Source organism: Actinomadura sp. NBRC 104425 (genome assembly GCF_030269545.1).
Lineage (GTDB): Bacteria > Actinomycetota > Actinomycetes > Streptosporangiales > Streptosporangiaceae > Spirillospora > Spirillospora keratinilytica.
Window position 1 is genome coordinate 1 of record NZ_BSTN01000028.1, and the last position, 82,487, is coordinate 82,487.

Annotated in this window: 70 protein-coding genes, 2 tRNA genes and 2 riboswitches; of the genes, 33 read left to right on the forward strand and 39 right to left on the reverse strand. The window is 72.3% G+C overall.

Translation table 11 applies throughout. The annotated features are described in order from the left end of the window. Positions 1-508 precede the first annotated feature (508 nt). From QSK22_RS28090 to QSK22_RS28110, 5 genes are all read right to left on the reverse strand, one after another. Entirely contained in the window at positions 509-790 is a 282-nt protein-coding gene (locus tag QSK22_RS28090; RefSeq protein ID WP_352231494.1) for a site-specific integrase, read from the reverse strand. Between the two features lie 407 nt (positions 791-1,197). Continuing rightward, positions 1,198-1,470, reverse strand: a complete 273-nt coding sequence (locus QSK22_RS28095) for a hypothetical protein (protein WP_285497428.1) — start codon at positions 1,468-1,470, stop codon at positions 1,198-1,200. Between the two features lie 654 nt (positions 1,471-2,124). Beyond that, on the reverse strand, positions 2,125-3,030 hold the full coding sequence (folP, locus tag QSK22_RS28100) for a dihydropteroate synthase (protein WP_285497429.1): 906 nt from the start codon (positions 3,028-3,030) through the stop codon (positions 2,125-2,127). Between the two features lie 826 nt (positions 3,031-3,856). Continuing rightward, positions 3,857-4,537 carry an SMI1/KNR4 family protein gene (locus QSK22_RS28105; RefSeq protein ID WP_285497430.1) on the reverse strand — a complete coding sequence of 227 codons (681 nt, stop codon included), beginning with the start codon at positions 4,535-4,537 and terminating at the stop codon, positions 3,857-3,859. Between the two features lie 486 nt (positions 4,538-5,023). Further along, positions 5,024-5,434: a hypothetical protein gene (locus QSK22_RS28110; protein ID WP_285497431.1), complete on the reverse strand. Its 411-nt coding sequence runs from the start codon at positions 5,432-5,434 to the stop codon at positions 5,024-5,026. A gap of 91 nt (positions 5,435-5,525) precedes the next feature. Between QSK22_RS28110 and QSK22_RS28115 the strand changes: the two genes are divergently transcribed. Further along, a complete protein-coding gene (locus tag QSK22_RS28115; RefSeq protein ID WP_285497432.1) occupies positions 5,526-6,698 on the forward strand; it encodes a TNT domain-containing protein in 1,173 nt (390 codons plus the stop codon). A 13-nt stretch (positions 6,699-6,711) separates the two neighbouring features. Here QSK22_RS28115 and QSK22_RS28120 read toward each other — a convergent pair whose 3' ends face one another. Beyond that, positions 6,712-8,448, reverse strand: coding sequence for a GMC oxidoreductase (locus QSK22_RS28120; RefSeq protein WP_285497433.1), 1,737 nt, complete (start codon positions 8,446-8,448; stop codon positions 6,712-6,714). Positions 8,449-9,164: 716 nt separating this feature from the next. Here QSK22_RS28120 and QSK22_RS28125 point away from each other — a divergent pair. Further along, positions 9,165-9,605 carry an ATP-binding protein gene (locus QSK22_RS28125; protein ID WP_285497434.1) on the forward strand — a complete coding sequence of 147 codons (441 nt, stop codon included), beginning with the start codon at positions 9,165-9,167 and terminating at the stop codon, positions 9,603-9,605. A gap of 534 nt (positions 9,606-10,139) precedes the next feature. On the opposite strand, the gene QSK22_RS28130 is transcribed toward QSK22_RS28125, so the two are convergent. The 8 genes from QSK22_RS28130 to QSK22_RS28165 all read right to left on the reverse strand — a co-directional run bounded on the left by QSK22_RS28130 (position 10,140) and on the right by QSK22_RS28165 (position 18,839). Further along, positions 10,140-11,330: a vWA domain-containing protein gene (locus tag QSK22_RS28130; RefSeq protein WP_285497436.1), complete on the reverse strand. Its 1,191-nt coding sequence runs from the start codon at positions 11,328-11,330 to the stop codon at positions 10,140-10,142. Continuing rightward, entirely contained in the window at positions 11,330-12,529 is a 1,200-nt protein-coding gene (locus tag QSK22_RS28135) for an AAA family ATPase (RefSeq protein ID WP_285497437.1), read from the reverse strand. The genes QSK22_RS28130 and QSK22_RS28135 overlap by 1 nt, the downstream gene beginning before the upstream one ends. Further along, positions 12,526-14,316: an ankyrin repeat domain-containing protein gene (locus QSK22_RS28140; RefSeq protein WP_285497438.1), complete on the reverse strand. Its 1,791-nt coding sequence runs from the start codon at positions 14,314-14,316 to the stop codon at positions 12,526-12,528. Before QSK22_RS28140 ends, QSK22_RS28135 begins: the two co-directional genes overlap by 4 nt. Beyond that, complete coding sequence (locus QSK22_RS28145; protein WP_285497439.1) at positions 14,313-15,461, reverse strand: leucine-rich repeat domain-containing protein; 1,149 nt, start codon at positions 15,459-15,461, stop codon at positions 14,313-14,315. The genes QSK22_RS28140 and QSK22_RS28145 overlap by 4 nt, the downstream gene beginning before the upstream one ends. Then, the gene (locus QSK22_RS28150; protein ID WP_285497440.1) at positions 15,461-16,849 is read right to left on the reverse strand and encodes an SDR family NAD(P)-dependent oxidoreductase; all 1,389 of its coding nucleotides are present in this window, start codon (positions 16,847-16,849) and stop codon (positions 15,461-15,463) included. The genes QSK22_RS28145 and QSK22_RS28150 overlap by 1 nt, the downstream gene beginning before the upstream one ends. Positions 16,850-16,880: 31 nt before the next feature. Beyond that, a tRNA-Ala gene (locus QSK22_RS28155) sits at positions 16,881-16,953 on the reverse strand. A 45-nt stretch (positions 16,954-16,998) separates the two neighbouring features. Continuing rightward, on the reverse strand, positions 16,999-18,714 hold the full coding sequence (locus tag QSK22_RS28160) for a tetratricopeptide repeat protein (protein ID WP_285497441.1): 1,716 nt from the start codon (positions 18,712-18,714) through the stop codon (positions 16,999-17,001). 50 nt (positions 18,715-18,764) lie between these two features. Then, a tRNA-Leu gene (locus QSK22_RS28165) sits at positions 18,765-18,839 on the reverse strand. Positions 18,840-18,908: 69 nt separating this feature from the next. Here QSK22_RS28165 and QSK22_RS28170 point away from each other — a divergent pair. The 6 genes from QSK22_RS28170 (at position 18,909) to QSK22_RS28195 (ending at position 24,921) form a co-directional block, all read left to right on the forward strand. Further along, on the forward strand, positions 18,909-19,271 hold the full coding sequence (locus QSK22_RS28170; RefSeq protein ID WP_285497443.1) for a DUF488 domain-containing protein: 363 nt from the start codon (positions 18,909-18,911) through the stop codon (positions 19,269-19,271). 399 nt (positions 19,272-19,670) lie between these two features. Continuing rightward, positions 19,671-20,207 (forward strand): MarR family winged helix-turn-helix transcriptional regulator, encoded by a 537-nt coding sequence (locus QSK22_RS28175; protein ID WP_285497444.1) that lies wholly within the window; start codon positions 19,671-19,673, stop codon positions 20,205-20,207. A gap of 138 nt (positions 20,208-20,345) precedes the next feature. Next, complete coding sequence (locus QSK22_RS28180) at positions 20,346-21,539, forward strand: homogentisate 1,2-dioxygenase (RefSeq protein ID WP_285497445.1); 1,194 nt, start codon at positions 20,346-20,348, stop codon at positions 21,537-21,539. Beyond that, positions 21,536-22,369: a hypothetical protein gene (locus tag QSK22_RS28185; RefSeq protein ID WP_285497447.1), complete on the forward strand. Its 834-nt coding sequence runs from the start codon at positions 21,536-21,538 to the stop codon at positions 22,367-22,369. The genes QSK22_RS28180 and QSK22_RS28185 overlap by 4 nt, the downstream gene beginning before the upstream one ends. After that, on the forward strand, positions 22,366-23,556 hold the full coding sequence (fahA, locus tag QSK22_RS28190; protein ID WP_285497448.1) for a fumarylacetoacetase: 1,191 nt from the start codon (positions 22,366-22,368) through the stop codon (positions 23,554-23,556). The genes QSK22_RS28185 and fahA overlap by 4 nt, the downstream gene beginning before the upstream one ends. Positions 23,557-23,859: 303 nt before the next feature. After that, the gene (locus QSK22_RS28195) at positions 23,860-24,921 is read left to right on the forward strand and encodes a L,D-transpeptidase (protein WP_285497449.1); all 1,062 of its coding nucleotides are present in this window, start codon (positions 23,860-23,862) and stop codon (positions 24,919-24,921) included. Between the two features lie 253 nt (positions 24,922-25,174). Here QSK22_RS28195 and QSK22_RS28200 read toward each other — a convergent pair whose 3' ends face one another. From QSK22_RS28200 to QSK22_RS28220, 5 genes are all read right to left on the reverse strand, one after another. Continuing rightward, positions 25,175-26,005: a carbohydrate ABC transporter permease gene (locus QSK22_RS28200; RefSeq protein ID WP_285497450.1), complete on the reverse strand. Its 831-nt coding sequence runs from the start codon at positions 26,003-26,005 to the stop codon at positions 25,175-25,177. Beyond that, a complete protein-coding gene (locus QSK22_RS28205) occupies positions 26,005-26,940 on the reverse strand; it encodes a carbohydrate ABC transporter permease (RefSeq protein WP_285497451.1) in 936 nt (311 codons plus the stop codon). The genes QSK22_RS28200 and QSK22_RS28205 overlap by 1 nt, the downstream gene beginning before the upstream one ends. Positions 26,941-26,995: 55 nt before the next feature. Continuing rightward, on the reverse strand, positions 26,996-28,366 hold the full coding sequence (locus QSK22_RS28210; protein ID WP_285497452.1) for an extracellular solute-binding protein: 1,371 nt from the start codon (positions 28,364-28,366) through the stop codon (positions 26,996-26,998). A 482-nt stretch (positions 28,367-28,848) separates the two neighbouring features. Next, positions 28,849-29,568 (reverse strand): hypothetical protein, encoded by a 720-nt coding sequence (locus QSK22_RS28215; RefSeq protein WP_285497453.1) that lies wholly within the window; start codon positions 29,566-29,568, stop codon positions 28,849-28,851. 455 nt (positions 29,569-30,023) lie between these two features. Further along, positions 30,024-30,995: an SCO0930 family lipoprotein gene (locus QSK22_RS28220; RefSeq protein WP_285497454.1), complete on the reverse strand. Its 972-nt coding sequence runs from the start codon at positions 30,993-30,995 to the stop codon at positions 30,024-30,026. Between the two features lie 167 nt (positions 30,996-31,162). On the opposite strand from QSK22_RS28220, the gene QSK22_RS28225 reads away from it, so the two are divergent. The 3 genes from QSK22_RS28225 to QSK22_RS28235 all read left to right on the forward strand — a co-directional run bounded on the left by QSK22_RS28225 (position 31,163) and on the right by QSK22_RS28235 (position 34,740). Then, complete coding sequence (locus QSK22_RS28225) at positions 31,163-32,266, forward strand: hypothetical protein (RefSeq protein WP_285497455.1); 1,104 nt, start codon at positions 31,163-31,165, stop codon at positions 32,264-32,266. A gap of 59 nt (positions 32,267-32,325) precedes the next feature. After that, the gene (locus tag QSK22_RS28230) at positions 32,326-33,399 is read left to right on the forward strand and encodes a quinone-dependent dihydroorotate dehydrogenase (RefSeq protein ID WP_285497456.1); all 1,074 of its coding nucleotides are present in this window, start codon (positions 32,326-32,328) and stop codon (positions 33,397-33,399) included. A gap of 90 nt (positions 33,400-33,489) precedes the next feature. Further along, the gene (locus tag QSK22_RS28235; protein ID WP_285497457.1) at positions 33,490-34,740 is read left to right on the forward strand and encodes a calcium:cation antiporter family protein; all 1,251 of its coding nucleotides are present in this window, start codon (positions 33,490-33,492) and stop codon (positions 34,738-34,740) included. Between the two features lie 24 nt (positions 34,741-34,764). Here the strand turns inward: QSK22_RS28235 and QSK22_RS28240 are convergent, their stop codons facing one another. The 4 genes from QSK22_RS28240 to QSK22_RS28255 form a co-directional block, all read right to left on the reverse strand. Then, positions 34,765-36,276, reverse strand: coding sequence for a DUF7059 domain-containing protein (locus QSK22_RS28240; RefSeq protein WP_285497458.1), 1,512 nt, complete (start codon positions 36,274-36,276; stop codon positions 34,765-34,767). Positions 36,277-36,339: 63 nt separating this feature from the next. Next, on the reverse strand, positions 36,340-37,173 hold the full coding sequence (locus tag QSK22_RS28245; RefSeq protein ID WP_285497499.1) for an N-acetylmuramoyl-L-alanine amidase: 834 nt from the start codon (positions 37,171-37,173) through the stop codon (positions 36,340-36,342). A 130-nt stretch (positions 37,174-37,303) separates the two neighbouring features. Beyond that, positions 37,304-37,540: a hypothetical protein gene (locus QSK22_RS28250; RefSeq protein ID WP_285497459.1), complete on the reverse strand. Its 237-nt coding sequence runs from the start codon at positions 37,538-37,540 to the stop codon at positions 37,304-37,306. A 291-nt stretch (positions 37,541-37,831) separates the two neighbouring features. Next, entirely contained in the window at positions 37,832-38,848 is a 1,017-nt protein-coding gene (locus QSK22_RS28255) for a LacI family DNA-binding transcriptional regulator (protein WP_285497460.1), read from the reverse strand. A gap of 472 nt (positions 38,849-39,320) precedes the next feature. Here QSK22_RS28255 and QSK22_RS28260 point away from each other — a divergent pair, with 472 nt between their 5' ends. Further along, positions 39,321-40,013 carry a TetR/AcrR family transcriptional regulator gene (locus QSK22_RS28260; protein ID WP_285497461.1) on the forward strand — a complete coding sequence of 231 codons (693 nt, stop codon included), beginning with the start codon at positions 39,321-39,323 and terminating at the stop codon, positions 40,011-40,013. A gap of 400 nt (positions 40,014-40,413) precedes the next feature. On the opposite strand, the gene bldC is transcribed toward QSK22_RS28260, so the two are convergent. Both bldC and QSK22_RS28270 read right to left on the reverse strand, forming a co-directional pair. Then, positions 40,414-40,617 (reverse strand): developmental transcriptional regulator BldC, encoded by a 204-nt coding sequence (bldC, locus tag QSK22_RS28265; protein ID WP_012850682.1) that lies wholly within the window; start codon positions 40,615-40,617, stop codon positions 40,414-40,416. Between the two features lie 486 nt (positions 40,618-41,103). Further along, the gene (locus tag QSK22_RS28270; protein ID WP_285497463.1) at positions 41,104-42,015 is read right to left on the reverse strand and encodes a DUF8083 family protein; all 912 of its coding nucleotides are present in this window, start codon (positions 42,013-42,015) and stop codon (positions 41,104-41,106) included. 148 nt (positions 42,016-42,163) lie between these two features. Here QSK22_RS28270 and QSK22_RS28275 point away from each other — a divergent pair, with 148 nt between their 5' ends. Together QSK22_RS28275 and QSK22_RS28280 are read left to right on the forward strand one after the other, a co-directional pair. Beyond that, positions 42,164-43,246, forward strand: a complete 1,083-nt coding sequence (locus tag QSK22_RS28275; protein ID WP_285497464.1) for a Leu/Phe/Val dehydrogenase — start codon at positions 42,164-42,166, stop codon at positions 43,244-43,246. A 377-nt stretch (positions 43,247-43,623) separates the two neighbouring features. Beyond that, entirely contained in the window at positions 43,624-43,842 is a 219-nt protein-coding gene (locus QSK22_RS28280; protein WP_285497465.1) for a DUF3073 domain-containing protein, read from the forward strand. 79 nt (positions 43,843-43,921) lie between these two features. Here the strand turns inward: QSK22_RS28280 and QSK22_RS28285 are convergent, their stop codons facing one another. The 4 genes from QSK22_RS28285 to QSK22_RS28300 form a co-directional block, all read right to left on the reverse strand. Then, positions 43,922-44,626, reverse strand: coding sequence for a SanA/YdcF family protein (locus tag QSK22_RS28285; RefSeq protein ID WP_285497466.1), 705 nt, complete (start codon positions 44,624-44,626; stop codon positions 43,922-43,924). A 10-nt stretch (positions 44,627-44,636) separates the two neighbouring features. Continuing rightward, positions 44,637-45,665, reverse strand: a complete 1,029-nt coding sequence (gene purM / locus QSK22_RS28290) for a phosphoribosylformylglycinamidine cyclo-ligase (protein WP_285497467.1) — start codon at positions 45,663-45,665, stop codon at positions 44,637-44,639. A 31-nt stretch (positions 45,666-45,696) separates the two neighbouring features. Continuing rightward, complete coding sequence (purF, locus tag QSK22_RS28295) at positions 45,697-47,169, reverse strand: amidophosphoribosyltransferase (protein WP_285497468.1); 1,473 nt, start codon at positions 47,167-47,169, stop codon at positions 45,697-45,699. A 78-nt stretch (positions 47,170-47,247) separates the two neighbouring features. Next, complete coding sequence (locus QSK22_RS28300; protein WP_285497470.1) at positions 47,248-49,530, reverse strand: serine/threonine-protein kinase; 2,283 nt, start codon at positions 49,528-49,530, stop codon at positions 47,248-47,250. Between the two features lie 252 nt (positions 49,531-49,782). Between QSK22_RS28300 and QSK22_RS28305 the strand changes: the two genes are divergently transcribed. Then, the gene (locus QSK22_RS28305) at positions 49,783-50,148 is read left to right on the forward strand and encodes a DUF4190 domain-containing protein (RefSeq protein WP_285497471.1); all 366 of its coding nucleotides are present in this window, start codon (positions 49,783-49,785) and stop codon (positions 50,146-50,148) included. Positions 50,149-50,152: 4 nt separating this feature from the next. Here the strand turns inward: QSK22_RS28305 and QSK22_RS28310 are convergent, their stop codons facing one another. Further along, on the reverse strand, positions 50,153-50,590 hold the full coding sequence (locus tag QSK22_RS28310; RefSeq protein ID WP_285497472.1) for a sterol carrier family protein: 438 nt from the start codon (positions 50,588-50,590) through the stop codon (positions 50,153-50,155). Between the two features lie 251 nt (positions 50,591-50,841). On the opposite strand from QSK22_RS28310, the gene QSK22_RS28315 reads away from it, so the two are divergent. The 3 genes from QSK22_RS28315 (at position 50,842) to QSK22_RS28325 (ending at position 55,325) form a co-directional block, all read left to right on the forward strand. After that, positions 50,842-52,650, forward strand: a complete 1,809-nt coding sequence (locus QSK22_RS28315) for a serine/threonine protein kinase (protein ID WP_285497473.1) — start codon at positions 50,842-50,844, stop codon at positions 52,648-52,650. A 161-nt stretch (positions 52,651-52,811) separates the two neighbouring features. Further along, complete coding sequence (locus QSK22_RS28320) at positions 52,812-53,981, forward strand: S8 family peptidase (RefSeq protein WP_285497474.1); 1,170 nt, start codon at positions 52,812-52,814, stop codon at positions 53,979-53,981. A 268-nt stretch (positions 53,982-54,249) separates the two neighbouring features. Further along, positions 54,250-54,377, forward strand: a riboswitch (cyclic di-AMP (ydaO/yuaA leader). 3 nt (positions 54,378-54,380) lie between these two features. After that, positions 54,381-55,325, forward strand: coding sequence for a coiled-coil domain-containing protein (locus QSK22_RS28325; protein WP_285497475.1), 945 nt, complete (start codon positions 54,381-54,383; stop codon positions 55,323-55,325). A gap of 89 nt (positions 55,326-55,414) precedes the next feature. On the opposite strand, the gene purL is transcribed toward QSK22_RS28325, so the two are convergent. From purL to purS, 4 genes are all read right to left on the reverse strand, one after another. Continuing rightward, entirely contained in the window at positions 55,415-57,706 is a 2,292-nt protein-coding gene (gene purL / locus QSK22_RS28330) for a phosphoribosylformylglycinamidine synthase subunit PurL (protein WP_285497500.1), read from the reverse strand. A gap of 883 nt (positions 57,707-58,589) precedes the next feature. Then, positions 58,590-59,270: a phosphoribosylformylglycinamidine synthase subunit PurQ gene (gene purQ / locus QSK22_RS28335; RefSeq protein WP_285497476.1), complete on the reverse strand. Its 681-nt coding sequence runs from the start codon at positions 59,268-59,270 to the stop codon at positions 58,590-58,592. A 307-nt stretch (positions 59,271-59,577) separates the two neighbouring features. Next, positions 59,578-60,024: an ATP-binding protein gene (locus QSK22_RS28340; RefSeq protein WP_285497501.1), complete on the reverse strand. Its 447-nt coding sequence runs from the start codon at positions 60,022-60,024 to the stop codon at positions 59,578-59,580. A gap of 425 nt (positions 60,025-60,449) precedes the next feature. Then, positions 60,450-60,701 (reverse strand): phosphoribosylformylglycinamidine synthase subunit PurS, encoded by a 252-nt coding sequence (purS, locus tag QSK22_RS28345; protein WP_285497477.1) that lies wholly within the window; start codon positions 60,699-60,701, stop codon positions 60,450-60,452. A gap of 101 nt (positions 60,702-60,802) precedes the next feature. Here purS and QSK22_RS28350 point away from each other — a divergent pair, with 101 nt between their 5' ends. From QSK22_RS28350 to QSK22_RS28365, 4 genes are all read left to right on the forward strand, one after another. Continuing rightward, on the forward strand, positions 60,803-62,422 hold the full coding sequence (locus tag QSK22_RS28350) for a hypothetical protein (protein WP_285497478.1): 1,620 nt from the start codon (positions 60,803-60,805) through the stop codon (positions 62,420-62,422). Between the two features lie 243 nt (positions 62,423-62,665). Continuing rightward, a complete protein-coding gene (pdhA, locus tag QSK22_RS28355) occupies positions 62,666-63,796 on the forward strand; it encodes a pyruvate dehydrogenase (acetyl-transferring) E1 component subunit alpha (RefSeq protein WP_285497479.1) in 1,131 nt (376 codons plus the stop codon). Then, complete coding sequence (locus QSK22_RS28360; protein WP_285497480.1) at positions 63,793-64,824, forward strand: alpha-ketoacid dehydrogenase subunit beta; 1,032 nt, start codon at positions 63,793-63,795, stop codon at positions 64,822-64,824. Before pdhA ends, QSK22_RS28360 begins: the two co-directional genes overlap by 4 nt. A gap of 5 nt (positions 64,825-64,829) precedes the next feature. Beyond that, positions 64,830-66,212: a dihydrolipoamide acetyltransferase family protein gene (locus QSK22_RS28365; protein ID WP_285497481.1), complete on the forward strand. Its 1,383-nt coding sequence runs from the start codon at positions 64,830-64,832 to the stop codon at positions 66,210-66,212. 48 nt (positions 66,213-66,260) lie between these two features. Here the strand turns inward: QSK22_RS28365 and QSK22_RS28370 are convergent, their stop codons facing one another. Then, the gene (locus tag QSK22_RS28370) at positions 66,261-67,970 is read right to left on the reverse strand and encodes an OmpA family protein (RefSeq protein ID WP_285497482.1); all 1,710 of its coding nucleotides are present in this window, start codon (positions 67,968-67,970) and stop codon (positions 66,261-66,263) included. 228 nt (positions 67,971-68,198) lie between these two features. On the opposite strand from QSK22_RS28370, the gene QSK22_RS28375 reads away from it, so the two are divergent. Both QSK22_RS28375 and QSK22_RS28380 read left to right on the forward strand, forming a co-directional pair. Then, positions 68,199-68,798: an RNA polymerase sigma factor gene (locus tag QSK22_RS28375; RefSeq protein WP_285497483.1), complete on the forward strand. Its 600-nt coding sequence runs from the start codon at positions 68,199-68,201 to the stop codon at positions 68,796-68,798. Beyond that, complete coding sequence (locus tag QSK22_RS28380; RefSeq protein WP_285497484.1) at positions 68,791-69,840, forward strand: CU044_5270 family protein; 1,050 nt, start codon at positions 68,791-68,793, stop codon at positions 69,838-69,840. The genes QSK22_RS28375 and QSK22_RS28380 overlap by 8 nt, the downstream gene beginning before the upstream one ends. Before the next feature lie 216 nt (positions 69,841-70,056). Here QSK22_RS28380 and QSK22_RS28385 read toward each other — a convergent pair whose 3' ends face one another. Continuing rightward, positions 70,057-71,889 carry an acyl-CoA dehydrogenase gene (locus tag QSK22_RS28385; RefSeq protein ID WP_285497485.1) on the reverse strand — a complete coding sequence of 611 codons (1,833 nt, stop codon included), beginning with the start codon at positions 71,887-71,889 and terminating at the stop codon, positions 70,057-70,059. 523 nt (positions 71,890-72,412) lie between these two features. Between QSK22_RS28385 and QSK22_RS28390 the strand changes: the two genes are divergently transcribed. The 5 genes from QSK22_RS28390 to QSK22_RS28410 all read left to right on the forward strand — a co-directional run bounded on the left by QSK22_RS28390 (position 72,413) and on the right by QSK22_RS28410 (position 77,927). Next, positions 72,413-73,744 carry a UDP-glucose dehydrogenase family protein gene (locus tag QSK22_RS28390; RefSeq protein ID WP_285497486.1) on the forward strand — a complete coding sequence of 444 codons (1,332 nt, stop codon included), beginning with the start codon at positions 72,413-72,415 and terminating at the stop codon, positions 73,742-73,744. A gap of 478 nt (positions 73,745-74,222) precedes the next feature. Then, positions 74,223-74,294, forward strand: a riboswitch (guanidine-III (ykkC-III) riboswitch). Positions 74,295-74,331: 37 nt separating this feature from the next. Beyond that, complete coding sequence (locus tag QSK22_RS28395; RefSeq protein ID WP_285497487.1) at positions 74,332-74,658, forward strand: DMT family transporter; 327 nt, start codon at positions 74,332-74,334, stop codon at positions 74,656-74,658. A gap of 139 nt (positions 74,659-74,797) precedes the next feature. Continuing rightward, on the forward strand, positions 74,798-75,583 hold the full coding sequence (locus QSK22_RS28400; protein WP_285497488.1) for a sporulation protein: 786 nt from the start codon (positions 74,798-74,800) through the stop codon (positions 75,581-75,583). A gap of 40 nt (positions 75,584-75,623) precedes the next feature. Beyond that, positions 75,624-77,084 (forward strand): hypothetical protein, encoded by a 1,461-nt coding sequence (locus QSK22_RS28405; protein WP_285497489.1) that lies wholly within the window; start codon positions 75,624-75,626, stop codon positions 77,082-77,084. Between the two features lie 72 nt (positions 77,085-77,156). Further along, a complete protein-coding gene (locus QSK22_RS28410; RefSeq protein ID WP_285497490.1) occupies positions 77,157-77,927 on the forward strand; it encodes an SDR family oxidoreductase in 771 nt (256 codons plus the stop codon). 3 nt (positions 77,928-77,930) lie between these two features. Here QSK22_RS28410 and QSK22_RS28415 read toward each other — a convergent pair whose 3' ends face one another. Beyond that, a complete protein-coding gene (locus QSK22_RS28415; protein ID WP_285497491.1) occupies positions 77,931-78,569 on the reverse strand; it encodes a rhomboid family intramembrane serine protease in 639 nt (212 codons plus the stop codon). A gap of 116 nt (positions 78,570-78,685) precedes the next feature. On the opposite strand from QSK22_RS28415, the gene QSK22_RS28420 reads away from it, so the two are divergent. Continuing rightward, the gene (locus QSK22_RS28420; RefSeq protein ID WP_285497493.1) at positions 78,686-79,630 is read left to right on the forward strand and encodes an NADPH:quinone oxidoreductase family protein; all 945 of its coding nucleotides are present in this window, start codon (positions 78,686-78,688) and stop codon (positions 79,628-79,630) included. A 4-nt stretch (positions 79,631-79,634) separates the two neighbouring features. On the opposite strand, the gene QSK22_RS28425 is transcribed toward QSK22_RS28420, so the two are convergent. Further along, positions 79,635-79,964 carry a WhiB family transcriptional regulator gene (locus QSK22_RS28425; RefSeq protein WP_285497494.1) on the reverse strand — a complete coding sequence of 110 codons (330 nt, stop codon included), beginning with the start codon at positions 79,962-79,964 and terminating at the stop codon, positions 79,635-79,637. Between the two features lie 144 nt (positions 79,965-80,108). On the opposite strand from QSK22_RS28425, the gene QSK22_RS28430 reads away from it, so the two are divergent. Next, on the forward strand, positions 80,109-80,579 hold the full coding sequence (locus tag QSK22_RS28430) for a GNAT family N-acetyltransferase (protein WP_285497495.1): 471 nt from the start codon (positions 80,109-80,111) through the stop codon (positions 80,577-80,579). 51 nt (positions 80,580-80,630) lie between these two features. Here QSK22_RS28430 and QSK22_RS28435 read toward each other — a convergent pair whose 3' ends face one another. After that, entirely contained in the window at positions 80,631-81,047 is a 417-nt protein-coding gene (locus QSK22_RS28435) for a hypothetical protein (RefSeq protein WP_285497496.1), read from the reverse strand. Between the two features lie 103 nt (positions 81,048-81,150). Here QSK22_RS28435 and QSK22_RS28440 point away from each other — a divergent pair, with 103 nt between their 5' ends. Both QSK22_RS28440 and QSK22_RS28445 read left to right on the forward strand, forming a co-directional pair. Beyond that, on the forward strand, positions 81,151-81,498 hold the full coding sequence (locus QSK22_RS28440; RefSeq protein WP_285497497.1) for an ArsR/SmtB family transcription factor: 348 nt from the start codon (positions 81,151-81,153) through the stop codon (positions 81,496-81,498). Between the two features lie 40 nt (positions 81,499-81,538). Continuing rightward, complete coding sequence (locus tag QSK22_RS28445; RefSeq protein WP_285497498.1) at positions 81,539-82,150, forward strand: methyltransferase family protein; 612 nt, start codon at positions 81,539-81,541, stop codon at positions 82,148-82,150. Positions 82,151-82,487 lie beyond the last annotated feature (337 nt).

The following is an 82,487-nucleotide window of genomic DNA, read 5'->3' on the forward strand; positions in this document are numbered from 1 at the left end:
CGGGGTTGGACATGCCCGAAGCGGGGGCCTCGCGGCCCCCAGCCCCCCGCGAGCCGGAGCACTCATCCGCGCGAATCTGTCTGTCACACCGTCTCGCCGTTCGCGCGGATGAGCACTCCGGACCGTGGTGATCAGGCGCGGCAGCGGGAATGCACGACACAACACGCCAGGGTGAACAAGTGCCAGGCCTCACGTCGTCCCCGCCGTCAGCCGAGGTCAGCACCGCCGAGGATGACGACAACGCTGACGACAACAGCCCCACACACAGGCCACCAGCAACAGCCGTGAGACACCGTCCACCTCGGCGTTTTCTCCTAGATCACGGCAGTTGCTACACCTGAAAAGCGGAAGGTCGGCGGTTCGACCCCGCCCCTGCCCACCGCCTCTGAGCATCACAAAGAAGCGCCCCACCAGCGGATACGCGGTAGGGCGCTTCTCTCGTCATGTCCGGCTGTGTCCGGCCGTCACCGGTTCACGGCGGTTGGCCGTGCCGAATACGTGCCGAAGATCAGTAACCCCGTAGGGCCTGCTCTATGCGGCGTTTGGACGTTTCGTCTTGGCCGTCAATGCACTTGGCGTAGACGCGAAGCAAGACCTCGACGCTGTGGTCGGCCCACTCGGCGACCTGGGGCGCCGGAACGCCACCGTTCAGCCAGGTGGACACGCAGGCGTGCCGGAGGTCGTGCACGCGCCGGGCCTGAGTGTGGTTGACGACCGATCGGCGGTCAACCTCGGGCGAGCCCTTGGGAGCCTTCGGCTTGGTCGTCTTGACTGGATTGGCGTCGAGCAAGCCCAGCTCTACGGCATCCTCGCAGGCGTGGTGCAGAATCGAGCGGTTTCGCTGGACGGTGGACGGGGCGCGGCTGCTTGCCGTCCAGCCAGGTCCGGCGGTGCTCAGGATGTAGAACGTGTAAAGGCGTTCCCCCTTCGCCGCGTTCAGAACGTTGCGCTCAACCGTCAGCTCCGAGTGGCCCGGTACTGGGCGTGCCGACCGTGATGAGGTTGGCGACGGTGCGGAAATGATTTCTCACACACAGAACGGGCGGGCGACCGCCATACCGGTACGGGGCGGGCCCTTAGGGCCCGGTGATCGAAGAGTGAGCAGATGGGGGCGGCGGTGCCGCGGGACCGCAGCGGGCGGCGGATGCCCCACCACAACGAGATGCCAGGGTCCACCGGGCGTGGCCAGGGTGGTGATCAGGAGGTCAGTATGAGGACGATGCTGAATGCGGTGAAGAAGCCTTGGATCCACGCCCAGTGCTGGACAGGGATACCGTACAGGGTGTGCTCATTGTGATGCCTGTTCACGGCCCGGCCCACGACGATGAGGAGAACGGTGCCGATCGCCAGCCCCACCGAGGTGCCGATGGGACCGAAAATATCCCCAAGGAACATCGCGGCGACGATTCCGGCGCCGATCAGCAGCGGCACGATGAGGAGGCCGAGCCCGGTCCAGACGATCAGCAGCATGTTTCATCACCGGCCGGCATACCAAGCGCCCCCTGGCCGCTCTCACTTCTACGGTCCCATGCCGGATCGGTCATCCGAAGTCCGGGCGTCGCAAGATTCACATAGCGCATCGTGCAGGCATCATCGCTCACAGTCCAGCCCTGCCCTGCGGGCTCTTGGCGGGCCGACGCGCAGCGCGAAGCCGCTCGTGCCGACCAGCGGCCCCCGATCGAGGTACCCGGTGCGCCGTCGGCATGGCGTGGTCTTCCGTGCGAGGGGCAGGGGCCGAGTAGTCATCAGCAGCCCGTTTCGGGCGAGTGTACGCCCCCTCTGGGGATTCCACTGACCTCAGGCCTTGCGTCCCGGAGCACTCAGTCACGTGGAAGGCTGCCACGTCCTTTGGCCTGCATCGCGAAGCCGCTTGTGCCAGCGGACGGCCCGATCGGGACACTTAACGCAGGAGAGCACGCCGGACCCGGCACGAAGGCCCATGCAAGGGAGTAAGGGTCCGACGAGTACTCATCCGCTGCGGACCGGTTGAGCGTGTGGGCACCTTCGGGTGTTCCGCGGGCCTGAGGATTCGCATTCCGGAGGGTCATAGGCACGCCCTTGGCCGTTCGCGCGAGTGAGCACTCAGATCACAGATCCGCGAAATGCACCTACTGACTTCGACTGTCAGACAATGTTGTGGCGGGCCACTGCGGGAGGACGCCACCCCAGGATTCCTTCGACCATCCGGACGGCCGGGACGATTTCGCCGACATCATGCACACGCACGATTCTGGCGCCCTGCATGATGCAGACTGCGACAGTGGCGATTGTCGCTTCTACGCGCTCCAGTTGTTTGCGGTTGACCGTTTCGCCGATGAAGTCCTTGTTAGATACCGCCGCCAGGAGTGGGTGGCCGATATCGGCGATCTCCGCTAGACGTCGCGTCAGTTCCAGCGAGTGGTACGTGTTTTTGTTGAGGTCGTGCCCTGGGTCGATTATGATTTTGTCGGACGGGACGCCGCGGCTTTCCGCCAGGGCGATGCGATCCCTGAGGAACTCGGCGACCTCCGCCACCACATCGTCATAAACGGGACGAGGGTAAGGCGTCCGGGGCTGGGCAAGGCTGTGCGTGATCACAAGAGCGGCGCCTGTTTCCGCCACGGCGTCGGCGAGGGCCGGGTCATGCAGCCCGCTCGTATTGTTCAGTACGTCGGCGCCGGCGGCGAACGCGGCGCGGGCGACCTCCGGCCTGAAGGTCTCGACTGAGATCACCGCGTCGGTGCGTTCGCGAGCAGCCTCGATCAGAGGAACAACACGGTCGATTTCTTCCGCCTCGCTGACGGGAGGGCCCGGGGCGAACGGCACGCCCCCGATGTCGAGCCAGTCGGCGCCGTGTGTGAGCGCGTTCTCTACGGCGGCAACCGCCGCGTCCAGGGCGAACGTCCGACCTTTGTCATGGAAGGAGTCAGGCGTTCGATTGATTATCGCCATGACGGCGACCTGCCGAGAGAAGTCGAAGGTGCGACTTCCGATCGTCCGCCGAGGGCGGATGATCTGCGGATTGTAGATATTGGAGTTCGCTTCCGTCACTGTCGCCTACCTTCGCTGTGATCCAGGCCCCAGCATAGTCCTACACATCGTCGCCGGGCCGCCCGTCCTGCGGCACTGTCAGGTCGGGCGTACCCTGCGTCTCAGGTGCACGGTGGGTCGCAGCGGGGCCGAGCAGGCCAGGCTCCAACCGGGATCGGTCCCATCCCGCGGCCCGGTGCTGGCGGCTCTGTGCCTTGGCCACGCCTGTTCCGGATCTGCGAGGAAACTGATAAGAGCGACGAATAGGCTTGAGTTTTCTCAGCTAGAGCAGGCTCGGAATCATCATCTCCTGGGTTGCGTCACGCAATCCTCAAGGACGTCTCTTCTGTCTTTTCGCCAGTGCCTCAGCTATCCCCTTCACCGTCGCAAAAGTGATGTCGTCGCACCTTTTGGGGGACGCGTCGGCCGGTAGGTTGGCGTTCATCGCAGACGGTGGGGTTGGTTTCCGCCCGTCTCCTCGGTGGGATGGCCTGCGGGTGCTGGCGGAGTTGCGCGGCAAGCGGCGCGCTGGCCGCGCGCGGCCCGGCCGTGGGGGCGGGCAGGTTCGGTGGCGCCTCAGATCGCTCGGCGGCGGACTGGCTTGCGGTGGACCGGTCTAGGGGAGCGGGGCGGTCAGATTCGGTGTCCGTGCCGCCTTTGGGGGCGTGGCCGCCGGGGATTGTCTCGTCGCAGCCGTCTTTGGCTTGTACGGCCGTGGGACGGCGGCGCTGTCTTTGTTGTGGCCCCATCGGGTCGTCGCCCGAATTGCTGGGTTGAACGTTGCCGCATTCCGGCCACTGGTTGCGTCGGGCTGGACGTGAGAGGGGTCCATGAAGGGTTGTTTTCTCTATGTTGGTGGGGTGTTCTGGGAGAGTCGGGCTTCGGCGTTGTCCAGCCACCGGCGGTACCAGCGGGCGAATCCCATCGGCTTTCCGTCGGTGTCGAGGAGCGGCCGGAAACCGCGGCCGTCGGCCATGTAGTCCGCCCACATCTGGCCCCTTGCCGGGCCGCTGACGACGAGCGCCTCGCGTAGCGCACAGCCCAGATGGCACAGGTACAGGAGCCCGACCGAATGCTCAGGCCGGCAGAGGACCTCCTCGTACTTCTTCCAGTAGGCGTCCTCGGCCTTGTTGAAGGCCTCGGGTGAGCTGTAGTCCGCTTCGTCGGGCGGGTCGGGCAGCGCGTCGGCCGGGTTGAACGCTTCGGTGTGCGGGAAGGGCTCTGCCAGCGTGTCGAGGTCGGTCAAATTGGCGCCGTCGCCCGCCCAGCGCCATCGCCCGTCCACTCGGCGGACCGGGAAGAGGCCGTACGCGGGTCCTGCTCCTCCCCTGCCGGCCTCAACGAGGAAGGATCGGTACTCACCGGGCAGTTCCACCCGCAGTTGCTCCTCGAGGTCTTGGAGATCGGCGGTGCTCAGCGGCGGCTCGAGGTGCCACCTGTGACTCATCGCTCCGAGGTCATCGCCCGGGTCATTGGCGGCCAGGCGGGCGAGCCGTTCACGTACGTCCGACCAGTCGGGGGGCGCCATGGTCGGCACGATATCCAAGGTGAGTGACGGCGATGTCCGCAGAGAAAGACGACACAGGCCTATTCGGGCAGGGGCAGGACCTGTTTCGAAGTGTGGTGAGTGGCGGCATGTCGTACGCCGGACGCAGTGAGGCATCGCGGCCACGATTTGCGAATCAGGCCGACCACCGGCGCCGGCCCGGCGTCCGCGGCGGCCGACCACGACGAGCTCGCCGTCCGCTAGCAGGCCACCGTCCACATCGCCGCCATCAACGAACGGCTCTGGCCAACTTCGAAACGTGTCCTAGGGTGTGTCCGGTCGATCATGATGGGCCCGCAGCAGTGCGGCGACCAGGGCGACGACCACAGTTGCTCCGTCGGCAGGGCGGCCGCCGCACCGGCCCGCTCGCACATGACGGCGGCGAAGCCGCAGACTCGCAAGCACGCAGCGGACGACCCGGCCCCCACCCGCACTCAAGAGCCGGATGCCAAGATCCCCGGACGTGGCCTAGGGCTGCTCCTGGGAGGGGCGGGGGGTGGTCAGGAAACCTATGGCGGCGGCGAGGGTGGCTATGCCTTCGCCTACGAGGCTGATTGTTTTATCGGTGTACCAGCTGGGGTCGTGCATGGCGGGGATGGGGCCGAGTCGGCCGACGTCCACGTAGTAGTAGAGGAGGAGGGCGCCGACGGCGCTTCCGGCGACGAGGAAGGCGATCGCGTAGGTCCATCTGCGGGCCCACGCGAGGACGAGGACGCCTGATACCGCGGCGAGGACGGCCTGGGCCCGGAAGAGGTCGTCTCCGGGGATGGTGCCGTCGCTGCCGCCGGGGCCGGGGGCCATTTCCGGTGCGAACTGCCAGTGGACGTAGGCGTCGGCCGCCAGTCCTGCGGCTGTGAGTAGGCGGAGCAGGATTCCCATACCAGTGGAACGGTGCGCCTGCCGCCGGCGGATCAACTCGGCGGGAAGGCTCGCGCGTTTCGCAGTGCGTTCGGTGTGTATGTTCTGGGGCATGCATCTGGCGCGGGTGTTCGACGAAGGCGGGGAGCACGGGAAGCGGCCGTCGGTATCGCGTCCTCCCGTACCAGAGCACGAGGTCGAGCGGGTGGTGGAGTACCTGCGCAACGGGAAGGTGGTCATGGCGGCGCGGTCGTTCGCGCCGGACCAGGTCGATCCTTCCCGGGGCGACAAGGTTCCGCTGATCTTCCACACGGACGGGACGTGGGTGTGGGCGGGGGCCGTCTACTACTACCTCAAGGAGCACGGCATTCCGCCGCAGCCCGAGCTGGTGCATCACATCCGGACGCGGAACTTCCAGCCCGCCGAGGTGGGCGACACCGCGATGGACGCGGCGATCGAGATCGCGACCGGGCAGCGGGAGCCGGATCCGCCCGTGCCGCTGCCTCCCCCTGGACCGCCCCAGCCGGGGCCGCCTCCGGCGCCGTTTCCGGGGCCGTTCCAGGGGCCGGGTGCAGTGCCTTTCGGTGGGCCTCCCCCAGCTCCGCCTGCGCCCGCATGGCCGCCGGGGTTCGGGCAGCCCTACCCGGGTGGGCCGGCGCCGTTCCCCCCTGGGGCGCCGCCGATGCCGCCGCCTCACGCGCAGGTGGCTCCGCCGGACGAGTGGGCGGCGGAGCTGCAGCGGCGCTTGAAGGAACTGGGCGTGGACTCCGGCGCGTACCGGATCGGTGAGGTCGTGGACGGCGCCTGGTGCATGGTGCCGGAGGGTGGCCGCTGGGCGGTTTTCCAGTCGCGTCACGGGGAGCGGCGCAGGCACGCCATGTTCGACACCCCTGAGCAGGCGGCGACGTACCTTGTCGGTGGTCTGCTGTTCAAGCCTGGACACAAGTCCAAGGACGGGGCGATCGAGCCGCTTCCGGGGGAGCCTCCGCTCACTCTGTTCCGCAACCGGCAGATGATCGAGCTGCCCCCGGGGACGACGGTCGACCGCTACGGCGACAACAGCGGGAACGTGGCGTTCACCGCGGGCACGCCCCTCCCCCAGCGGTCACTGCCGCCGGACTGGGCGAACCGCCCCTACCAGATGTTCCGGTTGCAGCGGCCGCTGAAGGTGCTGATGGGCGTGACGCTGCCGTCGTTCGACCAGCCCGGGGGCGGCACCGCGTACATCTTCGAGCGCTCTTTCGCGGAGCTGCTCGCCGACGGTTCGCTGGTCGTCGCCCGTTAGGGCACGCGGTTCGTCATGCCGGCGGTTCCGGCAGGGCGAGCGCGGCCGGGGCGTCGGGTGGGACGGCGGGGTTGCGCGGCGGGACGCTGCGGATGCGTCGGTAGGGCGTGCCCAGCGGAGGGCGGGGGTCGGCGTCTCCGCGGTTGGGCCAGAAGCTCATGGCGCGTTCGGCCTGGGCGGTGATGGTGAGCGACGGGTTGACGCCCAGGTTCGCGGTCACGGCGGACCCGTCGACGATGTGCAGGCCCGGATGCCCGTAGACGCGGTGGTAGGGGTCGATGACTCCTGTCTCGGGGGAGTCGCCGATGACGCAGCCTCCGATGAAGTGGGCGGTGGTCGGGATGTTGAACAGGTCGAACCATGTGCCGCCGGGGGTGGCGTGGAGTTCTTCCGCCAGCAGCCGCACGGCCTTGTGCGCGACGGGGATCCAGGTGGGGTTGGGTTCGCCGATGCCTTGGCGGGCCGTCAGGCGGCGGCCCAGGAGGGTGCGGCGTTCGGTCACGGTGATGGAGTTGTCGGCGGTCTGCATGACGAGGGCGATGATGGTGCGCCGTGACCAGTCCCGCAGGGAGAGGCCGCGTAGTACGACGTCGGGCCGCCGTACGGCCTGGCCAAGGAACTTGGCCCAGCGGGGGACGCGGCCGCCGCCGTCGATGAGAAGGGTCCGGATGAGCCCCATGAGGTTCTGGCCCGGCCCGTAGCGCGTCGGTTCGATGTGCGTGTGCTCGTCGGGGTGGAAGGACGAGGTGATGGCCAGGCCGGTGCTGTGGTCGACGTCCTTGGAGCGGTGCCACAGGGTGAGGCGTTCCACGCCCAGGAGCGCTTCGGAGTTGGTGCGGGTCAGCTCACCCAGCCGCGGGGACAGACGGGGAAGGACGCCCTTGGCGCGCATGCGGTGGAGAAGCCGTTGGGTGCCGTACGTTCCGGCGGCGAAGACGACCTGTTGCGCGGAGAGCCGCACCCGGCGGCGGCCGGAGAGCGCCCCGGAGCGGACGGCGTGTATGTCGTAGCCGCCGTCCGGGCGGGGGACGACGGCCGTGACGGTGGTGTCGGGGACGATTGCGGCGCCGGCGCGTTCGGCCAGGAAGAGGTAGTTCTTGGTGAGGGTGTTCTTCGCACCCACCTTGCAGCCGACCATGCAGCCGCCGCAGGCCGTGCATGCGGTGCGCCGGGGGCCCGCGCCTCCGAAGTAGGGGTCGTCCGTCTCCTCCCCGGGCTTGGTGTGCTCGTCACCGAAGAACACCCCGACGGGGGTCGGGTGGTAGGTGTCGCCCACGCCCATCCGTTCGGCGACGCGGCGCATCGCCTCGTCCGCAGGGGTGACCAGGGGGTTGACGGTGACGCCTAGCATGCGGCGGGCCTGGTCGTAGAACGGCTGGAGTTCGTCCTGCCAGTCGGTGATGTGCCCCCACTGGCGGTCGGTGAAGAACGGGCGGGGCGGCTGGTAGAGGGTGTTGGCGTAGACGAGCGAGCCGCCGCCGACCCCGGCGCCGGCCAGCACGAGCACGCCGGCCTCGCCCCGCACCAGGTGCATGCGCTGGATGCCGCGCAGGCCGAGGCGCGGCGCCCACAGGTACCGCCGCAGACGCCAGGAGGTCTTGGGCAGGTTGGACTCGTCGTAGCGGCGGCCGGCCTCCAGGACGGCGACCCGGTACCCCTTCTCGGTGAGCCGTAGCGCCGAGACGCTGCCGCCGAACCCCGATCCGATCACGACCACGTCGACGTCGAAGCCTTCGGGGTCAGCAGCCATGGGGACCCTCCCTGAAGCCGAAGAACACGGTCTCCGACTATCGGCCCGTCACGGTGCCGCGCACCACGCAGAGAATGCGGCAACTGTGCAGGCGACTTGTCAGCGGCCTGATAAAAGGCGGCTAACGGCCCATCCGAAAAGGCATTCACTGGAGGGGCTGATTTGAGTGCCTTACTCCGGGTGATTGTCGGACGTTTGTGCACCCGTTTCTGACTTCAGCCCTCATGCGGCACGTGCGCGCTGACCGCGCGCGCTTGGCCCGGCCGCGCCGGGCGGCCGCTCGCGGGCAACTCGCCTGGCGCGGCACGCGGGTGCGGCGTCGGCCGCACCCGGGGAGGGCCGTCACCGTCAGTGCGACCGGCATCACCGCGGCGAATGCCAGCAGGTCGTCCCGAAGAAGTCAGCCGCCGACAAGCGTCTGACCATTGTTTCTGCGCGGATTACGCAGATTGTCGTAGATATGTGGGCATGATTGGGCGTTACGACATCCAGGTGACGTGTTGCGGACGTGCAGTTTGCAGGCGTGTCCACATCAGGTCAAACATCGGTGTGCGTGCCACATTGCTCATCACTTTGCGCAGGGGAATGATTGCGGTGTGCACTCGACCGCGGAATGGTGATCACGTGATGCTCGGCAGGACGAACCCGGCCCCGGCCCGACGGACGCGGGGCCTCCCGCACTCCGCCGCGCGGCGGCCGCTACCGGCAGTGACGCCATGACCGCCGCGATGGACGCCCTCGGCGACCGGCTGGCCCTCACCGGCGGCGCGCGGCAGGGGCGGGCCGCCCGCAGGATCGTCCGGGAACGCGCCGCCAAGGTGGTGGACGATCCGGTGGCGCTGGACGACATCGAGCTGATGACCGCCGAGGCCGTCGCCAACGCCGTCCTGCACGGCACCGGGGTGGTGCAGATCGGCGTGGCCACGGACGGACGGCGGCTGCGCGTCGAGGTCCGCGACGAGGGCCCCGCCCGAAGCCCGGGCCACCCGCCCGAGAACGAGGCCGACGGGCCGGAACGGCCCGGGAACGCCGGTGCCGCGTGCCGGCAGCCGGCCGACCACGGGCGCGGGCTGCTCGTCATCGACAGCCTCGCCGAGGAGTGGGGCCTGGAGCAGACCCCCACCGAGACGCTCCTCTGGTTCGTCGTCCACGCCTGAAGCCGCCCATCTCACTCCAAGCACCGCGCGTCCAGCTCGCGGGCCGCAGGCCCAGGGCAGCCGGTGCTCTCCGAGCCGAACACGATGGTGCGGTTCGCGCGCGCAGTGGGTGACCACGGCGTGGCATGACAGCCCGCACGCCGTCACCAATGCGCCCCGAGACGACAGCGACCCGCACCACGAACACCCGACGCTCTCTGCCCCAGGCAGGCATCGCGCGCCCGGCAACCGGGCAGCGGACCAGGACGCCTAGTGGTCCCCGAGGCACGATGGTGCGGTTCGCGCGCGCAGTGGGTGACCACGGCGTGGCATGACAGCCCGCGCGCCGTCACCGATGCGCCCCGAGACGACAGCGGCCCACACCACGAACACCCGACGCTCCCTGCCCCAGGCAGGCATCGCGCGCCCGGCAACCGGGCAGCGGACCAGGACGCCTGGTGGTCCCCGAGGCACGATGGTGCGGCCTGTCTGCGCAGCGGCGTGACGGCCCGCGCGGCGGCGACGGTGTGCCCCGTTGACGAAGCGGACCGGCGCTCAGGGAGTTGGTATGCGGACTGTTTCGGCCCAGGGTGGCGGCTCTGGAGCGGACCCGCCGATGAGTACCGCGATCAGTCGGCAGGCGGCGGGCTCGTCCGGCCAGGGGGTGAAGCCGTCGGTGAGGACGATGACGACGCCGGGCGGGTGCGGCGTCTCCAGGGCCCGGCGGATCCCCACGCGCATGTCGGTGCCGCCGCCGCCCCTCAGCTCGATCTGGTCGGCCGCGGTGACCCGCGACGCAGCCTGCACGTCGGCGTCGACGCTGAGCACGGTGACGCGGTCGCCGCGCACGCCCACCTCGCGCAGCACCCCGGTGACCTCGGCCAGCGCGGCGGCCAGCTCGTCCTCCCCCATCGAGCCGGAGGTGTCGATGACGACGGCGACGCGCGGCAGCGGGCGGCGCAGGCTCGGCAGGACGACGCCGCGCAGGGCCGGGCCGCGGCGGGACGGGCGGCGGTAGGTGTAGTCGACGGCGCCGCTCGCCCACGACAGCGCCTCGCGGACGGCCCCGGCCAGCACGCGCCGCCAGTCGACGGCGGGTTCCAACACCTGTTCGGCCCAGCGGCGCCATCCGTCGGGGAGGTCGCCGCGGGTGCGTTGGTGGGCGCGCATCGCCTCGGCGGTGTGCCTGCGGATCGCCTGGGCCTCGGTCTCGGTGACGCGCGGGGCGGTGCCGTCGGCGGCGCCGAGGTCCCACGGGGAGGGTTCGCCGTGGGCGCCCGATCCGCAGTCGTGGCCGTCGAAGGCGGGCACGCCCGGTAGGTACTCCTCGAACAGCCGTCCGGGCGGCAGGCCGTAGTCGGCGGGCGTGAGGCAGTCGGCGGGCAGGGTCAGCCCGTCGGCGAGCAGGTCGTCGTTGATCTCGCAGTCCTGGGCGAGGTTGATGCGCAGCCGGTCGCGGCGCAGCTTCGGGGCCAGCCGGTCGGCGCGGCCGTGGTGGTCGCGCAGCAGGTGCGCGGCCTCGTGGATCCACACGCCCGCCAGCTCCTCCACGGGGGTGGCGTCGACGAACGCGGGTGACACGTAGCAGCGCCAGTACCGGTCGACGCCCATCGTCGGGACGGCGGCGGACGGGACGACCGACAGCGAGTACAGCGCGGACGCCAGGTAGGGGCGTTGCGATGCGGCGCGGAACCGGGCGGCCAGCAGCTTGGTCCTGTCCAGATGCGGTGCGGAGGACCCGGTCATCAGCGGTCGCCGGTGAGCGCGCCCGACAGCTGCAGCAGGTCGAGGAACGCATCGATTCCGCTGGGCACGGGCCAGTCGACGTCGCGCAGGGCGGCCAGGTCGACCGCCGCGCGCGCCGCGACGTCCGGGACGCCCGCGTCGACCGCCTTGGCCAGCACCGTCCAGCCCGCCTCCCAGCGGCTGCGGGTGAGTCGGCCCTGGACGGCCGCGACCACCGAGGTGAGGAACGCCAGCTGCCGGTCGCCGCGGTCGGGCAGCGTGAACGCGTCCGGGTCGGCCAGCACCCGGTCGGGGTCGGGCAGGTCGAGGTTGTCCAGGTAGACCAGCAGTTCCAGGCCCGCGCCCTCCCCGACGGCGCCGACGACGACGGCCGACAGCGCCTCGCGTCCGGCGCCCGTGGCGTACCCGGTGGCGAGCAGCCGCAGCACCATCTCCCAGCTGCGGGGCGAGGGCCAGGCGCCGCCGCGCGCCTCGGCGTCGCCGGGCAGCTGGTGGGTCAGGCCGGGGCGCGCGGTGAGGAAGCCCGACACCGCTCCGCGGGCCCGCGCCACCGCGGACGGCATCCGCGCGGGTTCGATCTTGGGTATGGAGACCTGCGGCCAGGTGCCCGCCATGCCGCGCGCCACCGTGTGCGGGTCGTGCGTCCAGTGCAGGTGGACGAACCGGTTGGCCAGCGGCGGGCTCAGGTGCCAGCCGTCGGCGGCGCTGGACGGCGGGTTGGCGGCCGCGACGACGCGCACCGGCTCGGGCAGGGTCAGGCTGCCGACGCGGCGTTCCAGCACCACGCGCAGCAGGGCGGCCTGGACGGCGGGCGGCGCGGACGACAGCTCGTCGAAGAACACCAGGCCGCGTCCGGCGCGGGCGACGCGCACCGCCCAGTCCGGCGGCGCCATCGGCACGCCGGTGGTCGCCGGGTCGTCGCCGACGATCGGCAGTCCGGCGAAGTCGGACGGCTCGTGCACGCTGGCGATCACCGTTTCCAGGGGGACGCCGAGGCCGTCGGCGAGCCGGCGCATCCCGGCGGACTTGCCGATGCCCGGCTCGCCCCACAGCAGGACGGGCAGGTTCGCGGTGACCGCGAGCGCCAGCGCCTCGAACCGGTGGTCCTGGGCGGGTTCGGTGCGCCACGCCCCGGCGCGCCGGTTGAGCTCGTCGGCCAGGGCGAGGGCGTCGTGGTCGCGGGCGGTTTCATCGGTCATGCGTCCCCCTGTGCGGCGACCAGGTCCTTGAGGAAGTGCAGGTCGCGACGTTTGCGGATGTCGATCAGCTGGGCGAGGTTCACAAAGCCGCCCGGGTAGACGTAGCCGCGGACGTCGGTGCGCGCCCCGGCGTCCACCAGTGCCCGGACGAGGTCCGCGGAGGCGCCCTCGGAGACGGCGCGGAACAGCGGGGTGTGGCCGCGTACGTCGAGCGCCTCCAGGTCCAGGCCCGCCGCCAGCAGGCGCGGCAGCAGCGGCCGATGGTCGACGTGGTGGAGCAGGTGCGGGAGCGTGGTTCCTGTGCCGTCGCGCGCGTGCGGGTCGTGGCCCAGGTCGAGCATGCGGACCACGCCGGGCGTGTCGCCGTGCCGCATCCGCTGGAACAGCTCGTTGCGCTGGCCGCGCAGATCGCGCGGCATCCATCCGGCGGACGTCCAGCTCTGGCGGACGGCGAAGCAGCCGACGACCTTGCCGCCGAACGCCTTGAGCGCCTGCTCGCGCCGCCGTTCCTCGTCGGTGTGGTCGTGCGTGTGCAGGACGCCGTCCCGGTAGGACACCTTGTGCCAGGCGCCCCGGCAGCGGACGCGGATGACCGGGGGCGGCCCGGGGTCGGGCGGGCCGATCGGGCGGCCGTCGCCGGGCGCGTCCCGGGCGGGGAACAGCGCCGAACGCACCAGCGGGTGCAGGTCCTCGGGGGTGAGCCGTCCGGCGCGCAGCAGGTCCAGGTCGGGCAGGCGCCGCCAATACACCTCGGGCAGCGGGACGCTGGAGGCTCGGCCCCGCCGCCGCCGCTCGCCGGGGCTCAGGTCGTGCCGCATGACGAGGCGCAGGCCGTCGCTGAAGCGCGTCGGATCGTCGGCGTCGGTCTGGTCCACGACCGCGACGAAGTTGCGCAGCCCCCAGTTCGTGATCTGGTCGCCGATCGGGATGTGCCAGTCGCGGACGATGCCCGCGCGGGCGAGCCGCCGCAGTTCGGGGCGCAGCCGGTGGACGGCCAGCACGCTGGAGCGCAGCACGGCCAGCGGATCGATCCTGTGGTGGAGGGCCGCGCCGCCGTCCAGGGCGATGCCCGCGGCGGCGAGCTCCTGTTCGACGTCGCCGCGGTCGTGCAGCAGCGTGATCCATTCGGCGAAGCGGACGGGGTCGTCCGGGCCCGGGTTCTCGGTGGGCAGTTCGTCCGGGCGGCGCGGGGAGCCGTCGGCGTTGAAGAACGGGACGCGGTCCGAGCCGCCGTGCCGGGCGAGGAGTTCGTGCGCGTGCCGCGCGTCCCACACGTGGCGGGCCGCCGACCAGTCGAGTTGGGGCCGCGGGGTCTTCGCGGTGCCGACGGTCACCGGGCCGAACCGCAGCGTCAGCCGCTGCGCCGGGACGCCGTCGGGGGTGGCGACCTGCAGGGCGGCGCGCAGCCGCGGCCGGTCGTAGGCGTTCAGCACGATCACGCGGCCGCCCGTGATCATCGTCTGCGGGCTCCACTGCTGCTCGTGGCGGGGCAGGTGCCAGCGCAGCAGGTCGGGCGCGAAGTGCCGCAGGTCGTCCTCCAGCGCCTCGGCGACGGCCGGGCCCGCCGAGCGGGCCACCTCGGCGAGGTCGAAGGCGACGTCGACGCCGGCGGCGGCGCAGGCGCCCCGCCAGTCCCCGGCCAGGCGCCGCTGTGTCGCCTCCTCGATCATCCAGCGGGGCACCGCGTACCGGCGGGTCCGCGCCCACATGCCCGCGTGTTCGTCGTCGAACGGTTTGCACGCGCTGGTGCCCGGTTTCGGTTGGGCGGGGGTGTCGCGTTCGCTCACCGGTACACGCTCCCGATCAGCCGGATGTCGGGATGCGCCGGGGTGAGGGGGCGCATCAGCGCGTTCAGCGCGCGCTTGACGCGGCGCGGGACGTTGGGGCCGAGCCGCACCTGCTCCAGGCGCGTCTCGTTGTCGCTCACCCGGGCCAGCAGTTTCTTGGCGCCGCGTCCGGTGATGCCGGAGCGGGCGAGGTTGAGGGTGCGCAGGGGGCTGCCGGGGATGGCGTCGGCGAGGGCGGACGCGCCTTCGTCGCCGGTGGCGTTGGCGGGTGCGCCCAGAACGCGTTGTGAACGTGGACGCCCGAGGTCGAGTGTTTCGATGCCGTCCAGGGCGTCCGCCAGAGCGCGCGCGCCGTCGGGGCCGATGCCGTTGCCGCCCAGCCCCAGCCGTACGGGACGGGCCGGGTCCGCCGCTTCGGCCAGGGCGGCGACGCCCGCGTCCCCCAGGTGGTTCGACGAGAGGTACAGTTCGCGCACGCCCGCGTCGCGTATGAGGGCGGCCAGCAGAGGGGCCGCGTCGGCGGCGAAGCCGTTGCCCCCGAGGAAGAGGCGCTCGACCGGTTGCGGGCGTTCCGCCAGCGCGTCCCGCAGTACGCGCAGGCCGTCCAGGGTGACGCCCGTGTTGACCAGGTCGAGGGTGCGGATCGTCGTGTTGCGGCGGAGCATGGCCGCGAGCGCGTGCACGCCCTTGTCGCGGACGGGGTTGCGCTTGAGCCACACGGCCCGCACCGTGTCGTCGTCCGCCAGCCGTTCGGCGAGCACGGCGATGCCTTCGCCGTCGATGCGGTTGCAGCCCATGTAGAGCGTTTCGACGCCGTGCCCGGGGACGAGCGCTTGCGCGATGGCGCGCACGCCTTCGTTCCCCATGGCGTTGGTGCCCAGCAGCAGGTGCACCGCGTGGGGCGACGCGACGGCCACCGGCAGGAGGCGCGCGACGCCCTGCGGCCCCAGGCCCTGCTTGCACAGGTCCACACGACCGTCCGGGCGCAGCGTGCCCAGGGAGAACGTCTCGTCGGTGTCGACCGCGGACGCGTCGCCCAGGCGCGCCAGCAGCGGTTCCAGGGCGGCCGGGTCGGCCGCCGGGACGTCGGGGTGCTCGATGGCGGGGCAACGTACCGGGGTGGGCTGTGTCTCGGGGGCAGTCATCACCACTCCACTGGGCGGTAGTCCTTGAGGAACAGTCCATGCACGGGTTCGCCGCGCACGCCCCGCACAATCGGGTCGTACACGCGGGCGGCCCCGTCGATGACGTCCAGCGGCGGGCGGAAGCCGAGCGCGCGCTGCACCATGCGGCTGGGGTGGGGCCGCTCGTCGGTGACCCAGCCGGTGTCGACGCTGTTCATGTGGATGCCGGACGCGGCGTAGTCGGCGGCCGACGTCCGGGTCATCATGTTCAGCGCCGCCTTGGCCATGTTGGTGTGCGGGTGCATCGCGGACTTGTACGACCGCGAGAAGCTGCCCTCCATCGCCGACACCTGCACCACGTACCGGTCGGGGTGCGGGGACGCCTCCATCAGGCCGCGCAGCCGGGAGGTCAGCAGGAACGGCACGAAGGCGTTCACCACGTGCACCTCCAGCCATTCCCCGGGCGGCACCTCTTCCAGCCGCAGCACCCAGCTGTTGCGGTCGCGCAGGTCGAGCGGCTGGCCGGTCTCGTCGGTGCGCCCGGCCGGGAACAGCGCCTCCCAGCCCGCGTCCCAGCCCGCGTCGGGCAGGGGCTTGGGGGCCTGCCCGGGGGCGAGCGCGGGACGGGCCGCGCCGGACACGGCCACGCGCGCCGCGGCGCCGGTCAGTGCGCGACCTTCGGCGGCGCGCACCTCGCGGTAGTAGGCGGGCGGGCGGCGGATCGTCTGGGCGGCGTTGTTGACCAGGATGTCGAGATGGTCGAACCGCCGGTGCACCAGCTCGACCAGGTCGGCCACGGCGGGCAGGTCGAGGAAGTCGACGCCGTGGACGTGCAGGCGGTCGAGCCAGTCGCGGGCGTCGGCGACGGCGGCGAACCGGCGCGCCGCGTCCCGGGGGAACCGGGTCGTCACCAGCACCTCGGCGCCGTCGCGCAGCAGCTTCAGCGCCGTGTGGAAGCCGATCTTCACCCGTCCGCCGGTCACCAGTGCGCGGCGTCCGCGCAGGTCGGCGCGGGCGTGCCGGCGGGCGGCGTTCTGCTGCGCGCACGGCGGGCACATCATGTGGTACTGCGGGTGCACCTGCCGGTAGGGCGCCTTGCAGACGTAGCAGTACCGCGCGCGGAACAGCCGCCGCGGCGCCTGCTCACGCTCGGGGCCGGGCGCGGGATCGGGTGCAGGGTCCTGCTCGCGGTGGCGTTCGGACGCGGCCAGGGCCTTTCTGTCGTGCCGCCGCCGCTCCTCGCGCCGCGCCGCCTTGCGCGCCTTCTTGTCCGCCCGGTACGCGTCGCCGACGGCGCGCCGCACCTGCTGCCAGCGGGGATCGTCGGGGTTCGCCGAGGCCACGTGCCCCAGCACCCGCAGGCACGTGTCGATGTCGGCCTGTGTCGGCTCGGATTCGATCGACGCCACCGCGCTGGCCCCCCACCTGCGAAACGGGGTGACGGGCCGGCCGGATTCGAACCGGCGTCCTCCCGCCTGCCGAGCGGGCGCGACGACCTCTGCACTACGGCCCATCACCGGCCGTGAGCCTACCGACCGACCTGCGAGACTTCTCCCATTTATTCTTCGCGTCGGTTCAGCTCGTCCAGCACCTCGGCCAGGGCGGCGCGCGGATCGAACTGCGCGGTGCCCATGGCGCTGCGCACGCGGTGGTGGACCTCCACGGCGGTGCGCAGCCACCGCGCCGCCTCCTCCAGGCGGTCCTGGCCGCGCAGCGACAGGCCCAGCCAGTAGGCGGCCTCGTGCAGCGGAGGCTCGTCGTGGCGGCCGTCCCAGGCCAGCCGCAGCAGCGGTTCGGCCTCCGCGTACGCGCCGCGCCGCACCATGCTGCGCCCTGCGGGCCAGCCGCACCACGCCACACCGCGCCGCGCGGCCAGCGCCCACATGCGCTCGGCCTCCTGCACGTCGCCGTACTCCTCGGACCGGTCGCCGCACCACCACGCCGCCTTGCCGTGCCCGAGCCGGGCGGCGCGGCGCAGCCACCGCTCGGCGTTGAACGCGTCGTTGGCGATCAGCAGCAGGTGTCCGGCGCGCTCGACGAGCCCCACGTCCGCCTCGTCCGGCTCGGCCTCGCACCGCCCGTACAGCAGCTCCCCCAGGGCCAGCCCGGCCGCGACGTCGCCCGTCTCGGCCGCCATGCCGTACCAGCGGGCGGCCTCGGCGAACCGTCCGGCCTCTTCGAGCAGCCCGGCCAGTTCGGCGGCCGCGCCCGGGGCCCCGCCCTCGGCGGCGGCGCGGAGCCCGTCCAGCCGCCCGGCGTCCGCCGCCGTCGCCGCCCCGGCCGCCCGCCGCTGCGCCTCCACGCGCTCCAGGGCGCCTTCGACGTCGCGGTGGTCGTTGTCCCCGGCGTGCTCGCCGTAGGCGGTGTACCAGTCGCGGGCCTCGGCGAAGCGGCGCTGGCGCAGGCACAGGCCGGCCAGCTCCCACATCGAAGACGCGTCCGCGAGGGCGGCGCCCCTTCTCAGCCAGTGCTCGGCCTCCCCCACGAGCCCCCGCTCCCGGCACAGGACGCCCAGCGTGAACGGCGCGTAGGGCCTGCCGGGGAAGCGCCGTGCCGCCTCCTCCAGTGCCCGGCGGGCCTCGTCCCACCGGTCGAGGCGCTCCAGCAGCCGGCCCTTCCAGACGAGCGGCCTGTCGTCGTCCGCCGCGTCGGCGACCTTGTCGAACAGCCGCACCGCGTCGTCCTGGAAGTACGCGTAGGCGCGGAAACCGGCGACGTCCCGCCCGAGTTCGGCGACGGCGTCGAGCGCCGTCGCGTGGTCCCCTCCCGCGACGGCCTCGGCGACCATGTCCTCGCACCGGCGGACGAAGGCGCGGAACCTCTCCATCTCCTCCAGGGCGTGCGCGGCCGTCCGGTCGCCCAGCGCCAGGGCCTCCTCCAGGAGCCGTTCGGCCTCGTCCCGCCGCCCCTGCGCGGCCGACAGCAGCGCCTCCGCCGTCCGGCATTCCGCGCTGCCCAGCTCGGCCCCCCGGGCGTACCACCGCGCCGCGCCCGCCGTGTCGCCCGACTTCTCCAGCAGCGCGGCCAGGCCGAACGCGCATCCGCCGTCGCGGTCGGCCGCGACGCGGTACCACTGCTCTGCCCGCTCGTACTCGCCGCGGTCCCGCAGCACCGCGGCCAGCGTGCGGACACAGGACGCGTCGCCCGCGCGGCCGGCCCGCTCGAGCCAGGGCAGGGCCGCGTCGATGTCGCCTCGATCCATGAGCCGCCGGGCGTACGCGGCCGGGTCGTGCATGCTGTTTTCGGTTGTGGTCGGGGAGGCGAATTCGGACATCCGGCATAGGTATCAGAGAACGTGGTGGCGCGTCCGGAATTCGCCGAGGGGCGGGCCGACCGGATTCGAACCGGCGTCCTCCCGGGTTTTGAGCCCGGGCGCGACGACCTCTGCGCTACGGCCCGCCGCCACGCAGCCTAGTGCCGACCGGTGGGACGCGAATGGCCACAGGGGATGCGGGCATGATCTGGACCATGAGCACACCGGCCAACCCCAGGGTGCGCCGGGCCTACGACGAGCCCGAACCCCAGGACGGCACACGCGTCCTCGTGGACCGTCTGTGGCCGCGTGGCCTGTCCAAGGACTCCGCGCGCATCGACGAGTGGCTCAAGGACGTCGCCCCGTCGACCGAGCTGCGCCGCTGGTACGGGCACGACGTGTCGCGCTATGAGGAGTTCTGCCGCCGCTACGAAGCCGAGCTCGCCGACGAGGCCCACGCGCGGGCACTGGACCGCCTCCGGGAGCTCGCCGCGTCCGGCCCCCTGACCCTGCTGACCGCCACCAAGGACGTGGAGCACAGCCAGGTCCCCACTCTTCTCAAAGCCCTGTCAGGGTGAGCCGGGGGCGCCGGCGCGGGTTTCCTCGGGGCGCGTCACGGTGACGTGGAGCTCGGCCCGGTGCCGTGTGTACGGACGGCCCGTGCCACCTCCTGCGGGTGCGTCAGGTGCGGGTGGCGCCCCGCGTCCTCGACGACCGTCACGGTGGCGTGGGGAAGCGCGGCCAGCAGTTCCTGGCCCTCGGGGGTGAGCGGATCGCGCCCAGCGGCGGATCGTCGCGGCGGTGTCCGGCATGGCCGGCCCGTGGCGTGCGGCGAAGTCCCGCGCCGAGGCGGTGGGGTAGCGGTCGCCGGACAGGAACGGGCCGCAAGGCCGGGCTTCTCGGCTCCGGCCTGCGCCGCGAATGACCGATGAGATAGTTAATACATGTATTAACCATCTGCGGCTAGCCTTGGGGGCATGGCGGGTGAGGGTGGGACGGACGCGTTGGACTTCTGGTCGTTCGTCGAGCTGGCCGAGCGGAGGCTGGCGGAGGAGTTCGGGTTCCGGCACCGGACGGCCACGCGGCTGCTGCTGACGTTGAACCGGGCCTCGGCGATCGTCACCTACGACCTGGAGGCGGCGGTGCACCGGCCGCGCGGGCTGTCGTGGGCGGGGTTCCGGCTGCTGTTCGTCACCTGGCTGGCGGGCCCGCTGGAGCCGGGGCGGGCCGCCGCGGTGGCGGGGATGACCAGGGCGGCGGTGTCCAACCTGGCCAAGTCGCTGGAGGCCGACGGGCTGCTGGTGCGCTCCCCGGGCGAGCGGGACGGCCGGACGGTGGTGCTGTCGCTGACCGAGCGGGGGCAGGAGGCGATGCTGGAGGTGTTCGCCGCGCAGAACGCCCGCGAGCGGCAGTGGGCGGACGCGCTGACCGAGACCGAGCAGGACATCCTGATCATGCTGCTGAACAAGCTGATCGCGGGCCGCCAACGGTTCGACGCGCGCGAGCGCAGCTGACGGGCCGACCGAGCCCTCGCCGGGCCGCGCCCGATTCGCTCCCTACCAGGGGGTACCAGGGGTGGCGGACGACGTCGGATGATGCGATAGTAAATGCATTAACTATTTCGCCCAGGCGGCTGCGAGGAGGGACGCATCATGGCGTACTACCGGCAGGTCGGCGACGTGCCGCCCAAGCGGCACATCCAGCACCGGGACGGCGGCGGACGGCTCTACTTCGAGGAGCTGATGGGCGAGGAGGGCTTCTCGTCCGACTCCTCGCTGCTGTACCACCGCGAGATCCCCTCGGCGATCGTGGATTCGCAGCCGTGGGACATCCCGGACGCGACCACGACGCCCAACCATCCGCTCCGGCCCCGGCATCTGAAGCTGCACGACCTGTTCCCCAAGGAGACGTGGGGCGAGACCGACGCCGTCACCGGGCGCAGGCTCATCCTGGGCAACGGCGACGTGCGCATCTCCTACGTGGTCGCGGCCGCGCCCTCGCCGCTGTACCGCAACGCGCTGGGCGACGAGGTCGTCTACGTGGAGTCGGGGACGGCGACCGTGGAGACCGTCTTCGGTGAGCTGCAGGCGAGGGAAGGCGACTACGTCGTCATCCCGACGTCCACCACGCACCGGTGGCTGCCCGAGGGGGACGTGCCGCTGCGCGCGTACGCCATCGAGGCCAACGGGCACGTCGCGCCGCCCAAGCGCTACCTGTCGCGGTTCGGGCAGTTCCTGGAGCACGCCCCGTACTGCGAGCGCGACCTGCACGGGCCCCAGGAGCCGCTCCTGCGCGACGGCACCGACGTGGAGGTCCTGGTCAAGCACCGCACGTCGGCGGGGGTCGTCGGCACCCGGCTCACCTACGCGCGGCACCCGTTCGACGTGGTGGGGTGGGACGGCTGCCTCTACCCGTTCACCTTCAACGTCAGCGACTTCGAGCCGATCACGGGGCGGGTCCACCAGCCGCCGCCCGTGCACCAGGTGTTCGAGGGGCCGGGGTTCGTGGTGTGCAACTTCGTCCCGCGCAAGGTGGACTACCACCCCCTGGCCATCCCGGTGCCGTACTACCACTCCAACGTGGACTCCGACGAGGTCATGTTCTACTGCGGCGGCGACTACGAGGCGCGCAAGGGCTCGGGCATCGCGCAGGGGTCGGTGTCGGTGCACCCGGGCGGCACCCCGCACGGGCCGCAGCCCGGCGCCTACGAAGGCGGCATCGGCGTGGACTTCTTCGACGAGCTGGCCGTCATGGTGGACACGTTCCGGCCGCTGGAGCTGGGCGAGGGCGGCCTGGCCTGCGAAGACCCCGCCTACGCGTGGAGCTGGGCGGGAGGGCGGCGATGACCGTTCCCGCGTTCGCCCGCGGACTGTTCGACGACGCGGCGGTGTTCCCCCCTGGGTCGATGCCGCTGCCCAACGCCGTCCCCGCGCACCGCGCGCACAAGCGCGCCGACTACGCCGAGCTGGTCGGCTCGTTCGTCGTCGCGGCGCCCATGCTGGACGACCTGCGCGCCCAGCCGGGAGAGCCGTTCCCGCTCATCGTGACGGCGCCCGAGGGCCCGCGCCAGGCCGCCGAGGCCGCCAGGGCCGACGACGTGCAATCCGTTGAGGTCGCGGTGCCGGCGGGGATGCCGGTGGACGAGTTCTTCGCCGAGCTGCGGCAGGTGAAGGGCGCGACCGTGGTGGTGGAGGTGCCGCGGGACGAGCGGCGGCCGCAGATCGTCGCCGGGCTGGCCGGCACCGACATGACGGCCAAGTTCCGCACCGGCGGCGTGCGGGCCGAGATGTATCCGGACGAGGCCGAACTGGCCGCCGCGATCAAGGCGGTGGTGGACGCGGGCGTGCCGTTCAAGGCCACCGCCGGGCTGCACCACGCCGTGCGCAACACCGACCCGGAGACCGGCTTCGAGCAGCACGGCTTCCTCAACGTGCTGCTGACGGTCGACGACGCGCTCGACGGGCGCTCTGAACGCGAACTGGCGCGCACGCTGGGCGAACGCGACGGCGCGGTGCTCGCCGAGCGCGTCCGGCGGCTGGACGGGGCGCGGGTCGCCGCCGTCCGCAGCCGGTTCCTGTCGTTCGGCACGTGCAGCATCGACGAACCCCTGACCGACCTGGTGGCGCTGGGGCTGCTCCCGGCGGCCCTCGCGGAAACCGAAGGAGTAGCCCGATGACCCGGATCGACGTTCCCGACGGCTCGCCCTTCGGCGTCGGCAACCTCCCCTACGGCGTTTTCTCCACTCCCGGAACCGCGCCCCGGGTCGGGGTGCGCCTCGGCGATTCGGTGATCGATCTGGCGGTCGCGCTGGACGACGGCGTTTTCGCCCGGCCCTCGCTCAACGCGTTCATGGCGCAGGGGCCGCGCCGCTGGGCGGAAATCCGGGAACGGATCACCGAACTGGCGCACGGGGACGTGCCGGACGCGGCAGTTCACGAGTCGTCCCAGGTCAGGCTGCATCTGCCGGTCGAAGTGGCGGACTACGTCGACTTCTACGCCTCCGAGCACCACGCGTCCAATCTTGGCCGGCTGTTCCGCCCGGACTCCGAACCGCTCATGCCGAACTGGAAGCACCTTCCCGTCGGCTACCACGGCCGCGCCGGGACGGTCGTGGTGTCCGGCACCGACATCGTCCGGCCCTGCGGGCAGCGCAAGACCCCGGCCGACGCCGCGCCCGAGTTCGGGCCGAGCCGCCGTCTCGACATCGAGGCCGAACTCGGCTTCATCGTCGGCGTCGGCTCGCCGCTCGGCACGCCGATGGCGTGCGAGGAGTTCGCCGAGCACGTCTTCGGCGCGGTGCTCGTCAACGACTGGTCGGCCCGCGACATCCAGGCGTGGGAGTACGTGCCGCTCGGTCCGTTCCTGGGCAAGAGCTTCGCCACGTCGGTGTCGCCGTGGGTGGTGCCGCTCGCGGCGCTGGAGCACGCGCGCGTCCCCACCCCGCCGCAGCAGCCCGAGCCGCTCCCCTACCTGCGGGAGAAGGAGCCGTGGGGGCTGGACATCGACATGACCGTCAGCTGGAACGGGCAGGTCGTCTCGCGTCCGCCGTACCGGGAGATGTACTGGTCGCCAGCGCAGATGCTGGCGCACATGACCGTCAACGGCGCCAGTGCGCGCACCGGCGACCTGTTCGCCTCGGGCACCGTCTCCGGCCCGGAGAAGGACCAGCGCGGCGCGTTCATCGAGCTGACCTGGGGCGGCCGCGAGCCGCTGCGGGTCAACGGCGAGGAGCGCACCTTCCTGGAGGACGGCGACGAGGTCGCCGTCTCCGCGACCGCGCCCGGCGCCGACGGATCCGTCGTGGGCTTCGGTGAAGTGCGCGGACGCGTCCTACCGGCGGGGTCCGGCCGCCGGACCGAGTGACCACCGTGATCAACCGATAGCAAATCGTAATGTCGCGGGCCGTCCCCGCAGTCCGAACAACAGGTATTTTTCCAACATCATCTATTTTTGACCTATCATTCGAGGTCACTCTGCCCCTTCTACAGGGCGGAAAGTCGGGGACGGCCTGGGGTGGCACAGTTGCGTACACGCGGCATCGCTGATCGACGTCGGGCGGCCGGAATCGTTCTGCTGGTCGGAACGCTCGGGCTGGCGGCCTGCTCATCCTCCGAGGCTCACAAGACCACGACGACGGGCGGTGACACCAAGGTGCCCGCCGCCCAGGTGACGATCACCCCTGCCCAGGGCACCGAGAAGGCGCGCCCCGACCGCGGCGTGGTGGTGAAGGCGACCGGCGGGGCACTGCAGTCGGTCAGTGTCACCGCGAACGGCAGCCAGGTGGAGGGCGTCTTCAACGCCCAGCGCACCGAATGGCGGTCCAAGTGGACGCTGCGTCCCGGCACCAAGTACACGGTGACGTCCACGGCCAAAAACTCCATCGGCACCGTTTCGCAGGCCAGCAGCACGTTCCGCACGCTCAAGCCGAGCGCCGCGCAGACCGCGACCGCCTCGCTGGACTGGATTCTGGAGGGCAACCGCGGCAAGACCTACGGCGTCGGCATGCCGATCATCATCGACTTCAGCCGTCCGGTGGCCAACAAGGAGGCGGTCGAGCGGGCCCTTGAGGTCACCGCGGAGAAGCCGGTCGAGGGCGCCTGGCGGTGGGTGGGCGACCAGAAGGTCATCTACCGCACCAAGACGTACTGGCCCGCGCACCAGACAGTGAAGCTGAAGGCGCACCTGGCGGGGGTGCGGGTCGCCAAGGGCGTCTACGCCACCAAGGACCTCAACCGCACCTTCGAGATCGGCGCCGCCCGGATCACCAAGATCAACATGAAGAAGCACCGCATGACGGTGCGGGTGGACGGCAAGAAGGTGCGCTCGGTGCCGGTCAGCGGCGGCAACGGGCAGACCTTGGAGTACACCACCACCAGCGGCACGCACCTGACCATGGAGAAGGGCAACCCGGTGCGGATGACCGCGCCCGGCCGCAAGAAGGGCGACCCCGGCTACTACGACCTGCTGGTCAACTGGGCGGTCCGCATCTCCAACAGCGGCGAGTACCTGCACCAGTCGATGGGCGAGGAGTACTGCCTGGGCCGGGCCAACTGCAGCCACGGCTGCGTCCGCCAGCCCGCCAAGGACGCGATCTGGTTCTACCGCACCGTGCAGCCGGGCGACGTCGTCGACATCACCGGCACCAAGCGCAAGCTGCAGTGGGACAACGGCTGGTCGTTCTGGCAGATGCCCTACGAGACCTGGAAGAAGGGCAGCGCACTGACCTGACCCCCCTTCACGACTCCATCGACGGACGCGGCCACCGCAACGGTGCCGCGTCCGTCGGCGTTCAAGGCCGCCACGAGCCCCGACCGCCGGGACGCCCACCTCGCAGCCGCCGACACTCGCGGCGGGCGAGCCGCTCGTTCAGCCTTGAGCGTTAGACCAGGACACCGCCGTCCACTCGGGCCCGCCGACGGAGCCGCCGCAGGCGAGTGAGCCCCGCATCCTCCATGGGTGCGGGGGCCTCGTGTCGGCTCTGTCAGCCCTTGACCGCACCGGATGTCAGTCCCGCGACGATCCGCCGCTGGAACAGCAGCACGATCACCACGACCGGGATCGTCACCACCACGGCCGCGGCGCAGACCGCCGTGGTGGGCTGCTCGAACTGCGACTGGCCGGTAAAGAACGCCAGCGCCGCGGGCACCGGCCGGGCCCGGTCGGTGGAGGTGAGCGAGATGCCGAAGACGAAGTCGTTCCAGCAGAAGAAGAACGTCAGGATCGCCGCGGTGAACACCCCCGGCGCCGCCAGCGGCACGATCACCTTGCGGAAGGCCTGCCAGGTGGTGGCCCCGTCCACCTGCGCGGCCTGTTCCAGCTCCCAGGGGATCTCGCGGAAGAACGCCGACAGCGTCCAGATCGCCAGCGGCAGCGCGAACGAGATGTAGGGGATGATCAGCCCCGGCCAGGTGTCGTACAGCCCGAGGTCGCGCCACAGGTCGAACAGCGGCCCGACCAGCGACACCACCGGGAACATCGCGATGGCCAGCGCAAAGGACAAAATCAGCCGCTTGCCCGGGAAGTCCAGCCGGGCGATCGCGTAGGCCACCAGCGTCGCGAGCACCACCCCGACGAACGTGGCGATCAGCGAGATCCCGATCGAGTTGATCAGCGCGGAGGTGAACAGGCCGGTGGAGAACACCGTCCGGTAGTTCTCCAGCGTCCAGTCGCGGGGGAAGAAGCCCCGGACGTTGCCGATCTCCCCGGGCTGCTTGAACGACAGCATCACGATCCACACGATCGGGAAGATCGTCCACAGCAGGATCAGCAGCGACGCGACGATCCACAGCGCCCGCGAGCGCCCCGTCTCCATCAGCGATCACCTCTCACCTGGGACAGGTCCACCCGGAAGCCGCGGATGAACACCGCCGCGATCAGCACCACGGACAGAAACAGCAGCACCCCGACCGCGTTGCCCATGCCGATCGAGGTGCGGGTGATGGTCTGGTCGTAGGTCAAGAACGACAGCGTGGCGGTCTGCTGTTGGCCGCGCGTCATGACGAACGGGTTGTCGAAGATCCGCCAGGCGTCCAGGGTGCGGAACAGCACCGCCACCAGGATCGCCGCCTTGATGTTCGGGATCGTGACCAGGCGCAGCCGCTGCCAGGCGGTCGCGCCGTCCACCATGGCCGCCTCGTCCAGGTCGCGCGGCACCTGCGCCAGCCCGGCGAGTAGCAGCAGCGAGATGAACGGCGTGGTCTTCCAGATCTCCGACAGGCAGATCACGAACAGTGCGGCCCACCGGTCGGAGAACCAGGCGAAGTCGCCCAGCCCGAACCAGGAGTTGACGAAGCCGGACTGCAGGTCGAAGGCGTATCGCCAGGCGAACGCCGAGATCACCGTGACGATCCCGTACGGCACCAGGATCGCGGTGCGCACGGTGCGGCGCGCGAAGACCGCCCGGTGCATCACCATCGCCAGCCCGAACCCGAGCACCAGCTCGACGGCCACGGTGATCAGGGTGATCAGGAACGTGGTGAACACGTCCTGCCAGAACAGCGCGTCCGACAGCGCGGTGGCGTAGTTGCGCAGGCCGACGAACTCGCGGTCCTGCGGGACGGTGAGCCGGTAGTTGAACAGCGACAGGTACAGCGCGTTCAGCAGCGGGTACCCGGTGACCAGCAGCATGACGACCACCGCGGGCGCCGACAGCAGCAGGCCCAGCCGGCGTTCGGCCCGGGCCCGGTCGGAGATCTCCGCGCGTCGGGCCGGCTCGGCGGCCGACGCCGTCTCCACGTGGGCGGTCATGACGCACCTCCTGGCACAGCGGGGGCCTTCCGTCTCCGCACGGCACACCCCTTCGTCACAGCAGCGCCTCGTCGCGCAGCACCGCACGGACGAACTCGGCCGAGCGGCGCGGCGTGGTCTGCGGGTTCACCGACGCGGGCGGGTGCCATCTGCTCTGCACGGCCGCGGACACGTCGGTGTAGTAGGGGGTGATCGGCCGGGGCGCCGCCGCGTTGATCGAGTCGCGGATCAGCGTGGCCATCGGGAATTCGCGCTGGACCTCGGGGTCGTCGAACACCTCGGGACGGGCCGCCGGGTTCCCCGAGTCGAGCATGTACTTCTTCATGTTCTCGGGGGTGGTGATGCAGCGGACCGCGTCGACGGCGTGGGTGTCCTTGTACTTGCCGTACGCGCCGATGCCCAGCTCGATGCCGCCGAACGGCGGCCTGCTCGGCCGGTTCGCCGCCACCCGCGGGTAGGGCGCCCAGCCCAGGTCGGCGGGGATGCCCTTGTCGATGACACCGTGCTCGGCGTCGTCGTTCTCGGCGCGCCAGGTGTAACCCCAGTTCACCATGAAACCGCCGCGGGGCCCGTTGAGCATCGACCGGGCCTGCTCCTCGATGTCGGTGGACAGCGACGGGCCGGCCGCCTTCGACCGGGCCAGCTTGCGGATGATCCGGGCCGCCTCGCGTCCGGCCGGGGAGTCGATGTCGATGGACGCGTCGTTGCCGCGCTCGGCCCGGCTGATGATGCGGCCGCCGGCGGACGCGACGAGCGCGTTGATCCACACCATGTAGCCCTCGTACTTGCTGCCCTGCGCGCCGACCGTGAAGTTCGCGCGGACCGCCGCGTCGATCATCTGGTCCCAGGTGAAGCCGGGGGAGGCCGGGTCGACGCCCGCCTTGCGCGCGGCCGACTTGCGGTACCAGAGGATCTGGGTGTTGGCCCAGAACGGAGCCGCGTACAGCCGCCCCTTCCAGGTGGAGCTCTGCACGGCGGCGGGGAACACGCCCCGGGTGAACCGCTGCGCCTCGGCGGTGTCGAACGGCCGCAGGAACCCGGCGTTGGCGGCCTCGGCGACGAACACCGGGTCCAGGCTCATGATGTCGAGCTGGTCGTCCTCGGCGGCCAGCCGCCGGATCAGCTGCTCGCGCTGCTGCGTCGCGTCGTTCGGCAGGACGGACGTGACGATGCGGTACCGGCCGCCGGCCGCCTTCGTGCACGCCTCGGCCAGCCGGGCCTGCCCGCCGTTGTCGGGGTTGATATACCAGTGGAGCGTCGGCGTCCCGCCGTCGCCGCCGCAGGCGGCCAGCCCTCCGGCGAGCAGCGCGGCGGCGGCCAGGCCCCGCAGCGCCCGCCCGGGCGCCCTCGGCCGGGTACGTCCTGCTGGACCGTTGCGGGCGCGTCCGCCGTGGTCACCGCGTCCGCCCCTCGCCCCTTCGCTCACGGAACCTCCCGACGGTCCCCCGCGGTCCGGGCACATCGGCGGGCCCGGCGCGGCGGGACTGGCTCTCCACTCAAGCACCGGCGACTACGGAATGTCGATACCCGTGTGCGGACCGATGTGAAAGCGACTGCCGGCTGCCCTCCAAGTCCGATGCATCACCCGGCTGCGCGACAGAACACACACCCGGCGGGTGGATGGCCACACCTGGTCCGCCCGGACGGCGGCCGTCGGCCATGTCCGGTGTTACGGGCTGTAAACATACATAAACACCCCGCGATGTCACAACGCACGACGCCGGACGGCATCCGCGAGGTGTCAGCAGCCGGCACGGGCGCTTGGGTGCGACGGTGCGGCAGGCCCGGGTGCGTGCCGGTGTCGGATGCACCGTGCCCGGCCCCCTCTCCCCCGCAGCGATCACCGGCCTGCCATTCGGCGGTGCGGCAGCGCCGGGAGCAGGGACTTTTCCGCCATTCACATGATCATTAGTGAATGGCAGGAGGGAATGCGATCACCTTGTCCGCAGGGCGCCCGCCGGACGGGTTCGCCTTCGCCTCGGGGTGGAAGACATAACCCTGGTAGATGGTCTTCTTCACGGTCGTCCGGATGGGCCGGAAACAGTGCGGCGGGAGTGCGCAAAAGCCCGTGCGCACCACGTCCCGGTAGACCAGGTCGGACACCGCCAGGGCGAGGTCGCGGTCGGGCCGCTGGTCGAGCAGGCGGCGCAGGGGCCGGGCGTCCAGCAGGCGGCTGGCCACGACCGGGGCGTCGCCCGCCGGGCCGAACGACGCCTGCGGGCCCAGCACGAGCGTGCCGTGGTGCATCGCCATCCGCACGCGCAGCCGGCGGCCGCGGCCGCGCCCGCCGTTCACCTCGCCGAGGGATCGCTCCAGGGCCTGCGGAAAGGCGCCGACGACGTGGGCGAGGTCGATGCCGTCGGGCAGCACGGCGAGCTCGCCGTCACCGGAGCGCTGCCGGTACCAGTCGGTGCGGTCCAGACCGGTGGCCGCGGCCGCCTCCTCCAGCGCCGCGCACAGGCCCATTTGGGCTTCGAGCTGGTCGAAGGCGTGCCGCAAGCTGTAGCCCTGCACGTCCACCGCCAGGACGAGCCGGGACACCAGCCGGGGCTCGCCGCCGGTGTCGTCCGCGACCGGTCTGCCAGGGTGCACCGCCCGCAGCGGCGGTGTCGTCGGAGTCAGCGACATGCCAATTCCCCACAGCGCTAGCGACGCCCTTCGCGAAAGCAAGGCTCGACGCCTTCAGTTTGGCACGGGAATGGCAAGAAAGTAAAGCAAGTCTGTTGACGCACTGCGAAAGAAGTGCTATATATCGCGCTGCTTTCCGGCAGGTCGATAAGACGCGCACGGCTTCGTGGCCGACCGCCACATGGCAGCGTGAAAGGCGTCACTTACACGAATCGCGGCGCCATGCTCGGGGAAGGCGCCAAGACGCCGTGCGTCCCCACCGGACCGCGGCGCCCCGCACCCTCCGTTTCCGGTGCGCGGCCCTGCCCCGGCCAGGCCCCGCCCATCGCGGCGGGCTCGGCGTCCTCGGCGGGGACGGGACCGCGCCCGTTCCGCCTGCGCTGCGGTGTCGCACCCGTCGGCGCGGCCCCGCCCCGGCCGCACCGCCGCCGCGGGCGCGTGGCGTCGCGGGCCGGTCACCCCGGAGCCTTGGTGATCTTGGCGCCCTGAGGGGAGACCACCCACCAGGCGTTCTGCAGGCCCTGGCCCTTGGTGTCGCCCGGCTGCTCGTCCCCGGCGTAGTAGTACATGGGGCGGCCGTTGATGGTGAGCTGGCAGGAACCGTCGTCCTTGCGCTCGATGAAACCGATCAGTTTCCGGTCGACGCCCTCCACCTTGAGCTTCTTCCAGTTGGTGAACTTCACCACCGGCCATGTCCGCTTGCACTGGCCGAAGCAGGTGGTGGTCTTGGCCCGGTCCTTGTCGAAGCGGTACATCACGCGGCCGTCGCCGTCGGTGACGATCCTGCCGAGCTGCGGGTCCTGCCGGACCTTGACGACCGTCCAGCCCGCCCAGCGGTTCCGGTCGCCGCCATCGTCGTCTCCGTCGTCCTGCTGCTGCGCCTGCTGCCCGCCCGCGGCCTTTTCACCGTCGGGCGCCACCGCGAACCAGACCCCGTCGATGCCCTGCCCCTTGACCTCGCCGGGGCTCTCGTCCTTGGCGTACCGGTACAGCGGCCAGCCGCCGAGCGTGACCTGCCAGGTGCCGTCGGGCCGCTTGATCTTGCCCACCAGCCTCTGATCGACCCCTTCGACCTGGACGGCGTCCTGGGTCGCCTGGACCGGCGGCCAGGTCTTCGTGCACGAGTCCAGGCAGGTGGAGGCGGGCGGCCGCGCGGTGTCCTTGTCGAACCGGTAGAGCGTGCGGCCCTCGCCGTCCGTCACGACCTTGCCGAGGCGGTTCACGCTGGCGGCCTGCAGCACGGGCGCCGTGGCGGTGGGGGACGGCGAGGCCGAGGGGTCCTGCTGCGCCGGGTCGGGGGCGGCCTGGGTGGCGCCGACGCCCGCGTTCGCCTGCTGCCCTGGGGGGACCTTGCCGCAGCCTGTGAGGAGGAGCACCCCGGACGCCGCGACGGCCGCGGCGGGGGTCGCCCAGCGTGGGATGTGCATGTCTGGTCCTCCGTTCTCCCGGCGAGCAATACGCGGACCATTGCAACCCGGTTCAAGGTGGGGCATCCCGCAAGGACACCTGCGCAGAGGACCGAACAGAATGACGCTCGCATACGTCACAGCAAGGCAGGCGGGACACCTGAACCGTCCAAATGTGAGGTGAAGCGTTGACCACGGCCGGACGCCCCCGGCAGCCATACGACCGGTACGACCCGCACGCCCGCGCGTCGGATCCGGCCGCCGCACCCGCTCCGAGCCTGGTCAAGGCGTCCCCGGCGCCGCCGCGCGAGCGGCCCCAGCCGGCCGGCCCGGCGTGGATCGTCGTTCCGGCGCGGATCGTCGCGCTGACGGTGGTGCTCCCGCTCCGGCTGCTGTACGACGGCCTGCTGCTTGTCGGCCGCGCCCTGGAACGGGCGTTCGCCGGGCTGTGCCGTGGGATTGCCGCGCTGTTCCGGGGGCTTGGGCGGCTGCTGGCGGCGATCGGACGGGGGCTGTACGCGGCGGTGCTGCGTCCGCTGGGCCTGCTGTTCGTCTTCCTGGTGGTGCGGCCCGCGATGTGGTTCTACGCCGCGGTGCTGACACCGGTCGGGCGCGCCCTGGTGTGGCTGCTGGAACGTCTCGTGGTCCGGCCCTTGCACCTCCTCGCCCTCGCGCTGGCGTGGCTGGTCAACACTCTGATCGTGATGCCCGCCGTGTTCCTGTGGCGGTACGTGCTGCGGCCCCCGCTCATCGGCCTGGCCTGGCTGCTGCGCACCATCGGCACAGGGCTGGCATGGGCGTGGCGGGCCACCGGCCGTGCGCTGGCGTGGCTGGTCAACACCTTGATCGTGATGCCCGCCGTGCTGCTGTGGCGGTACGTGCTGCGGCCCCCGCTCATCGGCCTGGCCTGGCTGCTGCGCACCATCGGCACAGGGCTGGCATGGGCGTGGCGGGCCACCGGGCGCGGGCTGGCCTGGCTGGGACGCGTCTTCATCGTCACGCCCGGCCGGGCGGTCTGGCGGTACGCGCTGCGGCCGGTGTGGCTCGGCGTCGCCGCGAGCTGGCGCCTGGCCGGGCGCGTCCTGCGCCGGCTGTGGCGGACCCTGGTCGTGGCGCCGTGCCGCTGGGTGGGCCGCAACGTCCTGCGCCCGGTCGGCGCCGTGGTCGCCGCGACGTGGCGGGTCGCCGTCCGGGAGCCCGCACGGTGGGTGGGACGCAACGTGCTGGCCCCCGTCCGGCAGGCCGGGCGGGACGTCCGCCTGTCGATCCGCCGCGCTTTCCGCGGGGCCTGACCGCCCCGGCGGTACCCGGCGGCGGCGGGTACCGGTCCCGGCTGAAAGAATCGGTCACGATGTACCGACTGCTGTTCTCACTGGTCGTCAGCCGGGTTCCGGCGGAGACCGCCCACCATCTGACCCTGCGGGCGCTGCGCGCCGTCCAGGCGGTGCCCGGCGCGCCGGCGGTGCTGCGGCGCGTGCTGGCCCCGCGTGATCCCGCGCTGACCGTCCGGGCGTTCGGGCTGGAGTTCCCCGGGCCGCTCGGGCTGGCCGCCGGATTCGACAAGGACGCGGTGGCCTACGAGGCGCTCGGCGCGTTCGGCTTCGGCCATGTCGAGATCGGCACGGTGACGGGGCGGCCGCAGCCCGGCAACCCGCGGCCCCGGCTGTTCCGGCTGCCCGCCGACCGGGCGATCATCAACCGGATGGGCTTCAACAACGCCGGATCGGCGGCGGCCGCGCGGCGGCTGTGCCGGCGGCGGCCCGGCACGATCGTCGGGGTCAACATCGGCAAGACCAAGGCGGTCCCCGAGGACGAGGCCGTCGCCGACTACGTGGCCAGCGCCGAACGGCTCGCCCCGTACGCCGACTACATGGTCGTCAACGTCAGCTCGCCGAACACGCCCGGCCTGCGCAATCTGCAGGCGGTGGAGCATCTGCGGCCGCTGCTGACGGCGGTGCGCGAGGCCGCCGACCGGACCGCCGGACGGCGCGTCCCGCTGCTGGTGAAGATCGCGCCGGATCTGGCGGACGAGGATGTCGACGCCGTCGCCGACCTCGCCCTCGAACTGGGCCTGGACGGCATCATCGCCACCAACACCACCGTCGGGCGCGACGGCCTGGCCAGCCCCGCCGAGCTGACCAAGGAGACCGGCGGCCTGTCGGGCGCCCCGCTCAAGGCGCGCTCGCTGGAGGTGCTGCGGCGGCTGCGGGCCCGCACGGACGGGCGGCTGACGCTGGTGTCGGTCGGCGGTGTGGAGGACGCCGACGACGTGTGGGAGCGGATCCGCGCGGGCGCCACGCTCGTCCAGGGCTACACCGGCATGATCTACGGCGGGCCGCTGTGGGCGTACCGCGTGCATCGGGCGTTGTCGCGGCGGCTGCGCGGCAGCGCGTTCGCCGCGCTCAGCGACGCCGCGTCCCGCTGACGGGGCCCGGGGCCGGGCTCGCGGGGGCCTTTGCCATACCCGGGCGGCGGCCTGGCCTTGCGGTGACCCGTGGGGCGGCACCGTGCAGGTATGTCGGTGGGGACGCTCTCGCGGGACACCGTGGCGGTGCGGATCGCCGTCGCCGTGGTCATCGCGCTGCCCGCGGTGGTGCTGCGGCTGGCGGGCGTCCATCCGCCGCCCGTGGCCGGCATGGTCCTGTTCGGCGCCGGGGTGGTGAGCGCCGCGGTGGTGCTGCTGTGGGCCGCCGAGACGGCGCGGGTGGACATGTCGGGCGCGCTCGCGGTGGCGCTGCTGGCGCTGATCGCGGTGCTGCCCGAGTACGCGGTGGACCTGTACTTCGCGTTCACGGCGGGCAGCCGTCCCGAGTACACCGCGTACGCCGCCGCCAACATGACGGGCGCGAACCGGCTGCTGGTCGGGGTGGGCTGGCCGCTGGTGGCGCTGGCGTTCGCCCTGGCGGTGCGGCACCGCAGCCCCAGGCGGCGGCGCATCGGCCGGATCCAGCCGCCCGCGCAGCGGCGCGACGTGCGGCTGGGCGAACGCCACCGGGTCGAGCTGGGCTTTTTGACCGTCGCGGCGCTGATCGCGTTCATCCCCGCGCTGACCGGCGAGATCGGCTGGTACGTGACGGTGCTGCTGATCGCGGTGTACGTCGCCTACATGATGGGCATCGGGCGCGGCGCCGCCGAGGGCGTCGAGGACCTGATCGGCGTGCCCGCGCGGCTGGCGGTGCTGCCCCGGACGCGGCGCCGCCAGGCCACCTGGCTCGGGTTCGGGTTCGGCGCGCTGGTGGTGCTGTGCTCCGCCGAGCCGTTCGCCGAGGCCCTGGTCGACACCGGCAGCGTGCTCGGCATCGACCGGTTCCTGCTGGTGCAGTGGCTGGCGCCGCTGGCCTCGGAGGCGCCCGAGCTGATCGTCGCGGCGGTGTTCGCCTGGCGGCTGCGCGATGGCGACGCCATCGGCATCCTGCTGTCCAGCAAGGTCAACCAGTGGACGCTGCTGGTCGGCACGCTGCCGCTGGCCTACCGGGCGGGCGGCGGCGCCTGGTCGCTGCCGTTGGACGCCCGGCAGATCGAGGAGGTGCTGCTGACCGCCGCGCAGACCGTGCTGGGCGTGGCCCTGCTGGTCAACCTGTGGTTCCGGCGGATCGAGGCGGCGCTGCTGTTCGTGCTGTTCGCCGCGCAGTTCGTGTTCCCCGGCACGCAGATCCGCCTGGTGCTGGCGGGCGTCTACCTGGCCATCGGGTTCTCGCTGCTGATCGCGCGCAACCGCGACCTCGGCGAGTGCCTGCGCGCCGCCGCCGTCTCCCCCACCCGCTGAAACCCACCCCGGCGGGGGGCGCGGTCAGGCGGGCGGCACGACCTCGAAGAAGCCGTCGGCGATCAGCTCCGGCAGGACGGCGGCGGCGTGCGCCCGCACCTGCTCCGGGTCCAGGTCGGTGAGCTGGGCGATCGCGGCCAGCAGCGGGCCGAGCGGCAGCGTGCCGTCGCAGACGCCCGCCAGGCCCGCCTCCACCGTGCCGACGCCCGCGGCGCGCCGCAGCCGGCCGGTCTGCCGCAGGACGATCCGCTCCGGGACCTCGGCGCCGGGCGGGCCGATCTGCTCCTGGACGACGCCCAGGGCCGTGCGCAGCCGCACGTCTTCCTGTCCACAGGCTGTGGAAAAGTCGCGGGCGGCGGCGAGGCCGTCCAGGATGCCGTCCACGTAGCCGCCCACGGGCTCCTGGACGGCGTGCCGCAGTTCCTCCACGCGCACGACCGGCCTGTCGCGTCCCGCGTTGCGCAGCGTGATCCAGCCGAAGCCGATGCCGGTGACCCGCTGCCGTTCGAAGTGGTCGAGCCAGGCGTCGTAGCGCGCCCGGTACTCGGGGGTGCCCGCCTCGCAGGAGTCGCGCAGCCACAGCTCGACGTACTCGGCCGGGTCCTGGACGTCGCGCTGCACGACCCACGCGTCGCAGCCGGACGCCTCCACCCACGCGCCGACCCGCTCCTGCCAGGGCGTCCCCTCGACGTGCAGCCAGTTGGCGAGCAGCTGGCAGCGTCCGTCCTCGGTCAGCACGCCGGGCACTTCGGCGACCAGGCGGCGGCAGAACTCGTCCCCCGGCAGCCCCGACTCGCGGTAGGTGAACCGGGGCCCGGCGTCCGGCGCGATCACGAACGGCGGGTTGGACACGACCAGGTCGAACCGGCGGCCCCGGACGGGCTCCAGCAGCGGCCCCTTGCGCAGGTCAACGCCGTCCAGGCCGGACAGCGCGAAGCTCATCGCGGCCAGCCGCAGCGCCCGCGGGTTGACGTCCGTCGCGGTGATCGCGCGGGGCGCCGGGCGGACGGCGGGATCGGCGAGGTGCAGCGCCTGCACGCCGCAGCCGGTGCCGAGGTCGAGGGCGTTGTCCACAGCCCTGTGGACGACGAGGCGGGCCAGGCCGGCGGAGGCGCCGCCCGCCCCCACCACGTGGTCCGGCGCCGGCTGCGCACCGGTGCCGGGGCGGATCCGCAGGTCGGACACGACATGGCCGACGTGCCCGGCGCCGCTCACCGACTCCACCGGCTCCACCCGCAGCAGCGCCCGCAGCTCGCCGCCGGAACGCTCCGCCAGCCCGGCGGCGACGAGGTCGTCTGCCAGCTCGCTTGCCGGCGCGGCGTCGCCGGGGACCGGCACCTGCAGCCAGAACAGCCGGACCAGCGTCTCCAGCGGCGACCCGCCGGCGGTGGCGCGCAACGCGGGCACGATCTCGTCACGTGCCAGGGCGCCGCCCGCGACGGGGCCGAGCAGGTCTCGGACGGCGGCGACGGTGTAGTCCGCCCGCTGCAGGGCGGCGCGGACACGGCTCAGGGAAGCGGCAGGCTGATCGGACACCCGCCCAATCCTGCCCGGTCCGGGGCGCCCGTCACCTGGCGAACGCGGGTGACCGGGCGAACATCACGTCAGGTAGTCGCCCAGGCCCTTGGCGAGCGCCTCGGCGATGCGCTGGCGGAACGCGGCGCTGCTGAGCTTGGCCGCGTCGCCGCTGTTGCGCATGTTGCCGCACTCGATGAACACCTTGGGCACCTTGGACAGGTTCAGCCCGCCGAGGTCGTCGCGCGAGTCGAGGCCGTCCTTGCCCAGGTAGGTGGAGTACGGGATGCCGGTTCCGGCGCGGTAGGCGTCGCGGATCGCCCGGCCCAGCCGCCGCGACGCGGACACCATGCCGTCGCCCTGCCCCTTGACCGACAGGGGCTGGATCACGTGGAACCCGTGCCCCGAGGCGGATGCGCCGTCGGCGTGGACGGACAGCGCGGCGTCGGCCTTGGCGCGGTTGCCGATGGCGGCGCGCTCGGTGATGCACGGCCCCACGCCGGTGTCGTTGGGACGGGTCAGCACGACCTTGGCGCCCTCGGCCCGCAGGATCTTCGCCAGCCGGTTCGACACGTCCCAGGTGAAGGCGTGCTCGGCGTACCCGTCGTTGGTGCTGGTGCCGGTGGTGTCGCACTCCTTGTGGCCGTTGCCGATCGCCACCTGCTTGTTGATCTGCGCCGGGTGCTTGGCGTTGCCGCCGTTGTGCCCGGGGTCGAGCACCACGACCTTGCCGCGCAGCGGAGCCGCGTCGTCCTGCCGGGCGTTGGCCGCGCCCGTGGTCGCCTTGCCCCCGCCGCTCGCGGTGGGCGGCTCGGCCGCCCCGGCGGACGCCTCCTTGTCGCCGCCGTCTGTGCCGCATGCGGTCAGGGCGGCCAGGCACAGCGCCAGACCGGCGGCCGCGGACGCGCCTCGTTGGATGAGCAACGGCCGTCTCCCCGTGATGCGCTCGTTACCGACCCTGCCAGTCTGCACGCACACGGCCGTTCGTCAAACGGCGGCGCGGCCGCGCGGGCCTCCCACCCCGCGCGGCCGCGGTCCCCCCGATCGGTCAGCGGAGCGCGTTCTCCTTGCCGAGAAGCGCGGCGAGCGCGCGGGCCTCGTCCGCGTCCAGGCCCAGCACCACGCGGGGACGCCCCCACGGGTGGTCGATCGAGTGGGCCACGTAGCTGGCGACGGACTCCGACACCTGCTCGGCCAGCCCGCGCGCATGCCGCCACTGCGCCCACGCGCGTTCCAGCTCGCTCGCCGCGCGCTGCGCGCACGACACCAATTCCGGATCACGCACGGCGTGAACCCCCCTGGGTGAACGATTTCTGCCCGTGTTCCTCGGCGGGCCCTCCTGCCGGCCGCGGGTCCGGCCGGAGCAGCGGTCCCCCGCCTCCGACCCACCGAACGGTGCCACCCATTAACCCCTTCGCGTCACCCTCCGGCCGGGTGATTACGACAGGCTTTTCCGTGGCATTAGCAACGCCTAGCGAACCCATGGCCTGCCGGGACGCGCGCCGCCCCACTCGGCGTGCGCGAGCCCGGCCCGGCGCGCCGGGGCGACGACGCACCGGGCCGGACGTCCCTTAGGTCACACTCCGGCGGGAACGGGCCCCGTCGTGGAGCGGACCACCAGATGGGGGACGACCAGGTTCTGCCGGGCCACCCGGGTGGGGTCCTCGATCCGGGCGGTGAGCAGCTCGGCCGCGACCCGGCCCATGTCGCGGCGCGGCTGGTCGACGCTGGTCAGCGAGATGTGCCGGATCGCCGCCAGGTGCGTGTTGTCGTATCCGACGATCGACACCTGCTCGGGCACCGGCATCGCCAGCTCGTCGGCGGCCGACAGCACCCCGGTGGCCACCAGGTCGTTGGGCGCGAAGATGGCGGTCGGGCGCGGATTGCGGGTCAGCAGCGCGCGGGCGGCCAGATAGCCGCCCTCCTCGGTGAAGTCGCCCCGCTCCACCAGGATCTGATCGTCGAGGCCGTGCCGCCGCATGGCCTTCTCGTATCCGGCGCGGCGGTAGCGGGCCGTGGTGGAGCGCGCGCCCTCGATGTGGGCGATGCGCCGGTGCCCCAGCTCCACCAGGTGGTCGACGGCCAAGCTGGCGCCGAGCTCGTCGTCGTCGACGACGATGTCGACGCCGCTGACGTCGCGTTCGCCGACCACCACCACCGGGACGCTGGCGGCGGCCTCCTTCAGCGACTCGGGCACGACGCTGAGCAGCACCAGGCCGTCCACCCGCATCTCCAGGAACGCCTCGACCGCCTCGGCCTCGAACATCGGGTCCCAGCGGCCGCTGCCGACCAGCATGCGCAAACCCTCGCCGTGCAGGGTCTCCTGCAGCCCGTCGAGGAACTCGGCGAAGAACGGGTTGTGCAGGTCGGCCACGATGGCGCCGATCAGCCTGGTACGGCCCTCCACCAGGCTGCGGGCCACGGCGTTGGGCCGGTAGCCGAGTTCGCGCGCCGCCTGCAGCACGGCCTGCCGGCGCCGCTCGCTGACGTGCGGCGACCCGCGCATAACCAGCGACACCAGCGATTTGGACACGCCCGCGCGCTCGGCGACGTTGCGGATGGTGGGCTTGGGCGCGTTCGGGGCGGGCGGCACCGCGCGTCCCCCGCCCGCACGGCCCCGCCGGGCTCCGGCGGACGGCCCGCCGTCGCGCGGCGGCGGCACCTGACCGCCGGGCCGCCGCGGCGACCCGGCGCCGCGTGGCGCCGGAGGCTCTTCACCGGGCGGCGCCGGGGACTCGCCGAACCGCGGCCCCGACCTCTCGTTGCGCGGGGATTTTCCTTCACCAGCTGACATGGCACTCCGTCCAGGGGGGCCTGCAGGACCTGCCGCCACGGCGCCCCAGAGCCCCGCGGGGGTGGGTGCGCGGGAGCCGGTGCGCCTTCCTCACTCGGGAGGAGATGCCATGATGCCTCGCCTTCGCCCGATATCGTCGCGACGGGGAGTAACGGGCTGCCGCCAATGGCAGTTCGGGGCTGTGGTGTTCTGCATCACAACACGGCGATCGCCCAGGTCGGGGCCGTTGCACGGCGCCGAAGGGGGCGTCGCGCTCGGATACGCTGCCCGGGTGGCAGAACACGCGGTGACCGACGCGGAGACGCGCACCGAACGTTCCCGGCGCAGCCGGCGCAGGCTCAGCGTCGACGAGCGCAGGGACGAGTTGATAGAGGCGGCGCTCGGGCTGTTCAGCACGCGGCCCCCCGAGGACGTGTCCATCGACGACGTCGCGGCGGCAGCGGGCGCTTCCCGGGCACTGGTGTACCACTACTTCGGCGGCAAGCAGGAGCTGTACCTGGCGGCGCTCAACAGCGCGGCGCGGCGGCTGTCGGTGCTGCTGGAGCCGCCGACCGAGGGCAAGCCGCTGGACCGGCTGCGGATCTCCCTCAAACGCTACTTCGACTTCGTGGAGGACCACGCGGCGGGCTACACGGCGCTGCTGCGCGGCGGCCCGGCCGACCGCTCCGGCGAGGTCGGCGAGATCGTGGAGAACGTGCGCCGGCTGCTGCTCGACCGCATCCTGCACACGGTCGGCATCGAGGAGCCCAGCCCGGTGCTGCGCATCACCCTGCGGTCGTGGATGGCCGTCGTCGAAACGGCCGCGTTGGACTGGCTGGAGCACCGCGACATCGGGCGCGCCGAGCTGGAAGGGCTGCTGGTGGACCAGTGGGTCGTCATGCTGCGCGCCGCGGGACGGCACGACCCGGTCACCGCCGAGCTGTTCGACCGGATGTCCCAGGAAGAACTCGGCCCGGACCGCTGACCCCCCGGCCTTTCGGCCGTCCGCGGGCACGCATACGTGACACGCACGTAACACGCATACGTGAAATGCGTGAATGGTGAGATGGCCCAGGACCACGCCGTTGTGGTCCTGGGCCTCGCCCAGGGGACCCCTGAACAGACCACTCGGCTGTTCAGCGGCCTCCTGGCCGCCCCCCACTGTTGGTGCCGTGTGTGCGTCCGGCGGGCGGTATGGACCGTGAGAACCCCCTACGGCCGCGGTCAGCCATGGCCGCCGCGGGAGACGCGTCCCCGCGCCGTCGGCTCACCGCCACCGCTGCGGGGGAGACCCCCGCATCCCCGGGTCGACCGCTACCGTCGCGGGGTACCTGCCCCCGCTGCCCCGGCCCCGGTCGACACAGGGGCCCGCCGATCGGAACGTGCTACTCCGAACGCTGCTGCGGGATACCCGCCAGCAGCGCCCGCACCTCCGCCTCGCGGTAGCGCCGGTGTCCCCCCAGGGTGCGAATGGAGGTCAACTTCCCGGCCTTCGCCCACCGCGTGACGGTCTTGGGGTCGACGCGGAACATCGTCGCCACCTCTGCCGGCGTCAGCAGGGGCTCGGCCTCTGGCGTACGTGCTGACATGTGTGCGGCCTCTCCTCCGTGGACCGATGACAGCGATCCTGCGATTGAACCTCGCGGTCACTGATGTCCCCTATGGCCCGAAAGAGCCACTATGACATCACAACGTGTAACCTTGCCACCACTCAACGCAACAAGCAAGTTCCTGGCGGTAGTTGCGTGGGAACATCCCCGCGAAGACGGGGCGCGATGCGCGCACGGCGGCAACTGGGTCACGCTGCGTGATTCTAGCGACACGTATAGTCGTATCGCGCGCGGATTCGGGAAATTTGTTCAATCTCGTCCTCGCGACGCCGTGTCGGAGGCCGGTCACGCGGCCGGACGCAGGGCGCTGAGCGCCCGAATCCACCGGTCTGAGCGCGTGTGTCGCCACTCTCCTTACCAGAAGGACACACCCTCGGACCCCCTCCGCTCCGAGCAGCCTAGCGGGGCGGACGGCGGCCCACCGGCGCCCGCCCCGACGACCCGCGGCCGCGGCGGTTTCCCTGCTCAGTTCGCCGATTCGAGGGCCCGCACGGGGCGCCAGCGGTCGAGCAGGCGGGTGGACATCGCCACCGCGAGCTCCACCTCCCCCCGCTCCAGGGCGGCCAGCGCCACCGCGGTCTCGGCCACCGACGCGTCGGCGTGCAGCCACCGGTCGTCCACCAGGTGAACCAGACCGCCATAATCCAGTTCCACCAGGGAACGAGGATGGAACCCCGACAGCCACCTGCCCAGCTCCTCCAGCCGCCCCTCACCCAGCGTGACCGGCTCGCCGTCGACGGGGCGCGTGCGGACGATCCGCAGTGCCACCTCCACCCGTCGGCGCGCCTCGGCCATCGCCGTCACGTAGATGAGGGTCCGCGCCGTCGCCGCCGTCGTCGGCCCGCACCCGGCGTGTTCCGGCGCCGCGGGGGCGGAGTGCCCCTTGCCGGCGGTGCCGTCCCCGAGCAGCAGGCACCGCTCGGCCGGGGCGAACGGCACGAACCAGGTGGGCGGCACGTGCCAGGTGCTCGTCAGGATGTGCGGCCGCAGGGTGCGCCCGGTCCGCTTCCAGCGTTCGAAGTCGCGCTCCACGCGCTCGGTTTCGGCGGGCGGCGCGAACATCGGCACCAGCCGGGCGGGGGTCCGCTCCCGGAAGCGCTCGTAGGCCAGCCACGACCGCAGGCGCGTCCCCCAGGGGCAGACGTAGATGGCGTCGCCGGACCGCCGCACGTAGGCGTCCTGGCTCTCCAGCTCGGGGGCCAGCTCCGGGGGGTCTGCCGTCAGACGCTGCAGCGCCTGCAGGTGCTCGACCGCCAGGGCGCGGACCCGTCTGGGGCGCCGCCTGGACTCGGCGTAGGCGGTCCACAGCGTCCGCGCAGGCTCGGGGAAGGCGGTCACCGGCTCATATACCCGTAGGTACGCGGCGTATGGCAGCACCACCGCATCGTGACACGAGGCACACCGAACCACTGGCACCACCGCGCCGCCGAGATCGGCGCGTTACGCGAACCCGGCAGGCTGGGCGGGCGCCACAGGGCCGCGACCAGTCCTAATCTGATCTCAAGACAGAGAGGAGGGCACTACCGTGCCTAATGTCTTCGGGACGCCCCACAAGGGCGCAGAACCCCGTCACGAGCAGGTCGTCTTCTGCCAGGACGAGGCCAGCGGCCTGCGCGCGATCATCGCGATCTACTCCACCGCGCTCGGCCCTGCGCTGGGCGGCACCCGCTTCTACCCGTACCGGTCCGAGGACGAGGCGCTGGCCGACGTGCTGAACCTGTCCCGGGGCATGGCGTACAAGAACGCCCTGGCCGGGCTGGACCACGGCGGCGGCAAGGCCGTGATCATCGGCGACCCGGCCGTCGACAAGACCGAGGCGCTGCTGCGCGCCTACGGCCGGTTCGTGCAGTCGCTGAACGGCCGCTACTACACCGCCTGCGACGTGGGCACCTACAGCGAGGACATGGACGTGATCGCCCGCGAGTCGCGTTTTGTGACCGGACGGACCACGGCCAACGGCGGCGCCGGCGACTCGTCCGTGCTGACCGCCTACGGGGTGTTCCAGGGCATGCGCGCCGCCGCCGAGACGGTGTGGGGCTCCCCCACGCTGCGCGGCCGGCGGGTGGGCGTCGAGGGCGTCGGCAAGGTGGGGCACCGGCTGGTGGAGCACCTGCGCGAGGACGGCGCCGAGGTGGTGATCTGCGACGTCAGCGAGGCGGCGGTGGAGCGGGTCCGGGCCCGGCACCCCGAGGTGGAGGTCGTCGCCGACAGCCACGCCCTGATCCGCACCGACCTGGACGTGTACGCGCCCTGCGCGCTGGGCGGGTCGCTCGACGACGACACCGTGCCCGTGCTCACCGCCAAGATCGTCTGCGGGGCGGCCAACAACCAGCTGGCGCACCCGGGGATCGAGAAGCGGCTGGCCGACCGCGGCGTGCTGTACGCCCCCGACTACGTGGTCAACTCCGGCGGTGTGATCCAGGTCGCCGACGAGATCGGCGGCTTCGACTTCGACCGCGCCAAGTCCCGCGCCTCGGGCATCTACGAGACCACCAAGCGGATCTTCGCGCTGGCCGCGGACGAGGGCGTGCCCCCGGCCGCCGCGGCCGACCGGCTCGCCGAGCGCCGCATGTCCGAGATCGGCCGACTGCGCGCAATCCTGCTCTGACCCTGCGTCCCGACGGACTCCGGCCGACCTGCCCGGTCCCACCCGGGCAGGTCGCGCTTTGAAGTCGCCTTTGGATTTCGCTGACGACTCCGCGGCGCCGCGCCGCGCCGCGCGACCGGAGGCTCCCGGCAACGCGAACCGGCAGGTTGCGGTTCGTTGGTGGCGTGTCGGCTTGGATCGGTGAACTCGCAACCACCGGATACACTGGAGTTCGCCGTTAGGGGCGTGCGCCACGTACCGACGATGTACCGAGCCGGGCGCAAAACGGGTACGGTTGTACCCGTGACTGACGCATGGCTCATCAGGCACCGGTTCGTGTGTAGGACGCGCGCGTTGATGGGCCCACATAAGCCCTGACCATCGAGGGGGTCGAGCCAATGGGTCGCGGCCGAGCCAAGGCCAAGCAGGTGAAGGTTGCCCGGCAGCTCAAGTACCGGACCGGCAACACGGACCTCGACCGCCTGAAGAGCGAGCTGGGAGTGTCCGACTCCCCCGGCGACGACTCCTACGACTACGACGATCTCGCCGAGAAGTACGCCGACTACGCAGACGACTACGGCACCGAGGACCGCAAGGACGGCACCTCCGCCCGTTGATCTTTGACACTGCGCCACCGCCCGCGGCACCACCGGGCGGTGGCGCTGTTTTTTACCCGCGCCTCCCGCCGTCCCGGCCCTAGCCCTCCAGGGCCTGCCGGACGCCGGGCTCGGGGCGGCCCATGACGGCCGGGTCGGGGCGGATCGCCAGCGTGGCCACGGCCTTGAGCATCGCCAGCGGTTCACGCGCGTAACCGAACGCCGTCGGCCCCGGGCGGGCGGCCATGCTGCCGTCGCCGACGCCCCACGCGTCCAGGCCGGCGGCCCGGCACAGCGCCACGGCACGCGGCAGGTGGAAGTTCTGCGTGACCACTGTCACACGCTCCACCCCGAAGATCCGCTTGGCGCGGACGCAGGACGCCCACGTATCGAGCCCGGCGAAGTCGCGGACGATCCTGCGTTCGGGCACGCCGAGGGCCACCAGGTGGTCGCGCATCACGGTCGGCTCGTCGTAGCCGCGGGTCCGGTTGTCGCCCGACACCAGCAGCACCCGCACCTTGCCGCGCCGGTACAGGTCGGCGGCCAGTTCCAGGCGCCGGGCCAGCAGCGCCGTCGGCCGTCCGTCCCGGATGCCCGCCCCCAGCACCAGCGCGACCGGCGTCTGCGGCACGTCGCCGGGCCCGGTGCGGCGGTCGCCGGTCGCCGCGTACGCCCAGGCCGGCGGCGCCAGCACCGCGTAGGCCGCCAGCCCGGCCAGCACCGCCAGCGGCGCACGCCAGCGGAACACCAGGCTCTTGATCACGGCGGGTGCGACGGCACCCCGCCAGCGCTCGAAGACCCGCAACGGGTGGGCGTCAGGACAGGTGGACGGCGCCGGTGCCGGGGACGATCTCGCCGAGCACCCAGGCGGGCACGCCGCGTCCGGCCAGCAGCTCCAGCGCGGCGTCGGCCCGGTCGGGCGCCACGATCGCGACCATGCCGACGCCCAGGTTGAAGGTCTTGTCCATCTCGGCGTCGGGGACCCGGCCGTGCGCCCGCAGCACCTCGAAGATCGGCGGGACCGTCCAGGACGAGCGGCTCAGCACCGCGTCGGCCGTGCCGGGCAGCGACCGCGCCAGGTTGCCCGCCAGGCCGCCGCCGGTGATGTGGGCGAACGCCCGTACGCCGCCCGCCCTGGCCAGCGCCAGGCAGTCCTGGGCGTAGATGCGGGTGGGGGTGAGCAGCTCCTCGCCGAGCGGCCGGTCCAGCTCGGCGGGCGTCGCGTCCAGCGACAGCCCGGTGGTGGCGAGGATGTGCCGGACGAGCGAGTACCCGTTGGCGTGGATGCCGGACGACGCCAGGCCCAGCACCGCGTCCCCCGGCCGGACCCGGTCCGGGCCGAGCAGCTCGTCGGCCTCCACCACGCCGGTGGCGGCGCCCGCCAGGTCGAACTCGTCCGGCTCCAGCAGGCCGGGATGCTCGGCGGTCTCCCCGCCGACCAGGGCGCACCCGGCCAGCGCGCAGGCGTCGGCGATGCCGCCGACGATGTCGGCGATCCGCTCCGGGACGACCTTGCCGCAGGCGACGTAGTCGGTCATGAACAGCGGCTCGGCCCCGCACACCGCCAGGTCGTCGACCACCATGCCGACCAGGTCGTGCCCGACGGTGTCGTAGACGCCCAGGCGGCGGGCCAGATCGACCTTGGTGCCGACGCCGTCGGTGGACGTGGCCAGCAGGGGCCTGCGGTAGCGGGCCAGCGCCGAGGCGTCGAACAGCCCGGCGAACCCGCTGGCGTCGTCCACGACCTCCGGCCGCCGTGACCGCGCCACGCGCGCCTTCATCAGCTCGACGGCCCGCTCGCCGGCCGCGATGTCGACCCCGGCCGCCTCGTAGGAGGTGCTCATCTTTCCCTTCGATCGTCGCGCTGCGGACAGGTCACGAGCGGGACGGCTCCAGCAGGTGCTTGCCCCGGGCGTCCTCGTCCACCGGAATGGGGTAGACCCCGTCGAAGCAGGCGCGGCACAGCCGGTCCTTCGGCACCCGGGACGCGGCGATCAGCGCGTCCAGCGAGATGTAGCCGAGGCTGTCGGCGCCGATGGAGTCGCGGATCTCCTCCACCGACAGGTTCCCGGCGATCAGCTCGGCGCGGGTGGCGAAGTCGATGCCGTAGAAGCACGGCCAGGCCACCGGCGGGCTGGAGATCCGCACATGCACCTCGGCGGCGCCCGCGTCCCGCAGCATCGCCACGATCGCCCGCTGGGTGTTGCCGCGCACGATCGAGTCGTCCACCACCACCAAGCGCTTGCCCGCGATGGCCTCGCGCAGCGGGTTCAGCTTGAGCCGGATGCCGAGCTGGCGGATGGTCTGGGACGGCTGGATGAACGTCCGGCCGACGTAGGAGTTCTTCACCAGCCCCTGGCCGTAGGGGATGCCGGACGCCTCGGCGTACCCGATCGCCGCGGGGGTGCCCGACTCGGGCGTCGGGATGACCAGGTCGGCCTCCGCGGGGTGCTCGCGGGCCAGCCGGCGGCCCACCTCGACCCGGGTGGCCTGCACGCTGCGCCCGGCGATCGCGGTGTCGGGCCGCGCCAGGTAGACGTACTCGAACAGGCAGCCCTTGGGCCGCGGCTCGGCGAACCGCTCCGACCGCACCCCCTGCCCGTCGATCGCGACCAGCTCGCCGGGTTCGATCTCGCGGACGAACGCGGCGCCGACGATGTCCAGGGCGGCGGTCTCGGACGCCACCACCCAGCCGCCGAGGTCCTCCAGGCGGCCGAGCACCAGCGGCCGGATGCCCTCGGGGTCGCGCGCGGCGTACAGCGTCTGCTCGTCCATGAAGACCAGCGAGTAGGCACCCCGGGCGTCCGGCAGGATCTTCCGGGCCGCGGCGAGCGGGTCGCCGCCGTCGGCCAGCGTGCCGTGCGCGGCCAGCAGCGCCGTCAGCACCTCGGTGTCGGTGGTGGCGGTCAGCACGCCGGGCTCCAGCCGCGCGGCCAGCTCCGGGGTGTTGATCAGGTTGCCGTTGTGCGTCAGCGCCAGCCCCCCGGCCTCGGTGGACCGGAACGTCGGCTGGGCGTTCTCCCACGTCGGCGAGCCCGTGGTGGAGTACCGGCAGTGCCCGACGGCGATGTGGCCGCGCAGCGTGTTGAGCACCGACTCGTCGAAGACCTGCGACACCAGGCCCATGTCCTTGAACACCACGATCCGCGACCCGTCGCTGACCGCGATGCCGGCGGACTCCTGCCCGCGGTGCTGCAACGCGTACAGCCCGTAGTAGGCGAGCTTGCTCACCTCCGCACGGGCCGCCGAGTCCGGGCGCACCCAGACCCCGAACACTCCGCAGGCGTCCTGGGGGGAGCGGTCGAGGGGATCGATGTCGTGGCTCAGACGTCCATCACCATGAGGCACCCAGACAGTCTAGATGCCCCGCTCCCCTGCTCCATCAGCCTGACTGCCCAACTGTGTCCAAAATGGCCGTTTCGCGGGTCATCCGGGCAGCTTGCCGACGATTTCCGGGTTGAGCAGGTCCCGCACCTTGGCGTACGGCGCGGTGCGCGTCTCGCCCGGGCAGGCACTGCCCTCCTCGTCCGTGTGCACCTCGATGTGGTCAGCAGCCAGGAAGACGGTGATCAACGGGGGAAACCGCTCCGCCCACGCGGCCTCTTCTGGGCCCAAGTCCATTCGCTTGGGGAAGAAGTCAGAGCGGTCGGGGTACTCGTCTGCCATGCACCCATCCGGCCCCCAGTACGGCTCGCTCTTGAGAGGCTCGCGCTTAACGGTCATCCTGCTCAGGAGGGTACGGATGCCCGGTCCGGTGAGCGTCTCCGGCTTGAGGATGTCCTCGGCGGTGTAGGCGCGGCCCGTCTTCAGGTCGACGGTGACGGCCCATCCGGGAACCTTCCCGTTCGCGGGCCAGCAGACCGTGCTGGAGTTGGAGTACATCACCGAGACCAGCGACGGCCCGTTGACGCCGATGCGGGCGGTCATGGACGCCACGGACTTCTTCGTGCACGCGGCGCGCTCTTCGGTGCTGTTCGGCTGGACGCGCAGGATCGTCCAGTCGAGCGGGGCGCGCAGCGCCTGGTCCGCGCGTTGCCGGACGGCCGGGTCCACGGGGCCGCTGAGCCGCGCGTACTGCGCGCGCACCTCGACCTTCCGGTCGCTGAGCGTCTGCCGCTGTTCGGCGATCACGGCCGCGACGGGGCGCGCCGGAGCGCTGGCCGTGGCCGGAGGCCGGTCGGCCACCGTCCCGCTGTCCTTCTTGAGGGTGACGACCGCGGCTCCGCCGCCCACCACCAGCGCGACTCCGGCCACGCCCGCCGCGATCGCGACACCGGCGCCGCCCTTCGCCCCCGCGGCCCCGGCTGCGGTCGCCATGCCGCCGCCCGTCGCTGACCCGCCCGCGCCTCCGCTCGCGGCCGTCCCGCCAGCGGATCCCGAAGCGTGGCTGGCCGTCGCGTGGACCCCGGCACCGGAAGTACCGCCCGCAGGCTGCGCGCTCCCAGCAACCGAATAGCCCCCCGCGCTCCCACCGCCAGACGCAGCCGCCCCACCTGCACTCCCGCTGCCGGACGCGGTCGCCCCGCTTACAGCCCCACCGCCAGTACCGCCGCTGGACGCAGCACCACCGGACGTGACCACGCCGCCGCTACCTGAGGCCGCCCCGCCCCCTGCGGCACCACCAGCTGCACCCCCGCCGCCCGCGGCACCACCACCGGAGGCAACCCCGCTGGAAGCGGCCGCCCCATGCGCAGCACCACCGGCGCCGCCGGAAGCAGCCGCCCCACTCGCAGCGCTACCAGACGCGACCCCGCCCCCTGCGGCACCTCCAACCGCACCGCCACTGCCTGCGGCACCACCGGCCACGCCGCCACCTGCAGCGGCCCCACCGCCGGTGGACGGCAGTAGCGCTGCGGCCAGCGGGAACAAGGACGCCAGGGCGGCGGCCGCACCCGCCAGGGCACGAACGGCACGGGTCTCCCAATCCGGCCCGTACGCGGCGGTCGCGACGACCTCCAGCTCCTGGACGAACCCGGCGGCATCACCGGGCCGTTCCTCGGCGGACTTGGCCATGCCGCGGGCGACCAGATCGCGGACGTGCTCGGGCGCCTCCTCCACCGGAGGGGGCGCGTTCAGGTGCGCCTCTCGCAACGCCGCCCTCGTATCCCCGCGGAACGGGCGCCGTCCGGTCAGGCACTCGAAGAACACGCAGGTGGCGGCGTAGACGTCGGTGGCCGGGACGGCCGGTTCGCCGCGCCACTGCTCGGGCGCCATGTAGCGGGGCGTGCCGGACGCGTCGCCCTCGCCCACCAGAACCGCGATGCCGAAGTCGATCAGCTTGCTCAGCCCGTCGGCGCGCACCACCACGTTGGCGGGCTTGTAGTCGCGGTGCACCACGCCGACGCGGTGCGCGGCGGCCAGCCCGAGCAGCGAGCCCTTCATCACCAGCAGGGCGGCCTCCGGCTCCAGCGCGCCGTGGCGTTCGAGGACCTTCTTGAGGGAGACCCCGTCGATCGCCTCCATCACGATCGCCGCGCCGTGCTCGCTCTCCACCAGCCGGTACAGCCGCGCGACGTGGGGGTCGTCCACCCGGCCGAGCAGGATGGCCTCGTGCCGCAGCAGCTTTTTCTGCCTCGCGTCCGCCCGCACGTACTTGATCGCGACGGGCGTGCCCGTCTCCTCGTGCCGGGCCAGCACGACCCGGCCCTGCCCTCCGGCGCCCAGCTCGCGCAGTTCCTCGAACCCGGCGATCCGCCATGCCCCTGCCAACGCTCCTCCTGTCCGTTCGGCCCTGGAAGCTCATTGAGCGACAAGTGAGATACCCGTTCGGCGACATTTGTTCGACACAGCGTCACAACCGCGTCGTGTGAGGCTCGCGTGACGAGGCCGGCGGTGATGTCGATCACGTGCGGCGGGTCTGCCGGTCGGAGGGGACTCCTTAAGCGACCTTTACCCCCTCCGGCGGCGTGGGGAGGGGTGGGCGCGGAAATCTGGTGGTCGACACCGGGGGAGGAAGCGCAGATGACGATGCCGGGCTACCAGACGTTCTCGCCGCCGGCCGCGCCGTCCGAGCGCGGGGGCATGGCCGTCGCGTCGCTGGTGCTCGGCATCGCCGGGCTGCCCGCGCTGGCGCTGTGCGGGCTCGGGTTGCCGATGGCGCTGGCCGGGATGGTGCTCGGGATCCTGGCGGCGGCACGCGGCCCGCGGCGGGCGACGGCCGTGGCGGGCGTGGTGTGCTCGACGCTGACGCTGGCGATCGGCGGGGTGGCGGTCTTCTTCCTGCTGACCAAGGCCGCCGAGTGCGCCGACAAGGGTCGTTACCCCGACGACGCGGCTCGGCGGCAGTGCGTCGAGCGCGAGTTCCCGTTCGCCGAGCAGCGGTCGTGAGGGCTCATCCGGGGAGCGGGAGCAGGCCGGACAGGTCGGCGCGGGGGCCGCTGGCCCGGACGCGGCCGGAGTCGACGGCGGCCGCCCAGGTCACCTCGCCGGTGGCCAGGGCGATCAAGGTGGACGCGTCCATCTCGACCACATTCGGCGGGGTTCCCCGGGTATGGTGCGGCCCGGCGATGCACTGCACGGCGGCGTAGGGCGGGACCCGGACCTCGACGGAGCGTCCGGGGGCGAGCGCGGCGATCCGGTCGAGCAGTTCCCGCACGGCGCCGCGCAGGACCGGGCGGGCCGGTTCGGTGCCCGCGGCGTATGCGGCCAGCGCGGTGTCGAGCGCGGCGCGGCGCAGGTCGGCGGGGTCGTCGCCGCCGGTATGGGGAGGCAGACCGAGCGCGGTGCGCTGTGCGTTGAGGACGTCCCGGGTGAGTTGTTGTCGCGCCATCGGGACCGACGCTACCGGGTTACAGGCCGGAGTCGCGATGCGGACTTGGGCCCGCGGACGCCCGCAACCCGGTAAAAATGTGACGGTTTGTCGGTACGAAGCGGTTCAGACCACGGCACGACGGGCGGTACGGAACACGACACGGCGGATGCGGGGGCGCGGTCCGGGGCGGTGTCCCGGCCGGTGGAAGGAGCAGGAGACGGGGGGCATGCCGGGGGGAGGCCCGGCGCGACGACACGGAGGTTCGCAAGATGGCCGAGGCGCTGCCCCTGCAGCCCGGTGATCCGCGACGAATCGGCGGCCACGACATCCTCGGTCGGCTGGGCGTGGGCGAGCAGGGCACGGTGTTCCTCGGCCGGGACGCGGTCGGGCGCTCGGTCGCGGTGAAGCTGCTGCACCTGCGGTTGAGCGGGGAGCCGGCGGCCCGGGCGCGGTTCACCGGCGCGCTGGCGCCGGCGCGCCGGGTGACGGGCCCGTGCGTCGCGGAGATCCTGGACGCAGATGTCGAGGGCGACCGCCCGTTCGTGGTCGGCGAGTTCGTCAACGGCCCGTCGCTGCAGCAGCTGGTCGACGAGGAGGGGCCGCGCGCCGGGGCGGTGATGGAGCGGCTGGCCGCGGGCACCATCCTCGCGGTCGCGGCGGCGCACCGGGCGGGGGCGGCGCACCACGACCTCAAGCCGCGCAACGTGCTGCTGGGCCGGGACGGTCCCATGGTGACGGACCTGGGCGTGGTGCGCGCGCTGGAGGCGGTGTGCGCAACGCCGACCGGGCGGGTCAGCGACGATCCGGCCTACAAGGCGCCCGAGCAGCTCAGCGGGATCGGCATCGGGCCGGCCGCGGACGTGTTCGCCTGGGCCGCCACGCTGCTGTTCGCGGCCTCGGGCGCGCCGCCGTTCGGGGAGGGCTCGCCGTCGGAGGTCATGCAGCGGATCGTCTACGACGACCCGGACCTGTCGGCGCTGCCCGGGGTGCTGCGGGACGTGGTGTCCGACGCGCTGGCCAAGGACCCGGGAAGCCGTCCCGAGGCCGTGGAGATCCTGGACCGGCTGCTGGGCGAGAGCGGGACGCTGACGTCGCGGACGCCGCCGCCGCTGGTGTCCGAGGCGCAGCGCCTGCTGAGCGCGCCGGCGCCGTCCGTGGTCACCACGCCGGAAGTGCTGCCGCTGCAGCTGCCGCCTCCCACGCAGGCCCCCGCCGCCGTGCAGCCCCCGCCGCCCGCCGCCGCGCAGACGCCGGCGCCCGCCGCGCAGCCGCCGTCCGCGGCGCCCGAGGCCGCCGATCTCAGGGGGCTCGGCAGTGCCGCCGCCGTGCACGCGCCGGCGCGGGACGACGCCGGCGGGGACGCGACGCAGGCGCTGCCGCCGCAGGCCGCCCTGCCGGCGACGTCGTCCGTCGAGGACACCGCGACGGACATGACCGCGCCCACGCCCCACCTGATCCCCGGCATGGACCCGCCAGGCGGCGGCCGGCCCGGCGCGGAGCACAACGCCACGGCGATCCTGCAGTTGGAGCCCGAGCCGGAGCGTCCGGCACCGGCCTTGCGCCTGCCCAGGCTGCCGGGCGGGCTCTCGCTGCCGCGTCCCGGCAACCATGTGCTGGGCGTGGCGGCGTCGCTGGTCATCGGCGTGCTGGTGGGCATCGCGATCATCGCGCTGGTGCTGTGGCCGCAGTTCCGCGGCGACACGGCGGAGGATGCGCAGCAGACCGATCCGGCGGCGCAGGTCGGCGATGACAGCCCGGTCACCGCAATCCCGCCGGCGTTCGCGGGCTCCTGGCGGGGAACGGCGATCAACGCGGCGCGCGGGGCGCAGTTCCCGATCGAGGTGGAGTTCGAGTCCGGGGCGACGTCCGCCCGCGCCTTCTACCCGAAGGAGCGCTGCTCGGGGACGCTGACGCTGACGCAGGGCACCAACCGGACGCTGCGCATGACGCTGACCATCGCCAAGCCGTGCACCAGCGGGAACGTGCAGATCACCCGGCAGCAGGACGGCACGCTGCAGTACGTGTGGACGAGCCCGAGCGGCAAGGCGACTTATCACGCCCGGCTCTCCCGCGGCTGAAGGGCGGGAGTATCGCCGCGCGCACGAGCTGACGGCTTTCTGCCCTATTTCCGGTTTTTACGGTGAATTACCGGGCGTTTTCCAATAAAGTACCGCCTTGTTGACGCGCCCTGGATCTTGGCCACGGGGGCCGCGGGCGCGTCGCAGGCAAAGGAGACCCGGTGCGCCCTGTCCCCCCACGAAGAATTGTCGTCACCGGTGCGGTCACGGCCGGTCTGGTCGTCGTCGCCGCGCCGATCTCCCGCGCCGCCGTGCCCGACCCCGTCCGGGTCCAGGTCACGGCCGCGCAGGGCACCCCCGTTCCGGGCAAGTACATCGTCACGCTCAAGGCCGGCACCTCGGCGGCGACCACCGCCGGGCAGGTGAAGGCCGGATCGGTCCAGCGGTTCGAAGGCGCGTTCAACGGCTTCGCCGCCAAGCTCAGCGCCGCGCAGCTGGACAAGCTGCGCCGCAACCGCAACGTCGTCGCGATCGAGCAGGACCAGATCTACCGGGCCACCACCACGCAGAAGTCGCCCGCGTGGGGCCTGGACCGCATCGACCAGCGCACGCTGCCGCTGTCGAAGTCGTACTACTACAAGAACACCGGCAGCGGCGTGAACGCCTACGTCATCGACACCGGCATCGCGTGGTCGCACCCGCAGTTCGAGGGCCGCGCCAAGTCGGTGTGGAAGGCCCCGTCCTTCACCGACGGCTGGGACTGCAACGGGCACGGCACGCACGTGGCGGGCACGATCGGGTCCAAGACCTACGGGGTGGCCAAGAAGGTCAACCTGCGGTCGCTGCGCGTGTTGGACTGCGAGGGCTACGGCACGGTGTCGGACATCATCGCCGCCGTCGACTGGTTGCGCAAGAACGCCGTCAAGCCCGCGGTCGCCAACCTGTCGCTCGGCGGCGGAAAGTCCACCGCGCTCAACACGGCCGTGACGAATCTCTCCAAGTCGGGCGTCTTCGTGGCCGTCGCCGCGGGCAACGAGAACCAGAACGCCTGCAACACCTCCCCGGCCAGCGCCGGATGGGTGCAGGCGGTCGGCGCGACCACCATCTACGACAACCGCGCCACCTTCTCCAACTACGGCGGCTGCGTGGACATCTTCGCGCCCGGCTACGGCATCACGTCCACCTGGCCCGGCGGCAAGACGGCGACGCTGAGCGGCACGTCCATGGCGTCCCCGCACGTCGCCGGGGTGGCGGCGCTGTACCTGCAGTCGCACCGCAGCGCCACGTTCCCGACCGTGCAGAAGTGGCTGAACGACAACGCCACCAAGAACCGCCTCAAGCGCATGCCGAAGGGCACGCCGAACCGGCTGCTCTACAAGGGCACCGCTTGACCGTCGCCGTACCGCGGCTTGGGACCCCTGTCCGCCCCCGGGCAGGGGTCCCGCTGTGCGCGCCGCCGACGCGCTACGCTGCGGGGCGGCGGTCCGTCTTGTCTCGCAGTCCCGGCCATCCAAGGTTTGCCTTAGGTCTAATCTTGGCCAAGACCCGACCGGTTCCTTACAGTAGCCTTCGCCCACTGGGGGTGGGCATGATCGCAAACCGATCTGCAGGCCGGCCGAGCCAGCCGAATCCCGCGGCCGTACTACGGCACGGGAACCGGAGACCCAAGCGCCGGGCGGCCGGCCAGGTCACGTCGGCACCGGGGTGAATTCGCGGCCCCCCGCGATAGGGCGGACTCCCGGCCCGAACCCGTCAGCTAACCCGGTAGGCGTCACAGGAGAGGAGACGACGTGGAGAGCCCGAGCTCCACCCGCCCACGTCATGCCGTGCGGATGCGGCGCCCCGCCTTGGCTCTCACCGCCGCCGCGGCGGCCGTCTTGGTGACGTCGGCGGGCACGGCGCCCGCCCATGCGGACCCGGGTGACACCGGCCGGCTGACCAAGCTGAACAAGCAGATCGCCCAGCTCGACAAGGAGTACGGCGGCGACCTGGCCAAGCTGAAGGACGCCCAGTACGGCATCCAGAAGGCCCGGCAGAAGCAGCGCCTGCTCCAGCAGGACCTCGACAGCGCGCGCGTCCTGGTGGCGCAGATGGCTGCCACCCAGTACATGACGGGCACCACCGACCCGGCCGTGGCGGTGCTGGCCAGCGACGACCCCGACAACGTGCTCAACAACGCCAGCCTGGCCAGCCATGTGGCGTCCAACCAGGCGGCCAAGGTGCGCCAGATCCAGCAGCTGGTGACCGAGCAGCAGAAGGCGCGCGAGGAGTACGACAAGAAGGTCCAGGAGCTGGAGAAGGACATCGCCGAACTGCGCACGCAAAAGCGCAAGGTCCAGGCGCTGATCAAGAAGTTCAAGCCCGAGTCGCCCAGCTCCGGGATGGGCGGGGTCACCCCCCGCATGCTGAAGGTCAAGAACACCATCGACATCGAGTTCGGGCCGTTCCCGATCATCGGCTGCGTGCGGACGACCGGCGACCCGCAGGACCACGCCACCGGACGCGCCTGCGACTTCATGGTCAGCACCGGCGGCACGATGCCGTCGGCGAGCGGCAAGGCCCTCGGCGACCGCACGGCCCAGTACGCCATCTCCAACGCCAACCGTCTGGGCATCAAGTACGTGATCTGGCGGCAGCGCATCTACGACATGCGCAGCCCCGGCTGGCGCACCATGGAGGACCGCGGCGGCATCACCGCCAACCACTACGACCACGTGCACATCTCGGTGTTCTGAAGACGCCCGCACAGGCTGCCGGGCCCGGAAACGGCGAAGGCCGCCGTCCGCTTCGCAAGCGGGCCGGCGGCCTTCTCACGTGGTGCGGGTCAGTCGTTGGCGTAGCTGGGGACGATGTGCTCGTGCGTCTCGCGCAGTTCGGCGAGCGGGATGGAGAACAGCTCCTGCGGCTGCCCGTCGGCGCCGCGCGCGGAGATGTGCAGCGCATCGCCGCCCGTCACACCGAGCTGGGTGACCGGGACCCCGGCGGCCTCGCACAGCGCCGCCAGGCGGCCCTCGGAGCCCGGACGGACCGCCACCACGGCGCGGGCCACCGACTCGCTGAACAGCGACACGAACGGGTCGCCGGGCAGCGTGATCTGGGCGCCCAGCCCGCCGCGCAGGCACGACTCCACCAGCGCCTGGGACAGGCCGCCGTCGGACAGGTCGTGCGCCGCCGCCAGCAGGCCCTCGCGGGCCGCCGCGACCAGCACCGAGGCCAGCGCGACCTCGGCGGGCAGGTCCACCTTCGGCGGCAGGCCGCCCAGGTGCCCGTAGACGACATGCGCCCACTCCGAGCCGCCGAACTCCTCGCGGGTCTGGCCCAGCAGCGCCAGCGTGGCGCCCTCGCTGCTGAACGCGATGCCGACGCGGCGCCGCACGTCGTCGTGCACGCCCAGCACGCCCACCACCGGCGTCGGGTTGATCGGCGTGGTGCCGGTCTGGTTGTAGAAGCTGACGTTGCCGCCGGTGACCGGGGTGCCCAGGTAGCGGCAGGCGTCCGCCAGCCCCTCGACGGCGCGGGCGAACTGCCACATCACGCCCGGGTCCTCGGGGGAGCCGAAGTTCAGGCAGTTGGTGACCGCGAGCGGGCGGGCGCCGGTGGCCGCGACGTTGCGGTACGCCTCCGACAGGGCCAGCTGCGCGCCCGAGTACGGGTCGAGGCGGGTGTAGCGGCCGTTGCCGTCCAGCGACAGCGCGATGCCCAGGCCCGACTCGTCGTCCACCCGCAGCACGCCCGCGTCCTCGGGCATGGCCAGGACGGTGTTGCCCAGCACGTACCGGTCGTACTGCGAGGTCACCCAGGTCTTGCTCGCCAGGTTCGGCGACCCGGCCAGCCACAGCACGGTGCGGCGCAGCTCGTCGGCGGTGGTCGGGCGGGTCAGCCGGCCCGGGGTGTCGGACTGCAGCGCGGCCAGGTCCGCCGGCGGCTCGTACGGCCGGTGGTAGACCGGGCCCTCGTCGGCGGCGGTGCCTGGCGGAATGTCGACGATCTTCTCGCCGCGCCAGGTCATCACCAGCCGGCCGGTATCGGTGACCGCGCCGATTACGGTGGCGGGGATCTCCCACTTGGCGCAGATCTCCAGGAACCGGTCGACCTTGGCGGGCTCGACCACCGCCATCATGCGCTCCTGCGACTCGCTCATGAGGATCTCCTCGGGGCGCAGGGTCGCATCGCGCAGCGGGACGGAGTCGAGCTCGATGTGCATGCCGCCGGTGCCCGCGGCCGCCAGCTCGGTGGTGGCGCACGACACCCCGGCCGCGCCGAGGTCCTGGATGCCGACCACCAGGTCCTCGCGGAACAGCTCCTGGCAGCACTCGATCAGCAGCTTCTCCATGAACGGGTCGCCGACCTGCACGCTGGGCCGCTTGGCCTGCGACTCCTCGTCGAAGGTGGCCGAGGCCAGCACCGAGGCGCCGCCGATGCCGTCGGGGCCGGTGCCCGCGCCGAACAGGATCACCCGGTTGCCGGGGCCGGGCGCGACGGCCCGCTTGATGTCCTCGTGCCGCATGACGCCCACGCACAGGGCGTTGACCAGCGGGTTCTGCGCGTAGCAGGGGTCGAAGACGGTTTCGCCGCCGATGTTGGGCAGGCCGAGGGAGTTGCCGTAGCCGCCGATGCCGGCCACCACGCCGGGCAGCACCCGCTGGGTGTCGGGGGCGTCGGCGGGCCCGAACCGCAGCGAGTCCATGACCGCGACCGGGCGGGCGCCCATCGACATGATGTCGCGGACGATGCCGCCGACGCCGGTGGCCGCGCCCTGGTACGGCTCGACGTAGGACGGGTGGTTGTGCGACTCGACCTTGAACGTGACCGCCCAGCCCCGGCCGATGTCGACCACGCCCGCGTTCTCGCCCATGCCGACCAGCAGCGCGTCGGTCTCGGGCGCCTTCTCGCCGAACTGGCGCAGGTGCACCTTGGAGCTCTTGTAGGAGCAGTGCTCGCTCCACATCACCGAGTAGATCGCCAGCTCGGCGGAGGTGGGGCGGCGGCCGAGGATCTCGCGGACCCGCCGGTACTCCTCCTCCTTCATGCCCAGCTCGGCGTACGGCTGCGGCCGGTCGGGGGTAGCCGCGGCGATCTCGACGGTGTCGGTGACGGGCTCGTCCGGCGGGGTCATCTCGGTGGCCAGCTTGGGCCGCGCCGGATCGGCCGGGCCCGGCTGCGGACCGGGCTGCGGGACGGGCTGGGGGCCGGTCGGCTCGGCGGCGCCGGCCGCCGGGGCGGGCTCGGCGAACGGGCCGGGGCCGGCGGGCTCGCCGGGCACGGGGTGGTCGGGCACGGGGTGGTCGGGCGCGGGCGGCTCGGGCGACTGCTGCCGCTCGGCGGCCAGCGCCTTGGCGAACACCTCGGCCGCGTCCGGCGACATCACGACCGGCGGCGGCCCGGGCGGCTGCGGCGGCACGGCGGGCTGCGGCGGCACGGGCGGCTGCGGCGCTGCCGGGAACGCGCCGGTGACCGCGGGCTGCGGCCCGGTCGGGGGGCCTTCCTGGACGACCGGCTGCGGCCCGGTGCCGGCCCCCTCCGGCGGGACGACCGGCTGCGGGCCCGTGGGCGGCCCCTGCGGTACCGGAGGCTGCGGGGCGACGCCCGGGCCGGGCTCGGCGCCCACGGCGGGCAGCGGGCCCGCACCGGGGCCGACGGGGCCGGGCTCGGCGCCCACGGCGGGCAGCGGCCCCGTACCGGGACCGGCGGCGCCGGGTTCGGCCGCCTCGTCGCGCGGCGCGTCCTCCTCCACGATCGCCTCGAACGCCGCCGTCACCGAGTTGCTGACGGGCTGCAGCTCGGGGTCGTCGGCGTCGGACTTCAGATCGGCGAACCACTCGAAGGTCGGCTCGCCGGTGTCCTGCTGCGGGCCGGGGCCCCCGGCCGCGTCTTCGGGCCCGCCGCCCGGAACCCGTTCGTCACGCTCGGTCATGCCGCTCCCCTCCGGGGCCCGCTGGTCGTCGTTGGTCCACCGCTCGTCGCTCATGTCCTGCCCCTGCTCGCGCGCGCCGCCGCCGTCACGCGTTGACCAGCCTCTTGACGATCGAGGTGAAGAAGCCGAGCCCGTCGGTGGACGGCCCGGTCAGCGACTCCACGGCGTGCTCGGGGTGCGGCATGAGGCCCACCACGTTGCCCGCCTCGTTGCAGATCCCGGCGATGTCGCCGAGCGAGCCGTTGGGGTTGAGGTCGACGTAGCGGGCGACGACGCGGCCGGTGTCCTCCAACTCGGCGAGGGTGCGCTCGTCGGCGGTGTAGCGGCCGTCGCGGTTCTTCACCGGGATGACGACCTCCTGGCCGACCCGGTACTCGGTGGTCCAGGCGGTGTCGGCGTTGTCGATGCGCAGCCGCTGGTCGCGGCAGACGAAGTGCAGTCCCGCGTTGGGCAGCAGCGCGCCCGGCAGCAGGTGCGACTCGCACAGCACCTGGAAGCCGTTGCAGATGCCCAGGACCGGCAGCCCGCCCTTGGCGGCGTCGACGACCTCGGTCATCAGCGGCGCGAACCGGGCGATGGCGCCCGCGCGCAGGTAGTCGCCGTAGGAGAAGCCGCCGGGCAGCACGACCGCGTCCACCCCCCGCAGGTCGTGGTCGGCGTGCCAGAGCGCGACGGGTTCGGCTCCGGCCAGCCGTATGGCGCGTGCCGCGTCACGGTCGTCCAGGGATCCAGGGAAGGTGATGACCCCCACCCGGGCAGCGTCCATCTGTTCGTCTTCCTCCGCAATGAGGGCGGCCAAGATTCTCGGGGACCCGGGCGGCGTCGTCGCCGCCCGGCTCGGGGGTCCGGGGGCCGAGGGTCACCCCCCGGGTGAACACCGCGGCGCCGCCCTAGCCACTGACGCAGCCGCCGACGGGTGACGGGCGGGCCGCCCGTCCCGGCGGTTCCGCTCCGCCGGTCACCCGATGTGCACCGGTTCGGGGGTCGCCCCCCGGGTGGACTCGGCGGGCCTCCGGCGCAGCCGCCCCGAAGGGCGGCGAGCACGGGGAACCGCCTCGGCGCACGCCTCTAATCTACCCGGCACTGCGTGCGAGCTGTCGTTCGAGGCGGCGTACCAGGGCTCCGTCCTGCCAGGTCAGCCGCTTGCGCAGGTGAACGACGGTGCCCCGGTCGGGGGCGGCGTCGATGCTGAGGTCGTCCACCAGCGCGCGCATGATCCTAATACCGCGCCCAGATTCGGACAAATCGCCCAGATCCTCGCGAGTCGCGGGGCGGTGCGGGCCGCGTCCCCAGTCTTTGATCCGCAGCACGCAGCTGCCGTGGTCCACCCAGCCCGCGACCTCGAACTCGGCGCCCACGCGGGCGTGCTGGACGACGTTGGTGCACGCCTCGGAGGCGGCCACCAGCACATCGGCGACGCAGTCCTCGGCCACGCCCAGTCCGCGCAGCGCGTCCCCCACCACCCGGCGGATCACCGGGATGCTCAGCGCCTCCCGGGGCATTGCGAGCGAGAGCTTCATGTCCACCCGGTCACCTCGTGTCATCCCCAGGTCCCCCTGGTCGACCCCCGGACCCGGACCGCGCTCGTCGTACTCAATCGGACCTAAGGCTTCCCCAACGGAAACTTCCGTAATCGTTATACTGGCCGGACTTTTCATGAACTCCAGGTGGCCGGAACGGCCGAATCGCCCCATCGGCGCCGGTACATCGGCCGAGCGTGGCGGCCTCGCAGGCGTCCCTCCGGCCCCTCCGGAGCCCCCTTTCCCGCACCGCCCCCAATTGGAACGGGCCAGAATGCGGACGCGTTCACGACCGCACCTGCCCGGAGAAATTCCCGTTGACATTCCCCGCTGACCGGAGGCGGCCATAGCGGGCCCCCATTCCCCGCGCATGACACCCCGGTCGTCACACAGCGTAACCGGTCGGGGGCGGTCGCGGGGGCCGGTCAGTCCTCCTGCAGGACGCGGACCTCGTAGGTCTCGATGACGGGATTGGCCAGCAGGGTGCCGGCGATCTGCCGGACCCGCTCCACGGCGGCCTCGTCGGCGGGGCCGTCCAGCTCCACCTCGAAGCGCTTGCCCTGGCGGACGGCGGTCACGCCGTCGAAGCCGAGCTGCGGCAGCTTGCGCGCGATCGCCTGGCCCTGGGGATCGAGGATTTCCGGCTTGAGCATGACGTCGACCACGACCCGCGCCACGACTGCCCCCTCACTGATCTGGGCTTTCACTGTCGCGTTGAAGCGTACGGCACCATTACTCCCGACAAGTCACGCCCCCGAGCCAGCGCGGAGCCGCCCGAATGAACGTCGATGAGCTGTCTCCCACCGAACGCCGTGTGTGGCAGGCGTTCCCCCGCGGAGAGCTGGTCGATCTGTCCACCGGCGACCCCGGCTACGACGACCCCGGGCAGGCCGAGCGGTGGGGCGGCGACCGGGTGATCCGCGCCGACGTGCTGACGGCGCTGCTGGTGGGCGCGGTCGATCCGGAGCCGGGGCAGGTGGCGGCGGTGCGGCTGACCGGCGCGCGCATCGTCGGGTCGCTCAACCTGGGGCACGCCGAGGTGACGGTGCCGCTGGTGCTGACCCGCTGCGCGTTCGACGAGGCCCCGCACCTGTACTGGGCGAGCATGAACAGCGTCCACATGATGGGCTGCCGCCTGCCCGGGCTGGTGGCGTCCGGCGCCCGGGTGGACGGGCACCTGTGGCTGGAGGGCAGCCGGATCTCCGGCGGGCTGTGGCTGGACGGGGCGCACATCACCGGCATCCTCAACATGTCGGGCGTGCACCTGGCCAACCCCGGCGGGGACGCGCTGCTGGCCGACCGGCTCACCGTCGACGCCAACGTCTACTGCGACCAGGGGTTCGCGGCCAACGGCGAGGTGCGGCTGCCGGGCGCCCGGGTCGGCGGGCAGCTGATCTTCCGGCAGGCGCGGCTGCACAACCCGTCGGGCGCCGCGCTGTACGCCAGCCGCCTGGACGTGGCCGCCAACGTGTTCTGCGACGGCGGGTTCGCCGCGCGCGGCGAGATCAGGCTGCGCGGGGCGCGGGTGGGCGGCTACCTGTCGTTCGTCGGCGCCGATCTGGCCCATCCCGAGCGGACCGCGCTGAACGCCGACGACCTGCAGGTGGAGACCGACGTCTACTGCTCCGACGGCTTCACAGCGGTGGGCGCGGTGAGCTTCGCGGGCGCGCGGGTGTCGGGCCAGCTCAACCTGAGCGGCGCACGGCTGCGCAACGAGAACGGCACCGCGCTGAACCTGGAGCGGCTGCAGGCCGAGGAGGTGCTGCTGCGTCCGGCCGAGCAGGTCGAGGGCGTGGTCGATCTGGCGTACGCGCGCATCACCCTGCTGCGCGACGATCCGGCGACGTGGCCCGCGCGGATGCAGCTGGACGGCCTGCAGTACGAGAACCTGGACCCGCCGCTGGACGCCCGGCAGCGCCTGGAGTGGCTGCGCCGCGACACCGACGGCTACCTGCCGCAGCCCTACGAGCGGCTCGCCCAGACCTACCGGACGCTGGGCCTGGACGCCGACGGGCGCACGGTGCTGCTGGCCAAGGCCCGGGCCAGCCGCGACACGCAGGGCCTCCCCCGGAAGATCATCGGTTGGCTGCAGGACATCCTGGTCGGCTACGGCTACCGCCCGTTCCGGGCGATGAGCTGGCTGGCGGGGCTGCTGGCGTTCGGCACCATCGTGTTCTCGCTCCACCGCCCGCCGATCCTCAACGCGGACGACCGCCCGCACTTCAACGCCTTCCTCTACACCCTCGACCTGCTGCTGCCGGTCGGCGACCTGGGGCAGGAGCGGGTGTTCGCGCCCGAGGGCATCTACCAGTGGATCGCCAATCTGCTGGTCGCGGCGGGGTTCATCCTGGGCCTGACGGTGGCCGCCGGGATCACCCGCGCCCTGTCTCGAGAGTGAATTCTTTGGTCGTCCATCGCGGGTTTTGTCACTCTTCGTAGGAGTGTCGGTCACGCATAATCGCGGTGCAGACGGGGAAGCGGCCGACGGGGAGAAAACAGTCGGACGAGGGCTTGCGCCCCCGGGAGTGATGTCTGCCACGATGGCTTTGCGGCATTCGTCCCTTACCTGGGGCGACATGCCCCAGACGCCGGCCGGCGTGCGGCGACCCCGCGTTCCGGCCCCGATCGAGGAGTGACATCGATGGCGATCGACTCCGCGCGCGGCGCACCCGACGTCCGCGAGCTCGCCGAACCCGAGCTCGTCCAGCTGCTCACCCCCGAGGGGGAGCGCGTCGAGCATCCCGACTACCCCCTCGACCTGACGCCCGAGCAGGTCCGCGGCCTGTACCGCGACCTGGTGATCGTCCGGCGGATCGACCTGGAGGCGGTGGCCCTCACCCGCCAGGGCGAGCTGGGCATCTGGGCCTCGCTGCTCGGCCAGGAGGCCGCGCAGATCGGCTCCGGGCGGGCGCTCGGCGACCACGACATGGTGTTCCCCACCTACCGCGAGCACGGCGTGGCCTGGTGCCGCGACGTCGACCCGCTGAAGCTGATCGGACTGTTCCGCGGCGTGAGCAACGGCGGCTGGGACCCCGCCGAGCACAACTTCCACCTCTACACGATCGTGATCGGCAGCCAGACGCTGCACGCGACCGGCTACGCCATGGGCGTCCAGCGCGACGGGGTGCTGGGCACGCCCAACGCGGGCGCGGTCATCGCCTACTTCGGCGACGGCGCCACCTCCCAGGGCGACGTGAACGAGTCGTTCGTGTTCGCCTCGGTGTTCAACGCGCCCATCGTGTTCTTCTGCCAGAACAACCAGTGGGCCATCTCCGAGCCGCTGGAGAAGCAGTCGCGCATCCCCCTGTACCGGCGCGCGCAGGGCTACGGCTTCCCCGGCCTGCGGGTGGACGGCAACGACGTGTTCGCCTGCCTGGCCGTGACGCGCAAGGCGCTGGAGGCGGCCCGCACGGGCCAGGGCCCGACGCTGATCGAGGCCTACACCTACCGGATGGGCGCCCACACCACCACCGACGACCCCACGCGCTACCGCCTCAAGGCCGAGGAGGAGGCGTGGAAGCTCAAGGACCCGATCGAACGGGTCAAGGCGTACCTGGTGCGCGGCGACATGGCCGACGCCGCCTTCTTCGACGAGATCGACGCCGAGGCCAAGCAGGTCGCGGCGGACCTGCGCAAGGCGTGCCTGGCAATGCCCGACCCCGGGCCGATGGACATCTTCGCCGACGTCTACGCCGACGCCCACCCGCTGATGACCGAGGAGCAGGAGCAGTTCGCCGCCTACCTGGCGTCCTTCGAGGAGGTGCCGTCGTGACGACCGAGACCGGGACCGCCCCCGCCGCCGCGACGCCCCCGGCCACCGAGACGCTGACGCTGGCCAAGGCGCTGAACGAGGGCCTGCGCAAGGCCATGGAGAACGACCCCAAGGTCCTGGTGATGGGCGAGGACGTCGGCAAGCTCGGCGGCGTCTTCCGGGTCACCGACGGCCTGCAGAAGGACTTTGGCGAGGAGCGGGTGATCGACACGCCGCTGGCCGAGTCGGGCATCGTCGGCACCGCGATCGGGCTGGCGCTGCGCGGCTACCGGCCGGTCGTGGAGATCCAGTTCGACGGGTTCGTGTTCCCCGCCGCCGACCAGATCATCACCCAGCTGGCGAAGATGCGGATGCGGTCGCTGGGCACGGTGAGCCTGCCGGTGGTGGTGCGGATACCGTGCGGCGGCGGCATCGGCGCGGTGGAGCACCACAGCGAGTCGCCCGAGGTGTACTTCACGCACACCGCGGGCCTGCGGGTGGTGGCCTGCTCCAACCCGGCCGATGCGTACACGATGATCCAGCAGTCGATCGCCTCCCCCGACCCGGTGATCTTCTTCGAGCCCAAGCGGCGCTACTGGGACAAGGCCCCCGTCGACGTCGCCGCCGCCCCCGAGAGCTGGACGCCGCTGCACCGCGCCCGCGTCGTCCAGCCGGGCGAGGACGTCACGGTGCTGGCGTACGGGCCGATGGTGAAGACCTGCCTGGAGGCCGCCGCGGCGGCCGCCGAGGAGGGCCGGTCGCTGGAGGTCGTCGACCTGCGCTCGCTGAACCCGCTGGACATCGACCTTGTGGTCGCGTCGGTGGAGCGCACCGGCCGGTGCGTGGTGGTGCACGAGGCGCCGGTGTTCTCCGGATACGGCGCCGAGCTGGCCGCGCGGATCACCGAGCGGTGCTTCTACCGGCTGGAGGCGCCGGTGCTGCGGGTGGGCGGGTTCTCCACCCCGTACCCGCCGTCCCGGTTGGAGGAGCACTACCTGCCCGACCTGGACCGGGTGCTGGACGCGGTGGACCGGACGTTCGCGTGGTAGGGGCGATGAGCGAGGTCAAGCAGTTCAACCTGCCCGACGTGGGCGAGGGCCTGACCGAGGCCGAGATCGTCACGTGGCATGTGGCGCCGGGCGACCGGGTCGAGGTCAACCAGACGATCGTGGAGATCGAGACCGCCAAGGCGATCGTGGAGCTGCCCTGCCCGTTCGAGGGCGTGGTGGCGGACCTGCTGGTCGCCGAGGGCGAGACGGTGGACGTCGGCACCCCGATCATCTCGGTGGACGTCTCCGGCGGCGAGGCCGCCCCGCCGGCCTCGGCGCCGGCCTCGCCGCCGGACGCACAGGCCGCGCCCGAGGCGTCGAAGGAGGCGCCGGTGCCGGCCCCGGACGAACCGGGCATGGTGCAGCCGGAGGAGCCCAAGCGCCAGCCGGTCCTCGTCGGGTACGGGGTCAAGCCGGGGGCGACCAAGCGCCGTCCGCGCCGCAGCCCCGCGCCCGCTCCCGCCTCCCGCCCCAACGGCCGTCCACACCCTGTGGACAAGCGCGTCCTGGCCAAGCCGCCCGTGCGGAAGATGGCCAAGGACCTGGGCGTGGACCTGGCGACGATCACGGGGACGGGTCCGGCCGGGTCCATCACCCGCGACGACGTCCAGGCCGCCGCCGCGGCCGCCGTCCGGCCGCGCGTTGCGGCCGCGCCGCAGGCGCCCGCGCCCGCCCTGCGCGGCGGCGAGGAGCGGATCCCGGTGCGGGGCGTGCGGCGCAGCACGGCGGCGGCGATGGTCGGGTCGGCGTTCACCGCGCCGCACGTCACCGAGTGGCTGCAGGTGGACATGACCGCCACCATGGACGCGGTGCGGCGGCTGCGGGAGCTGCCCGAGTTCGCCGGGGTGAAGGTGTCGCCGCTGCTGCTGGTGGCCAAGGCGCTGCTGATCGCCGTGCGGCGGCATCCGATGGCCAACTCCTCCTGGGTCGGCGAGGGCGACTCGGCCGAGATCGTCGTCAAGCCGTACGTGAACCTGGGGATCGCCGCGGCCACCCCGCGCGGCCTGCTGGTGCCCAACATCAAGGACGCGCACGCCAAGTCGCTGCCGGAGCTGGCGCGGGCGCTGAACGAGCTGGTGGACACGGCCCGCGCGGGCAAGGCGTCCCCGGCCGACCTGACCGGCGGCACGATCACCATCACCAACGTCGGCGTGTTCGGCGTCGACGCGGGCACCCCGATCCTGACGCCCGGCGAGGCGGCGATCCTCGCCGTCGGCCAGGTGCGGGACATGCCGTGGGTGCACCGGGGCGAGCTGGCGGTCCGCAAGGTCGCCACGCTGGCGCTGTCGTTCGACCACCGCATCATCGACGGCGAGCTGGGCTCGAAGGTGCTGCGGGACGTCGGCGACATGCTGGAGGACCCGCTGCACATGATCGCCTGGTCCTGACGTGCCCGGCGGGGGCCGGGGCGCGGCGTGCGCCCCGGCCCCCGCGCGTCAGCTCACCGGAACGTTGTCGATCTTGCCGAAGGGGCCCGCGTCGAAGGTGACCTTCTTGACGTCGCCGGGCGGCGCGGGCAGGTAGACGAAGCCGCGCGCCGGCTGCCCGACGCCCGTGCGGAACGTGGCGCGCCCCGGGTCGACGTAGGAGGCGTACGCGCCGGGGGCGGCGGCTCCGATGCGTACGGCGCGGTACACGTCCTTGCCGCCCGGCACGCTCACGGAGAACGCGGTGAAGGCGCCTCCCGGGTAGTCCTGGTGGGCGTACGAGGCGTCCGCCGGGGTGTTGCCCGGCCCCTCGTTGACGATTTCGAACACGGCCACCAGGTAGGCGCCGTCGCGGTAGAAGGGCTTGACGTTCAGCCGCCGCGTGGCCTGCCCGAACCGCGCGGTGCGGCTGGCCACGGTGGTTCCGTCCTGGGCCCGGAACGCCGCGGGTGTGGGCGACGCAGACGCGCCGGGCGTCGCGGACGGGGTGCCGGTCGCGATGGTGGCCCCCTGCCGCACCTTGTAGGCGATCTCCACGCGGCGGTTGCGGGCGCGGGCCGCCGCGTCGCCGGAGCCGCCCTCCTTGGCGACGGGGTCGGCCTTGCCCTTGCCGGTGGCCGTGTAGGTGTACGTGTCGCCGAGCCGCTTCTTCAGCTCCTTCTCCACGGTCTGGGCGCGGCGCCGCGACAGGTCGAGGTTGCGCGAGGCGTCCCCGGCGCCGTCGGTGTGGCCGTCGATGGCGACGGCGCGGTCGGTGGCGCTGATGGTGCGGCGGATGTCGGCGGCCGCCTGGTCGAGCACCTGCCCGGCGCGTGCGGACAGCTTGTCGGAGTCGGAGTCGAACAGCACGTCCGCGCGCAGGCTGAGCGTCTCGTCGGACGGGCTGGAGGTCACGTCGCGGGTCTCGCCCTCGGTGATGCTGTAGAGGTCGATCGCGCCGCCGCTCGGCGACGTCGTGCCCGGTGACGGCGTGGCCGTGGTGGACGGGGCCGGGGTGGACGGGGCCGGGGTGGCCGTGGCGGACGGGCTCGTGGTCGTCCCGACCGGAACGGCACCCAAGCCCCTCCCGGCGCCGTCCCCGAATGCGACACCGAACCCCGGTCCCCCGCCGGTACGGGGCCCCCTGCCGTTGCGGGGCTCTGTTCCGCCGCCGGGCGGCGTACCGGTACCGGGTGCGGTGCCGCCGCCGGGGGTCGTGCCGGTGCCAGGGCTTGAGCCGGTGCCGGCTGAGGTGCCGGTGGTGACCGGAACCCCGGTGAACTCCCCGGCCGTCCCAGGCGTGATCACCGTGACGCGCTGGACGTCCTGCGGCAGCGGCGGGTACTCGATGCTCAGTTCCTGGGCGGCGCCCATGGTGAGCTGCGCCGGCTGCCCGCCCGTCAGCGGCCGGTAGAGCCTGCGGCCCACCGGGTCGAGCAGCGAGACGGCGAACGGCACGGTGGCGCCCGTCCCGCCCGGCGGGGACGCCGCGCCGCCGGAGGCCCCGGCCGAGGGGGTGGCGGACGCCAGCGGCGTGAGGGCCAGGCGCAGCACCGACCTGGCCGCCTGCCGTTCGACGCCCTTGATCTCGACGCGGGCGTGCAGCCCGTCCGCGCCGCCGAACCAGCCCTCCTTGACCATTCCGCCGCCCGCCGCCGGCGTGGTCGCCGGGCCGCCCGGCGCGCGGGGCGGGTCCACCCTGGCGGCCGCGGGACCGGAGTCGGAACAGCCCGCGGTCATGATCACTACGGCGGTCAACGGGACGGCCGATGCGAGGACGGATCTGCGCACTGTCATGGGGCCTTCCGCTTCCGACAGCGACTCGGTCGCGGGACACCCTAGCGACGCCCACCCGCCCGGGCGACACCTCCACGCCGCCCCGGGCGGAGACCGCGCAGACTGGCCGGGAACCGTTCCGGCGCCGCTCGGCAACAAGGGACGTACCGATCGCAAGCCGAGAGGCCCACGATGAGCGAAACGAGCCCGCCGGGGGCGGATGACGCCTCCGCAATCGAACGGTCCCGGAGCCATCCGGAGGCGTTCGCGGAGGTGTTCCGCCGCCACGCCCCCGACCTCAAGCGGTACGTCACCCGCAGGCTGGGACGCGACGCCGCCGAGGACGTGGTGGCCGAGACCTTCCTGACCGCCTTCCGCCAGCGCGACCGCTACGACCTGGCCCGGCGCGACGCGCGGCCGTGGCTGTACGGGATCGCCACCAACCTGGTCCGCCGGTACGTCCGCGAGGAGGTGCGCCACCTGCGCGCCGCCGAGCGCACCGGCGCCGACCCCGTCACGGCGCCGTTCACCGAACGCAGCGACGAGCGGGTCAGCGCGCAGGCGCACGGGCCGCGCCTGGCCGGGGCGCTGGCGGCACTGCCCAAGGGGCACCGCGACGCGCTGCTGCTGGTGGCCTGGGGCGGCCTGACCTACCCGGAGGCCGCGCAGGCGCTGGGGGTGAGGGTCGGCACGGTCCGCTCCCGCATCAACCGGGCGCGCAAGAGGCTGCGCCGCGAACTCGGCGAGACCAACCCCACGCTGATCGTCAGGGAGGAGAGGGTCCATGGATGAGATGACCGTGCTCGACCGGTTCCGCTCGGAGGTTCCGCGTCCGGGGCCGGACGACCTGCGCGCCGAGGAGGCGCGGCTGATGGCCGCGATCTCCGGGGCCGAGCCCGCGCCCGCCCGCCGGGGCCGCATCGGCGGTCCGGGGCGCGTCCGCGGCCGCCTGGCGATCGGCCTGGCCGGGGGGCTGGCCGCCGCGGCGATGGCCGCCGGGACCGTGGTGGCGTCCCACGACTTCGCCGAGCGCAAGCCGGACCAGGTCACGCGCATCATGCCCGTGGCGGCGTCCGAGGTGCTCACCCGCGCCGCCGACAACGCCGCCAAGTTCCCCGAACTGCACCCCAAGCCCGGCCAGTACCTGGTGTTCGAGTCCCAGACGATGAACCCCGCCGAGCTGAACACCGCCAAGGGTCACTCGCGCTACCTGGAACGCAGCATCCGCAAGGTGTGGCTGCCGGTGGAGGGCGACGCGACGCAGGGCGTCATCGAGGGCAAGCGGCTGTCGCCCAAGCCCTACCCGGGGTGGCCGATTCCGCCGGAGGCGTACCAGACCGAACCGAGCAACGGCCCGGAGAAGCTCGCCGACTTCGACAACCGGGTGGAGTACCTGCGCAACGACTACGCCTACACCAGCCGCCTGCCCACCGACCCGCAGAAGATGTACGAGCACCTCTACACCCGCCTCGGCACGGGCCCGAAGGCCGACATCGAGGCGTGGCAGCGGGTCGGCGGCCTGCTGACGGAGGCGTACATGCCCGCGGCGCAGCGGGCCGCGCTGTTCCGGGCCGCCGCGGCGATCCCCGGCGTCACCACGATCGACGACGCGGTGGACGCGGCCGGCCGCAGGGGCATCGCCGCCGCCAAGGTCATCGGCGGCAGCCGGCACGAGTACATCTTCGACCGGCGCACCTACCGGTACCTCGGCGAACGCGAGGTCGTCACCGACGCGGCCGAGGCCCAGGCGCCGGTCGGGTCGGTTCTGACGTCCACGGCCCTGCTGAAGGTGTCGGTCGCCGACCGGGCCCCGCAGGCCGAGCCGCACAAGTGAACCGTTGACGCGCTCCCCGGCCTGAAGGCCGGGGAGCCGGCGAGCGGCGCACTCACCGGCGTCCTACGCCAGTACATCGGGCGATAGAACCGGCTTGATCCGGGCCGGGGGGACAGCGGATCGCCTGGGGCGGTCCGGATTTTCCCGACGCGGGCGGGCCCCGTCACCGGCGGCGGTGACGGGGCCCGCGACCACTCCGGGAGGCGGAGGCCGATGTCAGAAGGCCTCTTCGGGGAGCTCCATGACGTCCAGCGTGGTGGCCTCGGCGGCGGCGCGCTCGGCGGCCAGGCGCGGCAGCACGTTGGCGCAGAAGAACTGCGCCGCGGCCACCTTGCCCTGGTAGAACGCCTTGTCGGCGTCGGAGACGTCGCCGGCCAGCTTGGCCAGCGCGACCTCGGCCTGGCGGCACAGCAGCCAGGCCACCACCACGTCACCGGCGGCCAGCAGCAGGCGGGTGGTGTTCAGGCCGACCTTGTACAGCTCGCGCGGGTTCTCCATGGACGCCATCGCCCAGCCGATCATCGGCTGCAGGATGCCCTGGAAGTCCTCCAGGGCCCGGCCGAGGGCGGCACGCTCGCTCTTGAGGCGGCCGTTGCCCGCGTCGCCGCCGGCGAACTGGCGGATCTGGTCGGCCAGCGCGGTCAGCGCGGCGCCCTGGTCGCGCAGGATCTTGCGGAAGAAGAAGTCCTGGCCCTGGATCGCGGTGGTGCCCTCGTACAGGGTGTCGATCTTGGAGTCGCGGATGTACTGCTCGACCGGGTAGTCCTGCAGGAAGCCGGAGCCGCCAAAGGTCTGCAGCGAGTCCGAGCCGAGCAGGGCGTAGGCGCGTTCGGAGCCGAAGCCCTTGACGATCGGCAGCAGCAGGTCGTTGAGCTTGGCGGCCTGCTCGTCCTTGCGGCCCTCGTGCTCGGCGATCTGCACCGCGTCCTGGTAGGTGGCGGTGTAGAGCACCAGCGCCCGCATGCCCTCGGCGTAGGCCTTCTGCGTCATCAGGCTGCGCCGCACGTCGGGGTGGTGGGTGATGGTGACGCGCGGGGCGGTCTTGTCGGTCATCCGGGTCATGTCCGCGCCCTGGACGCGCTCCTTGGCGAACTCCAGCGCGTTCAGGTACCCGGTGGACAGGGTGGAGATGGCCTTGGTGCCGACCATCATCCGGGCGTGCTCGATGACCATGAACATCTGCCGGATGCCGTCGTGCACGCCGCCGACCAGGTAGCCGATGGCGGGGTGCTTCTCGCCGAAGGTCAGCTCGCAGGTCGTGGAGACCTTCAGGCCCATCTTCTTCTCGACGTTGGTGACGTACACGCCGTTGCGGTCGCCCAGCTCTCCGGTCTCCAGATCGACCAGGTACTTGGGCACCAGGAACATCGACAGGCCCTTGGTGCCCGGGCCGGCGCCCTCGGGACGGGCCAGGACCAGGTGGAAGATGTTCTCGGCCATGTCGTGCTCGGCCGAGGTGATGAAGCGCTTGACGCCCTCGATGTGCCAGGTGCCGTCGGGCTGCTCCACGGCCTTGGTACGGCCCGCGCCGACGTCGGAGCCGGCGTCCGGCTCGGTCAGCACCATGGTGGAGCCCCACCGCCGCTCGATGGCCAGCTCGGCGAACCGCTTCTGCTCGGGCGTGCCGATCTGGTGCAGCAGCCGGGCGAAGGCGGGGCCGCTGCCGAACATCCAGACGGCCGGGTTGGCGCCCAGAACCATCTCGGCGACCGACCAGATCAGCGAGCGGGGCGCGTTGCTGCCGCCGAGCTCCTCGGGCAGCTCCAGCCGCCACCACTCGGCGTCCATCCACGCCTGGAAGGACTTCTTGAAGCTCTCCGGCATGGTGACCGAGCCGGTGGCCGGGTCGAAGACCGGCGGGTTGCGGTCGGCGTCGGCGAAGGAATCCGCCAGCGGGCCGGAGGCCAGCCGCTCGACCTCCTCCAGGATGCTGCGGGCGGTGTCGGCGTCCACCTCGGCGAAGGGTCCGGTGCCGAGGACCTCGCCGCGTCCGAGGACCTCGAAGAGGTTGAACTCCAGGTCCCGGAGGTTGCTCTTGTAGTGCCCCATCGAAGCTCCTTGCCTTGGCCGGTGGCGGCGGCGGGCAACGACCCCGACCGACCTCCCGGGTGACGGTATGGCGTTCGTAACGTACTGGTCGGTAACACCTCCAATGCTACCCACTGGTAACCAGTGTCGACCACACATTCCGAATGCGATTCCGGACGACAGGCCACTAGACATCGGGCGACAACGGCGAAAAGTGATACAAATCACACAGTGCCGTAAGGTCGCCCGAAAACCGTTCATCACGCCCGCAACAGGACGCCAGACACCGGGTACACCCTTGTCGGATCCACCGCCGAGCCCCTGGGCAAGCGCACAACGAGGAGGTTCACGGCACCGCGCCGCCCTTGCACCGCCGGCCGCCGGAGACCGAATGCGCCTCGGAATCGGCTGCCGGACGCTTAACCGTCCGGGTCAGGGGTTCGAACGCGGGGCCGTGCTGAGGCAGGATCGGCTATCTGGCCGTCGTTTCCGTCGGTGACCCGGCGCCCGCAGCCGCACCCCGTACCCGACAAGGAGAACGCCCATGAACCCGACGGAGTCCCCGAGGCTCACCGTCATCGGCACCGGCTACCTCGGCGCCACCCACGCGATCTGCATGGCCGTCCTGGGCTACGACGTCCTGGGCATCGACGTGGACGAGCGTAAGATCGCCAAACTGGCCGTCGGCGAGGTGCCGTTCTTCGAACCCGGCCTGCCCGAACTGCTCACCAAGGCGCTGGAGTCGGGCCGGCTGCGCTTCTCCACCTCCTTCGCCGAGGCCGGGGAGTTCGGCGACGTGCACTTCATCTGCGTGGGCACCCCGCAGCAGCCCGGCTCGGACGCCTGCGACCTGTCCTACGTCAACGCCGCGATCGACTCCCTCGCCCCCCACCTGGCCCGCCGGGCCCTGGTGGTGGGCAAGTCGACCGTCCCGGTCGGCACCGCCGCCGAGCTCACCGAGCGGCTGCAGCGGCTGGCGCCCGCGGGCACGGACGTCGAGCTGGCGTGGAACCCCGAGTTCCTGCGCGAGGGCTACGCCGTCGACGACACCATGCACCCCGACCGGCTGGTCTTCGGGGTCGCCTCCGACTGGGCCGACGCGCAGCTGCGGGCGGCGTTCCGGCCCATCCTGGACCAGGGCACCCCGGTGATCCGCACCGACCTGGCCACGGCCGAGCTGGTCAAGGTGGCCGCCAACTCGTTCCTCGCCACCAAGATCTCCTACATCAACGCGATGGCCGAGGTGTGCGAGGCGGTCGGCGCCGACGTCAAGGACCTGGCCGACTCGCTGGCCCTGGACGACCGGATCGGCGGCAAGTTCCTCAAGCCCGGCCTCGGCTTCGGCGGCGGCTGCCTGCCCAAGGACATCCGCGCGTTCGCCCACCGCGCCGAGGAGATCGGCGTCGGCCAGGCGGTCTCGTTCCTGCGCGAAGTGGACGCGATCAACCGGCGCCGCCGCGCCCGCACCGTCGACCTGGTGCGCGAGCTGCTCGGCGGCCAGATCTCCGGGCACCGCATCGCCTGCTGGGGCGCGGCCTTCAAGCCCAACTCCGACGACATCCGCGACGCGCCCGCGCTCGATGTGGCACGTACCATGCACGGCCTGGGCGGGCAGGTACGGGTCTACGACCCGGCCGCACTCGACAACGCCCGCCGCGCCTTCCCCGAGCTGCGCTACGGCGAGAACGCCATGGACGTGGCCCGCGACGCCGACGTCGTGGTGCTGCTGACCGAGTGGTCGGAGTTCCGCGAGATCGACCCGGACGCCCTGGCCGAGGTCGTCGCCCACCGCCGCATCGTGGACGGCCGCCACGCCCTGGACGCCGCCCGCTGGCGCGAAGCGGGCTGGGAGTACCGCGCCCTGGGCCGCTCCTAACCCCCAGGTTTCAAAAGCCGCCCCTCCCTAACCCACCACACATCGCGAACAAGCGGCAGGCCACAGCCCACCAGCACGAGCAAGGCCAGAAGCCCCACACTTCCGGCCGCGCTCCAAGCGCCCGGGAGGCCGGAGCCCTCGGACCGAGCCTCCCAGGCGCACCGGCACATCGCGGACAGGCGGCACGCCCAGCACGCGCGCCAACGGCACGAGGCGGGCAGGGAACACCACGCCCCGGACCGCTCCTGAACATCCGAGCGCCCCCAGTCCCGAAAGGCCAAACCTCCCGGGCACACCGGCACATCGCGGACAGGCGGCATGCCCACGACACGGCCCGGTGGCGCAACGCGGGCTGGGAACATCACGCCCCCGGCCGCTCCTGCTCCCCAGGAGCCCCCGAGCGCTCGAAGGCCGAGATCCCTGGGTGGAGGGTCTGCCCCTGGGGAAGGGCTGGGGTGGGCTTTTGGTTGGATTAGGGGTGAGGGCGTGAGGCTGCATGCCCTTCCGGACGAGGAGCGCGCCGTACCCGGTCAAGACAAGACGACGCGTGGAAGTGATCGGCTCATCTTGTCCGGAAAGGTGGGAACATGGCCTGGGTCCTCGTCATCGTCGCCGGGCTGTTCGAAGTGGCCATGGCGTTGTCGCTGAAGGCCAGCCGCGGTTTCACTCAGGTGCTGCCGTCCATAGGGTTCGCGGTGTTCGCCGCCGTGAGTTTCGGCCTGCTCAGCCTGGCGCTGAACAGGCTGGACGTCGGCACCGCTTACGCGGTGTGGGTGGGCATCGGGGCCGTCGGCACCGCCGCGCTCGGCATGCTGTTCATGGGCGACCAGGTCTCGGTGGCCAGGATCGCGGCGCTGGCGCTGATCGTCGCCGGGGTCGTCGGGCTCAACCTGGCCGGCGGCGGCGCCCACTGAGCTGCGCCCGCGGCCGTCCGTCGCCGTCCGAGGTTGTCCGTGGCCGTCCGCGGCCGCGCCGGGAACGCACATTCCCCTGTTCGCGTCTACTTGGCGAGGACGCGATAGCGTCCCGATCTCTCGGGAGGGGAGAAACGACGTGGTCTTCAAGAAGCTGATGCAGGCGCTGGGAGTCGGCGGCCCGCAGGTCGAAACCGTCCTGCACAACCCGAACACCACGCCCGGCGGGGTGGTGACGGGCGAGGTGACCGTCATCGGCGGCGAGCACGACTCCGACATCAAGGGCGTCAACCTGGCTCTGAAGACCCGCGTCGAGGTCGAGTCCGGCGACAGCGAGTACCAGTCCGACCTGGAGTACGCCAAGGTGCAGATCGCCGGGCCGTTCCGGCTGGACGACGGCGCACGGCACAGCATCCCGTTCCAGCTGAACATCCCGTGGGAGGCGCCGCTGACGCACTTCTACGGGCGGCCTCTGCACGGCACCACCGTCGGCGTCGCCACCGAGCTGGAGGTCGCGCGGGCCGTCGACGCCACCGACCTGGACCCGATCGCGGTGCACCCGCTGCCCGCGCAGGAGCGGATCCTCACCGCCTTCGCCAACCTCGGCTTCCACTTCCGCAACGCCGACTGCGAGAAGGGCCGCATCTGGGGCGTCCACCAGGAGCTGCCGTTCTACCAGGAGATCGAGTTCTACCCGCCGACGCAGTACGTCCGCGGCATCAACCAGCTCGAAGTGACCTTCGTGTCGTACCCGCAGTCGATGGAGGTCGTCCTGGAGCTGGACAAGCGCGGTGGGCTGTTCACCGAGGGACACGACTCGTTCGCCCGCTTCACCGTCGACTACGCCACCGTCAACAACACCAACTGGGAGCAGCAGCTCGACTCCTACCTGCAGCAGGCGGCACGGCGCCGCGGCCTCTTCTGACCGGCGGGGGGTTGGCGCCCACCAGAGGAGACTGAACCACGTGACACAACCCCCCGGACTCAGCGAAACCGAACAACGGCTCTGGGCGGCGTTCCCGACGGGCGCCCGCGTGGTCCTCGGGGACGACCGTCCGGCCGGTCCGGACCCCGGGCGCATCGTCCGCGCCGAGGTGATCAGGCAGCTGCTGCTCGGCGCGTGCGAGCCGCGCGAGGGGTACGTGCCCGCCGTCCGGCTCACCGGCGCGTACATCATCGGACGGCTGGACGTGTCGGGCGGCACGGTCGAGCACGAGCTGCGGCTGGAGCACTGCCGCCTGGTCGAGCAGCCCGACTTCTCCAACGCTCGCACCCGGCAGCTGCGCCTGTCGGACTGCCGGATGCCCGGGTTCGACGGCGGCGGCCTGCACGCCGACGGCTATCTCAGCCTGTCCCGCTCGGTGATCGACGGGGAGGTGCGGCTGCCGCGCGCCCAGCTCATGGGCGGGCTGCGGATGACCCGCACCGTGATCACCGAGACCGACCCGGCCAAGTGGGCGGTGTTCAGCGGCGGCATGGTGGTCGAGGTCGGCGCGTTCATCCGGGACGCGCAGATCACCGGCGGGATGCGGCTGGTCGGCGCGCGCATGAACGGCGGGCTGTTCATGGAGGGCACCGCGCTGCGCAATCCGGGGCGGCTGGCCCTGGACGCGCAGAACATGACCGTCGAGGACACCGCCGAGTTCAGCAGGGGCTTCACCGCCGTCGGCACGGTGCGGCTGCGCAGCGCCCGGGTCAACGGCATCCTGTCGTTCTCCAAGGCCGTCCTGGACTCCGGCGACCCGACACGGATGGCGCTGCACGCCAGCCACCTGCACGCCGACGAGCTGATCCTGTGGCCGCAGCGCCGGATCGAGGGCCGGGTGTCGCTGTCGTACTCCCGGATCGGCCTGATCGTGGACGACCCGTCCATCTGGCCCGACGAGCTGTACCTCAACGGGCTCGTCTACGACAGCCTGCGCGGCGGCACCTTCCGCGACCGGCTGAACTGGGTCAACCGCGACAAGCAGTTCCACCTGCAGCCGTACGAGCAGCTCGCCGCCTGGTACCACGGCATCGGCCACGACGACCTCGCCCGCAAGGTGCAGCTGGCCAAGCTGCGCACCCGCCGCCGCCATCTGACCAACCCGATCGGCAAGGCGTGGGGGTACCTGCTGGATTGGACGGTCGGGTACGGCTACCGGCCGTGGCTGGCGTTCGGCTGGTTCGCCGTCCTGGTGACGCTCGGCACGGCGGTGTTCTCGGCCGACAAGCCGCATCCGATCAAGCCTCCGGACGAACGGCCCGACTACCACGCCCTCGTCTACACACTGGACCTGCTGATCCCGATCGACACGTTCGGGCAGCAGCAGGCGTTCGACCCGTCCGGCTGGTCCCGCTGGGTGGCGTATGCGCTGGTCGCCACGGGGTGGATCCTGGCCACCGCGCTGATCGCCGGGGTGACCCGCGTGCTGCGTCCCAGCTGACCGGGCCGCCGGGCATACCGGCCGCCGGCGGGGGGCGCCCCCGCCGTCGTGCATCGCCGAGAATGGGACGTCATGGGGACTTACCTGATCACCGGGGCGACCGGGGGCATCGGCACCGCGGTCGCCGAGCTGCTGCGCGACCGCGGGCACGACCTGATCCTGACCGGCCGGTCGGCGGCGCGGCTGGACGCGCTGGCGGCGTCGCTGCGCGGCGGGGCGCACGCGCCGACGCAGGTCATCGTCCGCGAACGCAACGGGGAGACGGGGGCCGCGGCGCGCGCCGCCACCGCCGCGGGCGCGTCGATCCGCACGGTCCCGCTCGACCTGGCCGAACCGCGCCGACTGGAGGCGGCGCTGGCCGCGACGGGGCTGCCCGACCGGCTGGACGGCCTGGTGCACTGCGCGGGCGTCGTCCACCTGGGCACGGTGGCCGAGCTGGACGCCGACCAGTGGCAGGAGCACCTGAACGTCAACCTGGTGTCGGCGGCGGAGCTGACGCGGCTGCTGCTGCCCGCGCTGCGCGCCGCGGAGGGGCAGGTGGTGTTCGTCAACTCCACGTCGGGGCTGCGGGCGAACCCGAACTGGTCGGCCTACGCGGCGAGCAAGTGGGGCATGCGGGCGCTGGCGGACTCGCTGCGCGCCGAGGAACCGCTGCTGCGGGTGACGACCGTCTTCCCCGGCCGCACCGCGACCGGGATGCAGCGGCGCGTCCGCGCGCAGGAGGGGCAGCCGTACGACGCCGGCGACTTCGCCGCGCCGGCCACGGTGGCACGCGTGCTGGTGGCCGCCCTGGAGACGCCGCGCGACGCGGCCGTCACCGAGGTGACGGTGCGTCCCCGCTGAGGGTCAGTAACCGGCCCGGTAGGCGGGGGCGGCGGGCTCGGGCTGACGGCGGCGGCGCAGCAGCCAGGAGGCGAGCACGCCGCCGATCATCCCGAACAGGTGGCCCTGCCAGGAGATCCCCGGGTCGCTGGGCAGCACCCCGAAGATCAGCCCGCCGTACAGCAGCACCACCGCGGCGGCGATCGCCAGGTCCAGCAGGTGCCGTTCGAACAGGCCGCGGCCGAGCAGGTAGCCGAAGAAGCCGAAGATCAGGATGCTGGAGCCCAGGGTGTTGGCCGAGCTGGTGAACCACACCCCGAGGCCGCCCACCACGATGATCACCAGGCTGGCGGCCAGGAACTTGGCGATCCCGCGCGCCGCCGCCAGAAAACCCAGGATCATGAACGGCACGGTGTTGCCGATCAGGTGGCCGAAGCCGCCGTGCATGAACGGTGCGGTGAAGATGTCCGGCAGGTCGTCGACGTCGTGCGGCTGGATGCCGAACGCGTCCAGCCGTCCGCCGACGACGTAGTCGAAGATCTCCAGCACCCACATGACGGCGGTGACCGCGCCGACCAGTACGACCGCGCCGAGGGCCCGCACGCCGTGCGTGGCGAGCCCTTCGGAACGGTGCCGTTCCTGCGGCTGGGGGGAATAGCTCATGTGCGCCACCGTAGGTGTGAAAGACGTTCCCGTCACCACTCTCAACGAACCAGGGGGTGGCGCTGTGCCCCGCCCACTGTGGCGAACGTCATTCGGTTTCCGTCATAGTGGGGCGCATGCGCGCGGTGGTGTGTGAGGAGTTCGGGTCCGTCGTCGTACGCGAGCAGGACCCGCCCGAGCCCGGACCCGGACAGGCGCTCGTGGACGTGGCGGCGGCCGGGGTCAACTACGTGGACGCGCTGCTCGTCCACGGCCGCTACCAGATCAAACCGCCGCTGCCCTACGTGCCGGGCACCGAAGTCGCCGGAACCGTCGCGGCGCTCGGGCCTGACGCGGACGGCCCGGCGGTGGGCACGCGTGTGCTCGTCAGCTGCTTCGGAGGCGGCTTCGCGTCCCAGGTGGCCGTTCCCGCGGCCACGCTGGTGCCGATCCCCGACCACCTGGACGCGCCGCGCGCGGCGACGTTCCCGCAGAGCCACTGCACTGCGTTGTTCGCGCTGCACGAGCGGGGCGGCCTGGCGTCCGGGGAGACGGTGATGGTGCTGGGCGCGGGCGGCGGCGTCGGCCTCGCCACGGTCAAGGTGGCGACGGCGCTGGGCGCCCGCGTGCTGGCCGTCGCGTCCACTCCGGGCAAAAGGGAGCTGGCGCTGGCCGCCGGGGCCGAGGCGGCGGCCGGCCCCGACGACGTCAAGACGTCCGCGCGGGAATGGTCGCAGGGCGGCGTCGACCTGGTGGTCGATCCGGTCGGCGGGGCCCTGGCGGACCCGGCTCTGCGCGCCCTGCGGGAGGGCGGCCGCTACCTGGTGATCGGTTTCGCCTCCGGCGAGATCCCGTCACTCCCCCTCAACCAGGTGCTTTTGCGCAACCGCACGGTCGTCGGCGTCGATTGGGGCGCTTGGTCGCTGACGCATCAGGCCGAGCAGCGCGCCCTGCTGAACGCAGCGCTCGATCTGGTCACCGACCCGGTGGCGCCGCGGACACACCCTCTGGACGCGGCTCCCGCCGTCCTGGAGGACCTCCTTCATCGCCGGACCGCAGGCAAGATCGCCCTGATCCCCTAGCCGGTCAGGCGGCCTGGTCGGCGCGGTGCTCCTCCACGTCGCCGCGTACCGAGATCACCGGCAGTCGGCGCCGCGCCGGGGCGTCCGCCTCGCGACGCAGGTAGCGGCGCTCCTCCGGGGTCGTCCCGCCCCAGATCCCGTCGGGCTCGCCCACGCGCAGCGCCCAGGACAGGCAATCGGCGGTGACCGGGCAGTTGCCGCAGATCGCCTTGGCCGCCGCGATCTGCTCCTGGAGAACGGGCGCACCGTAGCCGATCGGGAAGAACAGGTCGGGATCGGCGCCCCGGCAGATGGCGTGGTCGGTCCAGTGCTCGTCGTTGTCGCTGTTGAACATGGTCTCTCCCGCCGATGTCCGGAGGGCCGGCACCGGAGGCTGTGGGGTGGGAAAGCTTGTCGAACACAACGTAGTACTACAGGCCGTAGTACTACAAGTCATGGTGACCGACTGGCCGGATCGACCCGCCGTTAGCCTGGGACGGTGCGTCCCAGTCCGACCATCCGCGAGGCCACCCGCGACGACCTGCCGGAAATCGTCGGCCTGCTGACCGACGACGGCCTCGGCGCCACCCGCGAATCGCCAGGCGAGGCGCTCCCCGAGTACTACGTGCGCGCCTTCGAGGCCATCGCCGACGACCCCCGCAACGCCGTCATCGTCGCCGAAGTGGACGGCGCCATCGTCGGCACGCTGCAACTCACCTACATCCCGAGCCTGACCTGCCAGGGCGGCGAACGCGCCCAGATCGAGGGCGTCCGCGTCGCCACCGACCAGCGCGGCCACGGCATCGGCCAAGCAATGATCGCTTGGGCCGTCGAGCAGGCCCGTGCGCGCGGCTGCCGCATCGTCCAGCTCACCACGGACCGCCGCCGTCCCGAGGCGATCCGTTTCTACCAGAAACTCGGCTTCCGCCCGTCCCATACGGGCATGAAGTACCACCTGAACGAGACCTAAACGCCGCCACGGGACCTTTTTGACCAACGATCTACCGCGACCCCACCCCGGTCACCTGGCCACCCTGCTGGACTTCCCTACCGGCGGTCTCTCCGCGATCACCGGCATCGCCTGCCCGACAACTCTCCGCCCAAGGACCCCGCCGCCGACGTGGCAGCGCTGCTGTGGGACGTCCGGCGCCTGACGGCCGCTCAGATGCGGCATGTCCGCGACCATGCCGCCGTCATGCGGCGTCAGATGCCGGACGATGCCATCGATCGAAGGTTCTACGCGGCTGGCCCCTACAGGATTTCTCGTTGACGGCATGGCAGGCACCCCACCGCTGCACACGCTGCGCGCCGACGGGGCACAGACGACGTTTGACCGCATCAGCAGGCCCGCCGGCCGGTTCCTTTGATCTGCCACGTCGGCGCGGTCAAGGGCCGCAGCGCCACCGGTGACGGCCGCCATGCCTTCGTTCGCGTTCATGACAACGAACGTGATGGCCGGCCACCCAGGCCGCGGGCGGGAGCAGCACGCGAATGCGAGTTCAGGGTTTCATGAATCCACGACATCGTGTATCGTCCGCCACATGCCGAACGTCACCACCGCGTTGGCCGATGACCTGGACGCCCTCGCACGGTTCGGGCGGGCGCTGGCCGATCCGATCCGGTGCCGCATTCTGCTGGCCCTGCGCGACGCTCCCGCCCACCCGGCCGACCTGGCCGAGGCCTTGGGGATCTCCCGCACCCGGCTGTCGAACCACCTGGCCTGCCTGCGGGACTGCGGCCTGGTGGTCGCCGTACCCGAAGGCCGCCGGATCCGCTACGAACTGGCCGACGCCAGACTCGGGCACGCCCTGGATGATCTGCTCGACGCCGTGCTGACGGTGGCTGCCGACCGCACCTGCCCGGACGCCGAGCAGCAGGGATGCTGCTGACCGGCGCTCCGACCCGTCATCCGGCGACGAAGGAGAACCGATGGCGCTTACCGCGCTTGTCATTTATGCGGTGTGGGCCTTGCTGGCATTCGGGCTGCGCACCTGGGTGCAGTGGCGCCGCACCGGTGACACCGGGTTTCGTGGCACCGGCTTCCGGCGCGGCACCGTGCAGTGGTGGGCCCGGATTCTGTTCATCGCGGCCCTGCTCGCCGTTGCCGCAGGCCCGGTCGCTGAACTCCTCGGCCTGTCCCCCGTCGACGCCCTCGATCGGCAGGCCGTGCACATCGGCGGGCTGGCGACGGCCATGCTCGGCGTCGCCGCCACCCTCGCGGCGCAGGTTTCGATGGGCGCGTCCTGGCGCATCGGCGTGGACGAGGACGAGCGCACCACCCTGGTCACCGGCGGAGCATTCGCGCTGGCCCGCAACCCCATCTTCACCGCGATGATCACAACGGCGGTGGGGCTGGCGGCCATGGTCCCGAACCTGGTGTCACTCGCCGGCCTCGTCCTCACCGTCGGGTCGATTGAAATGCAGGTTCGCGCCGTTGAAGAGCCCTACCTGCGACGCGTGCACGGCGAGGCCTACATCCGCTATGCCGCCAGGGTCGGCCGTTTCCTCCCCGGTATAGGACGCGACCGCACGCCCGCTTAGACGACCCCGCCCCAGTGAGTTGGGGACCAGTCATCGCGGCCAGTTTGCGATACCTCCAGGGTGATGACGCGGCCCGAGGGTAAAGCCCCAGGTGGGCACCGCTTGCGCATGGCGGCACAGGGTGAATTCTGCAGCAGTCCGGCGGTTGTGCAAGTGCGCAGGTCAGAGCGGTGCTGGGCGTGGCGGCGGGGTGGGGGTGTTGGGGCGCGGGTAAAGGGCCTCGGTGAGGTACTCGGAGAATTGCGCGAAGGACGATGCCTCGATCAAGCGGTCGCCGCGTGCGTCCTGGATCATCGCCCAGAAGTGGCCGGTGTAGGTGCCGTACCACAGGCAGACG

Excerpts from the sequence above, each read along its gene's own strand:
- QSK22_RS28095 (WP_285497428.1), bottom strand. The coding sequence starts at position 1,470 with ATGCTGCTGATCGTCTGGACCGGGCTCGGCCTCCTCATCGTGCCGCTG.
- QSK22_RS28105 (WP_285497430.1), bottom strand. The coding sequence starts at position 4,537 with ATGGCGCCCCCCGACTGGTCGGACGTACGTGAACGGCTCGCCCGCCTG.
- QSK22_RS28110 (WP_285497431.1), bottom strand. The coding sequence starts at position 5,434 with ATGGGAATCCTGCTCCGCCTACTCACAGCCGCAGGACTGGCGGCCGAC.
- QSK22_RS28115 (WP_285497432.1), top strand. The coding sequence starts at position 5,526 with ATGCATCTGGCGCGGGTGTTCGACGAAGGCGGGGAGCACGGGAAGCGG.
- QSK22_RS28120 (WP_285497433.1), bottom strand. The coding sequence starts at position 8,448 with ATGGCTGCTGACCCCGAAGGCTTCGACGTCGACGTGGTCGTGATCGGA.
- QSK22_RS28125 (WP_285497434.1), top strand. The coding sequence starts at position 9,165 with ATGACCGCCGCGATGGACGCCCTCGGCGACCGGCTGGCCCTCACCGGC.
- QSK22_RS28130 (WP_285497436.1), bottom strand. The coding sequence starts at position 11,330 with ATGACCGGGTCCTCCGCACCGCATCTGGACAGGACCAAGCTGCTGGCC.
- QSK22_RS28135 (WP_285497437.1), bottom strand. The coding sequence starts at position 12,529 with ATGACCGATGAAACCGCCCGCGACCACGACGCCCTCGCCCTGGCCGAC.
- QSK22_RS28145 (WP_285497439.1), bottom strand. The coding sequence starts at position 15,461 with ATGACTGCCCCCGAGACACAGCCCACCCCGGTACGTTGCCCCGCCATC.
- QSK22_RS28160 (WP_285497441.1), bottom strand. The coding sequence starts at position 18,714 with ATGTCCGAATTCGCCTCCCCGACCACAACCGAAAACAGCATGCACGAC.
- QSK22_RS28170 (WP_285497443.1), top strand. The coding sequence starts at position 18,909 with ATGAGCACACCGGCCAACCCCAGGGTGCGCCGGGCCTACGACGAGCCC.
- QSK22_RS28175 (WP_285497444.1), top strand. The coding sequence starts at position 19,671 with ATGGCGGGTGAGGGTGGGACGGACGCGTTGGACTTCTGGTCGTTCGTC.
- QSK22_RS28180 (WP_285497445.1), top strand. The coding sequence starts at position 20,346 with ATGGCGTACTACCGGCAGGTCGGCGACGTGCCGCCCAAGCGGCACATC.
- QSK22_RS28185 (WP_285497447.1), top strand. The coding sequence starts at position 21,536 with ATGACCGTTCCCGCGTTCGCCCGCGGACTGTTCGACGACGCGGCGGTG.
- fahA (WP_285497448.1), top strand. The coding sequence starts at position 22,366 with ATGACCCGGATCGACGTTCCCGACGGCTCGCCCTTCGGCGTCGGCAAC.
- QSK22_RS28200 (WP_285497450.1), bottom strand. The coding sequence starts at position 26,005 with ATGGAGACGGGGCGCTCGCGGGCGCTGTGGATCGTCGCGTCGCTGCTG.
- QSK22_RS28205 (WP_285497451.1), bottom strand. The coding sequence starts at position 26,940 with ATGACCGCCCACGTGGAGACGGCGTCGGCCGCCGAGCCGGCCCGACGC.
- QSK22_RS28215 (WP_285497453.1), bottom strand. The coding sequence starts at position 29,568 with ATGTCGCTGACTCCGACGACACCGCCGCTGCGGGCGGTGCACCCTGGC.
- QSK22_RS28220 (WP_285497454.1), bottom strand. The coding sequence starts at position 30,995 with ATGCACATCCCACGCTGGGCGACCCCCGCCGCGGCCGTCGCGGCGTCC.
- QSK22_RS28230 (WP_285497456.1), top strand. The coding sequence starts at position 32,326 with ATGTACCGACTGCTGTTCTCACTGGTCGTCAGCCGGGTTCCGGCGGAG.
- QSK22_RS28235 (WP_285497457.1), top strand. The coding sequence starts at position 33,490 with ATGTCGGTGGGGACGCTCTCGCGGGACACCGTGGCGGTGCGGATCGCC.
- bldC (WP_012850682.1), bottom strand. The coding sequence starts at position 40,617 with ATGTCAGCACGTACGCCAGAGGCCGAGCCCCTGCTGACGCCGGCAGAG.
- QSK22_RS28280 (WP_285497465.1), top strand. The coding sequence starts at position 43,624 with ATGGGTCGCGGCCGAGCCAAGGCCAAGCAGGTGAAGGTTGCCCGGCAG.
- purM (WP_285497467.1), bottom strand. The coding sequence starts at position 45,665 with ATGAGCACCTCCTACGAGGCGGCCGGGGTCGACATCGCGGCCGGCGAG.
- QSK22_RS28305 (WP_285497471.1), top strand. The coding sequence starts at position 49,783 with ATGACGATGCCGGGCTACCAGACGTTCTCGCCGCCGGCCGCGCCGTCC.
- QSK22_RS28310 (WP_285497472.1), bottom strand. The coding sequence starts at position 50,590 with ATGGCGCGACAACAACTCACCCGGGACGTCCTCAACGCACAGCGCACC.
- QSK22_RS28315 (WP_285497473.1), top strand. The coding sequence starts at position 50,842 with ATGGCCGAGGCGCTGCCCCTGCAGCCCGGTGATCCGCGACGAATCGGC.
- purL (WP_285497500.1), bottom strand. The coding sequence starts at position 57,706 with ATGACCCCGCCGGACGAGCCCGTCACCGACACCGTCGAGATCGCCGCG.
- purQ (WP_285497476.1), bottom strand. The coding sequence starts at position 59,270 with ATGGACGCTGCCCGGGTGGGGGTCATCACCTTCCCTGGATCCCTGGAC.
- QSK22_RS28340 (WP_285497501.1), bottom strand. The coding sequence starts at position 60,024 with ATGAAGCTCTCGCTCGCAATGCCCCGGGAGGCGCTGAGCATCCCGGTG.
- QSK22_RS28350 (WP_285497478.1), top strand. The coding sequence starts at position 60,803 with ATGAACGTCGATGAGCTGTCTCCCACCGAACGCCGTGTGTGGCAGGCG.
- pdhA (WP_285497479.1), top strand. The coding sequence starts at position 62,666 with ATGGCGATCGACTCCGCGCGCGGCGCACCCGACGTCCGCGAGCTCGCC.
- QSK22_RS28365 (WP_285497481.1), top strand. The coding sequence starts at position 64,830 with ATGAGCGAGGTCAAGCAGTTCAACCTGCCCGACGTGGGCGAGGGCCTG.
- QSK22_RS28370 (WP_285497482.1), bottom strand. The coding sequence starts at position 67,970 with ATGACCGCGGGCTGTTCCGACTCCGGTCCCGCGGCCGCCAGGGTGGAC.
- QSK22_RS28375 (WP_285497483.1), top strand. The coding sequence starts at position 68,199 with ATGAGCGAAACGAGCCCGCCGGGGGCGGATGACGCCTCCGCAATCGAA.
- QSK22_RS28380 (WP_285497484.1), top strand. The coding sequence starts at position 68,791 with ATGGATGAGATGACCGTGCTCGACCGGTTCCGCTCGGAGGTTCCGCGT.
- QSK22_RS28385 (WP_285497485.1), bottom strand. The coding sequence starts at position 71,889 with ATGGGGCACTACAAGAGCAACCTCCGGGACCTGGAGTTCAACCTCTTC.
- QSK22_RS28390 (WP_285497486.1), top strand. The coding sequence starts at position 72,413 with ATGAACCCGACGGAGTCCCCGAGGCTCACCGTCATCGGCACCGGCTAC.
- QSK22_RS28395 (WP_285497487.1), top strand. The coding sequence starts at position 74,332 with ATGGCCTGGGTCCTCGTCATCGTCGCCGGGCTGTTCGAAGTGGCCATG.
- QSK22_RS28410 (WP_285497490.1), top strand. The coding sequence starts at position 77,157 with ATGGGGACTTACCTGATCACCGGGGCGACCGGGGGCATCGGCACCGCG.
- QSK22_RS28415 (WP_285497491.1), bottom strand. The coding sequence starts at position 78,569 with ATGAGCTATTCCCCCCAGCCGCAGGAACGGCACCGTTCCGAAGGGCTC.
- QSK22_RS28420 (WP_285497493.1), top strand. The coding sequence starts at position 78,686 with ATGCGCGCGGTGGTGTGTGAGGAGTTCGGGTCCGTCGTCGTACGCGAG.
- QSK22_RS28425 (WP_285497494.1), bottom strand. The coding sequence starts at position 79,964 with ATGTTCAACAGCGACAACGACGAGCACTGGACCGACCACGCCATCTGC.
- QSK22_RS28435 (WP_285497496.1), bottom strand. The coding sequence starts at position 81,047 with ATGAACGCGAACGAAGGCATGGCGGCCGTCACCGGTGGCGCTGCGGCC.
- QSK22_RS28440 (WP_285497497.1), top strand. The coding sequence starts at position 81,151 with ATGCCGAACGTCACCACCGCGTTGGCCGATGACCTGGACGCCCTCGCA.
- QSK22_RS28445 (WP_285497498.1), top strand. The coding sequence starts at position 81,539 with ATGGCGCTTACCGCGCTTGTCATTTATGCGGTGTGGGCCTTGCTGGCA.